General features: G+C 65.7%; 97 protein-coding genes, 3 pseudogenes and 1 other annotated feature (1 of these 101 running past the window's edge). Of the genes and pseudogenes, 34 read left to right on the top strand and 66 right to left on the bottom strand.

Annotation, left to right across the window (positions count from 1 at the left end):
* On the bottom strand, positions 1-1,103 hold the 5' portion of the coding sequence (locus JK358_RS35960; RefSeq protein WP_201957576.1) for a nucleotidyl cyclase domain-containing protein. It extends 601 nt beyond the left edge of the window; only the first 1,103 of its 1,704 coding nucleotides appear in the window; the start codon lies at positions 1,101-1,103; the stop codon falls past the left edge of the window.
* 522 nt (positions 1,104-1,625) lie between these two features.
* Between JK358_RS35960 and JK358_RS35955 the strand changes: the two genes are divergently transcribed.
* Positions 1,626-1,961 (top strand): DUF1330 domain-containing protein, encoded by a 336-nt coding sequence (locus tag JK358_RS35955; RefSeq protein ID WP_201957573.1) that lies wholly within the window; start codon positions 1,626-1,628, stop codon positions 1,959-1,961.
* Between the two features lie 583 nt (positions 1,962-2,544).
* Here the strand turns inward: JK358_RS35955 and JK358_RS35950 are convergent.
* Together JK358_RS35950 and JK358_RS35945 are read right to left on the bottom strand one after the other, a co-directional pair.
* A complete protein-coding gene (locus tag JK358_RS35950; RefSeq protein ID WP_201957570.1) occupies positions 2,545-2,871 on the bottom strand; it encodes a hypothetical protein in 327 nt (108 codons plus the stop codon).
* Between the two features lie 367 nt (positions 2,872-3,238).
* Complete coding sequence (locus JK358_RS35945; protein WP_201957566.1) at positions 3,239-3,838, bottom strand: TY-Chap domain-containing protein; 600 nt, start codon at positions 3,836-3,838, stop codon at positions 3,239-3,241.
* A 168-nt stretch (positions 3,839-4,006) separates the two neighbouring features.
* Between JK358_RS35945 and JK358_RS35940 the strand changes: the two genes are divergently transcribed.
* On the top strand, positions 4,007-4,354 hold the full coding sequence (locus tag JK358_RS35940; RefSeq protein WP_201957563.1) for a hypothetical protein: 348 nt from the start codon (positions 4,007-4,009) through the stop codon (positions 4,352-4,354).
* 978 nt (positions 4,355-5,332) lie between these two features.
* A complete protein-coding gene (locus JK358_RS35935; protein WP_201957552.1) occupies positions 5,333-6,361 on the top strand; it encodes a replication protein RepA in 1,029 nt (342 codons plus the stop codon).
* 18 nt (positions 6,362-6,379) lie between these two features.
* Here JK358_RS35935 and JK358_RS35930 read toward each other — a convergent pair whose 3' ends face one another.
* A complete protein-coding gene (locus tag JK358_RS35930) occupies positions 6,380-6,889 on the bottom strand; it encodes a hypothetical protein (protein ID WP_201957550.1) in 510 nt (169 codons plus the stop codon).
* A gap of 175 nt (positions 6,890-7,064) precedes the next feature.
* Between JK358_RS35930 and JK358_RS35925 the strand changes: the two genes are divergently transcribed.
* The 6 genes from JK358_RS35925 (at position 7,065) to JK358_RS35900 (ending at position 13,771) form a co-directional block, all read left to right on the top strand.
* Positions 7,065-9,551 (top strand): ATP-binding protein, encoded by a 2,487-nt coding sequence (locus JK358_RS35925; protein WP_201957548.1) that lies wholly within the window; start codon positions 7,065-7,067, stop codon positions 9,549-9,551.
* A gap of 105 nt (positions 9,552-9,656) precedes the next feature.
* A complete protein-coding gene (locus tag JK358_RS35920; protein WP_201957544.1) occupies positions 9,657-10,121 on the top strand; it encodes a nuclear transport factor 2 family protein in 465 nt (154 codons plus the stop codon).
* Positions 10,122-10,208: 87 nt separating this feature from the next.
* A complete protein-coding gene (locus JK358_RS35915; RefSeq protein WP_201957541.1) occupies positions 10,209-11,453 on the top strand; it encodes a M20 family metallopeptidase in 1,245 nt (414 codons plus the stop codon).
* 14 nt (positions 11,454-11,467) lie between these two features.
* Positions 11,468-12,793 carry an amidase family protein gene (locus JK358_RS35910; RefSeq protein WP_201957538.1) on the top strand — a complete coding sequence of 442 codons (1,326 nt, stop codon included), beginning with the start codon at positions 11,468-11,470 and terminating at the stop codon, positions 12,791-12,793.
* Between the two features lie 97 nt (positions 12,794-12,890).
* Positions 12,891-13,208, top strand: coding sequence for a hypothetical protein (locus JK358_RS35905; RefSeq protein WP_201957535.1), 318 nt, complete (start codon positions 12,891-12,893; stop codon positions 13,206-13,208).
* Positions 13,208-13,771, top strand: a complete 564-nt coding sequence (locus JK358_RS35900; RefSeq protein ID WP_201957532.1) for a hypothetical protein — start codon at positions 13,208-13,210, stop codon at positions 13,769-13,771. The genes JK358_RS35905 and JK358_RS35900 overlap by 1 nt, the downstream gene beginning before the upstream one ends.
* Before the next feature lie 365 nt (positions 13,772-14,136).
* On the opposite strand, the gene JK358_RS35895 is transcribed toward JK358_RS35900, so the two are convergent.
* The 9 genes from JK358_RS35895 to JK358_RS35855 form a co-directional block, all read right to left on the bottom strand.
* Positions 14,137-19,416 (bottom strand): putative T7SS-secreted protein, encoded by a 5,280-nt coding sequence (locus tag JK358_RS35895; protein ID WP_201957530.1) that lies wholly within the window; start codon positions 19,414-19,416, stop codon positions 14,137-14,139.
* Entirely contained in the window at positions 19,416-20,033 is a 618-nt protein-coding gene (locus tag JK358_RS35890) for a type VII secretion target (RefSeq protein WP_201957527.1), read from the bottom strand. Before JK358_RS35890 ends, JK358_RS35895 begins: the two co-directional genes overlap by 1 nt.
* Positions 20,026-20,433, bottom strand: coding sequence for a hypothetical protein (locus JK358_RS35885; RefSeq protein WP_201957524.1), 408 nt, complete (start codon positions 20,431-20,433; stop codon positions 20,026-20,028). The genes JK358_RS35890 and JK358_RS35885 overlap by 8 nt, the downstream gene beginning before the upstream one ends.
* A 1,070-nt stretch (positions 20,434-21,503) precedes the next feature.
* Positions 21,504-21,899 (bottom strand): hypothetical protein, encoded by a 396-nt coding sequence (locus JK358_RS35880; protein ID WP_201957521.1) that lies wholly within the window; start codon positions 21,897-21,899, stop codon positions 21,504-21,506.
* Positions 21,896-22,192, bottom strand: coding sequence for a hypothetical protein (locus tag JK358_RS35875; RefSeq protein WP_201957517.1), 297 nt, complete (start codon positions 22,190-22,192; stop codon positions 21,896-21,898). The genes JK358_RS35880 and JK358_RS35875 overlap by 4 nt, the downstream gene beginning before the upstream one ends.
* A 292-nt stretch (positions 22,193-22,484) precedes the next feature.
* A complete protein-coding gene (locus tag JK358_RS35870) occupies positions 22,485-22,697 on the bottom strand; it encodes a hypothetical protein (RefSeq protein WP_201957514.1) in 213 nt (70 codons plus the stop codon).
* A gap of 360 nt (positions 22,698-23,057) precedes the next feature.
* On the bottom strand, positions 23,058-23,999 hold the full coding sequence (locus JK358_RS35865) for a replication protein RepA (RefSeq protein WP_201957511.1): 942 nt from the start codon (positions 23,997-23,999) through the stop codon (positions 23,058-23,060).
* Between the two features lie 2,235 nt (positions 24,000-26,234).
* The gene (locus tag JK358_RS35860) at positions 26,235-26,804 is read right to left on the bottom strand and encodes a dihydrofolate reductase family protein (protein WP_232852481.1); all 570 of its coding nucleotides are present in this window, start codon (positions 26,802-26,804) and stop codon (positions 26,235-26,237) included.
* A 272-nt stretch (positions 26,805-27,076) separates the two neighbouring features.
* Entirely contained in the window at positions 27,077-27,808 is a 732-nt protein-coding gene (locus tag JK358_RS35855) for a MerR family transcriptional regulator (protein ID WP_201957508.1), read from the bottom strand.
* 172 nt (positions 27,809-27,980) lie between these two features.
* On the opposite strand from JK358_RS35855, the gene JK358_RS35850 reads away from it, so the two are divergent.
* Positions 27,981-28,325 (top strand): DUF1707 SHOCT-like domain-containing protein, encoded by a 345-nt coding sequence (locus JK358_RS35850; protein WP_201957504.1) that lies wholly within the window; start codon positions 27,981-27,983, stop codon positions 28,323-28,325.
* Between the two features lie 6 nt (positions 28,326-28,331).
* On the opposite strand, the gene JK358_RS35845 is transcribed toward JK358_RS35850, so the two are convergent.
* Positions 28,332-30,611 carry a serine/threonine-protein kinase gene (locus JK358_RS35845; protein ID WP_232852480.1) on the bottom strand — a complete coding sequence of 760 codons (2,280 nt, stop codon included), beginning with the start codon at positions 30,609-30,611 and terminating at the stop codon, positions 28,332-28,334.
* A 126-nt stretch (positions 30,612-30,737) separates the two neighbouring features.
* On the bottom strand, positions 30,738-32,273 hold the full coding sequence (locus tag JK358_RS35840; RefSeq protein WP_307817899.1) for an amino acid permease: 1,536 nt from the start codon (positions 32,271-32,273) through the stop codon (positions 30,738-30,740).
* A 191-nt stretch (positions 32,274-32,464) separates the two neighbouring features.
* Here JK358_RS35840 and JK358_RS35835 point away from each other — a divergent pair, with 191 nt between their 5' ends.
* Positions 32,465-33,526 (top strand): SPFH domain-containing protein, encoded by a 1,062-nt coding sequence (locus tag JK358_RS35835; protein ID WP_201957444.1) that lies wholly within the window; start codon positions 32,465-32,467, stop codon positions 33,524-33,526.
* Here the strand turns inward: JK358_RS35835 and JK358_RS35830 are convergent.
* From JK358_RS35830 to eccA, 16 genes are all read right to left on the bottom strand, one after another.
* Positions 33,516-38,198, bottom strand: a complete 4,683-nt coding sequence (locus tag JK358_RS35830; protein ID WP_307817898.1) for an NAD-glutamate dehydrogenase — start codon at positions 38,196-38,198, stop codon at positions 33,516-33,518. The genes JK358_RS35835 and JK358_RS35830 overlap by 11 nt on opposite strands.
* Positions 38,199-38,337: 139 nt before the next feature.
* Positions 38,338-38,997 (bottom strand): hypothetical protein, encoded by a 660-nt coding sequence (locus JK358_RS35825; protein WP_201957438.1) that lies wholly within the window; start codon positions 38,995-38,997, stop codon positions 38,338-38,340.
* A gap of 9 nt (positions 38,998-39,006) precedes the next feature.
* Entirely contained in the window at positions 39,007-40,041 is a 1,035-nt protein-coding gene (locus tag JK358_RS35820) for a discoidin domain-containing protein (RefSeq protein WP_201957436.1), read from the bottom strand.
* Positions 40,042-40,119: 78 nt separating this feature from the next.
* Positions 40,120-40,470, bottom strand: coding sequence for a helix-turn-helix domain-containing protein (locus tag JK358_RS35815; protein ID WP_201957433.1), 351 nt, complete (start codon positions 40,468-40,470; stop codon positions 40,120-40,122).
* On the bottom strand, positions 40,470-42,200 hold the full coding sequence (eccE, locus tag JK358_RS35810) for a type VII secretion protein EccE (RefSeq protein ID WP_201957430.1): 1,731 nt from the start codon (positions 42,198-42,200) through the stop codon (positions 40,470-40,472). The genes JK358_RS35815 and eccE overlap by 1 nt, the downstream gene beginning before the upstream one ends.
* Positions 42,197-43,546 (bottom strand): type VII secretion-associated serine protease mycosin, encoded by a 1,350-nt coding sequence (mycP, locus tag JK358_RS35805; RefSeq protein WP_201957417.1) that lies wholly within the window; start codon positions 43,544-43,546, stop codon positions 42,197-42,199. Before mycP ends, eccE begins: the two co-directional genes overlap by 4 nt.
* Positions 43,546-45,078: a type VII secretion integral membrane protein EccD gene (eccD, locus tag JK358_RS35800; RefSeq protein ID WP_201957405.1), complete on the bottom strand. Its 1,533-nt coding sequence runs from the start codon at positions 45,076-45,078 to the stop codon at positions 43,546-43,548. Before eccD ends, mycP begins: the two co-directional genes overlap by 1 nt.
* Positions 45,075-46,307: a MinD/ParA family ATP-binding protein gene (locus JK358_RS40550; protein WP_232852479.1), complete on the bottom strand. Its 1,233-nt coding sequence runs from the start codon at positions 46,305-46,307 to the stop codon at positions 45,075-45,077. The genes eccD and JK358_RS40550 overlap by 4 nt, the downstream gene beginning before the upstream one ends.
* Positions 46,308-46,336: 29 nt before the next feature.
* A complete protein-coding gene (locus tag JK358_RS35790; protein WP_201957393.1) occupies positions 46,337-47,230 on the bottom strand; it encodes an ESX secretion-associated protein EspG in 894 nt (297 codons plus the stop codon).
* A gap of 9 nt (positions 47,231-47,239) precedes the next feature.
* Complete coding sequence (locus JK358_RS35785; protein WP_201957392.1) at positions 47,240-47,545, bottom strand: WXG100 family type VII secretion target; 306 nt, start codon at positions 47,543-47,545, stop codon at positions 47,240-47,242.
* A gap of 38 nt (positions 47,546-47,583) precedes the next feature.
* Entirely contained in the window at positions 47,584-47,931 is a 348-nt protein-coding gene (locus JK358_RS35780; RefSeq protein WP_201957389.1) for a hypothetical protein, read from the bottom strand.
* Between the two features lie 81 nt (positions 47,932-48,012).
* Entirely contained in the window at positions 48,013-49,218 is a 1,206-nt protein-coding gene (locus JK358_RS35775) for a PPE family protein (protein ID WP_307817897.1), read from the bottom strand.
* A 13-nt stretch (positions 49,219-49,231) separates the two neighbouring features.
* A complete protein-coding gene (locus tag JK358_RS35770) occupies positions 49,232-49,546 on the bottom strand; it encodes a PE domain-containing protein (protein ID WP_201957386.1) in 315 nt (104 codons plus the stop codon).
* A 92-nt stretch (positions 49,547-49,638) separates the two neighbouring features.
* Complete coding sequence (gene eccCa, locus JK358_RS35765; RefSeq protein WP_201957377.1) at positions 49,639-53,634, bottom strand: type VII secretion protein EccCa; 3,996 nt, start codon at positions 53,632-53,634, stop codon at positions 49,639-49,641.
* Positions 53,631-55,181, bottom strand: a complete 1,551-nt coding sequence (gene eccB, locus JK358_RS35760) for a type VII secretion protein EccB (RefSeq protein ID WP_201957362.1) — start codon at positions 55,179-55,181, stop codon at positions 53,631-53,633. Before eccB ends, eccCa begins: the two co-directional genes overlap by 4 nt.
* Before the next feature lie 12 nt (positions 55,182-55,193).
* Entirely contained in the window at positions 55,194-56,948 is a 1,755-nt protein-coding gene (gene eccA, locus JK358_RS35755; protein WP_201957346.1) for a type VII secretion AAA-ATPase EccA, read from the bottom strand.
* Positions 56,949-57,324: 376 nt separating this feature from the next.
* On the opposite strand from eccA, the gene JK358_RS35750 reads away from it, so the two are divergent.
* Complete coding sequence (locus tag JK358_RS35750; RefSeq protein WP_201957330.1) at positions 57,325-57,552, top strand: hypothetical protein; 228 nt, start codon at positions 57,325-57,327, stop codon at positions 57,550-57,552.
* 313 nt (positions 57,553-57,865) lie between these two features.
* On the opposite strand, the gene JK358_RS35745 is transcribed toward JK358_RS35750, so the two are convergent.
* Positions 57,866-58,948: a hypothetical protein gene (locus JK358_RS35745; protein WP_201957327.1), complete on the bottom strand. Its 1,083-nt coding sequence runs from the start codon at positions 58,946-58,948 to the stop codon at positions 57,866-57,868.
* Positions 58,949-59,137: 189 nt separating this feature from the next.
* On the opposite strand from JK358_RS35745, the gene JK358_RS35740 reads away from it, so the two are divergent.
* Positions 59,138-60,082, top strand: coding sequence for a C40 family peptidase (locus JK358_RS35740; protein WP_201957325.1), 945 nt, complete (start codon positions 59,138-59,140; stop codon positions 60,080-60,082).
* Here JK358_RS35740 and JK358_RS35735 read toward each other — a convergent pair whose 3' ends face one another.
* From JK358_RS35735 to JK358_RS35720, 4 genes are read right to left on the bottom strand one after another with little or no spacing between them, the layout of a single operon-like run.
* Complete coding sequence (locus tag JK358_RS35735; protein ID WP_201957322.1) at positions 60,083-61,561, bottom strand: hypothetical protein; 1,479 nt, start codon at positions 61,559-61,561, stop codon at positions 60,083-60,085.
* A gap of 3 nt (positions 61,562-61,564) precedes the next feature.
* Positions 61,565-62,983, bottom strand: a complete 1,419-nt coding sequence (locus tag JK358_RS35730; RefSeq protein WP_201957319.1) for a C40 family peptidase — start codon at positions 62,981-62,983, stop codon at positions 61,565-61,567.
* A 37-nt stretch (positions 62,984-63,020) separates the two neighbouring features.
* On the bottom strand, positions 63,021-64,754 hold the full coding sequence (locus tag JK358_RS35725; protein WP_201957316.1) for a type VII secretion target: 1,734 nt from the start codon (positions 64,752-64,754) through the stop codon (positions 63,021-63,023).
* Positions 64,755-64,779: 25 nt separating this feature from the next.
* Positions 64,780-65,142: a hypothetical protein gene (locus tag JK358_RS35720; RefSeq protein WP_201957313.1), complete on the bottom strand. Its 363-nt coding sequence runs from the start codon at positions 65,140-65,142 to the stop codon at positions 64,780-64,782.
* A 113-nt stretch (positions 65,143-65,255) separates the two neighbouring features.
* Between JK358_RS35720 and JK358_RS35715 the strand changes: the two genes are divergently transcribed.
* Entirely contained in the window at positions 65,256-65,513 is a 258-nt protein-coding gene (locus tag JK358_RS35715) for a hypothetical protein (protein ID WP_201957310.1), read from the top strand.
* Here JK358_RS35715 and JK358_RS35710 read toward each other — a convergent pair.
* The 20 genes from JK358_RS35710 to JK358_RS35615 all read right to left on the bottom strand — a co-directional run bounded on the left by JK358_RS35710 (position 65,510) and on the right by JK358_RS35615 (position 88,716).
* On the bottom strand, positions 65,510-66,493 hold the full coding sequence (locus JK358_RS35710) for a hypothetical protein (RefSeq protein WP_201957308.1): 984 nt from the start codon (positions 66,491-66,493) through the stop codon (positions 65,510-65,512). The genes JK358_RS35715 and JK358_RS35710 overlap by 4 nt on opposite strands.
* Positions 66,494-66,579: 86 nt before the next feature.
* Positions 66,580-69,105 carry an ATP-binding protein gene (locus tag JK358_RS35705; protein ID WP_201957305.1) on the bottom strand — a complete coding sequence of 842 codons (2,526 nt, stop codon included), beginning with the start codon at positions 69,103-69,105 and terminating at the stop codon, positions 66,580-66,582.
* Between the two features lie 149 nt (positions 69,106-69,254).
* Positions 69,255-71,396: a hypothetical protein gene (locus JK358_RS35700; protein WP_201957302.1), complete on the bottom strand. Its 2,142-nt coding sequence runs from the start codon at positions 71,394-71,396 to the stop codon at positions 69,255-69,257.
* A 4-nt stretch (positions 71,397-71,400) separates the two neighbouring features.
* Positions 71,401-71,706 (bottom strand): hypothetical protein, encoded by a 306-nt coding sequence (locus JK358_RS35695; RefSeq protein WP_201957299.1) that lies wholly within the window; start codon positions 71,704-71,706, stop codon positions 71,401-71,403.
* Between the two features lie 23 nt (positions 71,707-71,729).
* The gene (locus JK358_RS35690; protein ID WP_201957296.1) at positions 71,730-72,074 is read right to left on the bottom strand and encodes a hypothetical protein; all 345 of its coding nucleotides are present in this window, start codon (positions 72,072-72,074) and stop codon (positions 71,730-71,732) included.
* 26 nt (positions 72,075-72,100) lie between these two features.
* A complete protein-coding gene (locus tag JK358_RS35685) occupies positions 72,101-72,787 on the bottom strand; it encodes a hypothetical protein (protein WP_201957294.1) in 687 nt (228 codons plus the stop codon).
* A complete protein-coding gene (locus tag JK358_RS35680; protein ID WP_201957292.1) occupies positions 72,784-73,119 on the bottom strand; it encodes a YbaB/EbfC family nucleoid-associated protein in 336 nt (111 codons plus the stop codon). The genes JK358_RS35685 and JK358_RS35680 overlap by 4 nt, the downstream gene beginning before the upstream one ends.
* Positions 73,116-74,582 (bottom strand): type VII secretion target, encoded by a 1,467-nt coding sequence (locus JK358_RS35675; RefSeq protein WP_201957289.1) that lies wholly within the window; start codon positions 74,580-74,582, stop codon positions 73,116-73,118. Before JK358_RS35675 ends, JK358_RS35680 begins: the two co-directional genes overlap by 4 nt.
* A 29-nt stretch (positions 74,583-74,611) precedes the next feature.
* Positions 74,612-76,225 carry a hypothetical protein gene (locus JK358_RS35670; protein ID WP_201957288.1) on the bottom strand — a complete coding sequence of 538 codons (1,614 nt, stop codon included), beginning with the start codon at positions 76,223-76,225 and terminating at the stop codon, positions 74,612-74,614.
* A gap of 629 nt (positions 76,226-76,854) precedes the next feature.
* Positions 76,855-77,424 carry a hypothetical protein gene (locus JK358_RS35665; RefSeq protein WP_201957276.1) on the bottom strand — a complete coding sequence of 190 codons (570 nt, stop codon included), beginning with the start codon at positions 77,422-77,424 and terminating at the stop codon, positions 76,855-76,857.
* 116 nt (positions 77,425-77,540) lie between these two features.
* A complete protein-coding gene (locus tag JK358_RS40545) occupies positions 77,541-78,578 on the bottom strand; it encodes a transglycosylase SLT domain-containing protein (RefSeq protein WP_232852477.1) in 1,038 nt (345 codons plus the stop codon).
* Positions 78,579-78,666: 88 nt separating this feature from the next.
* Positions 78,667-79,491 (bottom strand): hypothetical protein, encoded by an 825-nt coding sequence (locus tag JK358_RS35655; RefSeq protein ID WP_201957274.1) that lies wholly within the window; start codon positions 79,489-79,491, stop codon positions 78,667-78,669.
* 6 nt (positions 79,492-79,497) lie between these two features.
* Positions 79,498-81,894 (bottom strand): hypothetical protein, encoded by a 2,397-nt coding sequence (locus JK358_RS35650; RefSeq protein ID WP_201957269.1) that lies wholly within the window; start codon positions 81,892-81,894, stop codon positions 79,498-79,500.
* A complete protein-coding gene (locus JK358_RS35645) occupies positions 81,891-84,404 on the bottom strand; it encodes an ATP-binding protein (protein WP_307817896.1) in 2,514 nt (837 codons plus the stop codon). Before JK358_RS35645 ends, JK358_RS35650 begins: the two co-directional genes overlap by 4 nt.
* Before the next feature lie 2 nt (positions 84,405-84,406).
* Positions 84,407-84,916 carry a hypothetical protein gene (locus JK358_RS35640; protein WP_201957266.1) on the bottom strand — a complete coding sequence of 170 codons (510 nt, stop codon included), beginning with the start codon at positions 84,914-84,916 and terminating at the stop codon, positions 84,407-84,409.
* Positions 84,916-85,182 (bottom strand): hypothetical protein, encoded by a 267-nt coding sequence (locus JK358_RS35635; RefSeq protein ID WP_201957264.1) that lies wholly within the window; start codon positions 85,180-85,182, stop codon positions 84,916-84,918. Before JK358_RS35635 ends, JK358_RS35640 begins: the two co-directional genes overlap by 1 nt.
* Before the next feature lie 16 nt (positions 85,183-85,198).
* Positions 85,199-86,197 (bottom strand): conjugal transfer protein, encoded by a 999-nt coding sequence (locus JK358_RS35630; RefSeq protein ID WP_201957261.1) that lies wholly within the window; start codon positions 86,195-86,197, stop codon positions 85,199-85,201.
* Between the two features lie 66 nt (positions 86,198-86,263).
* Complete coding sequence (locus JK358_RS35625; RefSeq protein ID WP_201957258.1) at positions 86,264-87,394, bottom strand: GAF domain-containing protein; 1,131 nt, start codon at positions 87,392-87,394, stop codon at positions 86,264-86,266.
* 107 nt (positions 87,395-87,501) lie between these two features.
* A complete protein-coding gene (locus tag JK358_RS35620; RefSeq protein WP_201957256.1) occupies positions 87,502-88,410 on the bottom strand; it encodes an ROK family protein in 909 nt (302 codons plus the stop codon).
* Between the two features lie 39 nt (positions 88,411-88,449).
* The gene (locus tag JK358_RS35615) at positions 88,450-88,716 is read right to left on the bottom strand and encodes a hypothetical protein (protein ID WP_201957255.1); all 267 of its coding nucleotides are present in this window, start codon (positions 88,714-88,716) and stop codon (positions 88,450-88,452) included.
* Positions 88,717-89,111: 395 nt separating this feature from the next.
* Between JK358_RS35615 and JK358_RS35610 the strand changes: the two genes are divergently transcribed.
* The 4 genes from JK358_RS35610 to JK358_RS35595 all read left to right on the top strand — a co-directional run bounded on the left by JK358_RS35610 (position 89,112) and on the right by JK358_RS35595 (position 92,625).
* Positions 89,112-89,843, top strand: a complete 732-nt coding sequence (locus JK358_RS35610) for a MerR family transcriptional regulator (RefSeq protein ID WP_201957253.1) — start codon at positions 89,112-89,114, stop codon at positions 89,841-89,843.
* 62 nt (positions 89,844-89,905) lie between these two features.
* Positions 89,906-91,099: an aminotransferase class I/II-fold pyridoxal phosphate-dependent enzyme gene (locus JK358_RS35605; RefSeq protein WP_201957251.1), complete on the top strand. Its 1,194-nt coding sequence runs from the start codon at positions 89,906-89,908 to the stop codon at positions 91,097-91,099.
* A gap of 357 nt (positions 91,100-91,456) precedes the next feature.
* Positions 91,457-92,011 (top strand): hypothetical protein, encoded by a 555-nt coding sequence (locus tag JK358_RS35600; RefSeq protein WP_201957242.1) that lies wholly within the window; start codon positions 91,457-91,459, stop codon positions 92,009-92,011.
* 38 nt (positions 92,012-92,049) lie between these two features.
* Positions 92,050-92,625 carry a hypothetical protein gene (locus tag JK358_RS35595; RefSeq protein ID WP_201957240.1) on the top strand — a complete coding sequence of 192 codons (576 nt, stop codon included), beginning with the start codon at positions 92,050-92,052 and terminating at the stop codon, positions 92,623-92,625.
* Between the two features lie 387 nt (positions 92,626-93,012).
* Here JK358_RS35595 and JK358_RS35585 read toward each other — a convergent pair whose 3' ends face one another.
* Entirely contained in the window at positions 93,013-93,693 is a 681-nt protein-coding gene (locus JK358_RS35585; RefSeq protein ID WP_201957235.1) for a hypothetical protein, read from the bottom strand.
* Positions 93,694-94,617, bottom strand: coding sequence for a ParA family protein (locus JK358_RS35580; protein ID WP_307817895.1), 924 nt, complete (start codon positions 94,615-94,617; stop codon positions 93,694-93,696).
* 3,623 nt (positions 94,618-98,240) lie between these two features.
* Between JK358_RS35580 and JK358_RS35575 the strand changes: the two genes are divergently transcribed.
* From JK358_RS35575 to JK358_RS35545, 7 genes are read left to right on the top strand one after another with little or no spacing between them, the layout of a single operon-like run.
* Positions 98,241-98,378 carry a hypothetical protein gene (locus JK358_RS35575; protein ID WP_201957229.1) on the top strand — a complete coding sequence of 46 codons (138 nt, stop codon included), beginning with the start codon at positions 98,241-98,243 and terminating at the stop codon, positions 98,376-98,378.
* The gene (locus tag JK358_RS35570) at positions 98,375-98,689 is read left to right on the top strand and encodes a hypothetical protein (protein WP_201957227.1); all 315 of its coding nucleotides are present in this window, start codon (positions 98,375-98,377) and stop codon (positions 98,687-98,689) included. The genes JK358_RS35575 and JK358_RS35570 overlap by 4 nt, the downstream gene beginning before the upstream one ends.
* Positions 98,679-99,104: a hypothetical protein gene (locus tag JK358_RS35565; RefSeq protein ID WP_201957224.1), complete on the top strand. Its 426-nt coding sequence runs from the start codon at positions 98,679-98,681 to the stop codon at positions 99,102-99,104. Before JK358_RS35570 ends, JK358_RS35565 begins: the two co-directional genes overlap by 11 nt.
* Positions 99,105-99,142: 38 nt before the next feature.
* Complete coding sequence (locus JK358_RS35560) at positions 99,143-99,433, top strand: hypothetical protein (protein ID WP_201957221.1); 291 nt, start codon at positions 99,143-99,145, stop codon at positions 99,431-99,433.
* On the top strand, positions 99,430-100,635 hold the full coding sequence (locus JK358_RS35555) for a tyrosine-type recombinase/integrase (protein WP_201957218.1): 1,206 nt from the start codon (positions 99,430-99,432) through the stop codon (positions 100,633-100,635). The genes JK358_RS35560 and JK358_RS35555 overlap by 4 nt, the downstream gene beginning before the upstream one ends.
* On the top strand, positions 100,635-101,582 hold the full coding sequence (locus JK358_RS35550) for a site-specific integrase (protein WP_201957202.1): 948 nt from the start codon (positions 100,635-100,637) through the stop codon (positions 101,580-101,582). The genes JK358_RS35555 and JK358_RS35550 overlap by 1 nt, the downstream gene beginning before the upstream one ends.
* Before the next feature lie 5 nt (positions 101,583-101,587).
* Entirely contained in the window at positions 101,588-102,892 is a 1,305-nt protein-coding gene (locus JK358_RS35545) for a hypothetical protein (RefSeq protein WP_201957199.1), read from the top strand.
* Between the two features lie 59 nt (positions 102,893-102,951).
* Here the strand turns inward: JK358_RS35545 and JK358_RS35540 are convergent, their stop codons facing one another.
* Positions 102,952-103,302: a hypothetical protein gene (locus tag JK358_RS35540; RefSeq protein WP_201957184.1), complete on the bottom strand. Its 351-nt coding sequence runs from the start codon at positions 103,300-103,302 to the stop codon at positions 102,952-102,954.
* Positions 103,303-103,792: 490 nt separating this feature from the next.
* On the opposite strand from JK358_RS35540, the gene JK358_RS35535 reads away from it, so the two are divergent.
* The 3 genes from JK358_RS35535 to JK358_RS35525 are packed head-to-tail and all read left to right on the top strand — an operon-like array spanning position 103,793 to position 105,086.
* Entirely contained in the window at positions 103,793-104,050 is a 258-nt protein-coding gene (locus tag JK358_RS35535; RefSeq protein ID WP_201957181.1) for a hypothetical protein, read from the top strand.
* A 41-nt stretch (positions 104,051-104,091) separates the two neighbouring features.
* Positions 104,092-104,658 carry a hypothetical protein gene (locus tag JK358_RS39695; RefSeq protein ID WP_232852476.1) on the top strand — a complete coding sequence of 189 codons (567 nt, stop codon included), beginning with the start codon at positions 104,092-104,094 and terminating at the stop codon, positions 104,656-104,658.
* A gap of 26 nt (positions 104,659-104,684) precedes the next feature.
* Positions 104,685-105,086 (top strand): hypothetical protein, encoded by a 402-nt coding sequence (locus JK358_RS35525; RefSeq protein ID WP_232852475.1) that lies wholly within the window; start codon positions 104,685-104,687, stop codon positions 105,084-105,086.
* Positions 105,087-105,426: 340 nt separating this feature from the next.
* On the opposite strand, the pseudogene JK358_RS40725 reads toward JK358_RS35525, so the two are convergent.
* Positions 105,427-106,050, bottom strand: a pseudogene (locus JK358_RS40725) (UbiA family prenyltransferase); the annotation flags it as partial.
* Positions 106,051-106,358: 308 nt separating this feature from the next.
* Positions 106,359-106,547: a hypothetical protein gene (locus JK358_RS35515; protein ID WP_201957174.1), complete on the bottom strand. Its 189-nt coding sequence runs from the start codon at positions 106,545-106,547 to the stop codon at positions 106,359-106,361.
* Positions 106,548-106,877: 330 nt separating this feature from the next.
* On the opposite strand from JK358_RS35515, the gene JK358_RS35510 reads away from it, so the two are divergent.
* Entirely contained in the window at positions 106,878-107,186 is a 309-nt protein-coding gene (locus JK358_RS35510) for a MarR family winged helix-turn-helix transcriptional regulator (RefSeq protein ID WP_269811974.1), read from the top strand.
* 148 nt (positions 107,187-107,334) lie between these two features.
* Here the strand turns inward: JK358_RS35510 and JK358_RS35505 are convergent.
* Positions 107,335-108,495, bottom strand: a pseudogene (locus tag JK358_RS35505) (IS3 family transposase).
* Positions 108,496-108,687: 192 nt separating this feature from the next.
* On the opposite strand from JK358_RS35505, the gene JK358_RS35500 reads away from it, so the two are divergent.
* The 5 genes from JK358_RS35500 to JK358_RS35480 all read left to right on the top strand — a co-directional run bounded on the left by JK358_RS35500 (position 108,688) and on the right by JK358_RS35480 (position 111,940).
* Positions 108,688-109,002: a DUF4158 domain-containing protein gene (locus JK358_RS35500; RefSeq protein ID WP_504739729.1), complete on the top strand. Its 315-nt coding sequence runs from the start codon at positions 108,688-108,690 to the stop codon at positions 109,000-109,002.
* A 236-nt stretch (positions 109,003-109,238) separates the two neighbouring features.
* A complete protein-coding gene (locus JK358_RS35495) occupies positions 109,239-109,565 on the top strand; it encodes a transposase (protein ID WP_201957165.1) in 327 nt (108 codons plus the stop codon).
* Positions 109,526-109,654 (top strand) — a sequence feature (AL1L pseudoknot). (Overlaps the previous gene by 40 nt.)
* A complete protein-coding gene (locus JK358_RS35490; protein ID WP_201957150.1) occupies positions 109,562-110,197 on the top strand; it encodes an IS3 family transposase in 636 nt (211 codons plus the stop codon). Its footprint overlaps the feature before it by 93 nt. The genes JK358_RS35495 and JK358_RS35490 overlap by 4 nt, the downstream gene beginning before the upstream one ends.
* 32 nt (positions 110,198-110,229) lie before the next feature.
* Complete coding sequence (locus tag JK358_RS35485; protein WP_201957148.1) at positions 110,230-111,630, top strand: IS30 family transposase; 1,401 nt, start codon at positions 110,230-110,232, stop codon at positions 111,628-111,630.
* A 19-nt stretch (positions 111,631-111,649) separates the two neighbouring features.
* On the top strand, positions 111,650-111,940 hold the full coding sequence (locus tag JK358_RS35480) for an integrase core domain-containing protein (RefSeq protein WP_201957145.1): 291 nt from the start codon (positions 111,650-111,652) through the stop codon (positions 111,938-111,940).
* 115 nt (positions 111,941-112,055) lie between these two features.
* Here JK358_RS35480 and JK358_RS35475 read toward each other — a convergent pair whose 3' ends face one another.
* The 4 genes and pseudogenes from JK358_RS35475 to JK358_RS35460 all read right to left on the bottom strand — a co-directional run bounded on the left by JK358_RS35475 (position 112,056) and on the right by JK358_RS35460 (position 115,306).
* Entirely contained in the window at positions 112,056-112,304 is a 249-nt protein-coding gene (locus tag JK358_RS35475; protein WP_201957142.1) for a hypothetical protein, read from the bottom strand.
* 1,012 nt (positions 112,305-113,316) lie between these two features.
* On the bottom strand, positions 113,317-114,255 hold the full coding sequence (locus JK358_RS35470; RefSeq protein ID WP_201957139.1) for a 2OG-Fe(II) oxygenase family protein: 939 nt from the start codon (positions 114,253-114,255) through the stop codon (positions 113,317-113,319).
* Entirely contained in the window at positions 114,240-114,803 is a 564-nt protein-coding gene (locus tag JK358_RS35465) for a nitroreductase family protein (protein ID WP_201957137.1), read from the bottom strand. The genes JK358_RS35470 and JK358_RS35465 overlap by 16 nt, the downstream gene beginning before the upstream one ends.
* Positions 114,804-114,809: 6 nt before the next feature.
* Positions 114,810-115,306: pseudogene (locus JK358_RS35460) on the bottom strand (UbiX family flavin prenyltransferase).
* Positions 115,307-115,343 lie beyond the last annotated feature (37 nt).

Below are 115,343 nucleotides of genomic sequence, written 5' to 3'. Positions count from 1 at the left end.
CGGGCTTCGTCTGGCGAGGGATAGCGTGTGGCGCCGGAATCACTCAGGCCGAGCGGCTGGGAGATGGGTCGGTGGTCAGGTCTGGCTGATGGCGGGCGAGATTCTTGCGACCTCGTTCCCACTTGCGTGCATACTCGGTTCGGAGCAGCTCGATACGCTGCCGACGTTGCGGGGGTGTCAGTCCCGTCAGTCCGAGCCGTGTGTCCCTGTCCGCTTGCGACATAACGACCTTCGTCCTCGGCGGGGTTGACTGCCGCATCGATGATACGTCGCGCGTCGGCGTCGGTGGCGATCTCGAGACAGCGGAGATCGAGCCGCACCCCTCGGTGCTGGGGGTCGCCGGGGTGGTCGGGGTGGTCGAGCAGCGCCAAGGGCGCTCCACCTAGGTTGGTCGTGGCGGTGTAGGTCCTGGTGGCCGCATCGATGATGGTGACGGCGCGGTGGACGCCAGTGGTATCGAGTCCGACGACGAGGGCGGCGACCGTGGTGGCGGTCAGTCGAATGGGGACGAGGTCGGCTCCCGCGTCGATCAGAGTGCGACAGACGATGGCCACGAGGTCTCGGTAGTGCCGGTTGGCGACTTCGACCCGGTTGTGTGCAGCGTGGTTGATCCCGCTCAGGTTGACCAGCGTGGCCACCACCAGGGCAGCGGGTTGGCCGGTTCGAGTGACGTGCTGTTGAGCGCGATGGATTTCCTCGACGGTGAAGTCGCCGATCCGTCCGTCGTAGCAACCGGTGGCCGAGTCCTTGAAGTGCGGTTCGTAGATCGCCTCGACCACCCGGTCGAGGCATGACCGGTCGGTTCCGGCGATCCTCGATCGCAGGTGGGTTAGGCGCATGGCGTCGGGAGTGGGAAACTGTCGTTCGGGCCAGTACCCCGCCGCGGTAAGGCCGTGATGGGTGGCCAGGTGAGAGTCTGCGCCGGTCGTGCCGTCGTCCCACGCGCAGAGCCCGATCGCGGCAAGGAAGAGGTCCTCGAAGCCGTCGGCGTGCATGCCCATCAGCACCAGGATCGTCAACGACAGTGCCAGGCGGGTCAGCGAACGCGCCGTGCGAGGCGGCCACCTGGTGGCGCTGTCGAGATTCTGCTGATGGAGTTCCATGATTGCTCCGGCATGGGTGCGTTCACGCGAGGATTCGTGGCAGAGGACACGCTCGGCCGGATCGACTGATCGGGATTCGATCGCAGGTCGTCGAGGTATTAGGTGGTGCCACGACGGATGGTTTGCGCTCGGCCGCTCACACGAAGGTCGTCGCCTGCGGACCGATCCCGCGGGTGCGCAGGGAATGGGAATCCGATTCTGACGGGTTCGGTTGAGCGCCAGGGGAAGTGGCCGCGATGGCGGGCCGGGGAGAACGTCGCCATCGTGGCCGGGGGCGGCGGCTCAGTGGCCTTGTCGCCCAATCGATTGATATGAACGATCGGGGGCGTGTGGGGGAGAATTCATGGTCGTGCGCTCCTGTGCTGTTCACATCGGAGGGTGGATCGACGGCTTCAACGATAGGAGCGCGACGCCCCTCACACCTCCCATAGCTGGGAAGTCGAGTACCCGTCGGATACACAGGAATTCGATGATGGATGGTATGGAATCAACACCAGGATTGGCCTTTTGGGGGCCTGTGTCATGACGGCATATGCCATCGCTCATCTGCACAGTATCGATTTCGGTCCGGAATTGGCCGAGTATCTGCGACGGGTCGACGCGACACTCGAAATGTACGGCGGTCGATTTCTGGTTCACGGAGGCCGGCAGGCCGTGCGGGAGGGCCCGCACGACGGGCTCGTGGTTGTGGTGGAATTCCCGGATCTGACCGCGGCGCGACAGTGGTACGACTCGCCGGAATATCAGGCGATAGTGGGGCTTCGGACCTCTCGTGCGCGCTGCACGATGATTCTGGCCGAGAAGTGTTCGCCGGGACACCGGGCCATCGAACTGCTCGGTGGCAGCGACGCCGGCTGACCGCCTCGTTCAGGACACCACATGCCCGACTGAATGCGGCAGCGATGTGCCGAAACACGTTCCCACACACGGGAATTGGCTGTGGAAGCGATGATCGTGTTGTGACTACAGTGCGTGTCACTGCCAGAACGCCAGATGGCGACTGCAGTATGTCACGGCAGCAAGCAGCCCAGCGGTGACAGCATCGTCCGCGTTCCTTTCATGGTGAGCGGCGGTGTTGTCACCGACACCGCGCAGACAGGTGGATGCGGGCGGCTTGCAACCGCGTGCCGTGGCTGTTCGTCCCGGGGCTTCCAACGGAGACCGGGCAGGCACAGAAGCCTCGGGGCGAACTCTTCTTGTTTCGATCGGCGAGCGCGGCATCCGAGACGCGAGTGGGCTCGGTGCGAAGTGGTCGATGTTGGGTAATGTCGGAGGGGTCAAACAGCGGGACCCGTTTGGCGATTACCCACAAAGGTGCCCCAGGCTCGTCGCACGCGCGTCTGGGGGTCACCGCCCCTGGCCTGCGAGGATGCCGGTTCTCCGGTCTGCCGCAATGTTGTTGTCGACCGGGGGGAAGGTGTTCGCTGTGTGGCGGGGTGGGTCAGCAGGAGCCGAAGGACCCCGTGCAGCGTGGCGGCGCCGGCCGCCAGCCGTGCCAGTAATCGGGCGGGCACGGCATCAGCCAGAACGATGGCGGGCTCAGGTAGTCCATCGGCGGCTCGGGAGGCAGTCGATGGTCGGGACGTCGCGGACCGTCCGGGCGCGAGCCCGGTACGCCGCGGGGCCCGTCGATTTGGTCGTGGGAGACCTCGATATCGGGGGTGGCGGTCGCGGGAATGGCGAGCGGAGCCAGCGGGGTCACCGCCAGCGCCGCGATGGTGACAATGCGTACGGCGATTCTCGTGGACCACGAATGTCGGGTGCTCACAGGTCTTTTCCTTCCTCGGCAATCGCAGTGCGACAAACTGCGAATTGTCGGGCGATTGTAGGCACCGCGCCGACCGCCGATGCGGGTCTCGTCTTACCAGGGCTGGTAAGTCGATAGCCCTTCCCGCGCATGGGAATTGGTCGTTGTGTGACCGTTCTGGACGTGCTTATCCTGGCCATGACAGTTCTGTCGGGAACCTCAGGCCACGCCCCCGGGGGAGGTGTCACGGCACAGCGTCCAGGTGAGCACTGACCGGCCCGCTGCTGTGCTGTCGCGGCCGCTTCCGAATTCCTTTCCCCTCAAGTTCGGAAGCGGTTTCGCGCATGTCGGGGAGCAGACCATCCTGGGATCCCGGAACGGAATCCGATCATCGGATCGGCAGGGGAGTGTTCGGCGCGTGTAGGCCCAATTCTGTGGTGATGTAACCGGTTTCGACGCCGTTGTTGCTGCGTGTACGACAGCTCAACTGGCTCGGCTGGGCGGTGTGGAAGATCTCGCGCAGGGTCGTTGCCGCGCGCACCGCGCAGTGGTGAGGCAGGTTGGGCTGCTCGCAGTGCCCGGCATCGGTCCAGGTCTGCGCGGTGTTGCTCAAGATCAGGTCCGGTGCGTGATGCCAGCCCAGATCGGCCATGCGGTCGTGATGATCGGTGGTGTCGCCGTGTCGACGCTGCAGGACCGCGAGCCCGCGAAGGGTTCGTTCGTGTTTGAACTGGATGAGGTGGGGGGTTCCTGTGTCCGAGGGTGATTCGAGTATCAGTACGGCGCCGACGGGCAGGGTGGTCAGCGTCCATTCGAGCCGGTGAGTGAAGTCGTCCCAGTCCTGGCATCGAGAGTCCGCGTCACGGGCGGTGGGCCGGTCGGATTCGGTGAGACTGAACAATCCCCAGGAGGGTTGCAGGCGTGGACCGGTGCGAGTCCAGATACTCGAACGCAGGTTTGCGGGGTTCATGCTGAGACCCTCACGCATGACGACGACTATCGAATCGCACAGTGCGGCATGGTGATCCGGTGAGTCGGATGAATGCCATGTCGAGGTCGCGATCCGCTCCGAGGGTGGTTCACGCAAGGCGGTCGTATCCGATCCCGTGCGCGGGCACGGCGGCGCGGCGGGGGCGGGATGGGTCAGGGATGTGGTGTGCCAGAGGCCGGCTGGTTGATGGTCCAGAACCGAGATCAGCTGGCGAGCATCGGCAGTGGCGTGAGGGATGTCGACGGTGACGGCCAGATGTCCGTGGCCGAGGACGAATTCGATGCGGTGTCGCGTGCGGTGGTCGCGAAGTTGGATGTGTACGCCACCGGCGGGTGGGCAGCCGTGGCGTTCGTAGTGATAGAAGAACCAGGGCATCACTTGCCGAATGGTGTTCCACGTGTCGTCGGACAACTGGGCTTTCCCTCGCTGAAATCGCCTGGCGGACGGAGCTGTTCTGTGGTGCGGGCTGTGTGGGCTCGAGGTGTCTGGTTCGACAATCTTGACGACACCTGACAATTCGCGGCCAGGACGCTTACCAAGCGTGGGAACAGTGGCAGCCGGCGTCATCGACTCGACGCGGTGGCGGGCATGCTGCGTCAGGGAAGGTCGCGGGCCTGCGCGGGACGGAGAGCACACGAGGCGGGCATCCAGGCCGGGTGTGGCGCGCATTCGCTGGTGGCCCGAGCCGCTTCGATTCGCGACATGGCCTAGAGGTTCGGAGTTATCGGATTCACTCGGGTGCGACCGGTGATTTCGGCAACGGTGGGAGTGAAGGCCTGGGTGCTCGGCACCGCCGGATGAGATTCCGGCCACTGGGTGGTGGCGGTGCCGGTTTCTCTTGTGCACAGCCGTTGCGAGCCTACTACAGGATTTCTTTATAGGAAAAGAACTACATGGGGAGCAGATTTTTGCCGTTTCACCTGCGGTTTCGATCGTTTCCCGTCCGCGAGATATGCGCGGGGCGTCCGCAATCTATGCGCGGTGTCCTGGGGAAACGGGTCCATGGCCGTCCGCGAGATATGCGGGGACAACCTCGGCCAGGAAGCTTTTTGTGGTCATCGTTGTGGACAACGTCCGCGAGGTATGCGGGGACAGAACGGGTTAATCCACCGTCCGCAGCCTATGCGCGGGTCCTTGGACTTCGCTGTGGCCGATCGTTGCATTGGCGCCCCAGCACGTGCGGCATACTGGCGATTTCCGAGTTCGGCCCGCTGCGGGCACCCCGCCGGCACGCATAGTTTGCGGACGCTGTCTGTCCACAGTCCGCGAGATATGCGTGCGGCAGCCGCGCTGTCCGCAAGATATGCGGACCCACTCGGCGTATCGGGAGCGCGATGATCCCAGGTGTCCGCGAGGTATGCGTGTTCTGGGGCGCGGATCAACTCGACAGCCGTGCGGGGTGCTGGGAGTTGTGAGTCTGCTGACGAGGCGACCGGAGGGATCGAGAGAGGTGCCGTGGTTCGCTGCTTGTAGCCCGCAGGATCGGTGCAGGTGAGCGGTGGTGTCCGCAAGATATGCGTGGCCGTGGCTGGTCGGGGGCCGGGGGAGGTCGGATTTCGGGAGCGGCTGGCGTTTGTCGATGGACGTGCGATGCTATGCGCCATGTCACGACCCAAGCGAACACCGTTGGACATCGTGCGCGCTGCTGCCGAGGTGTGGGATGGGGAGCAGGAGGTCGGGTATCTGGCTCGTGTGTTCACCCAGACTTCCCTGCCGTATCGCGATCCTGGGGATGTCCCGGCCTGGGGCCGGCGCAATGGGGATCTGTCGTTGACCGTGCAGCCGGGGATGACGACCGACGAGGGCAACCGGACACGGTCGATCGGCTACCCGTACGGGACGATGCCGCGCCTGATCCTGACGTTCCTGTCGACCGAGGCGGTGCGGACCGGGTCGCCGGAGATCGTGCTCGGGGAGAGTCTCACCGATTTCATGAGCTCGATGGGGTTGACGGCGACCGGCGGCAAGAACGGGTCGTTGACGCGGATGCGTACACAGTCGCATCGCTTGTTCAATGCGACGCTGACCATCGAGTACAAGGGGGACGCGAATCGGCGGATCGGCGCGAAGCTGTATGTGGCCAGCGCCTACAACATTTGGTGCGGAAGCGATTTCGAGGACGGGCAGCCCTCGTTGTTCACCTCGACCGTGCGTTTGAGTGACGAGTTCTATCGCGAGGTGACCGCCCATCCGGTGCCGCTGGACATGAACGCGGTCAAGGCGTTGGGTGGATCGGCGCTGCGGCTCGACATCTACGCGTGGCTGACCTATCGCATGTTCTCGGTGAAGCGCGAGACCACCGTGCCGTGGCAGTCGTTGATGGTGCAGTTCGGGTCGGCGGCCAACACCTCCGACCGGCGGCGACGTCATCAATTCCGGCGTGATTTCACCGCGGCACTCAAGCAGGTCCTGGTCGTCTATCCCCAGGCCAATGTCGATACCACCGATGCCGGGGTGGTGTTGCGGCCGGGGCTCCCCCATATTCCGATGTCGCCGGGATTTCGGTCGTTGGCCCGCTAGAGCGCTGGGCGTATGCGGTTATCGGGGTTCGAGTTCGTCGGCGCGAAACGAGAGGCTGGATTCGAGGTTCGTCGACCAGTCAGGTTGGATTAGATAGGCCCAGTAGGCCTCGGGATCGTCGGGATCGGGGCAGGCGATGCCGACGACGGTGCCCGGTTGGAATGGGGGGTAGAGGACCTGGTCGCCGAGGTCGAAGGCAGGAAGTGTGATCGCTTCTTCGTAGTCGATGCTCGCCCACTGCAGACGCTCGTGCAGCAGGCGGGCGTCGGGATCGCGGCGGCGGTCGAAGATCGCGAAGTTCTTGCCGGGCGGCGCCACCCACGCGCGGCCCGCGCCGGCGGCCCACGCCGCCAGACAGTCACGGGTGGATCGGTGTGGGGTCACTGTCGCGTTGAATTCGATCCAGCCCTCGACTTTGTAGTATTCGCCGTCCTCGGTCAGAGATCGGACGGTTCCGTGTGCTTGCAATGCCGTGCGCAATGCGGTGGCAATTCGGTGCCCGTGTTGCGGTGACGTGTCGACGAACATGCGCAGGGTCAGGCGCCGATAGGGGCGGAGTGCCGATATCGCCATTCCCTCAGAATGTCATCGCCGCCGTCCGTGTCTTCCTACTGCCGAGAACGTTGTTGCGGGGATGACGAGGGGATTGCCGCGAGGTGCGGAAGTGCCGCGGATCGTCGCGAAAGCGAGTACGTTGCTGGCTATGTCCGCGGTTTCCCTGCGCGGCGACGAAGTGCCTGCCTCAACCAGTCAATTCTTTGGTCGCGAAGCTGAATCGGAGACGCTCGAGTATCTGCTGACCAGCGTCTTCCGTTTGATTACCCTGGTCGGTCCCGGGGGGATCGGAAAGACCAGGCTTGCGGCGGAGACATTGCGCGGAATCGATCGGGCCGGTAGCCGTCACGTGCACTGGGTGCGGCTGGCGCGGTTGCCTCGTGACAGCGCGTCGGTAGTCGAGGAGGTCGCGCATTCGGTGGTGCGCTCGGATGTTGTCGGCCAGTCGGCATGGGATGCGCTACTGGGCGCGTTGCGTTTCGAGGCTTCCGACGGCCTCGCGCCGCTTCTGGTGCTCGACAACTGTGAGCACGTGAATTCGGCTGCGCGACAGTTGATTACCGATTTGCTGTCCGCGGTGCCGGAGTTGACGATTCTGGCGACCTCACGCGAACCGGTGGGCTGGGCCGAGGAATATGTGTTCGCTGTCCCGCCATTGTCGCCGCGGCAATCGCTCGAGCTGCTACGAGTGCGGGCAGCGATCGTCGGCCGGCCGGTCCCCGAGGACCCGGAGCAGATCACCCTGGCGCGCACGATATGTCGTCGCGTCGATCACAATCCACTGTTCATCCGGCTCGCGTCCGCGCGGTTGCGACATCGGCCGCTGGCGGGTCTGCTCGACGAACTCACCGGCGACACCAGCGACAGACGGTTGGCGTGGCGACAGGGTGTGCGCATGGAATCAGAAGGGCGCCACAGTGGAATCGGCAGCGTGGTCGAGTGGTCCTTCGATCTGTGCCGCGCCGAAGAGAGGCTTCTACTCGAGCGCCTGGCGGTGTTCGCCGCGGGTTTCGAAGAGACCGACAATGCGGCGCCGGCGCGCAACGGTGTCGAACTCGACGCGATCGTCGCGGTGTGCGCCAACGATGCTCTGCCGGCGGCGGCCATAGCGCCGATTCTGGACGGGTTGGTGGAGAAGTCGCTCGTCTCGACGCATGCCAGGGCCGGGATGGTGCGCTACTACCTGCTAGAAAGTGTGCGGCTGTTCGCCTATCAGGAGTTGTTCGACCGCGAAGCGGAACGGGTCCGGTTGCAGCAGCGCCATCGACGCTACTATCGCCGCGGCATCGGCAGTATTCGTGATATCTGGTGCGGTCCGGAGCAGCAAGCCTGGGTGGAATGGGTTCGTGACGCGTGGGACAACATCCTGATCGCGATCGAGAGCAGTTTCACCGATCCCGCCGAAGCGCTGATCGGGCTCGAGATTTCGACGGTGCTGATCTCGCGGTGGATTCCACGCGGCCGCGCCGGTGCGGTTCTTCGTCTGACCGAGTTGGCACTGGACGCGACGCAAGAGTCCGGGCCCGCGGCCGAGGCGCTTCGTGTGCGCGCGATGGCGTTGATCGGTCGGCTCGCGTTGTGGCAGGGCGAATGCGAGACCGCGGCGGCATTACTCGATCGCTGTGCGGCGGTGTGCGCGCCGACGGTAGGGGATTGGCGTGCGAGCGCGACGGTCGACATCGGGCTTCCGCCCGCGGTCGAATGGACGTGGGGCTCGGAACTGATGATGGTCGCGATGGACCAGCGCGCGGTGATCGTGCTCGATCGGGCCCGTGGGAAGTTCCATGACGCCGGCGACACCCTCGGGGAGGAGGCGTGCCTGCAGTTCCTGGCGTTCGCGTCCGCGTTCGTCGGTGACCGGGCGCAAGCGCTCGAGCGGACTCGGCACTATCTCGACCTAGCGGCGGGTGCGGGTGCCACCCGGACGATGGCCTTCGCCGAGATCGCTCATTCCATCGCTCTGGCACGGTGCGGTCATACACGCGAGGCGTTGGCGCTGACCGATGCGCTGCTGTCGGCACCGTTGGTCCCCGATGACATGTGGACGGTGAGCTGGGCATTGGCGGGACGGTTCATCACCTTGACCGAGATCCTGGCCGACACGACCTCTCCCGGCGCGGTCGATCGGGACCGGATCGCGCGCGAGCTCGCGCGCCTGGTCGGTGCTTTCGCCGCACACCATCGATCGACCGGGGTGGCGATCCATCGGATCCCGTTGCTGGCCACGCACCTGGATCGGGCCGCGCAGTTGGCCGGCCGCGCGCTGGGTGAGGAGGACTACGCCGACGCGCAGGACCAGGGCAAGGCCCTGCTGCGCACCTTTGTCGACAGCGGAGACATCGGTCGGGGGGCGTTCGCCGCGGCGGCGACTGCCGGTCCCGGCGCGGGGGCACCGGGTGTGTTGTGGGCTTCGCTCACCCGCGCGGAGCGCCATATCGCCACCTATGCCGCGGCGGGGTGGACCAACACGGCCATTGCCGCGCACCGGCGGTGCTCGGTCCGCACGGTGGATGCCCAGCTCGCGTCGGTGCGCAGGAAACTGATGATCACCTCGCGCAACGACATCCTCCGTCACATTCCTGCCGAAATCTCCAAAGCGGTCGCCGATGCCACTCAGAATCGGCCGGCTCGCTGACGGCTCTGTATCTGCGGGCTATCCGCGGATTCCGATTGTCTCCACCGTGGGCCCGTGTCCTGCCACTGCGACGTCTGGCTTCCCAATGATGGGAAGTTTCTGGTAGTGGGCGGTGCCCTGCTGCGCGATTATGACCTTTCGATTGTCGAAAGGTTAGGAGCGTGCACAGTGGCCACACAGAATGGTGAGGTTCATGATGTGATGCCCGCGTTCACCGTCGAGCACTGGGCCGCGTTCTGGGCCAGTCCCGATCCCGAGCGCGCGGTTCTCATCACCGACGATGTCATCGGTGACTGGCCCGGCGACGACGAGCCCGTGCGCGGCGCGGCCGCCTATCGGGCGCGGATCAAGCAGGCGATGGACGAGATCCCGGGCCTGTGGCTGGAAGTCCTCGAGCACGCGACCAACGGCGAGTTCATTTTCATTCGCTGGCGCGCGCACGGCACCGGAGTCGCCGGCCCGCTCGAGATCGACGGGTTCGACCGCTTCCTGATCGAGGACGGGCGGGTGAAAGAAAACATCATCCGCTACGACACCAAGAAATACGATCACCTCGTATTCGGCCGGTGACCTGCCCCGCGCGATGAAAGCAGCGCCGCAATACGTTGGCGCGCAATGTCATCCAACCGTCGGTGAGTTCATTCTTCCTGTCCGGGAATGGGTGTCGACGAGAGCAGTGGAGTTCGAAGGAGAGCCATCATGGATTCGGTGTCAACGCAGCTCGACGAGCTCAAGCAGGTCGTTACCTCGCGTATCGACGCCATCGCGGACACGTTGTGCGATGTGAGCCGGCGAATCCATGCCAATCCCGAGACAGCGTTCGGCGAGCACGCGGCGGCCGAGGTGTTGACCGGCTCAGCGACCGCGTTGGGGTTGTCGACAGTCGTCGGCGCCTACGGTCTCGATACCGCCTTCGCGGTCGAGTTCGGCGCCGGGCCCACCACGGTGGCGCTCATGTCCGAATACGACGCGTTGCCGGAACTCGGTCACGCCTGCGGGCACAACGTCATCGCGGCGATCGGGTTGGGAGCCGCACTGGGGTTGAGCATGGTGGGGGACAGGCTTCCCGGGGTGGTGCGGTATCTGGGCACACCCGCGGAAGAGGCAGGGTGCGGCAAGGAATTGTTGGCGCGCGCCGGAGCATTCGACGGGGTCGATGCCGCCATGATGGTTCACGCCGCCTCGTGGGATCTCAAAGCGGTGCACAGCATCTGCCTCTCGCAGTTGGATGTGACCTTCCACGGGGTCGCCAGCCACTCCGGGCTGACGCCAGAGCACGGCCGCAACGCACTCGATGCAGCGGTCTTGGCGCATCAAGCGGTCGGGATGCTGTCCAAGCATCTGGCGCGCGGGGAGCGGGTCAACGGTGTGATCACCCAGGGCGGGGAGACGCCGTCGGTCATTCCCGCCAAAGCGTCGGCCCGTTACTTTCTGCGCGCCGAGACCGCGGCCGCGCTCGAGGCGTTGAAGACCCGAGTGCAGGGGTGTGTCGTCGGCGGCGCGGTTGCCGCAGGGTGTACCGCCGATGTCGAGTGGTCACAGGCGGACTATCTGAACATGCGCATCAACACACCGCTGGCTGACGCATACGAGTCCAACGCGGTCACACTGGGGCGGTCCTTCACTCCGTACGAAGCGTTCCCGCCGGCGGTGACCGATGCCGGCAACGTGAGTCACCGTGTGCCGGTTCTGCATTCGACGATCGCGTGCGCGCCGGGCACGGTCATGATCCATGAACCGGACTTCGTGTTCTGGGCCCTCTCACCGGAGGCGGATCGCGCAGTGACAGATGGAGCCAAGGCGTTGGCGATGACAGCGCTGGACTTCCTGTGTGATAGCGACTTACGAGCTCGCACCAAGCGGGCTTTCACATTGTCGGCGCTGGCGATCGCCGACCATTGAGCAGGAGAGAAGTCGTGGTCGCTCACGAGGACACGCGCACGCCGCTGGAGCAGGCCCGGCTCGCGCTCATCCGCGCAGAACAACACAGTCACCTCAACGCCTTCATCACCGTGGCGACCGAGGACGAACTGACTCGGAGGCCCCCCATAACCGACGGGCCGTTGTCCGGTGTCCCGGTCGCGGTGAAGGACAACATCGATGTCGTCGGCTTCCCGTGCACAGCGGGGACACCGCGACTGCGCGAGTGGCGTCCAGCGAGCAACGCGGTCGTGATCGACCGGATGCAAGCGGCGGGGGCCGTAGTGGTGGGCAAGACCAACATGCACGAGCTCGCGGCGGGGGTGACCTCGAACAATCACGCCTTCGGGCCGGTGCGCAACCCGCATCACCCGGATCTAATCGCCGGCGGCAGCAGCGGAGGCAGTGCCGCGGCCGTCGCGGCAGGTGTGGTGGACCTGGCGCTGGGCACCGACACGGCCGGATCCTGCCGGATCCCGGCCGCCCTGAGCGGATGCGTCGGATTCCGCCCCACCATCGGACGCTATCCGCTCGGTGGCGTCCTTCCCTTGTCCTCGACACGCGACACTGTCGGAGTCCTGGCTCGCTCGGTGGCGCAAGTGAGCGCGATCGATCCGGTGATCGCATCGATTCCTGCTGCCACCAAGGGCTTTCGTGATCATGTGCGGTTGGGCGTGCCCCGCCTGTATTTCTACGAGCAGCTCGAAGGCGAGCTGGCCGCGGTCGTGGATCGGGCGCTGGACGCCCTGGCCGGGGCGGGAGTCGTGCTGGTCGAGACCGAGGTCTTCGGCGTCGGGGAGGTCATGGCCGCGGCGTCGCTACCGAGCATTCTCTACGACGCGGTGCGAGACATGGCGACCTATCTCAGTCGCCATCGCGCCGATATCCACGTGTGGGAGGTGGTCGAGCAGATGGCGGGCCCGGAACGGTTCCTGCTGGAGAACGAACTGTGGGGATCGCCGGTACCGGACGAGACGCACCGGTTGATCCTCGCCGAGCATCGGCGGCGGTTGATCGGCGCGTACCGGGAGTGTTTGGAGCGTGACGATCTCGATGCCCTGGTCGTGCCGACGACCCCGGTGACCGCGCGTCCGATCGGATGCGACGAGACGATTGTCGTCGACGGTGTGGAGCAGCCCACGCTGTCGACCTACCTGCGCAACACCGATCCCACCGCGCTGGCCGGTCTGCCGAGTGTTTCGGTGCCGGCAGGCACGACCGAGTCGGGCCGGCCGGTGGGGATCAGTTTCGATGCGCTGGCAGGCGCGGATGCGCTGGTGCTGGGGATCGCTCAGCGGTTCGAGCACATCCTCGGCCGATGATCATCCGGACCGATACCACCACAGCCCAGCGCGACGGGGTTGTCGGAATATTCCGATTACATCGGATGCGGTTGTTGAACAAGCAAGGAGAAGCACCGTGAGAATCGACCTTGACCAATCACATTCGCTGGCCAACGCTCTCCGTGGGCAGGGAGCTGAGTTGTCCAATGTGTCACCAGCAGGCAACAAGGATGAGCACTACGCGGCCATGGCGGGCTCTCGGATCATGGCCGCCTTGATCGGGTACTCCGAGGCCGACGGCCATGCGAACGTACTGGGAAGTATCAGCAGCACAAAGGATTTGATCGCGGACACACTGATCTGGATCGGAAACGACATCGACGCAGCTATCAGTAAATTCGCTCATGTGGACCGCGAAGATGCTCGTCACATCGGAAGAAGCGCGGCGCTCTGATGACCCTGACTGTACCGGTTGTCGCCGCATGGGACGTCGATGTTGCCCGTCGTATCGTTGACGATATGCAGTCTGCGGCAACTGAATTCGAGCACACGATCGTTGATGTGTCCCGGTTGTCGTCCGGCTTGGGGGAGTACTTCGATACCGAGTCCGGCAAAGAGTCCGAGGTGATCCTGGGAAGACGACAAGACCAACTGCGGACGTTGGCGAACTGCATCCGATCACTCGTCCCGATCTTGGTGGAGAGATTCAACGAGATCCACGTCAGGGTCGTATATATCCGCGCGTACCTCGACGTGGCGCGCGAACTACGGCTTCGTGTGGCCGAAAACGGTCGAGTGGAGCATATGGAAGGGTTCGAGAAGTACACCGTACTTCGTTTCGGACCAGAGGGCGGGGAGTTTCGAAGCAAGCTTGTGTCAGAAATAGATGAGTTTCGCTCACGTGCCACGGTTGCAATTCAGGACCTGCTGAGTCAGGTGGAACAACTCGACAACACAACGGCTGATTCGGTCGTCGATGAATGGTTCAAGGTAGTGGTAGCCGCATCTAGATTCTGAAGATGCCCTCGCCCTGCTGACGATCTCGGTGACCACAAGAGGGCTCGGTAAGCGCGTTACAGAAAGAACTCATCCTGAACCTCAAGGCGATTACCGTTTCCATGGTAGACCGGCCCAACCCGCGAGCTCCAGATCCGCTGCCGATGCGGATCTGACTCCCCCCTGCAGGGTATCTCCACATGCGCTCCAGTCCGGCGGTTGCGGAAGATATTGTTCTTTCGATTGGTCCTCCGAAATATCTTCCGGACGACACCACACTGTGCCACACGAATCGCACATGAGGACAACGCGTCCGCTCTGCATCACGACAGGGACCACCAGTCCTTGGTCCAGGTAGGGACACTCTTCGAGCCAGATCATGGCTTTCATCCTAGCAATCCGCTCGGAATACCTGCGGTTGGGAAAGCTGTAATTACCCTGTTCCCCAGGAGCACAAGTTGTAGATAGTTCAGCATCGGATTTCCCGCAAGATTCCCGATCTGGCCGCCAGCTAAACCGATAGCCCTTTCCATGTTGATGTAGTAGACCATTTTTGGTCCCTGATGAAAAGCTACGGCCTGACCATTCATCGCCCTCAAATAGCCCTCGTCCACGAGTTCGAATATCTCGTCCGGAGATGAGCTTGTGAATACCCCGTGATGTCCTGGCCTGCTAGGGATGTCATTCGCATGATTATGGACATGGTCGGCTCGGTCGACAAAATTCGGCCCAGGATCCGGGCCGTACTCGAGACCGGCTGGCGATTGATAGGTATCCGCACCCGTTCGCATAAGAACGCTACAGCCCGAAGGTATCAACCCGAGAGGATCGGACCAGACCAGCGGATTGCGAGGATAGATATTGGGGTTCGGCGCAGGCTGCAGTCCGAGCGGGTCCGACGTCAAGAAACGTCCGCGATCCGGGTCATAGAACCGGAAGAAGTTGTAGTGGAGTCCAGTCTCAGGATCGTACAGCTGACCAGGGAACCGGATCAGCGTCTCCGCCGTGCCGTGCCATGTCGTGTTACCCCACAAATCTGTAACCGCGGTGGCTACCGAGACGCCGCTATCAGGGTCAAGCAGTTCTGTCGGTGTTCCTACCAGATCGGAGACGATGGCATGGAACTCGCGGTCGACCATTTCCTGGTCTGTCGTCTGCGTGATCGGAATGTGCGTACCCGGTCGGTACTGCCAGCGAATGGACATTTCACCCGCCGCCTGCTCGATGAGAGTTGCGCCATCCCACACATAGTCCACCCGTTCGCTCACCGCACCGTCCTTAGTGAGACGCTGCTTCGACACCCGGCGGCCGAGAGCATCGTATGTGTAGCGCCAGTGCTGGCCATCGGGAGTGATGACTGAGATCAGTTGGTCGAAGCCGTCGTACTCGTAGTGCCAGACGCTGGGTTTTCGGGACAGGCGGGTGGTCGTCTTGCGGGAAAGCCGACCGGACTTGTCGTAGGAGTAGCAAGTGCGGCCGTTCCGGATCAGCTGGTTGTTTCGATACTCCCCGCGGGTGTCGCTCCGAGAAGCTGAGCTCCCCGATGTGCGCGCGGTGACCATGTTGCCGAGTGCGTCGTAGGTGTAGGACTCGGTGTCGACTCCACTTCTGGAGATGCCGGTCACTCTGCCCGCAGCATCGAGGCTGTAGTGACGGGACGTGTGGGTGCCGTTGAAGTCCACGTGGGTGTGCGCCTCGACGTACCCATCGGGGCGATAGTGGTAAGTGTCTCGGCGCATGGGCCGCGAACCGGGACGAGTCGGGTTGAGCGCGAGAGGTGAACCAGAGAAGGCGGTGACCTCCTGGGCTTCGACGTGTCCAACATCGGAAAGTGTTCGCGTGATGGCGACTTCACCGATTCGCCAGCCGATCGGCCGACTGATTTCGTCGTAGTCGAAAGTGACTTTGCGGTCGTCTGCGTGCAGTGATCGGAGGCGGTCGTTCTGATCCCAACACCAGCCGGTCGCCGTACCACTCGGGGCAGTACGAAGTACCCTGCGCCCGCTCCGATCATGGTCGAAGGTCATGGCCGGCTGATTGTCGAATCGTTGCGAAGCGAGCAGGCCGGTTCGCGTGTACTCGAACTCGAGTCTGTGACTGGTGGCGCATCCATACCCGGTGGTTGCCTCGCGAACCCGCCCTGCCGAGTCATAAGTGAAGCGTCGCCAGTCGCCAGTCGCAGCGGTTACCTCCACGAGCCGACCGAGGATGTCGTAATCGTGGTGGCGGACGACACCGGTGGCGGGCGCAATCGTGTGGACTCGCCCCGCGCGATCGTATGTGTAGCGAGTTGTCGCGCCCGCATAGTCGGTTTCGGCCGTCAACCGGCCGGATCCGTCGTACTCGTAAACCCAGGTCTGGCCAATCGGATTGGCGACTCCGACCAGTCGGCGCTCGGTATCCCAGCTGTAATGCGTGACCGAACCCTCAGGATCAGTTCTGGATGCGAGCAGATCGAAGACACCGTAGGTGAACTGGGTCAGGCCGCCCGCACGGTCGACGTGGGCGAGGAGATTTCCTTCACCGTCCCAGGCCCAGGATTCTGAGTAGCCGTCGGGGTCGATCCGTCGCGAGAGTTGACCCTCAAGCGACCATTCATACACGGTCGAGGCGCCGAGTGGGTCGGTTATTCGCACCGGCCGGCCGAAACAGTCACGGATGATCCGTGTTTCAGTACCGTCCGCACCAGTAATCGACACCGCTAGGCCAGCGGGATTCACCCCCGATGCGGTACGAGCACCCGTCGGCGCGAGCACTTCGGCGAGAGCACCGTTCGGGTGGTAGTGGTGCTCTTTACGCACTCCGTCGGCATCGATGACAGCTGTCAGGTTACCGTTGCCATCCCACTCCTGTTGGCGCACAATGCCGTCGGCGTCAGCAATCCCTGAGGGGCGGTTGCGCCAGACGTAATCGATGTTGATCGAGGCGCCATCCGGTCGGGTGATTCGGGTGACGTCGCCGTCGCCGGTGTAGCCGAAGTGAGTTGTCGCGCCGTCCGGGGCAACGACTTTGAGAAGCTTGCGGTCGGCGTTGTAGTCGTAGTGGGTACGGGCGCCGGAGGGCTCGACCAGGTCTCGGAGGCGGAGGTCGTGGTCGAAGCCGTGGGTAGTGACTGCGCCCAGGGAGTCGGTGACGGTGGTCAAGGTGCCACTGCCGTCAGGGAAGTCGAGGTAGTCGAACGCGGAGTTGAGGATCCCGCCAGTGCCCTGCTGGATGATCACGCGGCCCGACTCGTCATAGGTGTTGTGCATGGACGTGTCGTTGGAATCGGTCCAGGAAAGCATGCGGGCGTGCTCGTCGTAGGTGTAGCTGACGGTCGCCGCTACCGCGTTGGTGACCGCGATAAGGTTGCCGGATTCGTAGGCGAAGGTTCGGACGCGCGTGCGATTTTCCATGCCTGCTTGGTCTGAACCCATGACGGTGAGGGTGGTTATCCTGCTGTCGGAGGTACCGATTTCGACGCGGTAGCCACCCGAATGGGTGATCGCGACCGGAGCGCCGTTGGCGGCGTAGTGGAAGCGAATGCGGTTTCGGTGGCGATCGGTGATGGCGCTGATCGCGAAACTTCCGAGCTGGGCGTCCATTCCGCCGAGCGCTGGCTCCGGCGCGAAGTGCCAGATCAATTCGCGTTCAGGGTCTCGGACTCGGTATCCACCCGACCCGGTGCGGGTCAGAGTCCAGTCCTGGCCGCCGGTAGTGGGCAGGACCGCGATGTCGACCTCAGCATGCGGGTAGGCGAGCATCATGCCGGCCTCGCCGAGAAAAGTGACGCCCTCCTGCTCAACGACGATGCGCATATCGATGGTGGCCGACCAACTCGGGCCGAACCAGCGTCCGAAGCGATAGTTCGAGCGATGGCGGCGGGTCAGCCGCAGCGGGAGGACACCGGGGAGGACGAGATCGATTTCGGGGAGCAGGAATTCGCCGGTGGCGATGTCGACGGGGTCGCGACCTGTCTCACATTGGTCCGGAACCCGGTTGGTCTCCGCGCCTCCGTTCTCGGCGGCATGGTGTACGCCGATGTCAGCTCCCGCGCGTGCGCCCGGGTCCGAATTAGGTTGCGGCTGTGGACCTTCCACGGAATTTGTGGCAGCGCCACCATCGCTGCCATTGGTGTGCGTGTCGCGCGGGCCGATGCCCGCTCCGCCGTCCCGGATATCGTGTGGCGGATTCGTGCCGTTCGCCTCGGAATCAGGATGCGGGCCTGGACCGATGTCTCCGAGATCGTGTTTGTTTTCCGGCGAGTAGCTGAGTGCTCCGCCGTCCCCGCGGGCATCTGTGTCTCCCGGATTAGACTGATCCGCACGGTAGGTGAGGGAATCCGTTGTGGCGCCGGAGTTACCGGCTGGCTGTCCGGAGTCCGGGAGTTGGGCAGCCGGGTTATCAGCTCTGTTGAGCTCGGTGGAGACGGCGTGTGTCGGGGGTGCTTCGCCGTAGCCGCCTGAACTCTCGGCGACGTTGTCAGGCGTCGCTGCGGTTGTTGTCCAAGGGCTGTCGCCGCGACGAAACACCGAGTCGGTTGGGGTGGTGGGCCACTTGTGGATGAGGTCGGGGGTTCGGCGGGTGATCGAGATCGCGTCGTCGACTCTCTTGAGAGTGGTGACGGCAACCTTGGCTGTGCCGCCTGTGCCGCCGGTGGCCGCCATCAAGAGGGCATCACCGGTGAGGGCGCCGGCGAACTCGAAGGGGTTCCGGCGAACGTCGGACAGGAAGGCGGATGTGACCGCGCCGGGATCGGCGGCCGCGACGACCAGCCCTGTGCCCAATCCGCTGAGGTTGGTGAGGTATTCGCCGGGGTGGGCCAGATTGTAAGTGTCGGTGGGATTCACCGCGCGGACGAATTGGACTATGCCGGTGAGGCTGGTGAGCAGGCCGGAGACGGCGCTGAAGTCGGCATGCTCGGCGATGGCGTCGAGGTCCGAGAGGTTGCGGTCCCAGCGGTCGGTGAAAGGTGGTTCGGCGGGGGCCGCGTCGGTGTAGCCCGCGATCGCGGCTACCACGCCTGCGGCGGCTGAGTCTCGTTGGTCACGAGCCTCGCTGAGGATGGTTCGGGCCTCGTCACGGAGGGTGTCGTCGGCGCGGGTGAGTTTCCTCTTGAACTCGTCCGGTAGCGCGTTGAAGGCCTGCTCGGCGCGGTCGGCCTCGTCCCACTTGTCGATGGCGTTCTGGGCTTTGGCCTGGGCGGCGACGACAGCCCAGTACCACCAGTCGTCGAGGGTGGCGGCGCAGTTGGTCATCGCGTCGGCGGCTGTGAACCACAACTGTGGTTGCTTCTCGAATTCGCTGTGGAAGGCGGTGGCGGCCTCGCCGGTCCAGTCGGCGACATTGATGGTGCGCAATGCGGAACCGGTGGATTCGATCGAGGTGGCCAGGTTGCGGAGTTTGCCGGCGACGTCGCGGATAGCCGAGGGCTCGCCGCGGATGAGTTCTGTGGGATCCCTGCTTTCGCCGAGTTCGCGTTCCCTGACTTCGCCGCCGGTGATCGAGGCGATCTCATCGCCGAAGTCGTCGAGGGCCTGGGCTACATCGTCGGCGCCGATACGGCGCGCCAAGCCGGACAGACCGTCCAGGCCGGAACCTGCGATCTCGCCTGCGGTGGCGGTCGCGGATTCGGCGGCATCCTCGAACCAGTCGCCGGCACTGTTGACCCAGTCTCTGGTGCCCACTACCCGGCTCCCTTGCCTGCCTCGTCGCCCATGATCTCGGCGGCCTGTTGCGCAGCGCCGGTGTTCCAGCCGGCGTCCGTGTCGAACGGGCCGCCGACGGCGTTGGCCAGCGCCTGACCGCCTACCGCGTCGATCACCTGCATGTTGGTCTGCAGCGCGGCGACCATGGCATCGAAGGACCCGGCGGAGTAATCCGCGTTGCCCAGGTGATTGAAGGTGTTGTCGGAGAGGGTGTCTTCCCATGTGCGGGCGTTGATCTGTGCGGTGGAGAGGTGTGGGTTACCGGCCAGGTGGGTGTACATCTGCTTGAACATGCCGGAGAGCTGATCGTCCATCAGCTGGTAGCGGCCTGCGGACAGGCCCAGGAGTCGGGCCAGCTCGTTTGCGGCCTGCACCACGGCGCGAACGCCCCAGGACCAGCGCTCACAGAAGGTTTCGAAACTTGCCTGCACCGAAGCCTTACCAGCTTCCAGAGGCGACAACGTCAGCATGGCGAAGCCGCGACCCATCGCGCCGGTCTCCTTGACGCCGAGTTCGGAGAGCTGATCGATAATCGAGGTGATGCCCTGGGCGGCCTGATTCAGCACCGCCGGTTCGACATCCAGTTGGTCAGCCACGCGCGACCTCTCCGACCGGCTTGCGAAGTTCGGGCGGAAACGCCATCGGCGCGGCACCCACACAGTCGACAGACACGCCGGTCGGTTTCAGCTGCGTCCGCGCCCACTCGGACAATCGTGACCCCAGCAGGATGTGATATCGATACGTCTCCGCTGCGGACACTCCGCGCGCCACCATGTACCGCGCGAACTCCTGCGCACTCGTGAACGCGCAGAGCCAGTCGACTCCCCCGGCACGGGACATGCATACCCGGTCATCGGCGGTCACCGGCACATACAGCGAAGCCTCGTCGAATGCCGCCCGCAGGAGGTGCGGTTGCCCGAATCCGGCGTAGAACGCTGCGACCTCGGACCGAAATTCGGCCGATCTGTCCCCATGCACCGGGCCCCAGTTCCTCATCGGAGAACCTTCCGCTACCAAATGATTCGCGCGCTGCCAACCGCGAATAGAATCGGTATCGACGCCGATCGAAACTTCGGCAGACTCTAACGGCAGCCGTCCGGGACAGGACAGGTGGCGTTACCAGCAGTGGGAAGGGCTGGTGCAATGCGTTCGGAGCCGCTCAGAGCACGCGAGTACAGGGCCGTCACAGCCAGTGATCGGGACACGCGTGGTACGGCGAATCGGCAAGTGACCGTGCGCATAATGTCGTGTGCGTCGCGCGTAACCGCGACGACGTGTGACCCTCGAACAGGTCGCCGCTGTTTCGGGGTCCAATCCGACGACGCTGTCGAAATGGGATGCGCCAGGCCGATGTCGACGAGGGAACCAAACCGGGCAAGACCTCGAGCGAGTCTGCCGAGTTGCGGGCGGCGCAGCGCCGAATTCGGTTGCTGGAGCAGGAAAACGAAGTGCTCAAACGTGCGGCAGTGTAAGGCGATGACCGACGCCGATAACATACCTTATGTAAGGTTAAAGCCTGCATATTGCATCAGATGAATCCGCAACCCGCTCCTCGTCGGTGCGCGCCGCCAGGTCGGAGCGGAGTCGGAAAACCCTCATCTACCAGTCGCTTTGTCGTCCGTTTCGGTGAGAGATCTGCACGGCGGACCTCCGGCCACACTTGAGCCGTCGACTACGGCATCCTGAACCGGCTCCTCTACCGGCGATGATTCATCCAGAATGACGAAGCGCGGTGCGTCTACCTGGTTCGAAGGCTCTGCTACCAGCGCATTCATAGAATGCTGTGTCAGTCGGCGGTATTGCCTTGGCTGTGCTGGATGTCGGCTCTGACGGGCGATCTGTTGTGCGCGGGCGGGTATTACGCCTTTGCGGCTGCTGGTGCGAGCCTTGACGAACTCGCACGCCAGCTCGGCGAGATTGTGTGTGGGGGGCCAGGTTTGGCCGCCGGCGCGGAGCAGCCACCGCTGGGCACCTACTCTGTAGGTGGTGCCCTCGGGGATGGTCGCTCGTGATCGCCTGATACAGCAGTCCGGCCGCGGTGTGCTGTGCCGGACCATGCCAGCGGATCAGGGACGCATGTCGACGACGTCCACGAGCCAGCCCTTGTACCGGTCGGGTTCGAAGGTGAAGATCGTGGCGCCGGTGGCTCGCGCTTCGGCAGCCACCACCGCGGTTTCGACGGCCTCGAGACTTGGTTCGCGGGCGGACGATCCGTTCTCGAAACCACTCAATCCGAGCTCGAGCACTCTGACCACGGCTTCAGGATCGTGCAGCAGGAACGACAGCTCACGGACCTGGTGGCCCAGTTGCGCTGCGGCGGTCGTCGCGGACAACGCGGAGGTCAGCAGGACGCGTTCGTCCAGGAACGCGTTCACCACGAAAGTCTGTGTCCGCCTGGTCAGATCACGTTCGTAGGCAACCAGGACCGTGCTGTCGAGAAGGGTGACATCCGCATGGCTCACGCGGTCTTGTCCTGGCGCAGCTGGTCGGCGCGAGCCAACAGCGCACGTGCCTCGGTTTGATTGCGAGCGAACTCGGGCGATTCAGGATCGATACCGAGGCGGTGCATGAGTTTCTCGGCGAGTTCGTCACGACGTTCGTAGGCGTCTCGCGCGCCGGGAAGTGCAGCGTCGAGCGCGGCCCGGAGCGCGGTCAGCGCCCACTGATTCTGCGAGGTGCGGCCTTGAGCCGCCGCTTGAGCGAGCAGGTACTTGTCGGCCTCGGTGAGGCCTCGTATAGGAAAGTTCGACGGCATGACGTCATGCTACCCCTGGACGATTCGCTGCGCTGTGACATTCCAGTCCGACCGGGACGACTGCGAGCTGCTTTGTGGCCTCAATGACGACGGTGACAAGGTCGCGGTGTACTGCGATCTCCGCTACCGGAGCACGAGTGCTCCGCTCGCCATGAGCGTCTATGCCGAGTCGCCTAGCGTCCGACCCGAAAGCCCGACTGCTCAATCTCGTCGAAAAGGGCATATGCCACCACGAATTGGCCGCGTGGATCGGCACGATCGAGTCACGGTCGCTGGGTCGAATCTCGGTGCGCTACCCCACGAAACTACTGGTGCCCGCGGACGAACTCAGTATGCACAGCAGCGATGCCGGCCACTGCTGAATGCATACGTCGCCGATCGGCTCGTTGCTATCGATCGACGTCTGCTGGTCGAGCGGTACGGCGGCCGCGGTGGCCGTCGCGATCAGCGGTGCCGCCAGCAGGACGGCGACAATGCCGAAGTTTCGAACGTGTCGTGACGTCATGAATGGTCTCACTGCCTCGGGGTCCGCTGGGCGGGGTCGCTGGCTGCGATCGGCAGCCTGGTGGTCGATTGTGCACAAGTCACCGACCGGACGACGCTGGAGTGTCTCCACTGTCGAGAAGCCAGGGGTTCGATTGTTCGGAGAAGTGCCCGTCACACCAGCACGGCTCCGAGAGTCGGACGACGAGACTCTCGGTCCATTGCAGGCTCGTTAGTTGCCCTTACCGACTGCCAGGATGCCTTCGTGAACCTCGACGCTGTCCGTGCGGCGAATCCTCAAGGAAGCCATCCGGTTTGGATTTCTCCGTCGGCGGTGGTCGTCCGGGATATGGAGCCCGTCCGCCGATGGGTCGGGCGGCCTTCAGTCGATTGCGCGAAGGCGTCGTGAGAGCTTCTTGGTGACATGGGTGGGGCTGGGGTAGAGCGTTAGTCCGGCTTTGTCATCGACGACAACTCGTAGGTCGGGGTAGAAGGCGCGGACGGATTCGAGGTGTTTGGAGAAGTCTCGGCGGAACTGGAATCGGCCTTGCTTGGTGTCGGCCAGGTTGGATCCGAACTGCAGCATGAGCAGTTGCCAGGACAGTTGGATGGGGTCTTCGAGCTTGAACATGCGGTAGGTCAGCCAGATGTAGATGTCCATGGCCATGGGGGCGGACTGCAGCAGATTGAGCACGTTCATGTCGACCGGGACCGGGTGGTCGATGACCTCTTTGAAAAACTCCGGTGAGAGCGTGATGGAGCTGGGCATCAGGTAGGGCTGGGACTCACGTCGTTCACCGGTCCACCACAGGTCCCAGTTGCTGGCGACGCTGAGTTTGATGGCGCGGGAGCGTTGGTGGGCGTAGCTGTCTTTGAAGTCGATCGTGATGGTTGCGCGCAGCAGCCGTTCTGTTTGGTTCTGGAAGCGGCCGATCGTGCCTGTTTTGCCGCCTGTCGCGCGGCCGAGTCCGACTTTGCGCATGTACTCCGATTGGGAGTTGCCGAGCTCGATCATCGGCTCACCGGTGAGGACAGCTTCGGTGGAGATATGGGCGAGGATTAGGCGGGGAACGCCGCCGAAGGGGAAGCCGTAGGAGCGGGTGACGCCGTTCTCCACACGAAGTCCGGGCTGGACCGTGATGCGTACCGGTCCGCTCTCGCGGCCCCAGGCGGTGCGGTCGGTGCCGGGGTCCTTGTAGGGCAGGCTGAACTGGGTAAACAATCGCCCCAGGTAGCCAACTTCCTGGAGCTCTCGTTCACGCTGCGCCTGAAGCTCGGCAGCGATGGCGGCGAGCTCCGCGTCATCTCGTTTGGGCCGAGCCATGGGCGCTAGCATTCCATGTTTCCTTCCAAACTCGCATTCGGCGTGTCGGCGTGTCGGCGTGGGTGCGCAGAAGCCGACGTGCAGGCTTCTGAAGTCGGATTTCAGATTAGGCGGCGACGGCCGGATTCTCATAATGGCCACGGTCGGCAAGTTATGCGTATTCACTCGGCCGATGCGGCTCGGTGTGAGATTGAGCACGGGAGACGGTGGAATTGCACGCATTAGAAGCCGACCCGATCGCGTCGGCGCGGCGCGATCGCCGTCGCAGATGCGCCAGGACCGCGACCAGGGACAGGCCGTGACTGGTGCTGGTGTCTGCGTGGGTAGAGCGTGGATGTCGGCCGAGGGGCGAGCAAGGACACCGCCGGCGGCTGCGGTTCGTCCACAGGCGGCTGCGGCCTATTACTACTAGTTATCTTTCTCTACAAGAAGAATAACTACTTGTAGGGGCAAATTTATGCCGTTTGACCTGCGATAATTCGATGGCCCGGTCGGCAGTTAATGCGCAGATGGTCGGCAGGAAATGTGTGGAAAAACCGAAAACCCCAGGAAACTAGGTCGGCAACAAATGTGTGGGGCAAATAGGCCATACACAGGGTTGTGCACAGATTGATCCACAGAGTCGGCGAGAAATGCGCGCGCCCCTGTTTATGCAGGGTAGTCCGCCTGAATGTGGTCGGCAAGGAATGCGCAGGGCACGCGTGTCGTCGACCGATCTGCCGATGTCGGTTTCTGCCTCTGAACTGCTGATTTACTCCGGATGGCTGACTGTCGGTGGGGTGTCCAGTGGCCGGTCGGCAAGATATGCGCACCGACGGCTCGGTTCAGTTTGCGTGTGCCCTCGCCGTCGGTTGCGGCCACAACGCGTCGACCTGCGGCGGCGGCTTGATATGTGTAGTGCCGGGCAACGGGTGTGCGGGGCGTCCGGGGGCGACTGACCACGCATACGAAGCCGACCGGTACCTCTTGTCGGCCATGGTCGTCGCTGGTCGCGAGGGGTTCGGTCGGCTTCGTATGCGCAGCCGGTGCCTGTCGGACAGGCCGCGCTTCCCTCTCGGCGCGCCCACACATACGAAGCCGACCGGCGACCTGCGACCGGGCGCTCGCACTCGGCGTGGCTGCGGCGTGGCACGCATAACTGGCGGACCGAGTTCACGCATTTCTTGCCGACCGGGTGCGTTCGGCCCGCTGCGCACCCGCGTCGGGCAGCCTGTGGCGAGGTTCTGGTCGGTGAGAAATGCGTGCGTCGACGCGAGGTCACCTGTCGAGGTCGGCGACGGATCGGGCAGGGCGGAGGAGAGTCGGCGGGTCGGCAAGATATGCGCGGATACTCGGACGCTCGCGGGATGGAAGTGAACAGGTGTGCTCTCGAGCGGCTGCCTCGGGGCCGTCGATCAGGCCCGTGACGTGCACAGTCGGCTTGTTATGCGTGCGCCGAGGGTTCGGTACTTGCGCGCATTTCTCGCCGACCCTGACCGTATCCAGGGCCGGTTGCCTTGATGAAAGGTCTGATCAGCTGGGGCGCGATGGGTGTGTACGCGGCGGTGGGGTCGGCGAGAAATGCGCGAGCGTGCGTCCAACCCGGGCGCGGGGGTCGGCTGGTAATGCGTGGTACGTCGTGCGCATACGAAGCCGACCATATGGGACGTGGACCGGCCGGCAGCGCCGCGGTATGACGGCATGACCAGGTCCCGACGCCACCCCTCCGGTGGGGGGTCGGCTTGTTATGCGTGCCGGGGCCGACGATGAAGGCACCCGAGGCGGTACAGGCTGCGCGCATACGAAGCCGACTCGACCGGGCGCGGTCTGGACGACCCGGGTGGTGGGGCGGTCGTTTCGCCGAGGTCGGCCTCTCCCCCTGCCTCGGCCGGTCGGCGCGGCTGCTTTGCGGGTCCGCAGGTCGCTGAGAAATGCGTGCCGACAGGTGGGGTGCCGGTTGCCGGGAGTGGGGGTGTCGTCAGCCGAGGAAGCCCAGAACGGAGCTGCCCAGGGACAGGGCTATGCCCAGCAAGGACATCAGGGTGCTGAGCCCGGGGTCGAGGAGCCGGAGGGGAGCATCGAGGTGGTGCCTTTCGGGTGGAGAACACTCAGGGGGCTCAGACGGGTCGGTTACGGGGCACCGACCCGCCTGAACCCCCTTCAGAGGTGACCCGTGGTTGCTGATGAGGCGCCGAGTCGGTATCAGTGTGCGATATTCCCGCTGCTGGGAGGCGGGCCGTGATCGCGGTCGTGCGGTCAGTGGGGTGCCGGGTGGCGGTAGTGGACGCGGACGACTCCGCTGTCGTAGGTGGAGGTGTCGACCAGTTCCAGGTCGTGGTGTCGTTGCGAGGGGGCCAGTAGCGGTTCGCCGTCGCCGAGGATCACGGGGTGGATGAACAGTTGGTAGTCGTCGACGAGTCCGTGTCGCATGAGGGTTGCCGCGGTGCGGAGTCCTCCGAAAACCACTGCGGTGCAGTCGGGTTGGGTGCGCAGGGCGGCGATCTCGGCGACTGGGTCACCGCGCACGACTCGGGTGTTCCAGTCGACGACGTCGAGGGTGCGGGACACGACGAGTTTGGCGGTCTTCTTCCAGCATCGCGCGAAGTCGATGTAGAACTCCGAGATGGCGGGTTCGGTATCTGCTGTGGGCCAGAAGGAGGCCATCAGCTCGTAGGTTCTGCGCCCGTGGATGAAGACGTCCGCGTCGCAGAGTTCCTCGAGGAACGGCGCGTGGAGTTCCTCGTCGATGATCGGCCAGGGCGTGGCGTCCTGGGTGTCCGCGATACCGTCCAGCGATATCTGCATCCACAGCGAAATTCTCCCCATCGCGGTGTCAACCTCCTGCACTCGTCTGATCTGCATTGTCGATCAGCCGAGGGTCCGCGCACATCAGCAGTGCCCGAGGGGTCTTCGTAGGTAGGTAGTACCTATGTGGACCCCGCGGGCACTGCTGATGAGTTCGACGTCGTCGTCGGAACGGGTGTGTGACGAGGTGGGCCGGGCCGGAGGTCCCGAACCACAATCGGACACTTAAACAATGTACCGTTACTTGGCGGTTGATGGTGGGGGCCGTCCCACCGGTGGGAGCGGTCGGGTGGTTAGCTGTCGGAGACGGCTTCGGCCAGTTCGGTGTCGAGGTCGAAGGATCGGGTGACCAGGCGGGTCGTGATGTCCGCGGCGAGCTGGCCGGGGATGGTGCGGGCCCGGTCGAGTTGGTCGATCAGAGCGGCGCGGTCGGCGGGGGTGTGGTCGGAGGCGCGGTAGGTTTCCCAGACGGTGCGTCGTAACAGGTCGAAGAAGCGGTGTGCGACGCGGTCGCAGTCGGCGCTGAGGCGTTCGATCTCGGTGATGGCCTCGGTGGCCGAGACGCCGATCGCGATCAGTTGGTCCAGCGAGCGCACCAGTTGCCAGTCGGCCAGGCGGTACGTCGTGGCATCGAGGGGCTCGTACAGTCCGAGGGCGACGACGCGGGCCAGCGCGTTGGGGACGTCGTCGAATCGTTCCTGCAGGTCGACCGCGGAGATTGTGCCGTCGGCCGTCGGCGCTTGGGTTGGTGTGCCCTCGCTGTCGGAGACGCCGAGCACGTCGCCGAGGTCGTCGCCGCGGTCCCAAGCTTCGAGAAGCTCACGGATTCCGTTGAGTTTGATACCGCGTTCGAGAAGTCTGCCGATGGTGCGGACCCGTGCGAGATGGTCGTGGCCGTAGTAGCCGGTTCGGCCTTTGACCTGGGGAGGAGGCAGGACTCCTCGTTCGTGGTACACCCGCAGACTGCGCACGGTGGTACCTGCTTCGCGCGCCAGTTCATCGATGGTGTACTCCGCTGTGGCCATAACATCAAGCAAACCATATCCACGGGCAAACGACGATTGTCGTCTGTGACGATGGCACGTATGCGCACTTGAATGGCGATCCATTGACTATGGGGCCGGTCGTGGGTTCCGCTCGTAATAGGCCTCCCGCCAGTGGGAATCGGTCGTAAGTGAGCGTCCTTAATCTTGGGTGATGGTTTCGCCGTTCGAATCGCGGCTCAGCGCGATGGAGCGTGAGCGCGCGCTGCAGGAGTTGTCGGCGCATCTGGTCGAGGGCCGTTTGGACGCCGGTGAGTTCGACGAGCGGTGCATGCGGGTCGGCGCGGCGCGCACTCGCGGCCAACTCGCCGACATCTTCCTGGATCTGCCCGGCTACGGTGGCGACGTGCCGAATCTGACCCGTTCCTCGGCGCAACTGGTGGTGGCGGCGGGGATGGCCGTCGTGGCGCTCGGGTTGCTGCTGTTGACCGGCAGTTGGTGGTGGTTGTCGATCCCGTTGTGTGCGTTCGTGGTGCTGGCGGTGCGCCGCCGCGGGTGAGGGGGTTCACCACCAGGTGCGGGGGCGCACGAGGTTGGCGAGGTCGACGAGGTTGTAGCGGTGCCATCGGTTCGGGGCGGTCGCGGCCAGGGCACGTAACCCGTTTTCGAGTTCACGGCGCAGTCCGGTGTCGGTCATGGGTGAGCCGAACAGTGTGCTCGCCGGTGTGTGCTCGCCGGTGCTGTGCAGCCAGGCCAGTGCCGCGGCGGTGATCAGGACGCGACTGGGCAGTGCGCGCGGATCGTCGGAATGAGCGCGGGCCCGTTCGGCTGCTTCATGCAGGTCGGCCGCGGTCAGGTGTGCGGGCGCGCGCATCACGAGGAGCATCGCGGCGCTGAGCCGGGCCAGGCTGTACCAGCGCGAGTTCTCGGGCACCTCGTCGAGGACGGCCACGGCGGCCAGGGGCTGTGTGGCGGTGTCGAAGTGGCGTGCGAGGCCGAACGCGGCGCTGACCATGGCGTGATTGGTGCGCCATGCCGTGCGATAGTGCCGGCGGGCAAGGCTCGCCCACTCGGTGTCGTTCGAACCTTGGGCGTGGAGTTCGGCCGTGACCGCGAGAGCCAGGGCGGCGGTGATCTCGCCCGGCAGGATGTCGTGAACGGTGTCGAAGTATCGGTGTGCGTGCTGATAGTCGTGACAGAGCAGCGCCAGGACACCGTCGAACCAGTCGGTTCGCCAGTCCGGGGGTGCGGTCCGCAGCACGGCGAGCAGGTCCCGGGCGGTGTCGGTGTCACCGCGGTCGAGGTGGGCGCGCACGGCGATCAGGGTGGCTTCATGGGCGTAGGAAGGCGGTGCGCAGATCGATCCGGTGCCGATGTGGTCCTGGTGGTGGCGCAGGGTGTCGAGGACGTGGGCGGGTGAGGCGTGCAGCAGGGGGGAGAGCAGATCGGCGCAGGGGTCTTCGATGTCGAGCAGTGGAACCGGGAGCGCGGTGACGATGTCACGCGGATCGAGCACAGTCGGACGCGGGGTGCCGTCGGTCATGGTGTCCAGGGGCGCGACGAGGCTGTGCATGCCGAAATCGCCGCGTGGGGCGCTGAACTCGCTCGAGATCTGGGGATGTTGCTGGTGGGTGTCGTGGGCCAGGACGGTGCGCAAGACGCCGGCCATTTGGGTGTACATGGCCTGGGCGGAGGGGAAGCGGCGGGCGGGGTCGGGGTGCAGGGCCCGGCGCAGCAACCGGTGCAGGGACGGGAAGCGTTGTAGCAGCGGTGCGTCCAGTGGGTCGGGGAGTTCGTCGGTGCGCGCGGCGATGGGCAGGATCAGCACCGCGAGGGTGCGTCCGACGGTGTAGATGTCGCTGGCGACGGTGGGGCCGGTGTCGGTGATCTCGGGTGCCATGAATCCGGGGGTGCCGTAGATGGCGCCATAGGAGTCCATCGCGGCGACCGCGCCGAGGTCGATGAGTTTGACCTCGTCTTCGCTGACCATGATGTTGTCGGGTTTGAGGTCGTTGTAGGCCAGCCCGAACGAGTGTAGGTAGTCCAGGGCGGGCAGCACTTCCATCAGGTAGGCCAATGCTTCGGCGACCGGGAGGCGCTCGGGTGTGCGCTGGTCGAGTAAGTGTTTGAGCGAGAGCCCGCCGACGAACTCCATGATGATGTAGCCGTCGGGTGTTTCGCGGGTCGTGCGGTGCTTGACGAAGTTGAAGATCTTGACGATGCCGGGGAAGTTCATCTCGGACAGGAACTGTCGTTCGGCCAGGGCGACCACGTGCGCTTCGAAATCCTGGGGGTTCTGCAGGCCTTTGAGCACGACCCAGCGGTCGCTGACATTGTGGTCGATGGCGAGGTAGATCCAGCCCAGGCCGCCGTGGGCGATACACCCGCGGATCTCGTACTGGTCGGCGATCAGGTCACCGGGTTCGAGAGTGGGCCGGAAGTTGAAGGCCGAGCCGCAGGTGGCGCAGCTGCCGGTGGTGGCGGCGGGGGTGTCGTCGCTGGCGCGGCCGACAGGGTGCTGGCATTGCCAGCACAGCCGTTTGTGTTCGGGCACGTCCGGGTCGGTAAGGATGGCGGCTTGCGGGTCGCGGGTGGCGACCTTGGGCATCGGCAGCAGACCTTGGCCGAGGCGGCGCACACTCGGGCGTGAGCGTCCACTGGTGGGTTCGTCGTCAGGGAACATGTCGGAGCCCGGCATCGAGGTTGCCTTGTGGGGTTCGGGGTGGGGGACGTGAGCCTCACGGCGCGCGGTAGCCCACGGCTGCGCCCCGCGCTGTAACCGCCGGGAGGCCTCGCCCCAGCGGTTGGACCAGGGGTGCGGATTCGCACGCGGTCGTTCGGTCATCCGAGCCTTCCGAATCCCTGGGAACGAAAGGCTCATTGTGGCGCGGACCCCCGGTTACGACGACCGACCCGGACTCCCCATCGCTGGGAAGCCGGGTCGGACCGGTCCTCCGGGGTCCGCGCTGGATCAGGGCGTGGGGTCGGTGGGGGCGTCGGTGTCGCTGGATTTGGCGTTGTCGACGGCCGGGCGTTGGACGAGTACGGGGAACTGGCCGGTGTGACCCTCACGTTGGGCGGCGACGGTCAGCACGTGTTTGCGGGCCAGGAACCAGCCGCCGATCATGGCGGGCACGATGATGACGGCCGCGGCCAGGACCGCGCCGCGTTGGACGGGGTCGCTGCTGGTGGCCATCAGGACGACGACGGCGACCAGGAACAGCAGTGCCGCGATGGTGGTGTAGGGGGTGCCGACGAGCCGGAAGGTCGGGCGGTCCATGCGCCCGGCCTTCCACCACTGCCACAGCCGCAGTTGGCAGAGCAGAATCGCGCCCCAGGAGGTGACGGTGCCCAGCGCCGACATGTTCAGCACGATCTCGAAGGCCTGCTCGGGGACCAGCGCGTTGAGTCCGACGCCGAGCAGCGCGACGGCGCCGGTGGCCAGGATGCCGACGTAGGGGACGCCCGAGGACGACATGCGGCGTGCCACTGCGGGAGCGCTGCCGTTCATGGCCATCGAGCGCAGGATCCGGCCGGTGGAGTAGAGGCCGGCGTTGAGGCTCGAGAAGGCCGCGGTCAGCACGACCAGGTTCATGACTGATCCCGCGCCGTTGATGCCGAGTTTGGCGAAGAAGGTGACGAAGGGGCTCTCCCCGGCGCGGAAGGCGGTGTAGGGCAGCAGCAGTGCGAGCAGGACGAGCGATCCGACGTAGAACAGCGCGATGCGGGCGATGACGGAGTTGATGGCGCGCGGCATGATCTTCTCGACGTTCTCGGCTTCGCCGGCGGCGATGCCGACCATCTCGACGGCCGCGTAGGCGAACACGACGCCGGTGGTGACCAGGACCAGAGGCAGGACTCCCGAAGGGAACAGACCGCCGTGGTCGGTGATGATCCCCACCCCGGTATCGCGGCCGTCGACGGGGAATCGTCCGGTGAGGATGACGCTGCCGACGACGAGGAATCCGACCAGTGCCACGACCTTGATCAGCGCCGCCCAGAACTCGAGTTCGCCGAACCATCGGACCGAGATCATATTGATGGCCAGCACGACGAACAGCGCGAACAGGGCGATCGTCCACTGCGGAACGGCGTGTGTGTTGGGCCAGTAGTGCACGTAGGTGGCGATGGCGGTGATGTCGACGATGCCGGTCATGCACCAGTGGAAGAAGTACATCCAGCCCACGACGAACGCCAGTTTCTCGCCGTAGAACTCACGGGCATAGGAGACGAACGAACCCGAGGACGGGCGATGCAGGACCAACTCCCCCAGTGCTCGCAGGATGAAGAACACGAAGATCCCGCAGATGGCGTAGACCAGGAACAAGCCGGGCCCGGCGCTGGCCAGGCGGCCGCCGGCACCGAGGAACAAGCCGGTGCCGATGGCACCGCCGATTGCGATCATCTGCAGCTGTCGAGGGCGCAACGCCTTGTGATAGCCGGCGTCTTCGGCCTGGAACCCGGCGTCGGTGCCGGTTCCGTCGGCTGGGGGGCGAACTGTTGTCACGGTGTGGAACCTTCCCGTCACCACCAATGAATCGCCCATCAATGTACCGTTGAATGACGTCACGTTCAATGGGTGTCAGATTATTGCCGTCGAGCCGAGTTCGACGTGCTTCGATCGGGATGGGCGCGCTCGGCGCGTTGAGCGTGTCGTCAGATAGCGATACGCTGCTCATGTCAGTTTGAGGAGGCTTCATGGCCTGGTTCGCGCGGGAGTTCATCTCGGTCCCCGACGACCGCAAGGATCAGGTCGTGTTCAAATGGCCCGATCGCGCGATCCGGCATCTGAGCCGGGTCGTGGTCGACGCCGACGAGACGGCGCTGTTTGTTCGCTCGGGCGCGGTGATCGCCACGCTGGGACCCGGTCGCCATCGCATCGACGCCGAGGCACTGCCGGGCCTGGGCGCGGTGGTCGACACGCTGACCGGTGGAAACTACTACCGGGCCGAGCTGTATTTCGTCGCGTCGCGCGAGTTCACCGGGATCCCGTTCGGCGGCCGGCTGACCGACATCACCGACCCGGTCAGTCATCAGGTGGTGAGCCTGCGCGCCTACGGTGAGTTCGCGCTGACCGTGCGCGACGCGGCACGATTGATCGTCTCGCTGGTGGGGACCGCCGATCTGGCCGACGCCCGCCGGATCCGCGAGTGGAGTGCGGCGCTGCTGCTGAAATCGCTCAAGGTCGCCGTGGCACGCGGTATCGCTGGCGGCGAGTGGTCGGTGCTGGGAGTCTCGGCCCAGCTGCCCGTCATCGAGACCGCGGTGGTCGCCGACGCGAACCGGATGCTCTTCGACTACGGCCTGCGGATCGCGCGCTTGGGCGATCTGGACATCACGCTGGTGCCAGAGGACTCGCACCGGCTCAAACAATTGGCCAAGGACCGCACCTACATCGATCTGGTCGGCGACTTCCAGCGCTACGCGGCAGGCGAGCTGGCGCTCGGGGCGGGCGCGGGCATGGCTGCGGGCTCCCCCGGTGCCGACGCACGATTGGCGACCGGGCTGGGTTTCGCGGCCCTGCAACAGTTCTCCCCCGCCCCGCCACCGTGGCACGAGACCACCCCGGTGCCCGTGCAGCACGACCAGGTGTGTGGCGCGTGCGGGGCGCACGCCGCCCCGCACGCGCGATTCTGTGCGGAATGCGGGGCAGGCCTGGGAGCTCGGGTGTGTGCGCAGTGCGGTGCGGGCGTGGCCGCGCGGGCGCGGTTCTGCGCGGCTTGCGGCCACCCCACGAACGAGGACGCCCCTACAGGGTAGAGGCCGCGTGGTCGTGCGCACCGGCGACGGCCAGCACACGCCGTGCGGCCACCGCCAACGCGGTGACGTCGACAGTCGTGTCGGCCAACAGGTCGTCGACCATACGACGTGCACGGGTAACCGCATGCGTGTTCGTGCTGTGCCAGTGCTGGACCCGGGTCTGGGCGTCGAGACCGGCGTCGGTGACCCGCGCTACGTCCAGGGCGAGCGCGCGCAGTGCCGAGTGGAGATCGTCGTGGACATCGCGGCGCGCCAGCCGCTGCCACCGGTCCTCGCCCTGTGCTGTGCGGACCGCGGTGAGTAGATCGTCGATGCCGAGATGGTGGTCGAGTGCGAAGTACAGCTGCGCGACCTCGGTCGGCGGCCGACCGACCGTGTCGGCGGCGTCGACGATATCGAGCAGCGGGAACAGGTGGATCAGCCGATACACACGTTCGGCCAGCTCTGCGGGCACGCCATGTCCGGCCGCGGTGATGATCGCACGTTGGATGCGCTCGCTCGCCCTCTCTGGCAGCCACAGCTCCGATTGGCGGATCAGGAGTTGGATCGGTGCGTGGTAGCCGTTGGCGATCAGCACTCGGTGGCGGTCGGCGAGCATCCATCGCGCGGCACGTTCGAGCAGGCGAAGGGTTTCGAGTTCGAGCATATCGGCGGCATGGACCGACAGGTCGGCTGCGCGGATATCCTGCCACAGCGGGCGCAGTTCGAAGATCGCGGCGACCGCGTGGAAGACCTGGACCGCGGCCTCGGTCGACGCGTCGGTGTCGGTGAGCAGTTCGTAGACGAACTCCGGTCCGGTGGTGTCGACGAGGTCGTTCACCACGACGGTGGTGGTGATCTCACGCCGCAGCGGATGGCGGGCGATCAACGCGGCGAACCGGTCGGCGATCTCGCGTGGGAAGTAGCCCAGCAGCGCTGGTTCGAAGGCGGGGTCGTCGGGCAGGGAGCCCGCCAGCAACTCGTTCTTCAGCGCGAGCTTCGTGTGGGCGGTCAGCGTGGCCAGCTCCGGGGAGGTCAGCCCGCGCGCACCCGCGAGTCGACGGGAGATCTCGGCCGGGGTCGGCAGGGCCTCGAGGTCTCGGTCGAGGCCGTGGCAGGATTCGAGGTGGTCGAGGAGCCGGGCATGGGCGGGCAGGATGCTCGCGCCCGCGCGCCGGCTTCGTCCCAGCTGGTTGTTGCCGGCCACGGTGTTGTCGACGACCGCGGTCGCGACCTCATCGGCCAGCGCGGCGAGCAGCGGATTGCGGTCGGGTGCGGGCAGTTGTGCCGCCGAGACCGCCGCATCGAGAACGATCTTGATGTTGACTTCGTGGTCGGAGCAGTTCACCCCCGCGGCGTTGTCGACGGCGTCGGTGTTGCATCGCCCGCCCTGCTGGCAGTACTCGATGCGGGCGCGTGCGGTGAGACCGAGATTGCCGCCTTCGCCGATGACCTTCGCGCGGACCTGGTCGGCATCGACCCGCAGCGCGTCGTTGGATTTGTCGGCGACCTCGGCGTCGGATTCGGTGGAGGCCTTGATGTAGGTGCCGATTCCGCCGTTGAACAGCAGATCCACCGGTGCGGTGAGGATCGCGCGGATCAACTCCGCGGGAGTCATCGACGGTATGTGGTCGGGTATGTCGAGGGCGCGCCGCATTCGCGCGGTGAGCGGGATCTGTTTGGCGGTGCGGTCGAACACTCCCCCACCCGCGCTCACCGCACTGATGTCGTAGTCGGCCCAGCTCGAGCGGCTCTGACCGAACAGGCGGGTGCGTTCGAGGAAGGAGCGTTCCGGATCGGGGTCGGGGTCGATGAAAATGTGGCGGTGGTCGAAGGCGGCGACCAGCCGGATGGCCGAGGATCGCAGCATGCCGTTGCCGAACACGTCACCGCTCATGTCGCCGATGCCGACGACGGTGAACGGCTGATGGTCGACGTCGAGGTCGAGTTCGGCGAAATGGCGGCGCACGCTCTCCCAGGCGCCGCGCGCGGTGATGCCGATCTGTTTGTGGTCGTAGCCGGCCGATCCGCCGGAGGCGAAGGCGTCGCCGAGCCAGAACCCGTAATCGGCAGCCAGCTCGTTGGCCAGATCGGAGAAGGTCGCGGTGCCCTTGTCCGCGGCGACGACCAGGTAGGGGTCGTCGCTGTCGCGGCGTCGCACGCGGGTGGGCGCGGTGACCGCGCCGGTGGCCTGGTCGATGGAGTCCGTCAGGTCGAGCAGGGCAGCGATGAATCGGCGGTAGCATTCGCGGCCCTCGGCGAGAACAGCGGCGCGGTCGGTGCCCGCAGGCGGGTGTTTGACCACGAATCCGCCCTTGGCGCCGACCGGGACGATGACGGCGTTCTTGACCTCCTGGGCCTTGACCAGCCCCAGGATCTCGGTGCGGTAGTCGGTGAGCCGATCCGACCAGCGGATCCCGCCGCGCGCGACAGCACCGACTCGCAGGTGGACGCCTTCCACCCGCGGGGAGTAGACGAAGATCTCGAATTGCGGTCGTGGGCGGGGCAGTTCGTCGATGCGCTGCGCGTCGAGTTTGAGCGCCAACTGTTCCGCGCGGGGATCGGTGTGGTCGTAGCGGAAATGGTTGGTGCGCAAGGTCGCGCTGATGGTGGCGAGCAGTGCGCGCAGCACGCGGTCGGCGTCGAGTTCGGCGACGCTGTCGATCTCGGCGCGGACCGTGGTAGCGAGGGTCTCGACCTGATCGTGGGAGTCGGCGTCGGGGTCGAAGGCGGCGTGGAACAGATCGGTCAGTCCCCGCGCGATGGCCGGGTGGGCCGCCAGGACGCGGGTGATGGCGGCGAAGCTGTAGGGGAATCCGGTCTGGCGCAGGTACTTGGCGTAGGCACGCAGGACAAGGATTCGCGGCCAGTCCAGGCCGGCCCGCAAGACCAGGGCGTTGAGTCCGTCCACGTCGGTGCGCCCGGTCCAGGCGGTAGTGAACGCGGCGGTGAACCGGTCGCAGAGCTCCTCGCGGGAAGTCGTGTCGAGACTTTCGAGCGGTCGCGGGATCGCGAGGTCGCCGGTGAGGTCGGAGCGCACGCTGAAGTCGTAGATCCACGCATCGCGATCGGGGCCGAGCGTGATGCGGTAGGGGCGTTCGTCGAGCACCTCGACGCCCAGGCTCTGCAGGACCGGCAGAACGCGACTGAGCGAAACTGCCTCGCCGACCACATAGAGGGTGAACCGCCACAGGCCCGCGCCGGTATCGACGCGAGGCCGCAGGTCGGTCGTGATCTGCCCTGGACGCAGAGCCGTCAGGCGACGCAGGTCGTCGAGCGCGCGCTGGGGTGGATGTTCCTGCTGATAGGTGAGCGGAAACCGCACCGGCGCGGTCCCCTCGGGTGTGACGAAGGTGGGGTCCGCGGCGGCGAGCGCGCCGAATTGGTCGCTCCACGTGCGTGTGGCGGCGAAGAGGGCTTGCTCGAGGCGTTGCTGAGCGGGCACCGACAGGTCCGCGGGTGGACTGCCCGGGATGCGATGCACGGTGAAATGCACGACGGCCAGGTCGAACTCGGTGACACGGGCCGAGTAACTGATGTGCTCGCCGCCGAACTCCAGATACAGGATCTGCTCCATGCGTTCGCGGACCGCGCTGGTGTAGCGGTCGCGCGGCAGATACAGCAGGCAGGAGACCGTGTCGGAGTGCTCGCGCACGAAGGTCCGCACGCGCGTACGCAGGTCGGTGTTCATGACGGCGGTGACGATGTCGAACAGCTGCGTGGTGTCGGTGCGCAGCAGTTCGGCGCGCGGGTAGGACTGCATCACCTCGAGCATCGCCTTGCCGGAGAACGAGTTGGGTTCGAATCCCGACCGGGCGATCACCTCGCGGGCACGACGCGAGACCAGCGGGATGTCGAGGATGTTCTCGTGCACGGCCGCACCGGTGAAAGTACCCAGGAATACCCAGTCACCCGTGGTGGTGGCCACGGAGAGCACGTAGAGGCCGGGCGCGCCGGGCAGCAGGGTGTTCACCGATCCCGCTGACAGATGCAGGGCCGGACGGCTGGTGTCGTGGGCGGGAAGTTCGACCCTCGCGCTGGCGTGCGGGCCGAGCATGCCCAGTCCGGTGGAGTGGGTGGCGTCCGGTTCGTCCGGGTGGGTGGCCCCGAGCAGGGTGAATCGTGAGTCGGCGAGCCATCGCAGCAGTTCGGCCTGCTCGCTGGACTCGGGATCGTCGGACGCAGTCGCGTCGAGGGCGTCGGCGGCCGCGCGCAGGGCCGCGATCATGGCCGGGGTGTCGGTGGCCACGGTCCGCAGATCGCGAAGCAGTGCCGGCAGGGCGGTTTCGATGGTGTCGAGGGTGGTGTCGGTGGTGGTGGGGCCGAGTTGGATGTGGATCCAGGACTCGGCTGCGGTCGAGCTGTCGCCGAGGGCGTGCTCGAGGGTGATGGCCTGCAGTGTGCCGTCTTCGGCGCGGGAGACGTCGAAGACGGGGTGAACGATGTCGGTGATCTCCGCGTCGAGTCGCCGCAGGGCCGAGGTGATCGCGTCGACGAGCAGGGGCATGTCGTCGTTGACGATCTGTACGGCGGGGCCGAGTGCGGTGTCGTGCCCGCCACGGTGAACGCGCAGCGCGGCGTGGCCAGGGATGCGGTGGGTTCCGAGGTCGAGGTGGTTGCGCAGGATGGCGTCTGTGCGCTGGTCGGTGGCGGCGGTGGCGGGGTGTAGCCAGCGGAAGTAGGCCGCTTCCACGGAGGGGAGATTGTCCAGGAAAGACTCTCTGTTCCTGTGGTCGTGGCTTGTTGCCATGATGTGTCGCACCTTCCAACGCCCGCGCGTTACTCGAATAATGTGCCGTTAAATAACGGTACACCATTCGTGTAGATGGTGGTCAGGGGAGCAGGCCGGCGCGACCGAGGAACGTCCAGCCCGCGTCGGCGCTGACGAAGGGACTGGTGTCGATCCGCAGCCCGCTCCGCGATTGCGCATACCACACGCTGGTGGTCGGTCCCGTCGCGACGAATGTCCCTTCACCGTCGAGCCTCACCGCGCCGTTGACGCGCCACCGCGCCAGCGTGTCGGCCAGCGGGGCGGGCGCGACGAGCCGGGCATCGAAGGTGAGCGGTTTACCGCCGGTCAGGTCGCCTTCCAGCAGCGCATCCTCAGGGGTGAGGACACACCGTTGGACCCCGGCGTCGACGGGCGTGCACGTGGCGGCGCTGCGCAGTTGCTTGGGCAGCGCCGCCACGATCGGGGACACGCCGGGCGTGGTGAACATCAGCTCGCAGCCCGCCAGCGACCGCAGCGCCACCCAGCCCAACGCCGCGGCGGTGAGGATGGTCACGACCACCGCGCGCCAGCGCGGTCGCGCACGCGCGGTCAGCAGTGCGAGCAGTCCACTGCCGACCGTCGTCGCTGTTGAGGGCGTCGGCGCCGTGGGCGGGTCGGGCTCGTGGGAGGTGGTGTGCTGGGTCAGCGGCGCCCCGCAGTGCTCACAGGCCGTGGCCGCGTGCCCGATGACGTGACGGCAGAACCGGCAGATCGATTCCATGGCGGTCTCTCAGGTTCCGGTTATGACGATCGAGGAGATCGCGGTGGTGTTGATCGAGGGTTCGCCGCTGGATTTAAGAATGGTCAGGAAGATCCGTGAGGCACGCACGGGCGGGTCGAACATGGTCACTACTTGTGTGCGCTGGTCGAGGGTTTCCTGGGTGTAGGTCGTGGCCGCAGGGTCGTTGAAGCGGTAGGACACTCGACTGGCGGTGCGGTAGCGGGTCCACTGGTCGGTTCCGTCGGCGGCGATGTGGTCCCAGCCCGGCACGATCGCGATGCTGGCGACGTCGTAGGTGCCGCCGAGGTCGATCCGAAGGACTTGTCCGTCGAGGCGGAACGCCCGCTGGCACGACCAGGCTTTGCCGGGTGTGCCTTCGAAGGCGTCGATGCCGGGGGTGCTGCCGGGCGGGCATTTCGACTCGGCGGCACGGATATGGATCTGGGAGCCCTGTGCGGGTGGTGCGGTCGTGGGCGGCGACGTGGTGGGCATCGGTGCCGCGGTGGCCGATTTGGTGGCCAGCGGGTCCGAGCGTGGTTGCGGGTCGGGACCGGCGATCCAGGCGATCAGTATGGCGAGGGTGATCGCGGCGGCGATCAGCAGCAGCGGGCGGGCGCGCCGACTGGTGAGCAGGGTGCGCGTACGCGCGCGGGCGGCGTCCAGGCGTGAGTTGTGCTCACCGCGTCGGGGCGGGGCCGGTTCACCGGTCTCGGATTCTTGCTCGGATTCTCGGGCGGAATTGCTCGCTGCACGCGGCAGCGCGGCGGGGGTGAACGCCGGGGCGGGAGTCTGTTCGGTGCGCCCGGCCAACAGCGCGCTGATCAATTCCCCGGCGTGGTTGCGCTCGGCGGGATCCTTCGATGGTTGCCGGGGGGTCGCTGCGTGTGGATCCGGTCCAGCGGATGGGCCGTCGAGGTCTGGCGCGGGCAGGGCGGCGGGGTCGGGCGCCGGTGGTGTGGGAGCGTCCAATGTGGTGTCGGACAACAATGCCTCGAGCACCGCGCCGCGGTGGCGGAGGAAGACGTCATCGGGCTCGGCGGCCATGGCCCGGATCGTATCCACGGTGTATCCGGGTGCGACGTGGCCGTTGTTCCCCGTGGTGGGAGGCGTGTCTGGTGAGGCTCAGCTGCGCTGGTTGGAGGTGACGAAGTACTCGGGGGGTACATCGAAGACCCGCGCGAGGGCGATGATGAGGTCGAGGCGAGGGATCGCGTCGCCGTGGATGAGTCGGTAGAGGCCCGATTGTGAGACCGGGACGTCGGGGTAGGCGAGTTCGAGGTGCTGGGCGAGCGCGTAGAGAGTCAGCGAACGGGTGGAGCCGTCCTCGGTGGAGACGACCGACTCGGCGATGAGTTCGGCCAGGCGGGTGGAGAAGATCGTCGCGGCGATCTGACGCGGCGTCGGCGCGTCCTGGACCGCCGGGCTCGTCTCGTTGTTGTCTGGTTGGGACTGCGGTACCACAGTGACGGACATTACCGTGAGTCTCCGCTGTTCACCGCCGGATCAGGCGTCTGGTATGGGATTGCTGCAGCATCGCTGGAAGTCGCGGGTTCGGTGCTGTCGGGCTGAGACGGGTGCAGTGATTGGACGTAGCGGGTTTCGCCGCGAGGCTCGATCAGGTCCACGCGCACCGTCCGCATCGGAATGCTGACCTCGACGGTGCTGTCGCCGATCTGCTCGATCGCCAAGTCCACGTCCCGGGGGCTGGGCTGGTCGGGGGCGGTGATGGTCAGGGTGGTCGGTGCCGGGGAGGCTTGCGGTGACACCTGGTCGAAGACCGCGATCGTCGCCGGCGTCGTGGGCGTTGTGGCGTGGTCGGGGTCGCCGGACGTGGCCAGTCGCAGCGATCGGTGATCTCCCAGAGCCTTGACCAGGCGTTCCCAGCTCGCGGGTCGGTCGGTGTGGATTTCGACGTCGGCGCCGACGACGGCGGCGCGCAGCACGATCTGCTGAGCGATGGGCAGCTCGGCGTGTACGTCCACGGTCCGTCGCCGGGGGTGGTAGTGCACGGGGTCGAACAGCGGCAGCGCCAGGGTGTGGTTGCGGTGTCCGGTGATTGCGCCGAGGACTTGTCCGTTGGGGCCGATGGTGACCTGCAGGGGCGGTTCGGTCGGGTCGTGGTCGTGATCGAGGGTGCGGGTGGGTAGCGCGTGCACGACGGTGGGGGTCGGGAGCGTGGCCAGCAGGGCGGTCGACTGGTGGCCGGTGAGCAACCGCAGCGCCGACTCGGCCGGTAGGTCGGTGTCGGTGGGGGCGATGTAGCGGACCAGCACTCGCGGGGCAAGCCGCTTTCGCAGGCTGACCACGACGGTGGTGGAGCCGGTTTCGTGGGTCCAGTAGTGGTCGAGGTCGGTGGGAGCGGCGGTGGTGGAGTCGAGTTCGTAGACGGTGACTGCGCGGCCGGTGGCGCGGCAGTCCAGCCGTCCCCAGCGTTCCTTGAGGCTGTCGAGCACGATGCCTTCGTGCAGTAGCTGGGTGGCTTCGACGACGGCGTCGGTGGGCAGAGGGTGTGCGGCGATACCGGCTTCGCGCAGGCGCGCGGCGATGCGCTGGGCGGCCGTGGCCAAAGCGGTGGGCGCAGTGCGCGCGGTGGGGCCTCGGCGTTGGAGTTGGCGCAGGTTGGTGTGCAGATCCAGGCGCAGCACCAGCCAGGTCAGGCGCTGTCCTACGACGGGGCGCGGGCCGATGAGCTGGCCGTAGAGGTCGCCGTAGCTGCCGATCTGGCGCACGCGTCGGCCGGTGGTGACGATGTCGATGTCGATGCTCAACCCGTACTGCTCGCACAGGCGCGCGAGCAGGTCGGTGTCGAGGGTGTCTTCGGTGTAGATCGAGTCCTCGCCGATGACGGTCGGCAGGTCGAGATTGGGGGCGACCTGGATCATGGCCAGTAGCGCCGAGTCGGTGACGCCGATGGCGCACGATCCGGCCGGCACGGTCACATCCGTCCAGCGTGGTGCCTGCAGTCGTTGTCGTGCGCGAGCGGTGCGTCCGGCGTGGAAGCGCGCCGCGTCGAGCGTCCACCGGACCGGGGTCCGGCCACGGATCTGCCATCCGAGGCACAGCAGCACGACACCGATCACCAGGGCGGTGCCCCACCAGGGGATTCGGCCCACTATGACGGTGAGGACCGGGCTGCCCACCAGGATCGCTGCCGCGACAGGGCCGCCTTCGGGTCCGGCCATGACCGTGATCGGCGGGTTCATCGTCGTCTCCGCAGCGACCCCGCGGTCGCGGTGCAGACCGCGGCCAGCAGTGACAGCCCGACGACCAGGGCCGTGGCGGTGACCGGTCGGGTGTCGCGGGCCCGCGCCGGTGCCGGCAGCGCGAACTGTGCGGGTTGCAGCGCCGAGCCCGCGTCTGCGGGTGGGGTGCGGGCGCTGAGCGCGGCGAGGGGGTCGATGACACCGGCGCCCACGGTGTTGTCGGTCCCGGGTGCCGGCGCGTGGGCGGTGGCGATCAGTCGCTGGGTGATCTGGGCGGGCGACTCGGCCGGGTAGCGTGAGCGCAGCAGTGCCGCGACACCGGCGACATAGGCTGCGGCGAACGACGGGCCCCCCACCGCGCCCAGACTGCCGGGGGCGCCGACTCCGTTGATGAGCCCACCGCCACCGGGTCCCAGCGATTCGATGCCGGCGCCGGGCGCGGCGAGCGAGATCCACGGTCCGGTCAAGGTGTCCGACAAGGGGGTTCCGGCCGCGGTGGTAGCGGCGACGGTCAGCACCGCGGACGTGAACCATCCCGGCGCGGAGATCGTGGCGACGTCGCGCCAGTTGCGGGGATCGGTGGTGGAGACGGGATCGGGCGCGGGGTTCTGCGCGCATTCGCCCTCGGCTGTTCCGGCACCGGCGATGATCAGCGCTCCCCGTTCGAAGGTGGCGTACCCGATCGCCGCGGACAGCATCGCCTGGTCCACGCCCAGTTGGGCGGGCACGCAGACCGGCAGTGGGACGAGGATGACGTGCGCGCCGGAGTTGGCGGCACGCGTGATCGCGCGGGCGAGGGTGCGCAGGTCGAGTGCGATCTGCTCGGCGCGGTCGGTGGATCCGGGTCGCTCGACGGTGAACGCACCCGACCGCAGGCGTATCGACAGCAGTTGCGCATCGGGAGCGACGCCGAGGAAGGGGTCCCCGGGGTCGGCGGCGGCGGCGATGATCCCGGCGATCAGTGTGCCGTGCGCATCGCAGTCGAACAGACCGTCCCCGTCGGGGAGCACGAAGTCGCCACCTGCGCTGAGTGTGGGAAGGCGCGGTTGCGCGCTGATACCGGTGTCGAGGACCGCCACGGTCACCCCGGCACCGCGGGTCAGCGCGCGGGCCGCAGGCAGGTCCAGGGTGAGTTCCGGTGGCGGAACCCGGCTCAGGTCGCTGTCGGGCAGGACACCGGTGGCCAGACATCCCTTGTCTTGACGCATGGGGAACTCCGGCCCGGTCGCGTCGGTCGGGGCCGGGCCGGTGAGAACCTCGGGGGGCGCGATCGCGGTGGCGGGCGCGATGGTGAGCCCGAACAACAACGCGCAGACCAGGACCGAGGCGGCGGTGGCGGAGCCCATCAGATCCTCCGCATCGCGGTGTAGAGACCCATGATCCAGAACGCGAGGACCGGGACGGCGACGATGAGCGCGTACTCGATCAGGTCGATGACCCGGCGCGTCACCGGGGAGAGTCGCCGGCCCGGCAGCGACGCGGCCGCGAACGCGGCCACCGCGGCGGCGATGGCGAGGCACCCGAGGACCAGGATCCGCCCCTGTGCTGTCGTGTATGCGCACACGAGCACCGCCGACAACCCCAGCACGGTACTGGTCGCGGCGGTGAGCAGCGCGATGGCTTGCACCCGGTCGGGATACCAGCGAGCACGCATGGCCAGGATTCCCGCGATCGCGAGTGTCACGAGGATCTCCCGGATCCCGCCGGGGCTGGCGGCGGCGCAGACGATCGCGGACCCGGTCAGCAGGACCGCCACGGCGACGATCAGCCCGCGCAGGTGCAGCACGGCCAGGCGCGCACGGGTCTCGAAGTCCACGGCGGCACGATCGGGATCGTGATCATCGTCGGGGTCGGCGGTGCCGCGCGCGGTCTCGGTCTCGAACAGATCGTTGAGGGTGGCCGGGGAGACCGCGTTGCCGGGGTCGGGAAGATCCGGTGGCCGGATGCGCGCCAACGCCATGGCGAGCCGGGGTGCGAGGGTCAGCAGGATCAACCCGGCGACCATCGTCCCAGCGAACACTTGGCGGGGTGCGATCGTGGTCAGCGCCAGCACCATCGACACCGTTGACAGGACCAATCCCAGGACGGTGAGTGCGGTGAGTGCGGCCGTCGCGGTCCCGGTGAGCCGGTTGGCCCCGATGGCGGCGAGGACGACGATCACCGATCCCGTGGTCAGGTTGGCGGGCCCGAACGGCCCGGGATGGCCGTACGCGGTGGGTACGAGCATGGCCGTGCCGCTGAACAGCAGCGGCAGCGCGGTGAGCGTCAACGCGAGCGCCACGCGCGGTGACCGGAATCGGCGTCGTGCGGCGACGGCCGCGCCCCAGGCAAGTGCGCCGAGCAGCAATGCAGGTAGGGCGCCGGTGAGGATCGACCCGGAGCGGGTCCAGTCCCAGGTGAGCAACGCGGTGATGGCGAATGCGGTGGTGGCGAGGATGTAGGAGCCGACGATGGTCGCTGTGGGCGGGTCGAACTCGGCGAACTCGCGGTCGTTGATGACGGCCAACGCGTCGGTGATGTCTTCGACGACGGGGGTGAAGACCTCGGGTGAGTCGACCGTGGTCAACGCGAGTACCGCGCCGTCGGCGATATCGTGATCGGCCAGGCACCGCCAGCGAGGCATCGGGTGGTCGCCGGGACGCGCCAGACTCCATTGACCGTGCTCAGGGGTGAAGTCGACGGTGTCGTCGTCGATGGCTTCGGTGAGCACCGTGACCAGGTCATCGATGAAGGTCTCGATCGTGAACGTGGTGGGCAGCACGACATCAACCTGGTAGGAGGCGGCCAGGACCGCGACCCGCGCGGTGTCGACCTCGGCGCTGCGGGCGGGGTCGGCTGTGGGGTCGGTGTCGGTGCGGGTGGCGGTCGAGGCGGTCACGAGCGGCCCCGATCGGTGTCGGCACTGTCGTGGTGGACGACGGTGAACCCGGGGAACTCGTCGGCCAACCCGGCGGCGAGCTCTTCGAGTGCCACGCGGGTGGGTTCGCGGAGTCGACGCAGGTCGATCTCGCCTCCTTCGGCCAGATGCGGGTCGTAGGGCAGGATCAGACTGGGTCGTCCCACCGCCGTGAACAGATCGGTCACCGTGTCGGAGGAGACCGCGGGCTTGCCGGGATGCTGGTGGACAACCGCGATCAACGAGTGCCGGACCAGCCGTTGGTAGCCGTGCGCGCCGAGCCAGTTGAGGGTCGCCGCCGCGCCGGTGAGCCCGCTGACCGTGGCCGGGGTGGTGATCACTGCGGCGTCACAATGCTGCAGGACGGTGCCGGTCGTGGAATCGAGAACATCGGTGTGGCAGTCGATCAGCAGCAGACTGAAATGACGGCACAGGATGTCGGCGGCGGCGAGATACTCCTGCCCAGTCAGGGCCTGGCTGTTCTCGGTGCTCCACGGCGCGGCGATGGTGGCCAGGTCGGCGGAGTTGATCGACAAGTAGGCCTGTACGGCGGCGAAACTGGCGTGGCGGTCGGCGCGTGCGAGGTCGCGCAGTGTCAACCCGTACGGGTGGCGGCGGGTGCGGGTGGCGAGGTCACCGAAATGTGGGCTCGCGTCGACCGCGCCGACCCGGTCGGGACGCAGGTGGGCGAAGGTCGATCCCAGCGCGGCGGTGGTGGTGGTGCGCCCCACTCCCCCTTTGACGCTGATCACCGCGACGCGATAGGTCTCGACCAGCCGCCGGCGGATTCGTTCGCGGCGGTCGTCGACTGCTTGCTCGGCTGCGGAGAGCGCGAATCGGAATCCGACCTTGTTAAGTGCACCGCGAACACCACGTTGTGATTGCAGGGCAACAGGTTTCGCCGCACCGACACCCGACAGCAGCTCAGCGGTGACGATTGTTGCCGGAAGCGGAGGCTCGACGATCGCGGGAGTGCGTCGCGTGGAAGCGGCGAGTTCGGCACTGTGTCGTGTCGACGGGAGACCAGTGAAGTCGGTGTGAGCGTCCGCGGGGACGACGACGGGAGCGGGAGGGCCGACGGTCGGTGCACTAGTGGCGTGGCCTGTGTCGGGTGCGGTGTTCGCGTGCTGCTCGGCGTCGAAGAACGCGTCGTAGCCACCGCGGGATCCGTGGTTCGCGGCTCGGTTGTGTGGTGTGGCTGCGTGGCTCACTGGGTGTCGCCCCTCTCACGACGGTGTGCTCAGTCGCTGCGTGTGGTGTCGAACCAGCTGCGCCTGGGCAGCAGTTCGATGAGCGCGGCGATTCCGGTGGCGACGGCGGCGTCATCGCCCCGGGTGTAGGTGGACCATCGGCCTCCGTCCATGGCGAGACTCGGGGTGACCACGATCCGTCCGAGCGGGGTGTCGAGCACCGCCAGGCTGAATTCGGGACGTGCTGTTTCGCCGTCGTGGTGTTCGATCACGACGATCTCGCCGCGTCGACGGATAGCGTCCATCGCTTTGGTGAGAACCGCAGCGGTGTGTGCGGTCGCGCCGAGCCCCAGCAGTGCCCGGCGTCGTTGTTCGGGTTCGCCGGGTACTGCGGCGAATTGTTCAAAGGTCGCCGACATGGTCTCGAATCCCAGTGGCGGGCACGGTCCGAGCGCGGCCAGGACCGCCGCAGTGATAGTGGCGAGGTGTCGACCGGTGTGGAAGATCGGTTGAATCACCACACGGTCGTCACAGCGGACCGCGAGCACATGGTCGTTGCCAGCACGAACGAGTGACAGTCGGAGCATTGCCGTCAGCTCTGCATTGTCGTTCAGGTCGGCGATGTGGGCGATGAGCTCGATATCGGGCCGATGCAATTTGCGCAGCCACTTCTCGACCTCGGGGTGGACACCGTCGGTGCCGACAACACCGGCTTGTGTCAGCTCGTGGACAACGACTTCGTGTACCCGTCGCTGGTCGTCGGGGTGGGCGATGTTCGGCACTAGCGCCAGCACGGCTGGGTAGTGGTCGATTCCCGTCAACGACTGCAACGCGAGGGCTGCGTCGACGCCGATGTCGATGACAACGGGCTCGTCGGGGTGTGCTGGTGTGAGGTTCGCGTCCACCAGTCGCCGGCCTGCAGAGCCCGTGTCCTTCGAGTTCATCGCTCGCATCTAGCTGAAGCTGTCGCCCAGCCGGTTGTCGAGGGTCTGCATGTTGCCGTGGCTTGCCAGTTCCCTTCGGATCACATTCTCAAGGTTGTCCAGGCCCGCTGTGAACTGCTCGAACGCGGTGTTGTGTCCATCCATGCGCTGGTTCCAGCCGGTGGCGGTCGCGCCGAAGAAGCTCTGGTTCAGCTGGCTACGCAACTGACGGAGGTCCTCGGAGTTGCTGCTCTTGATACTGGCGTTGTATCCCTGCAACTCGTCCAACAGTTGGCTGATTCGCGCGAAGTCGAACAGCAGGTGGTCGTGAGACATCGGTGTACTCCTATCTGGTGGCGGTGTCGTCAATGCCGCTAGCGGGCAGTGATCTGGCTGGTGTCGATCGTTGCCGATACCGGTGCAGGTGCGTCCGGTACGACCGGGATGCTCGCGCCGCTCTCCTGATCGCGGCCCTCGAGCTCATCCTTGGCCTTGTTCAATTCGACGCCGGTGTTCTCGAGCCGTTGAGTGAGGTTTCTTCCCTTCTCCAACGCCTCGTCGAGCGCGCGCTGGATCGCGGTGCCGGAGGCGCCTTTGGCCGCAGCGTCGAATTGAGGCTTCAATCCCTGTACTTTAGTCAGGTCGGATCGGTGGTTATCGACTACGCTCTGTGCCTTGGTAATGGACGATTTGACTTCGGAGAGAATTGCTTCGGTTGCCATCTCTCATTCCTCTCATTCAGGGGATCGACTGCGGCACTGCTGCCGCGACGAATAGTGGGAACTGGACTTTAGATATCTGGACTAGTGGTTGGTGTCGTCGTACTCGATCACCCCCACTGCGGAGACGGGTACCAGTTCCGGGACGTCGTACTCGTCTCGGGGAGTGAAGACTCTGGCGTTCTCGTCGTCTCGATCGTGTGCACGCCGCGTCTGAGCCGCTGGGGCGGAGACGCCCCGGGGGGCTGTCGCCGGCACGAACTGGGCGGGCAGTGAGGTGGGGGCGATGCCGAACGCGGTCGCCGTTCTCGCTGCCCAGTTCGCTGGCATGCGGAACCCGGTCGAGGTCCCCGACATCGAGCTGAGCCCGCCGGTCGTCATAGCGGCCAAACCCACACCGGTCATGCTGCCGCTGTGGAGTGCGGCGAGGGTAGGTGAGTACGGCGAGGTACCGAGAAATCCGTGCTCGCTGGGGATTTCGCTGGTTTCGGTGCCCGGGTAGCCGCCGTATTCGGGTGCATGACCGTCGACCGGATTCAGTGTTCCCGGTGTGGAGGTGTCCGGTGTGGTGGGAGTTGTTGGGTTGCCGGGTGAGGTGGGTGTCGAGGGCGCAACCGGCGGGTTGGCGGGTGGGTTGGGGCCAGCACCGGGGTTCGGTGCAGGGGCGGTGGATGGGGCGGGACCGCCGCCGACAGGACCGGTGGGCATGGACATGAGGGCCTCGGGAAGCATCGAGACCCCGCCGCCGACCGCTGCTACGGGTGACACGATGTCGGGAGCGATGGTCGGTGTCGGCAGGACGACGTTGGGCACCGTGGCGCTCGCGTAGCTGTTCATCACCGCTGCGGCTTGCATCCACATGGTGAAGTAGATGCCGGTATTGATGGCGATGAATGCGTTGTTGGTTTGCATGACGTTGGTGGCGATCAGCTTGGCGGTGGCCGACTGGAGGGCCAGGATCGCCGGTAGGGGCGGCATGGCGGCGACCGCGGTGGTGTGGGCCGTCGCTTGGGTGCCCGCGCGAGTGGCTGCGAAGTCGAGTATCGCGGCCAGTTCGTGCATCCACGCGAGGTTCTTGAGGAACGCTGTCTGAGCCCGGGTGGCTGCCGGTCCGCGCCAGGTGTGCATCAGGGAGAGGACCTGGTGCTGGAGATTGGTTGCCGCGGTACGGATTTCGGTTGCCAGGACCGTGTAGCCGCCGGCGGCGTTCAGCATCGGTACGGCGCCAGGTCCCGCAGTCAATTTGAACGAGTTCACTTCGGGTGGCAGTGCCGCCCAGATCGGGAACACCGGGGTTGTCCGTTCAGAGGATGGCGGTGCCGGCGATGGCGACGTTCGCCCCGCTGGTGGCGTCGCCGAGCTGGTAGGTCGCACCGACCACCGGCAGGGTGGCGTTGGCGAGTTCCTGCTTGGTGTACCAGTCGAGTACCGCGCCGACGAGTTTGACCGTGGCCGAGGAGAACTGGGCTGCGGCGAATGCGCTCACCTCGTCGATCGCGGCGGGTACCGGTGTCATGAGGCTGGCAGCGATTGTGGTGGTGGACAGCACTGTCGCGTGATCGGCACTCATGGTGGCGCTGGTTTTGGGGAATTCTCGAGGGTCGGCTTCCACGAACATCACAATGCTCCTGTCGGACTGCGGATCTCGGATCTATCCGCGCATTCATGACGTTATTTCATTCCCACAGGTGGGACGTGTGGCCATATCGCCTAGTCAGGGGGCGCTACCCAGGCGATCTGCACCAGGTCTTTACGGCCGTGGAGTGGTTCGACGAATATTCCTCGGCCGGTGGGTTGTTCGGTGGCTTTGACGTCGCCGATGAGCACTCCGTCGAATCGTGATCCGTCCAGGATCACGCCGGAGGAGTTTATGTTCTTCATTTGTCCCAGGACACTGTCGTACATCGCCGAATCGGCTTGTGCGATATTGCGGGCGGCGAGGACGTGCAGGCCGGTGTCGCGTGCGTCGACGATGATTTCCTTCATGGCATCGAGCGGATTGAGCGATCCGCGTTGGGCCACCATGTGGTAGTCGTCGATAACGACGAAGACTTCGGGTCCGTTCCACCAGGATCGTTGGCGTAGTTGTTGGGGTGTGACGGCGTCGGGTGGTCGTCGCGTGCGCATCGATTCGACGAATGACGGCAGCGCGTCGAGGACGTCGCGTTCGCTGGTGAGATATCCGATCAAATAATCCTCGTGCACCGCACCGATGTGTCGGCGTCGGTAGTCGACCAGGACGATCTTGGCTTGGTCAGGGGTGAACTGCCGGCATATCGATGCCATGAGTGCGGACAGGACCGTCGATTTCCCTGAGCCCGAGGATCCGAGGACGATCATGTGCGCGGAGGTTCCGAAGTCGATCGAGGCCGGTAGGAGGTTCGATTCCCGTACCCCGAAAAGGATTTCGAGGCGGGCCGCCAGATTCTCGGGCGCGGGCCGGTCAGCATAGATCTCGGTGAGGTCGATGTGGTCGGGTAGCAGTTGCACTTCGGGTGCACGCCGGTCGCGATAGCGTTCAGCCAGCTCGGCAACGGCGTGGGTGAGCCCGTCGGCGGCGGAGTCCGCGTCGCGGACACTGTCGATGCGTGGCAGGGCCGTGAGCATGTGGAGCAAGTCGGCGGCGATACATCGTCCGGGCCGGTTGGTCGGAACGGAATTGACGAGGGCGCGGTTGCCGAGGAAAGCGGTGTCGCTGGTATCGCCGAGCCGCATTTCCAGGCGGGTCTGGATCATGTCCTTGATGGCCGGCTTGATCGCGATCCACCGGGAACTCGACACGATCAGGTGGATTCCGTAGTTGAGTCCCTGGGCGGCAATGGTTTCCAACGGGCGCGTGTAGTCGTCGTAGTACGGCCCCGATGTGCTGAACCCGAGATCCCATCCATCGATCACGAGGAACACATCACCGTGGGCGTCCCGCCCTCGAATCCGCGGATCATTGTCGGCGCGCAACGCACGGAACCGGCGCATGCTGTCGATGCCGAGCTCGGTGAACAATGCTTGGCGTCGGTCGATGAGTGCGGTGATCAAAGCGAAGGTACGTCGGATGCGGTCGACTTCGCGAGCGGTGGCGACCGAGCCGACATGAGGCAGCCCACGGACCGCGGCGAGCGCGCCACCGGAGAAGTCGACGCAGTAGAACTGGACTTGTTCTGGCGTATGGGTCAATGCGGCGGACAGGATCAGTGTCTGGAGCGCGGTCGACTTGCCGGATTGGGGTCCGCCCACCACGGCGAGGTGTCCCCCGGCTCCGGAGAGATCGACCGACCAGACCTCCTGCTGCTGCTGACGTGGTTTGTCGATGAGCGCCAAGGGGATTCGCAGTGTGGACGGTGTGACGGCGGTGATGAGGGCATCGAGGGTGGGTGGCTGGTTCAACGGTGGAAGCCACATGCGGTGCGCGGGTTTTCCGTGGCCGCCGAATCGTTGGATGACTGTTTCCATCACGGTTTCGGTGTCGGCGGGATCGAGGTCGGGTTGTGCGGGTTCGGCAGGCGGTGTGGGAGGGCGGGTCTCGGCGATGGCGGCCGCGGTGAATCGGCGTGGGGGTCGGTAGCCGCTGCTGGGTTGGCGTGTGCGCCCGCCGCGGTTGGGTCCGTGCGTGGTGATCGGCCGATACGGTTCGCCGACGTAGGCGGTCTGGAATCGTTGCAGGTCACCGGATCCCACGCGCAGGTATCCGGCTCCGGGCTTCTTGGGCAGGTGGTAGGCGTCGGCGGTGCCGATGGCGTCGCGGGAGTCGCTGGTTTGGTTGGTGCGCAACGCGATTCGGTAGGACAGGTGGGCTTCGAGTTCGCCCATGCGGTGGGCGGGCACTTTCTGGGAGGCCAGCAGCAGGTGGATGCGAAGTGATCGTCCCAGCCGGCCGATGGCGACGAACAGTTTGGCGAAGTCGGGGTGCTGTTCGAGCAGTTCGGCGAACTCGTCGAGAATGATGAGCAGGGTCGGCATCGGATCCAGGCGGGCGCCTTGTTCGCGGGCTCGTTCGTAGTCGGCGACGCTGGCGAAGTTGCCGGCGTCGCGCAGGATGCGTTGGCGCCGTGTCATTTCGCCGTTGATGACGTCTTCCATGCGGGTGACGAGGTCGGCTTCTTCTTCCATGTTGGTGACGACCGCGGTGACGTGGGAGAGGCGGTCGAAGCCGAGGAAGGTGGCGCCGCCTTTGAAGTCGACGAGCAGCAGGTTGAGGGTGTCGGGTGAGTGGGTGGCGATGGCGGACAGGACCAGGGTGCGCAGGAACTCGGATTTGCCGGATCCGGTGGCGCCGATGCACATGCCGTGCGGGCCCATACCCTCTTCGGCGGATTCCTTGATGTCGAGGTGCACGATGGTGCCGGTCGGGTCGTGTCCGACCGGGATGTTGAGGCGGGCGCGGTCGACGTCGCGGCGGGGGCGCCATTGCTGGTCGATGCGGATCGCGCCAGGGTCGGGTAGACCGAGCATTTCCGGCCATGTCGTGCCGGTGCTGGCGCGGTCGGCGGTGACCGCTTCGACGACGGTCGACAGGCGGTGGGGTGCGAGGTGGCGTGCCAGGGCGGTGAGTGCGGCGGCGGAGAGTGTGTCGGCGGTGCCGATGCGCCGGGTGGCGCGGTTGGTGATCTCCTGCAGGGTGCGTTCGGCGTCGACGGTGAGTTTGAGGGTGCGTGGGAGGTGTGTGTCGGCGCGGCCGAGTCGTAGCCAGGTGCATCCGTCGATGCCGGAGATGTCGCGGTCGGTGTTCGCGCCGCCGACATCGACGATCAGCAGATAGTGTTTGCGGTCTTGGGCGGGTTCGGAATTGGCGGAGAAGGGTCCGCGGTTGAGTCCGGCGAGCAGCGCGGTGCGCAGTTCGGCGACGCTGCGGTAGATCATGCGGGCGCTGCCGATCGCGTCGGTGGTGCTGTGGTGCTGGGTGTGAGGTAGCCATTTGAGCCAGGACCATTCGGCGGCGTCGGGGTCGGTGAGTACGGCGGCGACGGCGAGTTGGTCGGGTCCGTGCAGGACGGTGGCTTCGGCGATCATTGCGCGTAACAGACCGGTGACGGTGGCGGGGTCGCCGTCGAGGCTGACCTGTGGTGTCGAGAGCAGGTTGATGGCCACGGGCATGCCGCCGACGGTGGAGTAGGCCTTGGCGAATCGGGTGACTTCGATGACGCCGACCGGGTCGAGGTCGGCGGTCGGGGCGGCTTCGGGGACGATCACGCGTACCTGGTTGGTGATGCGTCCACGACCGACGCGTACGCGCAGGAACTGGGGGCTGGCGGCTTGGACTTCCCACATTCTCTTGCCGGCGACGAGCCGGCTCAGGCCGGTGGGTCCGGGGTGGATGTAGGTGAGGTAGGTGTGGAGTTCGGTTTCGGATTCGTGGATGGTTTTGCGGTTGTCGGCGACGCTGCGCAGGTAGTCCTTGCGTTCCTCGTTGAGGCTCGCGGCGGTGCCGGTGTTGTTGCCGGTGAGGCCGCCGCCCATCATTCCGAGCATCGACACGAGCATCATCAGCGGGAACAGCATGGTCATCGGGTTGGCGCCCATGCCACCGCGGAAGATCATCACCATCATTCCGGCCATGGCCGCGATCATGATGACTGGCAACACCATTCGGAGTTTGGACATCGGTACCGGGCGGGGTAGCTCGGTGGGCGGTTGCAGGCGCAGTTCGGTGACGGCGGGTGCTTTGGGTCCGGCGACCTGCCGGGGCGGGCGCACGAAACGGCGAGTGCTCATCGGCCACCTCCGAGTCCGGCCGCGCCGGGGTTGGCGGGGATGCCGTCGTGCTGGAGCAGCGCGTGTTGTTGGGACAGGGTCGGTCCGACCGCGAACAGGGACACGATGCTCCACGGAGCCAGGACTGGTTGACGAAGCGCGAGCGCGCGCAGGGTGGTGTCGCTGTTGCTGTCGGTGGCGATGCCGTAGCGCACGCCGCTGTCGGAGATCCAGAACAGCGATTCGCGGCGTGGGGAGTCGGGTTCGGTGCCGGTGACCTGGATGAATTGTCCTGTGGTGCGGGGCAGGTAGGCGGCGTCGGCGGTGCGCCCGTGTGAGCCCGGCGCGGTGACCAGCGAGACGGTGCGGGCGCGTTCGGTGTCGGAGAGCGGGAGTCGGGTGCCGACGAGCATGCCGGTGGTGGCGGTGTTCTCGCCGGGTTTGCGGGTCCAGTGGTAGCAGGTGACCGGGTTGGTGGTCTCGTCGATCAGTTCGGCGGGGCGGGTGGGGAACTTGGCGGTGCCGGGCCATCCGCCGGGGCGCAGTGCGGCGGCGATGATGGACGGCGCGACGGTGCGGGTGGTGGCACCGGCACCGGTGTCGGTGTTGCGGATCATGGCTGCCAGCACCGAACTCACTTTCACCACACCGGAATTGGAGACGAGGTAGAAGGTGGGGTCGCCGTGGGTGGCGGGCACGGTCAGCACCGAGCCGACGGTGACGGCGTAGCCGCCGCCGAGGGTGACACTCTGCCCGAGGTCGGGGATCTCGGGCACGCGCAGCGCCGGCACTTCGGGGATGGCGCGTAGCAGGCCCGCGGAGATGGGCAGTACCGGTGCGGTGGAATCGAGGCCGAGCGCGAGCATGACCGCGGTGTCGGCGAGTGTGAGCGCGGCGCGCACGACGCCGCTGCCGGTCTCGGGGTCGGGGTAGAGCAGCCACACGGTGTCGTCGCCGCGCACGAGTCGCGCGTGCGCGCCGGTGAGGGGGCGCGTGGTGGCGGAGTCGGCGACCAGCGGGGCGCCGATGACGGTGGTGCGCAGGGTGGATCGAGCCAGGGTGGGCAGTCCGGTGCGCGGGTCCAGGGGTGCGGTTGCCCCGATCTGCGCGGAATCGCATACCGCCCAGGAGGAGTTGCGGTCGGGGTCGTCGACGAGATTGCCTGGGGCGCCGGGGATTCCGACCCAGGGGCCGCGGGGGTACTTCGCGAGTTCCTCGCGTGAGACCTGGACCGGTTTGTCGGGTGAGCCGGCGATGAGGCGCGCGGAGGTGAGATTGAGGGCAGGATGGAGGCGGTCGTCGATGCGGACGTAGACCGCGCCGCTGTCCTTGTCGGCGACGATGCGTGCGGAGCCGACGACTTTGGCCGGTTTGAAGAAGGCCAGCACGGCCGCCCCAGCCAGCACGACACACGCGAGGGCGAAGCCGATGGTCAGGGCGGTGGAGCGGCCGCGGCCGGGGTCGTCGAGCATGGAGGCGTCGCGGCGCACCAGGGCGTGTTCGAGGCGGCGGAGCAGAAATCGCCATCCCGAGATCTGGTGGCGGGTGACTACGCGGAAGCGCGCCAACGGAATTCCCTCCTAGGAGGCGGAGATCAGCGAGTTCAGCGCTGTGGTGATGTCGAAGGCGTCGATCGTCATCAGCTCGCTGTCGGACAGATCGGCCATGTCGGGGTGATCGCGGGCGACGCGGTAGTCGCGTTCGGATTCGGCGACTTCAACGACGTTGCGGACGAATCGTCCGTTGCCGACCAGATCGATGAGTCTGCGGCCGTCGCGGGTGCGTTGGGCGAGGTCTTCGCAGTAGTCGCGCAGGACCTCACCGGCTTGGTCGGACAGGATCGAGTCCTTGCTGCGGGCGATGTGTTCGGCGATCTGCACGAGCTCGGCGGGGTTGTAGCTGGGGAACCGCAGATGTTTGGTGAATCGTGAGGACAGCCCGTCGTTGGAGGCGAGCAGTCGCTGGATCTGGTCCTCGTATCCGGCGATGATGACGACGAGTTTGTCGCGGTCGTTCTCCATGCGCGCCAGCAGTGTGTCGAGGGCTTCGCGGCCGAAGGCGTCGCCACCGGAGAGCCCTTCCTGGATGAGGGTGTAGGCCTCGTCGATGAACAGCACACCGCCGAGGGCGGAGTCGATGAGCGCGTTGGTCTTGGGTGCGGTGTGGCCCAGATGGGTGCCGACCATGTCCTGCCGGGAGGCCTCGATCACCTCGCCGTTGTCGATCACACCGAGACCGGCCAGGATCTTCGCGATGACGCGGGCGATGGTGGTTTTGCCGGTGCCGGGCGGTCCGGAGAAGATGAGGTGGTTGGAGCGGGCATCGACGGCCAGCCCGCGCGTGACCCGGACCCGGTCGAGTTGAATGCTGGCGCGCAGCCGCTGCACCTGATCCTTGACCGAGGTCATGCCGATCTGGGACTCGAGGATGTCGGAGGCTTCACGCAGCAGTTCGTCGCGCTGCCGACGTGCGGCCGAGGCCATGACCTCGGTGGGGTCGGCGCCGGAACGGGGGTCCCAGCGGTCGGTGCGGGAGGCGATGACCTCGGGGGTGGTGATCTCGAGCCGGACGGTCTTGTCGCGGACGGCTTTCTGCCAGTCGGGGTGTTCGGCCCACAGCCCGGATCCGGGCAGGCCCGACAGGATGCGGTCGGCGGCGTCGGTGTCGCCGGTGTGGCGCAGCACCATGGCGAGCAGGTAGTGGGCGTCGGCCCACAGGTAGGACAGGCTGCCCGAGGCGCTGTCTTCGACGATTCGTTTGGCGCGTGGGAGTGCTTCGTCGAATCGACCCAGATGGGCGAGCGCTTGGGCGGACATCAGCTCCGCGGCGATGTCGAGCAGGCGATCGTCGAGGACGGGGTGGCGGGTGCGGCCGGTGAGGACGTCGGGCCAGCGTCCGGTGCGGAAGTCCAAGGTCATGCGGACGAAACCGGCGATCTCGTTGTCGCGGTGGTCGTCGAGGATGTCGGCTGCTTCTTGCCATTCGCCGGCGCGGGCGTATTCGCAGGCCTGGGCGATGGCGATCTGGACGCGGTCTGCCAGGGGCATGCGCAGTCCGTAGATGCCGATGTCGGTCTGACACCACAGGCTTCCTTCGACCAGCCCGGCCTTCTGTTGGTCGCGGTAGAGGTTGTGGACCGACCGGAAGGCTCCGTAGATCACTTCGGCGGTGATGTCGCCGGCCATCGCGCGCCCGAGCCAGGCGTCGCACATGTCGGGGTCCAGCTCGGTGGCTGCGCGAAACGCCGCGGTGGCGTTGGTTTCGTTGAGCACTCCCCCGGCGATCAACCCGAGGCACTGTACGCCGGTGTAGAACGCGTCTTCGGCCGCTGACACTCGGGTTCCCTTCCGCTGATCTGGCTTGGCCGAACGATATCGGCGCGGTGCGCGCGCCTGCGGACGAAGACTTCCCAGCGATGGGAAGCAAGTGGTGGTTCGAGGACGATCATTCCCACAGCCGGTAAACGTATCACTATTTAATGTGCCGCTATTGAACGTATCGTAATTTGCATCCTATTCAATGATCCTCGGAGTCGCCGAACGCTTCCGCGCTGCTCCCCGACCCCCGATCACCGTCGCCGAAGGCGGTCGTTCCATGTTCGATTGGCATTGGTTCGCAATCGCGGCCACTATTGCGTTCTGTCTCACCATCACAGCTGTATGCCTGCGCCCATATCCGCATCGACCGCGTCACGGATCCCACAGTGGCGCAATGATTGTCGGAGTTCATCGGGATGTGGTCTCGTGGGCTGCCGAATGCAGGTCTCCCCAGCCTGCGGCCACGAACCTCTCCCGCGACGCGGTGGTGCGCGCCCATCAGGTGATGCAGCGCCACCGTGCGTGTCGGGTCGGTTCCTGCCGGGAGAAGTCCGCGGCGTTCGACCTGCTGGTGTCTCTGGGGCGGATCGTGCCCGACTCGCACCGCACATTCCAGGGCTGATCTATAGGCACGCTATTGATCGTGCCGTCAAACACCGTTAAGATATGCGTGGATCGTCGGCCGACGGGCGGATCCTCTCATTCCTGCGGTGTGCGCTGTCTCGCATCACCGCAGAATTCGGACGTACCGCCTTTCCCTCCATTCCCCGCGGTACGTCCGAATGAGCGGCGGCCGTGAATGCCCCCCAGCACTCGTTGCGGCCGCCGCTCCTCCTCCACTCACGGTGCCCCGCCCTTGTCGTTCTCCCTCCCCCGACTTTCCCGACAGGTGCGCGCGCTCGAACACCCTCCGACCGCGACGCCACCAACTCGGGTTAAGTGGGGCTTTCGGCAGGGTCTTCGGGGTCGGTCTTCGGTGCGGGTTCGGGCGATTGCGCATTCCGGCGATCGCGGGATCCCTGAGTGCCCGGTCCGAACGTGACCGCGGGCAGAGTCGTAGCGGCTTGGGCGTTGGCATCCACCGGAGTGACCGGGGGCGGGTTCGGGATAGGTGCCGCGGCGTCGGCGGCGGGCGAAGTCGCAGGCACCGGCGCTGGAGCAGGAGCAGGCGCCGCTGACTCGGGTTGTGGCTGGCCTGCCGCGGCGTCGGGCTGCTTGCCTTTGTCCTCGTCCTTGTCGTCTTTGGCGTCGTCCTGAGCCTCGCTGAGCTTCTCGATGACGTCGGGTATTGCTTGCGCTGCCAGCATCAACGGCATCGCAAGGGAACCCATCAGTGAACTGATCATGTCCATGATTCCGCCACTGCCGGACCCCGTGCCGGCGCCATCCCGGCTCTGGCGGCCCGTCCCCCCGCCGCCACCGTCGGCGACATCGAGGTTGGCCTTGAGGGCATCCCACATCAGCTGGTAGGTGGTGTCGATGTCGTCCATGATGCGGGTCATGAGCGAGTACTTCTCGCTGGTGGTCAGAGGTTTGGTGCGAGGTACGAGCGTGGCGATGTGGGCCTTGAGGGCGTCGACGATCTTGATTATCGCGTCACGGGTTCTGTGACCGTTCGAACACACCAGCACCGAGGAGTTCGCGACGCTGGTGTCGAGGCTGCGCATCGTGACGATTCGATTATCGAGGAAGGTTTCTGCCTTGGTGTAGTCCTCGACAGCCTGACTGATGACCGTGGTGCGGGCCTGTTTGTTGTCGACGCGGACCGGGTTCGTCTTCGGTGGCGGTGGGGGTGATGCGCCTCCTCTCCCGAGCGTGTCGAGTGAGCATCGGAAGACGCTCTCGGCTTTGTCGATGATCTTGATTATCGCTGGCCCGACAACGGTCGTCAGACGACTACGGTCCTCGGGGGTTTCGATCAGTTGCACCCGATAGCGCGCCACCATCGGAATGATGGACTTGCCCGCCGAATCGAGGAGATTCGTCGTGGCGTCGCTGTCGGTCACACTGGTTGTCATTCCCCGCTCCTCGCGCGTATTCGAATTCGCTTCAGTCTTATCGCTTCTCGGCGTTGGGAACACGAATCGTCGCGTGTCGCAGGCTTCCCCAGGGTGGGAAGCAAGCTGATATTGGGGTGGGTAGACGCGAGTGACAATATCGGCAAGATCGCGATGGTGATCGATCGTGAATGAAAGTGGTTCGGTCACATGACGGATTTCGAAACCGACACCGAGAAATCGTTGCGTGCCCTATTGGGCCTGTACGGTGCGAGTGGACCGTCGGAAGCCGGCTCGCCGCTGGTGATGCCAGTGATGCCGGGCCTGTCGGGTGCCGCGGAGCTGTTCGCGTCGCGCGCCTACGCCGAGGTGGTGTCGGAGCAGGGTGCGGAGATCGCGTCTCTGTCGTCGCATGATGGGTTCGTTCATTCGGTGGTGACCAATGCCGCGGCGGGGACGGCGTTGGGGCGCAAGGTTGTCGACGATCATCTGGCGGAGTTCCGGTCCCGGTTGCAGGCCATTGCTGCCATCGCTCATCCGGCCATCCGCTCGGTGGCTCTGATGGACTCGGCGCAAACCCTGCTGCAGGGCGCGTCTCAGCAGGTCAACAGAGATGCCGCAGCTGCTCAGCAACAGGCATCACGGATCACCGCCCCGGTCGCCCCGGCGCGTCGCACGAGGTCGAGACGGCCGGTCCGTCGGCGCGGCTCGAGATCTCGCGGTGTGCGCGTCAATGCGAACACGACCTCGCGCCGCGCTGTCACCGGCGATCGGACAGCGGGTTCGGCGGCAGTCCGGGCGGCGGACCATTTCGTGGGGCTGCCGTATGTGTGGGGCGGCGGGGGGGCGAACGGACCCAGTGGCGGGGGGTTCGATTGTTCGGGGCTGACACAGTACGCGATTGCGCGCGCCAGCAACGGCGAGGTGATCTTGCCGCGTACCACCTATGACCAGATCAACACCGGTGTGGCGGTGCATCCTCGGGACGTGCGACCGGGTGATCTGGTGTTCCCGGGCTCGTCGTTCAGCGGGCGGGGGCCCGAGCATGTGCAGCTGGCTGCGGGCGGTGGCTGGGTCATCGAGGCGCCCTACACCGGCTCGACCGTGAAGTGGACGCCGATGTCACCGGACGCGGTAGTCCGGCGAGTGCTGTGATCACACTTGCACCGGCGCGGCATTGCCGCCGGTAGCGGCGGGCTGAGTGGCTTCGGCGCCGCTGGGGCGCAGGTAACGCTGGTAGTTGCCGTAGGCGCCGTGGCCGTCGTCGTAGGGGGCGGCCAGGTTGATGGGCACGATGTTTTGACCGGACATCATGTGCGCCACACCGTCTTTCATGATCACCAGGTTGGTGCGATGCTCCCACTCGACGACGTCGCCGGTTCGAAGTTCGGCTTCTCCGATTTGGGTCCAGTTTTCGGTGTTGCCCCATGCGGTGCCGCGGTAGGCGTTCACGGCATCGCTACCGCCGTGATTGTTCCATTCTCGTTGTGCCGCTTGGGCAACGGTCGGGGGGACATCCTGTTCGAAGCCGGGAATCAGCAGCGGAGTGGTCGTGGGTGCGTCGGGTTCGGGACCGGTCGCGGGTGGGGTGTCGCCGGTCGCGGTGACCTGTGCCGGAGCAGGTTGTTCGGTGGTCGTTTGCGCGGTGGCCGGCGCGGACGGCTCGTCGGATCCGATCTCCTCGGTGTCGCGGTCGCGTCGGGTCGAGCGAGGGGTGTCGCGGTCGGCGGTGGTTCCCATGGCATTGGCGAGCATCTGGTAGGTCATCATGTCCTGCATGTTCATCCCCGAGCCGGTGCTCGTCGCGGGCGTGGACAGCGCGGCCAGGTCGGTGCGGAGCTGCGCGAACAGTGCGCTCAGGCGTGGATCGGTCGAGGTCTGTGCCGACAGCCCAGTGGTCTGGCCACCGTCGTCGAGCAGCGTGCCCTGCAGATCGGGGTAGTCGTCCAGCACATACGGCTCGGGTCCTGGGCTCTGAGTTGGCGGCGGAGTGTAGGTGGGATGGTCTCCGGGTTCGCGGGAGTTCGCGGGCTGTCGCGGAGTCGAATCCCGGCGGTTCTTGCTGCCGGAGTCGGCGGAGGACCGGGGGTCGGGGTCGGAGAGGTCTGCCGCGAGGTCGGTGATGGCTTTGGTCGCGGCGCGGACGGTGTTCTCGACCGTGGCCACGGTGTCGTTCAACAGCTTCTGGACGGCGCGTTCGGAGTCGGGGGCGAGCTCGCGATGTTTCTCGCCGATGGCGTCGTCGGTTCTGTAGGTGGCTCTGGTGGCGAAGTCACGCAGAGAGGCGCGCATGTCCGCGGTGGTGGTCTCGACGGATTCGAGGGTGGTCGTCTGGATGCGCTGGGCCTGGGTGATGGCCCACTGCAATTCGCCCTTGTGCGCGACGAACCGATCAGATTGTCGTTGTACCTGATCGACCGCGAGCGTGTAGGCGTCGATGAGTGCGCCATTCATGGTCGAGGTGTCGGCGACATGTCGAGGCAGTCGGCGGGGAGCGTCGATGGGCGTTGGGGGCCGGGTGTAGCGGCAGAGGTCGATGAGCTGCCGGCACACCTGCTCGGCGTCGGCGATCATACGAACCGTCGCGGGCTGGAACACGCTGTTCTGATCGTTGCGGGCTGTGGTTGAGGTCATCGATCAGGTCCAACGTGTGGCTTTGTAGCTTTTGGGCAGGTCCTTTACCTCGATTTTGGAGTTGGGGTGGGGTCCGCCTTCCCGGGGACCGCTGGAATGCACGACCTTCCCGTTGCCGATATACATCATGACGTGACCTTGCTGGCCGTTCCTTTTGATCGCGCTGGTGGGAAATATGAGGTCACCGGGGCGGAGATCCTTCGGATTGATGCGGCGGCGGCGGGTCATTTGGTACTGGGCTTCCGCGTTGTGAGGAAGGTTCTTACCGGCCTTGCGGGCCGCGTATTTCGTCAGACCAGAGCAGTCGAAGTAGTCTGGTCCCGAATGTGCGAACCAGTAGCCCTTTCCGACCTGCTTCAGGGCTGCATCGACGGCGGTCTGCCCGCGCGTTGACGTGGCTTCGGCGGGGCGGGGTCCCTGCATCATCGTGTTGAGGTACCGGTCGGCGAGTTTGGTGACTTCGCGAGCGATTTCGCGTGCTGTGGTTTGACTGTCGCCGACTACCGCGTGAGCGTTTCGAAGTGCGCGCACGAGCACGAGGTCGAGCTGGCGACGACCTTCCTTTGTGAGCCCGTTCTGACGCAGCGCCTTGACCTGGCGCATGGTGTCGGCGTTGATTTGTTCGAGCGTGGCGGCGGCGGCGCTGTTCTTCCTACCGAGCTCGGTCAGGTAGTTGCTCAGTTGCGTGTCGAGCCCGGAGAAGGCGGTCGCGGCATTGCGTTGATAGAACGCGTTGCGGGTGGCGGCGTCGAGAACCTTCGAGGACCCTGTGCCGGCGGTGGTGTGTGACGGTGTGGATGTGAGGGCGGCCGGTGCGTTGGTGGTGCCGTAGAGGGACTCGATCGCGGCGAGTGTCTGCAGGGCGCGCGCGGCTTGGGGTGATATGCCGCTGGCGTCGGCGGAGTTCTGGCCGCCGGCCAACCCGGCCAGTGCCTGGCTGATCATTGGTAATGCCATCGCGGCCGCGCTGGCGAGCGGGGCCACGATATCGGCTACCCGGGCGAGGTCGACTTGTGAGAGGTCGGGCATCGGCGAAGGTGCCGGTGCAGGAGCCGCGGTGGTGGATGGCGGTGGCGCGGGCTCGGCGTGGGGTACAACCTGTCCGGCCGAGGACGGGACGGCCGCCGGCGGTGGGTCGGCGGTGCCGGAGGGCCCGAACGTGGTGGTCAGCAGCGGTGCGGGCGGTATCGGTGGTGCGGCGGGTGGTGCGGCCGGCGGGATGGTCGCGGCGGCGGGTGTGATCGCCGGGGCCGGTGAGGTGGCCGGATTGTCGGCGGGCAGCGGCCGGAGGGCTTGCCACGGCGTGGGTGCGGGCCGGTTGCTCTGGGGCGATGCCGGGGCGTCCGGGCTCGGGTGTTCCGGCGTGTCCGGGTCGCCGTTGTGGAGATCGGTTGTCTCGGAGAGTATTTCGAATGTGGTCATGCGACACCCTCCTCAGCTGTGATGTCCGCGTAGGTGGTCAGGTATGCGCGTTGGGTTTGGCCGGGGTGTCGGTGCGCGCGGTGATCGTTCTGCCGTCGTTGCCGGAAACGGGGGTGACTGGCGCGGTCGGTGTGGTGGCGACAGCGGCGGCCAGGGCGGTGAACCGTGGATGGCCGAGCACTTGGTCGTGGGCGTAGACGATGTCGCGCAGGGTCTGTCGCGTGGTGTCGTCGGCGAGCATCAGCACGGCCTCGTTGCAGCGGCGTTCGAAACCGAGGCTGAGCAGGATCGTGTCGCTGTGCGGGCGTAGTTCCCCGACCGGAATGCCGTTCACGTCGGCACGTCGGGCCATGATCTCGGTCGCGAGCAGGGTGTCGAGTTCGCGCAGTTCGTCCCATTGCTGTTGCGGGACGGGTTCGTTGTTCTCGAGTGCGCGCAGGATGCGTTCGCGCGCCCGCCATGCGCGCGTGGCGTGGTCGGCGGCGGTGCGGGCGTGACCCCACTGGGTGTGGGCGTCGGTGGCCAGGTGCAGGCATTCGTGGCGCAGATGCGCGTCGGGTACGGCGGCGACCTGAGCGAGTAGTTCGTCGGAGCCGGTCAGGCTCAATCGGTCGAGGGTGCCGGCGGTCGCGGCACGTAGATCGAGTCCTTCGTCCGCGGTGACCCGCTCTGCCATGGCGACGTCGGGATGAGTGGCGCGCAGCATCGGGGTAATCGTCGTGGAGGAGGCCAGCGCGCTGAGCTGTGCCCCGGTTCTGTCACCCCACCCGCGCGCGAATTCGGTGAGGATCCGGGCGGGATCGGCGATGCCCTCCCACGATGTCGCCGCGGGGCCGCCGTCGGAGTGCAGCAGTTCGGTCCAGTTCCACGGTGTGGAGGTGGTGTCGGGCAGATGGATCTCGGGTGGCAGCCAGCCGCGACCCTCGTTGGAGGTGACGAACATGGCGATCCCGCCCGGACCGCGCATCACCGACACCGCCCAGCTCACACCGATCGCGGTCGAGCCGACCGCCGACAACAGTGCACTGAGCAGTGTGCGCGCGAGCAGCAGGTCCTCGTTGACGGTGTCGCCCACGACATGGGCGGGTTCGGCGGCGCGTTCGCGTGCCGCGCCGACTGCGGCGAGGAACGGGGTCAGCGCAGGTGCCGCGCCGGGCGTGTTGCTGCTGACTCCCGTCGGCGGTTGGGAGTGCGACGGTGCTCGCTCGTCGTCGCGGAACGCGGCGGGTGTGAGCGGGGTCGCGGGTACACCCGGCAGCGTGGCCGGTGTGCCTGCCGGCAGGTTGTTCGGTGAAATCGGGGTGGCGCCGGGTGCCACAGGCTGCTGTGGGGTGTCGGGTCGCCGATCTTCCGGACCGGAACCCGGTCCGGGGCCGGGCCCTGGCCCGCCCGGTCCTGCCCATCCGGGTCCTCCCCCGCCGGGTATGCCCAGCCCGGACGTGCTGACGGGGGTGGTCGGATCGGCGCCGCCGTTGAGGATGGCGCGGGCCCCGTCCTCGTCGGCGCGTTCGAAGGCGTCCGCGGCGTGGTGCAGTCGGTCGGCGGTGCGTTCGTGTTCGTCGGCCAGTCGGTTGCCCATGAGTTCTCGGACTCCGAAGTACTCGCCCAGCCGCTTGTGCACGGGGTCGGCGATGGTCCCGTAACTGTCGGGGAAGCTGTTGAGCCAGTCGGTCGGAGGTTTGGCCCATTGGCGAATCTGCTCGGAGACGTCGCGGTGCTGTTTCTCCCACTGCCGCAGCATCTCCGGGGTCAGGTCGATGAAGTCGTTCATACCGCGGTGGCCTCCATCGCCGGTCTCACATCCGGCTCGACGGCGGGTCGGTGTGCACGGGGTGTGCCGGTGTCAGCGCGTCGCCGGCGTCACGGATGTCGTGGGCGGCATGCTCCACGATTGCCGCGACCGCGTCGTATGCGGCGCGGCAGTGCTGGGCCAATCGCAGGTGCGTGTTCACGATGGTGTCGGCGTCGTGTTGCAGGCGAAGGATCCGGGTGTCCACAGCGGGATGCAGGGGCGCTCCGAACGGTCCTGACCAGGTCCTGTACTCCAGGACGTCGTCGGGCAGTTCCGCGCACACACGGGTGTCGTGTGCTTGGGCCTGATGGGACGCGTCGAGTCTGGTCAGCTCCTCGAGGTTGATTTCGAAGCGGTCGCCAGACATCTCGGATCCTTCCTGCGGGTGAATAACCACAGTGTGTCGGCTTCCCATGTTCGGGAAGCGGCGACGATAGGGCTCGATTGGCGTGGGGGTGTGATCGATGCGGAGGATTCGACATGTCGTGGCCGTTCGAGGATCCGATCGCTGTCGGCGAGGATGTCGAGGTCGTGCGCTGGCGCAGTCGCGCGGCGGCCGAGCATCTGTGGAACTTCGCGGTCGGTCGCGGGTTGGGGTTCGATCTGAGCTGCTGGTCGGAGTCGGATCTGCGTGACTTCGAGGTGGTCACCGAGGCGTTGTCGGCGTACTGGCACAGCGAGGTCGATCGATTGCTGCAGCGTGTGCGGGACAGGACCGATGAAGCGGTCGCGCGCTAATCGATGCTGAGGGTGTGGCGGGTTGCGCCGCCCAGCCATCGCAGGGCGTCGGCCAGTCCGCGGTCGTGGCGGGTGCCGAGCACGATCGCGTAGAACCTCGCGACGACTTCGGGGCGTTCGAATAGCAGCGTGAGCTCGTTGCGGGGATCTGTCCTGGTCATCGCCAGGGCCAGTCCCGCCCAGGTCGAGGGATCGGTGGGCGCCTCGGTCAGTGATCGGCGGTAGCGGTGGGCGGCGATGTCGTATCGGCCCATGGTGTAGGCGCGGTCGGCGCGTGTCACGTCGCCGATGCGGGGCAGGCGGGTCAGCGCGCGGGCGAGACCGCAGCCTCGGCGTGACTGCTCGGGGCTGGGGTGGGTGAGCTGGGCGGTGGGCAATTCCGTCGGAGGTTGTGCGCCCCGGGTGTAGCGGTGCGCGAGTGATTCGATGGTCTCGGGGGCGGGGCGAAGGTTGCGGATCCGCCAGTAGATCTCGTGGGCGGAGGTGGCCTCGATGGCGAGGTGCTCGACGAAGTTTGGAACGTATTCATCGTGCCACTCTATGATGGTCCGCTCGATCTGTTGCAGGTGGTGTCGCCCGCGGCCGGTGAGTTGACCGGAGGCGAGCGCTGCCGCGATGGCGTGCTCGAGTTGGATACGGGTGCACGCGAATTCGAGGTGTGCGGTGATCTCGCATGGGCAGCCGCGGAATCGATGGGCGCAGGCGAACTTCGCCCGGTCGCGGTAGTCGGCGATATCGGTGACGAGGTCGGCGATTGAACAGGCGTCGTCGCGCCACGGCGAACGGTGCCGAGGCGATATGTCGAGGTCGTGCAGGACACGGATCGTGTGACTTCGGCGTCGGTGGGTGGCGGCGAAGTCGAGGCGGCGCAGGTGTTCCACGGCCGCGGAGCAGCCGTGGTAGACGGTGGGGGTGGCGGCGTCTCCGCGAAAGTGCAGGCCCGGCGCGATGGGGACGGTGCGGTCGAGATCGGTGGCCATGGCACTCTCCTCGCCGGGCTTGCCTCCGCACTATCATACACTTAATTGACGGTACGTTATATGAAGGACCGTGGTTGGTGTGCGTTCTAAACGGTGCGTTTGGCTGCGGCGGTGTTGGGGCGTTGGGCGATGGCGGTGCGGATGTGGTCCTCGAGGTTTTCGGGGACGTGCCAGATGATGTCGGAGCGGGTGGTGATCATGAGCTTCTGTCGGATCGCGGCGAGTTGGGCTTCGACGGTGCGGATCGAGGTTCCGCGGCGTTGTGCGATGGCGCTGTTGGACCATCCGGCCGCGGCCAGCAGCGCGCAGTCCGATTCCGCGCGTGAGAGGTCCTGCCAGCGGGTGGGAACCTGCTGGGCGGGGGTCGGCGCGACGGCGATGTCGTCGAGAGACAGCGTGCCCACGACGAAGCGTTGTAGTTCGTCGTGGTCGGGGCGCATGCGGGCGCCGCGCCGCGCCGCCTCGGAGTAGATGGCCGGGCCGAGCACGGCGGTGGCCGTGGTGATGGCGTGCTCGGTTTCGCGGGCGATCAACGGTGTGCGGCGCACCGCGAATCCGAGCGCGTGATGCAGGGTGGTGAGTCCTCCCTGCAGGGTCGCGATCTCGAGCGCGCGAGTGGTGAGAGTGTTGCGGTCGGGTGTGAGGGTGGTGAGGTCCTCGGCGAGCACGCGGGCGGCGGCGGCCATGACGTAGTGCACGAGCATGCCGGCGGTCCATCGATCGCCGGCGGCGAGGCGGTCGGCGATGAGCGCGCGGCCGACGCGTTCGGCTTCGCGGGGGTCCCCGTGGGTGGTGAGTGCGATCAGCCAGGTCAGTTCGGCCCAGGCGATTTCCTCGTTCGTGCCGGTTGCGCGGGCCTGTTCGAGGTAGCGGCGGGCGGTGTCGAGCGCGTGGCGTGGCGGCCGGAACAGGGCACCGGCCAGTGCTTCGTAGAGCTCGCTGCGCTTGGCTCCGGCCTCGTCGCCTTCGCGCTGGAATTTGGTGTGTGCGCGCGCGAGGACGTCGACGGCGTTCGGGTCGAGTTCGACGAGGATGAGTTCGATCCCCCAGGTGAATTCGACAGCGGGTGGCAGGCCGATGTCGATGCGCGCGGTGGATCGCCAGTCGCAGGTGTGTGCTGTCTGCGGCAGGCAGGCGGAGACGCATTCGTCGAGCAGGACGTTGGTGTAGTCCTGGCGTCCCTGCCACAGGGCGGTCCAGCCGACCATCGCGGTGGCGGCGACGCGCAGGGCGGTGGGTGTGGTGTCGGCGTCGCGGGTGATGTCGAGGGCTTGTTCGGTCAGTCGGGTGACGATGCGGTTGGCGCCGTGCACGAACGGAGCGCGGGTCGCCATGAGCGCGATCGCGATCTCGAGCCCGACCGTGGCCTCTCCGGGGTCGGTGAGGCTGGCCTCGATGGCCTGCAGGATGTTGTCCCAGGCGTCGCGGGTCCACTCCAGCCAGCGGTCCTCCCCCAGCCCGTACCAGCCGACCTGGTTGGCCAGGACCTGCTCGCGGTAATGGCGGCGGTGGCGGGTGGCGAGCGCGGATCGGTTCGAGGGGCCCTGGCGTAGTGCCAGGCGCCGGTCGGCGAAGACGCGCACGCTGTGCAGCAGGTAGTAGCGGACGGTGGTGGTGGTGAACTGCACCGACACCAGGGAGCGCTCGACGAGTCGTTCGAGCTGGTCGGCGATGAGTGGTTCGGGGAGGGTGGGGTCGGCGCAGACGGCGAGGATGTCGTCGAGTTCGGCGCCGCAGCGTGCCTGGTCGTCGCTGGATTCGAAGCCCGCGGCGAATACCGACAGGCGTTCTAGCAGGATCTGCTCGGGTGGGGTGCAGATGTCGTAGGACCAGGCGATGGCGTTGCGGACGCCGCGGTGGCGGTCGTCGACGGGATGGTCGGAGTCGTCGGACCATGTAAGTCGCTGGTCGTGGGCGTCTCCGGAGAGTTCGCGCAGGACAGCGTCGAGGCTCTGACTGGTGAGCCGGGCCGCGGCGAGGGTGATGAACAGCGGGTTGTGGTCGACCATCGCGCAGATCTGCTCGGCGATCGCGAGGGCGCGGGGGTCTTCGCCGATGGGTTTGCCGATGGCGCGGGCACGGCGTTTGAACAGGCCGATCGCTTGTTCGGGTGGCAGTGGGGGGACGGTGAGGATGTATTCGTCGGCCCAGCCGACGGGTTCGCGGCTGGTGGCGATGATGGTCAGGTTCGGCAGTGCCTCGAGCAGGGTGACGATCAGCGGCGCGGTGCCGGTGAGGACGTGTTCACAGTTGTCGAGGATGAGCACGCACGGTTCGACGGTGCCCAGGGTGTCGATCAGCACGTCCCAGGCCGAGCGCCCGGCGATGTCGGTTCTGGCGATCGATCGCACGACTTCCTCGGCGATGGTTCCGGTGTCGGCGTTGGGGAAGAGTCTGCCGAGTCGCGCTTGGTGCACGGTGCGTCCGGTGGCGGGCAGCACGCGGTGCGCGGCTTCGGTGACGAGTCGTGTCTTGCCGATGCCGCCGGGCCCGACCAGGGTGATCAAGCGGGCTGGTCCGGTGTCGAGGACCGCGGCGAGGGCTAGGAGTTCGCTGTGGCGGCCGATGAGTTCTGTGGTGGGTGGATCGTCGTCACGCCGCGTGCCGTGCATGTGTCAGGACCCTATCGCCGGTTGCCTGTTCGGGTGGGCGGAAGACGATCACGACAGATAACCAACCGCTTGCCCTTGTTTGAATAGCACGGAGTGATCGATTGTGTTGTCGCAAAGCCGAAACTAACGGGCGCCGTGGTGCATAACGGTCAGTTGTGGGTGGAGATGACCGCGGGCCGACTGCCGTCGTGGTGGGTGAGATGGTGGCGGGCGTAGCGCATCTCGCGCAGCAGTTGGCGATCATGTTCGCCGTCGAGGAGAAGGACCAGTTCCGTGCGGCGGCGCTCGTCGAGCAGCTGCCACACCACCGCGCAGTCGATGTCGTGCTCCGGTAACGATTCGCTCAGGCGGGTGCGGGCGAGCACGGACCGGCGGCGGGCGAGCTCGGCGGCCAGTGCGTCGTAGTGCTCGCGCAGATGCTCCCATCGTGCGGGTGGGACCGCTTCGGTGCGGCGCAGCGCGGTCAGAATCGTCTTGCGCAGCACTGTCAGTGGCGTGGAGTAGGGGTTGGTGGCAATGTTCGCCTTCCACGCCACAGCGATCGCTCGCGCACGCAGCCGGTGCTCGGGTATCGCGCCGAAAGGGTCGGTCGATCCGGCGTCGATGCTCGCCAGCCGGTCGTGCAGTCCCGGTCGGGGCCGGGTCAGATCGAGCACCGATTCGGCGGCGACGGATTCGCTGAGCGATACCCGCGGTCCGAGCTGTCGGCGTAGTTCGGCAGGAACGGGATGTGAGCTGGCCAGCGCGGACAGGGTCGCCGCGTTGCGGGTACCCCAGCGGGTGGCGAACTCGGCGAGCGTGACCGCCGGATCGGCCAGCGCCCAGCCGGTTTGAGCGTCCGGCCATGCCCACGGTGTGGACACTTCGCTGGGCAGGAACACCCCGGCCGGTATCCATCCGCAGCCTTCGCTGGTGGTGAGGAACGCACTCACCGCGGTGGGGTGGCGCATGATCGAGACCGCCCAGCCGAGGCCGGGTGTCGGTGGGGCGGCCGCGCGGGCGCTGGCGAGGATCGTCCGCGCCAGCACCAGATCGCCGTCCAACCGGTCACCGGCGATATGGGAGGGTGCGGTGGCCGCGACCATGGCCGCGGCGAGCGTGTCCCGCATCGATTCGGGTGCGCGCTCCTCGGAGTCCCGAGCTGTCGTGGTCCGGATGGGAAGGCGCCCGGACACCGCGGCTGCGGTGGCGGGCGATGGGGCGGCGGTCGTTGTCGGGGATGAGGCTGGTGGGCGGGTGTGTGCGGTCGACGTGAGCCCGGCCGCGGGGGGTGTGGGTGATCCGGAAGCGGCGGTTCCAGTGGCCGATGCTGCCGCTGCCGCGGTGAGTAGTCCGAATGTCCCGAAGATCGCGGCCATCGACGGAAGAACCTGCGCCGCAACAGTTTCGGATCCGGTATGGGTGGTGCCCGATTCGGGTGCGCTCGACCGTTCGGTGCCTCCAGGGTTGGGCGAGGACGTCGGTGGTTCGGTGAGCGGGGCTGCCTCGGGGTTCTCGGATGCCGCAGCGACTGCCGGTGTGGTGGGCTCCGGATCGAATTCATCGGTGTCAGTGTGCGGCGTACGGTGCGGTCCGGCAGAAGCGGTGGGCCCGAGCGCTGCGCCGGAACCGGCGGCGCCCGCCGGCGGTGGAGGCTCGGCCTGGGGATCATGTGAGTTCGACCCGACAGTGTGTGGTTGCATCGGCCCGGGGTCGGGTGCGGGCCGGTGTGGCGGGGCGGCGCTGGTGCCGTGCCGTGGTGGATCGGGGTCGACTGTGTCGCCGCGCGGACTCAGGTCGGCCGGGTGTGACCTGGGGGGATCGAGCGCGGGGAGATCGAAGAGCCCAGCGGGTCCGAATGCGGTCAGCGCGTCGTCGACGACCTCTTCGACTTCGGTGCGTGCGCGAGCGAGAAGCGTTGTGGTGCGGTCGGATTCGGTGTCGTCCGCGTCGTCGTTCTGCTGGTTGATGGTATGGGTGGTGCGGTCGACGATGTCGAGGATGCGGTGCCGGGTTCGTGCGACGACTTCGCCGACATGGTCGAGGGTCTCGGCTGCGGAGCGCAGTGTGTCGGCCCATGTCCGGGGGGTTGTGGAGAGTTTGGCGATCCGGTGGATCAGCGGTGCCAGCGCGGCGCTGTCGCGCACCGCGTTGTCGAGCAGATGGCTTGTCCGGGTGAGGTTTTCGGTGTCGAGAGCGTGGGCGCCGTGGCGTGCGGCCGCCGCGAGTGAGTGCCAGTGCGAGGGTGGGATCTCCGGCCAGTTCCGGCCGACGATGGCGTCCCAGTGGGGATTGGACTGATCGGGGTCCATGCCGTCAGGGGGTCGCGTGGCGTATCGCGGCGCCGGAGCGGGCGTCGGAATTGCCGAGCTCGCCCGCGATCTCGGTCAAGCTGTCGCCGACACTGCGTGCCCGGCGAGCGGTGTACTCGGTCGCGTCGTCGAGTGCGGTGCGCAGGGTGGTCAGCTCGTCGGCTAGTCGGCGGTCGATCGGGCTCGGCGAAGGCTCGGGGGTCCGCAGTCTGCTGGTCGTGGCCAGCACCGACTGCCTCACGGATTCGACGGCGTCGACGAATTGTCGTGCGGTGCTGCGGATGTCGTCGGGTGAGTCGATATCGAGCATGCGGTGGTTTCCTCGGTGTGAGGTCAGCGCGGGGTGGTGAACGCGGCGTGTTCGGCGGCTCGGTAGGTGGCTTCGGTGGGCAGGTCGAAGGCGTCGACGGTGTGTGGCAGCACGCCGTTGCTCTCCATTTCGCGGCGCAGGCCCAGGCGCGATTTGAGGTGGGTCAGCTGGGCCACGCGCAGGATCTCCTCGGCCAGCCAGCTGTCGCCGTTGTCGCGGGCGTCGTCGTTGAGGTGCAGGCCGATCACCTCGCCTTCCCGGTTGCAGCCGACGCCGACCGAGCTGTCGGGGTTGAACACCTCGAACACCACGGTGTCGCGGTCACCGGTGTCGCTGGGTGGGGTGCTGGTTTCGGAGGGCTCGGTCATTGTCGTTGTCCAATTCTGTTGAGTGCCTAGGTGTTCGGCGCGTCCACGACTGGTGTGGTGTCTTCGGGTGGGTGGTTCAGTTGGTTGTTGATCGCGGTCCAGGCGGTGTCGCGCAGGTGATGGACCACGCGGAGCGGCCAGTACCGGGCGCCCAGGTAGAGTGCGCCGCTGCCGTCACTGGCGGTTTCCAGGCGGTCGGGCAGGTCGTCGTCGCCCCCGAGAGTCAGCGAGGTGGTGGGGGCTCGGTGATCGTCGACGGTGAGGGTGGTGGAGGGTGCGCCGGGGATGAAGGCGATCCGGCAGCGGGACTCGGTGTCGATGGCCAGATCCGGGCTGTTGGTGGTGAGGGTGACCTCGCTGTTGAGCAGCAGTTGCAGAACCCAGGAGCGGGCGACGGCTTGGGCGTGATCGCCGGTGAGCAGCATTCTGTGGGTGGCGGCCAGGTTCACCACCAGCATCGCTTCGGAGGCGGTGACCCCGGCGATGACCAGCCGTTGCCGGGTGCCGATCGGGAAGGGCAGGTCGTCGGCGGGCATGGTCAGGACTTCGGATTCGGGTCCGGCGCCGGTGGTGGGATGGACGGTGACCGTGCCGTCGGTGATATCGACGGTGTAGGCGGCGATCGGGAGGGTGCGGCGCGATGCGACGCCGGCCAGGCGCACCAGGCCCTCGTCGTGCAGCCAGCGCATGGTGTCGGTGATGGTGACGCTCATGCGCGGGTCTCGCTGGGCGTGGTGGCGGGTTCGGAGGTGGTGAATTCGTGCATCAGCGCCTGATGTTGGCGTGCGGCGTCGGCGCTGCTGTCGCGGATGGCGGCCATGATCTCGTCGACCAGTGCGTCGCTGGTGAAGCGGTCGACGGTGCCCGGTGCGATGTAGAGGGCGGTGAGCCGGCCCAGCGCGTCGACCTCGGGGATCACCGCGCCGCTGGGTGAAGGGCGGCGAGCGCGGATGGCGTCGATGCGTTCTCGCAGGTCGGCGATGCGGTGGCGGAGGTCGCGGGCCATGTCGAGTGCGGCTTGTACGTCGGGATGGATGTCGCTCATGGCGTGGCTCCGGTCGGACTTGTCGCGGGTGTGGGCGGGGTGACGGTGGGTCTGATGGTGGGCTTGTCGCCGATGACCTGCTCGACACTCTGCGTCTTGTCCTCGTACATGAGCCGGTCGGGATGCCATTCTTTGACGCGGGGGCGGTCGTTGCCGTTGCCGTTTGCTCCGGCACCGGCCATACCGGGCGGGAAGTAGCCGGGCATGTAGCCCGATCCTGCGCGGGTGGGGTTGGTGCTGGTCGCGGCATTCGGGTTGTAGGCATCGAGGACCGGTGCTCGAGGTCCGGACGTGGCAGCTACGGCCGCAGTATTGGCTGTCACCGGCAGCGTGCCGAAAGGAACGCTCGACCCTGTCGCGGCGCCGGAGACCGTGGTGCCCGGGGATCCGTAGTAGCCGCCCCCACCGCCGGCGTATCCGCTGGTGTCGTAGGCCGGCAGATAGTCATCGAGTAGTTCGTCGTCGTAGTAGGCGTCGTCGAGGGCGGATTCGCTGTCGGAGGAAAGCGCGTTGGAGGCAAGACTGTTGAGCAGCAGCGGGAGCATCGAAGTCATGCTGTCGCTGCCGGTGGATCCGGTGTTGGCGGGAGGTTTCTCGTCCTCGGGCTGATCGCCGGGCTTGTTCGTGGCTGTGGTGCTGTCGCCGACTTCGGAAAAGTAGTTGTCGGCGGTACGAAGCGAGCGCTCGCGCAACTCGTTGTATCTGTCCAATGCTTGCTGGACGGCGAGGTCGTCCTTGCCGCGCAGCGCTGCTTGCAGCTCCTCCCATGCTTGCTGGATCTCTCCGGGCTTGGGATGGGTGTTCTGTGCGGTCAGAAATGCCTGACGGTACCGGTCGAGCGCGGTCGCGAGTGCGTCGAGTCGTGTCCCGACGCGGTCGAGGCTGTCTCGGTGCCGGGAGACTTCGGCGGCCGCCCCGGCACCGTTGGGCCGCCAGGCATCAGGGAGGCGCTGTTGCAGTCCGCGCAACCCATTATCGGCGTCCTGCTGGGGTCCCGAGCGGAAAGCCCGTAGGTCCGCGGCGAGCTGGCGGGCGTGTTCGGGGCCGGGACCGTTGTTGAGCTGGCGTGCCAAGGCTTCGGACGTCAGATTGGCTTGTTGGCTGGCCTGCCGCGGTGGGGGGGTCGTCGGCACGGAGAGGGGAGGCAGTGCGACCGGCCGCGCGGATGTGTCCCCGCCCGGTGCGCCGAGCGCCGCGGCACCCTGGGCGTCGGCGCGCCGGTATTCCGCCGCGGCGATTCTGAGCTTGTCGTGGGTGTCTTGGATTGCGTTGCAGCAGTTTTCGATGGTCTGCTTGATGGCTGCGAGATGGTGGTTGGTCCACTCCCCCATCGCCCGGGATCCATCGTCGGTGCCTGCACCTCGGAACCACTGGCGCGGTGTGGTGCGGGCGAGTTCGCGAGCGGTGGCGGCCATGGAGGTGGCGATCCCGTCGAGGTCGTCGGGACTCACGTGGAGGTTCATGGCTTCACCTTCATTACGGGAGGGGCGGACTAGGCGGGCAACGCGTCGGCGGGAAGGACCGGTGACTGCTCGCCGGCGCCGGGCGTAGGAGCGGTGTCGGCGGCGGCCGAAGCATTGGACATCTCGATGCCCGGGGGGTGACAGAATCCGGCGAACATGCCGAAGTCGCCGTCCTTGCCCGACATCTGGAGCTCACCGGTGGCGTCGTGCACCTCGAGGATCTGAAACTGTCCGTCGATGATGGCTTCGATGGTGCCGGTGCCGTCGGATCCGAAGGAGACCACCATCGCTGACCGTTTGGTCCAGGTCGCGACGTCGCCGGTCATCACTTCGAAGGGCCCGACCGGGCTACCGGCGCGTTCGGGCGTGCCTTCTTCGGCTTCTGCCCAGCGGGCGGTGGTCCCGGCGTAGGCGATCTGGGCGCTGGTGCTGTCCGTGCTGGCGAACGCGACGTCCAGAGCCTGGGCGACGATCGCCGAAACCCGTTGCGAGCGGTTGTCGTAGAAGGGGTAGTCCACATTGCCGTCGGCGTCGGGGACGCGTGTGCCGGTCTGAGAACCCGACCCCTCGCCGGGGACTGTGCCGGCGGGAGCCACCTCGGCGGCGGCCGCGGGTTGAACGGTGACCGGGGGCGGGTTCGAGGTCGTCCACGGGGTGGCCGCGGCGGGTGCCGTGGTCTGGACCGGCGGCAAGGCGGTGAGCTCGGAGTCGCGTTCGAAGTCGCGGCGCCCCCGCTCCAGTTCGTCGCGATCGTCGAACGATGATCCGCGGTCGAAGAGGTTCCGCATGGCCATCTGAGTCATGAGCTGGCTCATCAGATCGTTGCCCATGCCCAGCATGCCCGTCGATCCACCGCCGTTTCCTTGCCCGCCCGACCCGAGGCCGGGCAGGTCGGGGACCGGTGTCGGCGTAGGAACCGGTGTCGGTTCGGGTAGCGGTGTGGGATCAGGTAGCGGTGGGGGGTCCGGTATCGGAGGCAGTTCTGGAATGTCGTCTGGGTCGGGCATTCCGCCGTTCTGCCCGTCTCCGTTGTTTCTGGTTCCCTTCAGATCATCTTCCATCAGTTTCTTCTCGGCGAGCCACCACATCTCTTCGTCGACTCGATCGAAGACCCCCTGGACTTCACCGAAACCGCGGGTTATGGCTTCGATGTATTCCGGTTCGCTCTGGGCCTGAAGTGCCCAGCGGTTGATTGCCTCGATCAGCGCCTTGATGCTGGCTCTGGCTGCCTGGTTGATCTCGGGAATGCGGACATTGACAAGATCTCTGACCTTGTCGTCGATAGTGTTGAAGCCCGCTGCATAGGTATTCATGGCTTCGACAGCCGAGGTCCATCGGAAGCCGGTATCGCCCTGAGGGAGGTTACCACCGAGGGTGAGAGTTGGAGCGGAAAGGAGTTCGAGCGGCTCCGGATCCTTCTTCCCGAACTTGTCCCAGGTGTCCAGAACCCACTCGGTGAACGATTGTTCGTCGCTCACTTCTATCGGTCTCCTCCCTGGATTCCCGCACTGGGTCTTCCCTGCAGAGCGAGTTTGTCGACGAACAGCGCCGTACCCTCGGATACGAAACGGGGAAGGAAGAGCCAACCTTCGTCTTTCTTCCTCGGCAGGAAAGGAGCCTCTTTCCGTGGTTCTCCCACCCATGTTCCACCCGCACCCGCACCCGCATCGGTGCTTGCTGTGGTTTCGCGGGTACCGACTACTCGCGTCTCTTTCTTAGAAGCGGCAGCGTTGTATGCATCGCGTTGCGCCTGATATGAAGCTGCAGCGATAAATCCTGCTGGGCCGAAGTATGCGCCCCATAGAATAATTTCAGCCGGAGTGAGGTTCCCGCTGTCTTGGCTGTTCTCTGCGTTGGCTTCTATTCGTGGAGCGATCGTACGTGCGACTGTCCCCAATATCGGCAGGGGAGAGTAAGCGGCCCGAGCTATTTCAAGTGCCAGCGACCTGTTAGCCGCTCGGAACGCATCGTGCCAGGTGATCGCCATGCTCCTCAGCTCCCAAAGTCTCTTCCCCGCTTCGCCAATTGTGATTGTCGTCGATTCCCGCTGATGGGAAGCAGGGCAACGGAGCTTCCCGCGAAGCGCAGCCGACTGTCAGCTTTGGCCACGGCTGGTAACCAACACGGCGATCGCCCGCGCCGAGCGCTTGGATCCCCAGCACGTTCTCGAGCGACGGTCAGGCTCGGTGCTGTAGCGAGTACGCGTTCGTTCGGAACGTCTTTCCCGAATTTGTCCCGGTATCGAAGACCCGGGCGGTGAACGACATGTCGGTCACGATGACTCGCCCCTGCCTCGTCCGCCAGCACCGACTCCATCGCTCCTATCTATGAAATTCGCCGTAGAGTCGGATACGACGTCCGGCAGGAATAGCCAACCAGAGCCATTTATCGGCCGAAAAGGTGCCTCTTCTCGTGGTGTTCCCACCCATTTTCCGCGAGCGTGCACGGCTCCGATCATATGGCTTCCTCCTCCGTGTCCCTCGTCAATTCCTTCCACCCACACGCCTTCTTTTTCTGCACCGATCAGCCGTTTGACTTTCTCGGTGACAAAGTTCGAGACCAGAATCGGACCGGCTCCGAAAACTGGAGCGCCGATCAGCGGAATAAAAGCCTTTCCCAAAGGGCCTACCAGGCCGGCGTATGCGATCTCCGCTATTGCGAGGGCTGTGCCTCCGGTAGTCGAGCCATCGTCTGATCCAGCCCGCAGGCTGGTATCTGTCGGGTCGAGCTTCCGCAATACAGCACCACCCGCAACGGGAAGGAAGGCCGTTGTCGCGGCGGAGAATTCGGGTATCGACAATCCCGGGATTCGTTGCCACACGTCGTTCCACGTGATCGCCATGCGCCGAGGCTCCCCAGGTTCGATTGCCAGTATCGGACAATGCGATTGTCTTCGATTCCCGTGGGTGGGAAGTGCGATCAACGATCAACTGCGGTGGGAGGGTCAAGGATCTGGTGTCAGTAGCCTATGTAGCCGCCGCCACTGTTCATGGCCCGTATTCCTGGAACGTTCTCGAGCGAGCCGTAGCGATCGATCGAGTAGCGCACGCCGGCGATGATGTTGTCGACCGGATTCCAGATATCACGGTGGCCGGGGAGGGAGTGCACGGCAAAGGTTGAGTCGATGGTCTGCATCAACCCTTTGGAGGGGGTGCCGGCGGCGGCGTTGCTGTCCCACAAATTGATCGCGTGCGGGTTGCCGCTGGATTCATGTTCGATGATTGTGGCGATAGCTGTGGGGTCGATGCGGCGCGTGTCGTATCCATGTTGTGCGAGTACACGCAGTGCTTCGTCGATCCACTGGCGTTGAGTACCTGTGGGTTGGTTCAGTGGGGCCTTTTGTCCGCTGTATGTTGCTGCGGGCGAGGAACTTCGGCGCTCGAAGTACTGTTGGGTGAGCCGGGCTACTTGGTCGGCGTTGGTTGAGGATTGAGAACGTCCTCGGTCAAGGACGTTGTCTGCGCGAGCAAGCGCGGCGTTGACGATGGTGGCGAGCATCGCGCGCACCGCGGGTGTGTCGGTCTGTGCTCCGAGTGCGGTGATCGCGGTGTTGACCTCGGCGAGAATCGACTGGACTGCGGCGCGCCCGCCGAGAGTGTCGGTCGCGGTCCGGCCGAGTATCCGCGCCAGCTCCGAATCGAAGGTTGCGAGTGCGCGCGTATCGGCGGAGAGGGCGGTTGCCCGATCCGCATAGGCAGCGACAACCGCCGATCCGGCGAATTCACGAGGTGCCCGTGTTTCGGGCACGTGCGAGGATGAATCGACCGGGGCCGGGATGTGGGTGCCGAATCGCTGCGCCAGAGTGGCGAGGGTATAGAGCGCGGGCATGCCGAGCGCCAGCACGGTTGTGTCGCCCGCATGGGTGGCGGCGGCTTGGCCGTGACGTGAGGATGGCGGGCTCGGGGCACGCAGCTCCTGTCCGGGCACTGGAATCCCGTTGGCTGGTCCTCGTGCCGAGCGTACGTTTGCCACGGGGCTGATGGCGGTTGTGGCCATGCCGGGAGGTTTTCTGGCGGGCTGGCTGGTTGCCGCCGCGGTTGTGCCGGGTGTCGCTGAGGGGCCGGTGTTCATGTGTCGATCCCGGTTATCCGGTGGGCAGTACGCGCTTGATCATCAGATCGTCGGCGTCCGGAATCGGCTGGATACTGAATCGTCCATGCTGATCGAGTGTCAGGAGGCTGCTGGGCCCGGCCGCGATTCCCGTTCGTGTGGCCCCGTGGTTGACATAGCGCCAGTACACGAGATCTCCTGCGGATATCGCGGAGCGGTCGACTCGTTGTCCGCAGCGTGCTTGGCGGTCGAGGGTCGCGGGAAGTACCAGCTTTCCCCGGACCGGGAGCGGGTCGGTCACCGACGATCCTTTGCAGGTACCGGTGCCGTGGATCACGGACGTCGGCTCGAGGGTACATACTCCGGTGGTGAGTCGCTCCGCGGCGCGAAAGACGAGCTCGCGGTTGAGATTTGCGAGGGCGTTCCATTGAGGAGCAGGTCGGGGTGACGGCTCGCGGATCCGGTGGATGAGTTCCCCGACGCAGGAGATGGCGGGTCCGGTGGCGACGGTCTGTAGCGGCGGCAGTTGCGGAGGTGCCTCTTGGAGGGCGTTCAGACATGCGTGAAGCCGTGGCGAGACGTGCCGATCGGGGGGGTCCACTTCCAGGTCTGTCCAGACGATTCTTGCGGGCGCCGACGTGTGGGATTGCGGGGTGGCCGTTGTTTGCGGGGCACACGAGCCAGGCGTTGCCGGGATGGATCGATCCGGTCCGATAGCGGCATCGCATTGGCACTGGAGTTGTTGTGCACTCGACGTGGTAATCGACGCGACCATGGCGAGGATGACAACCAAGGTGCCGACGACGAGCAGTATGAGAACGATCGCGACATACAACAACGCTTTCAACTCGCGCTTCACGGTGCCTCACCATGCTGGTGTTGAGGTGGAGGGAGCAGTGCCGGCAGCCCACATTTCGGACCTCATGGCTTTGGCCACATGTCTTCTGACCTCGTCCAATCGTTGATCGACGACCGGAGAATAGAAGCCCACCGGGCCAGCGTTGAGTAGCTCGTTGTAAGCTTTGAGCGCATCGTCGGCATGACGGACGCCGATGGCGGCGACGACATTGTTGGCATCAGTGGGATTTATATGATACAGCGTGTTTCCTGATCTCGGAACTATCGCAGTTCCCGGCCGATTGTGGTGCTTCGGCATCTTGGTTGAGTCGATGAGGCTCGCCATATTCTCCGCCAAGGGATTCTTCATGTAGTCATTGAACACGATTTCTTGGGCGGGCGTGAGTATAGGTGCTTCGGATAGCGAATCTCGATAGTCCTTCAGGCTGAAACCCATTTCGAGGAGCGTCGCATCATTTCGATGAAGTTCGAAACCCCGTGTGCCGTTTACTGCGAATCTCAAGCGTTCCGGGAGCCGCTGGTCCCCGGTAGACTCGACAAATATTCGTGCTTCATGTCCTGCGCGATTGAGCGCTTCGTTGTCGAATCCTGCAGCAGTCAGGTAGCTCAATGCTTTCGTAGAATCGGCGCCTGCGAGTGTGTAGGCACTGTGGATCGCTGCGGTTACGCCGGCTGGCGTGTTGATCCCACCGGGGCCGCCCAGGGTGTGAGGACTCAGCGCCCCACCCACGCGTGCGACAGGGTTGGCGAGATCGGGTTGATGGAGTGACCGTGCTGCTGCGTTGTTGGTTTGTGCGCGATCGCCCGCGAAACCGAGATTGGCTTCGATCAGATTCCGTTCGCCCTGCATCGCTTGCTGTGTCCAGCTCGCTTCACTCGCGGCGTTCTCGAGGTGAGAGAGTCGATTCAGGGCATTTCGTCTTCTGAAGAATTGCTGGCCGACTGGTGAATGGGCGAGAAGGACGGCGCCCTGCGCGAGGTTCATCGCTGCCGTGAGCCATGCAAGGTGATGTCCGGCGTTGCCTGCGGCACGGGCATCGGCCATACCTAGTTGTGGCGTTCCGCCCACGGCTGGGCTGCCCTGCATTGTCGTGGCCAATCGGTCGGCCACCCAGTGGTCGGTTCTGTCGAGGCTTTGGTTGAGTCGACGTAGCAGGACGAACGCGATGATGTGGACGATTCCGGCGAGTGCGATATTGGTTACCACGTTGGTGACCCCGCTGCCACGCGCCTGGCTCATGAAGTCCCCGTACAGGGCCGCGTAGCCCCCGAGGAAAATGATGTTGCACGCAATCCGCACAGGGTCCAGGGCGGCCGCGCTGCCGTATCGGATGATCATGTTCTCGTTCACCAGTCCGCCGCCGGCCAAACCGATGGCAAGCATGATGCCGTGGTATGCGCCTGCTGCGACGGTATAGACAAATCTGTATCCCAGATAGCACATCATCACGCCCGGAATAGGCGCGAATATCAGGAAGATCAGTCCGGCGACGAGTTGGTCGAGGTCCGGGCCGCGGTCGATGATCGCGTAGGCTTTGGGATCGCAGTGTCGCAGTGCATTTCGGAACGTATCTGGGTTGTTATTTCGCATGGAGCGGTCCCAGTCATCCTGGCAGGCTTCGTTGGGTACCTTCAGCGTATCCAGGTATTGCGTGGGGTCCCGTAGCGTCGAATCGACCAAACGTTGGCCTACTCTGCGATACAGTGTCCTAGGGTCGGTGTTCTCCTCGCCGGCGAGGCCCGCTGCCGCCACCATGCCGACATCGCGCCCTTGCGCGAACAATCCGTCGGGGGCGAAGGTCTTGGCTAGAGGATTGGCCAGAAAGAATGGTCCCACAATCGCGATGAAGATCATGATGAGGATTTTCAACGCGGCTTTGGACCATTTTCCTCGGACGAGATAATATGCGACGATGACCGATCCTCCGGTTGCGGTGAACATCAATACTTCGACATTGTCGAACCGGTCGGAGAACTGCTGTCCGACGGCAATCATGGCGTCGCTGAACGGGCGCAGCCATACGAGGCTGATAATGATCACCATGATCCAGATCGGGATACTTCCTATTACCATCAGTCCTGCCCATTCGAGACTGATGTATGACGCGATAATGGTGCTACGGGGATGGAGTAAGCCGCCGTCCTTGAGCGTCAGCGCGTATTCACTGACTCTGATACCGCGCGAGTCGGTGAGGTCCCCCAACCCCAGCAGTGTGATGGGAGGATTCGAATGCAGGACCTCGTCGGTGGGCTGAGCACGGGCGGTCGCGACGGATCCGACGAGGGCAGGCAGCACGAAGATGGCGAACGCCCAGGTCAGGGCGCGCCGGATGAGTCGGCGCCTTGATGTGTACCGGTCGGCGGGGTTTCGTGGTCGATGACGGACGCGCACTCGACCGGTCATGGGAATGCTCCACTGCTCGAGCGTCCGGCAAGGTTTGTTGTGGGTGTGCTGCTGATGGCACGGGCACGGTCGATGCGAGCGGGACCGAGGACCTTGCCTCGTCCGATTCGGTTGAGTGCGTCCCGCATGAACATCTCACCGCGGCGTGCTTCGAGTACTTGCCTGCCGGTGCCGGTGGGTGGCGAGGTCTCTTCGCGCAGGATCTGCAGCAGGTACGGAGTGGAATTGAGATCCACGCCGAGCCATTCGAGACTATTTCGGGCCAGAACCTCATCCCGTTGGCGGAAGACGAACCGAGTGGGTATCAGATTGTGGGCAGCGCCTTGGAAGTCGGAGGCGGGATCGTGCGATGCCAGCGCGATGGCAGCGAGGTGCTTGCGACCGTCGCGGCTGAAGTCTGAAGTGACGGCAGCACCGACGTGGGTCTGGGTGAAGTGATGGGCTTCGTCGCCGACGAGCAGCCCGAAGCGGCCGTTGTCGGAAAGAAACGCGGTTCGTGCGGCGACACCGACGAGTTCGTAGAGGGCGGTACCCAGTCTCTTGGTCAGGGGAAGTCGTTGATATAGGTGGGGTGTTGTGAGCTCTTCGGCGGTGGGTAGCGCGAGGCGATGGGTGCGCACGACGGTGGCGGCAGCGTCCAAGCGCAACGGCGGGAGCGTCCGGTCGAACAGCACAGGAACTCGGTCGATCAGAGAGCTCAGACGCTGTGCGAGCTCACGGTAGTCATCGGCGGTATCGGAGTCGGTCGCGAGTGTGCGAGCCACGAGGACGAGATCGAGCAGACATTTGATGTGGTGTTCGTTCAGTCCGCGGGGGGTCAGAAGCGTTGAAGCGGCGGTTCCGATTCCGGAGGTAGCGGAGACGTCGAGCAGGGGCAGTAGGGAGTCCATGGTGTGTTCTCCGGCGACAGCGCTGTCGAACATACGCAGGGGATCGAGGGAGATGGTGGGTTCGGTGAGGTCGATGACGATGGCATCGTCGATTGCGGTGGCGAAGTGGGCCCACTCCCCTACGTGGCTGCGGTCGATAGCGAGAAACTGCCCACCCATGTCGTGGACCAGTGCCGCGATGAGTTTGAGGAAGAAGGACTTGCCCGAGCCGAGTTCACCTGTGACGGCGAACGACGCCGAGAGGTCGTGCAGGGCCGCTTCCATGATGCCGAAATGGATGGGTTCGAAGTGCCCTGACATGAGGTTCACGCCGATGACCGGTCCGCTGTCGTCACCGATCTGATGGGTGGTGAAGGGGACGAATCCCGCCCACATATCGGAGGGGATGATGTGGGCGAAGTCGTCGTATGCCCGTCGGTGAGTGCTGCCGGGAATCAGTAGGGACCACAGGTCGGTTTGAGCACCGACGGGGGCGGTCATTTCGATCTGGTAGCGCTTGTAGCGGCGTTTGAGTGTGTTGACGGCATCGAGCGTGATGTCGCGGGTGGGGCTTCCGATGGCGAGCACGGTGGTGAACGAGACCTCGGACTCGCCGGGGTGGACTTCGAAGTGCTGGTTGTACTCGCCGAGCATGTGTGCCTTGGACATGAGGGAGCTCTGAGCGAAGGAGATTTCCTGGTCACGCTGATCCATTTGCTCGCCGAGTCGGCGCAGGCTCAGTTCGTTGTTCTTGAGGACCGTGTCGGCGGGAGTGGTGGTGATCCGGATGGCCCAGTCCACGGTGACGTCCTCGAGGCCTTCGAGAACGCTGAGGAACTCGCTTCCGCCGGGAAAATGCATGCCCGCGTAGGGAAAAGAGCGAGGAGTGAGCAAGGTTTGGTAGGAGGGCGGGGCCTCGGGATCTTCTTGAACGACTTTCAGGACAGGTGCGAAGGAAGGCCGCAGGCGTCGGGTGCTGTCGGTGCGGGCGCCTTCGTCGAGGACTGCGGATCTGAAGACGGCGGCGGTCGCGTCGTCGAGTGCGCCGGGACGAGTCGGCGCGCTCGGGTCGTTGCCGGCACCGCGAGAGAGGTAGTGCTCCCACAGCCATTGAAAGAATGCCGCAGGGACCGGGACCGGATCGAACTCGCCGCCGATACGCGAGAGCACTTCGGAGGCGGTGTTGTCGTACTTGTCGAGATCGGCTCGGGTGAGCGTGGTCGCGTCGAACGTGGTGGATCCACGAAGAGTGCGAGTCATCGTGTTCAGTCCGGTGTTCGTGGAGCCGACCGGGATTGTGAGCAGGAACAGCCTGGTGCGGGACTCGATAGCGCGAATGCGACCGTAGGCGGCGACCACTTCGTCGGCGTAGTCGGCACACGTGCTGAGGTCGATACCTTCTACCATCTTGCCGAGGGTGTCGAGGGTGTCGAGTCTGGACTGGATTCCGAGAAGTAGCGAACCGACCGGAAGGTTGTTGACCAGTGCGTGGTGGGCCGACTTCACCTCGAACTTGTCGGAGGCGGATCGGAATCCATAGCTCAGGGGTTGCATGAAGTAGGTGGCGGTGACCAGTCCCGAACGAGTGAACTGGAGGTTGCCGCGGATAGCGGTGGTGGGTTGCAGATCGGTGCCGAACACGATCAACTGCCTTCCGCGCGGAGATGATCGGCCGGTGGGATGGCTCGGAATGTCAGCCTGTCGTTCGGAGCGGCCGTCGCGGGCAGGGGTGATGCCGTCAGTGTCTTCGCGGGGGTGGGCGCGGGCAGCACCAGAACGACCGATTCCTCGATAATTACGGTGGTGCGTGCGGATTCCGCAGTGACCGGGATCCCTGAGGCTGCTACTGGTTTGTGGTTGATCAGCAGTCGCGCAAGCCACAAGATGCGGGAGGTGAGACGGACTCCAGTGTAGGGGATCAGCCCCAACCCGAGCACGGTGGTTACAGTGATCGCCAGACCGCCCAGGAAGGTGACCGCTGGATTGGCCGGGAGGTTCAGCGCTCCCAGGCACGACAGCAGCAGCAGGACCGTGCCGGCGCCGATCTGAGGTAGCGTGTACGGCCCGAAGGGCAGCTTCTGGCCGTTCTGGGCTTTGCCGACCATCACGGGTACTCGTTTGATCGGCGTGAATACTTTGATGACCTCGGCCATCAGCGGTTGTATCCGCCGACGGGATGGGCGGGGACAATCCGCTCGGAGTCGACGCGGGCGTAGTTGATCAGAGTGGGAAGAGTCCAGATCAGGATGGCTGCCAGGACCGCTGATGCAGCGATTCCCAGAACTTTTCCTGGTGAGAGCTTGTCCTTGGCGCCGTCGGCGATGATGAGCCACGTCGCGACCGCACCTAGGCAGATCAGAGCTGCCACACGGGTCATCGACGTAGCGCGGTAGAGGATATCGGTCAGGCTGGAACTCATGGTCTTCTCCGATCACTCAGTTCTGGGTGGCGGGCGGTATGGGCGCCGTGCTCGAGGTCGTGGTGCTGGGGCTGGCGGCTTGTGTGCCGAGGCCGGGTCCGGCGAGCACGGTCAGCGGGTTGGCCAGTGCCGGGGTGGGGTCGATCGAGACGACCTGCCATTGCCCACCGTTTCGGTGCACCGTCAAGGGAAAGGCCAGCGACGCTGCGGTGTCGGTGCCGGAGGACTTGGGTGTGACGGTGGCCAGGACCTGCGCGGATGCCGAGTCGTTCCCACAGGAGGAGTCGGTGCTGCGCAGACGGGCGAGTTCGGCGCTGTGGAACGGCGGTGCGGTGAGCACGTTGATGCTGGCATCGATGCTGATGTAGCGGGCGATATCACCCGAGCCGGTGAGGAATGCGGTGAGAAACCCTGAAACAACCTGGGCGAGTGGGGTTTCACCGGTGCACTCGGTGGTGTAGGCGAACTCGAGGTCTCGGCCCACACCGGGTGGGTTGACGACAGCGGGCAGGGCCAACGCGCGCAGCCGCCCGCGTGCCGCGGCGACGCCCACTCGGTAGTAGACGCGGGAATCGTTGGCGGTGGTTGTCCGGTTGGTGCGGACCGAGACGGTGACCGCCCAGATGTCGAGTTCGGCGGTGGTGATGGTGCGGGCGGAGTACATGACCAGCGGATCGCTGACCTGCAACCCGGCCGCTGGCAATTGCAGCTGCTGGTCCTGCGGCAGAAAGTCGTTGAGCTTGTCTCGTTGGCTGGCAGGTGTGCTGAGGTAGGTGAGCACGAATTGCTGGGCGAAGGCGCCGACGAGTTGGGCTTGGCCGGTGGTGATGTCGGGCGGTTCGTAGATGACCGGTTCCGGCTCGGTGTCGAAGACTTCGAGGATGGCGTGGCCTCCGCCCAGGGTGGCCAGGACCGCGAGTGTGATCATGAGCAGGGTGTCGCGTCGGCGGCGCACCTTCATCCGGCGCAGTAGTTCGCTGCCGGTTTCGTGAATCTGGTGATTCGCTGTGCGCATTCTCGAAATGCTAGGGAGCGACCGATCAGGCGGGGTTGGCAACTATTCCCACCGGTGGGAGAGTCGTCAGCTCGCGCAGTCGCGGGCCAGGATCTCTCGGAGTTGGGCTTCGTATCCGACCTGCTGTCGTTCGGCGAACGCGTCGAGGCCGGGCGGTAGCACAGTGGTGGCCGTCCTGGATTCGCTTGGTGCGCAGGCTAGTTGAGCCAGGGCCAGGTGATGGTGCGGGAAGCCCGGGTGGGGGTAGAGAACCATCTGTGTCGGTGTGTAGTCGCCGCGGTAGGTGAGAGTGCGGATCGACAGGCTCGCGCTGTCGGTGAGGCGCAGTTGGTGGCAGACCGCGCTCAGCTGGGCGCGGTCGTGAGGGTGGAAGACGTCGACGGGATGGTAGAGGCAGTCCCAGCGCATCCACGGTGCGGGGTCGGTGAGCCAGTGGGCGATGCTGGTGCGTTCGAGCTGGATCAAGGCCAGATGGGTGCCAGCGCGACGGTGAGCTTCACGAAGCCCCACGCTGTCGACCGGTGTGCGGGCGGCGGGAGTGCTGGTGGAGGTGGTGACGTCTTCGATCAACCACCACGCGCCGCGGCCTTTGTCGTCGACCCGGGTGCGCACGGAGATACGCCACCGGCCTGTGCGGCCGCGTCGGTCGAGTGTGCCGGCCTCGAACTGCAGTTTGCCGCCGTTGTCGGGGTCGTAGAGCAGGTCCAGCAGCTCGGCGTGCTGGTCGAACACCGAGATTCGTTGGAACAGTTCGGCGATGGACACGGTGGGCAGGTAGGTTTCGGCGCCCGCGCCGCACAGCTGCGTGATGGTATCGGGTTGCAGGACGGTCTGGGTGTCGAGGTTCCAGATGACCCCGACCGCGGGTCGCGGTGTGGGGACCGAGATGTTGGCGGGTCCGAGCCAGAGGCGGACGGCGTGCACATCGCCGCGGGGCCCGAACACAGGCCGGGTGAGCAGGCGGTAGCGTCCGGAGTTGGTGGGCACCGTCAGGTCGGTGCCGGCGCCGCGTTGTCTGGCTGTGCGGACGGTGTCCGCCAGGTCGCGGGTGGTGAGACTGTCGTAGCACGCGGGTGATTTCGACAGCAACCGTTGCAGGACACGTTGCCAGCTGGCGAAGTTGCGGGGGGTGTCGCCCACCGACGCCACCGAGACAATGTCGGGGGCCAGTGTCTCCAGAGTCAGCCATGGGATCACTAGGGTGCTTCTCTCGTCGCCTGAAGCCTGGACGGCTCTCCTCGACTACCGAAAGAAGCGAGCCTTTTGTTAATGTACCGTTGCATAACGGTTCATTCAAGGTGATCTCAGAAGTTGGGGCGGGCTCGTTGCTGGGTGGCCAGGGCCAGCAGGCCCGCGCCGATGAGAATCGCGTTGTCGCCCAGATCCGAACCGACGACGCGCAGGCCGGGCAGATAGCCCAGGCGTGCGTGGTCGGAGACCGCCCGGCGCATGGGAATCCACAGAGCTGGGCCCGCGCCGGCCATATTTCCGCCGACGATGACCAGGTCGACGTCGAGCAGCGCGGCGACCGAGGCGATCGCCCGCCCGAGCGCGGTGCCCGCGCGTTCGAGGGTGCTGACGGCGGTTTCCTCCCCGATGTAGCCGGAGGTGATGAGTGCCTTCCCGTCGTTTCCCGACCATCCGCGTGCGCGTGCCCAGCGCAGCATGGCGGTGCCGCCCGCGACGGCTTCGAGGCATCCGTGTCCGCCGCATTCGCAGACATCGTCGAACCCGGGCACGAGGACGTGGCCGATGTTGCCGGCGTTGCCGGTCCGTCCGACCAGGGCCAGCCCGCCGATGGTGATGCCACCGGTGATCCGTGACGTGACATTGATCGTCACCGAGTCGGGCACGTCGCGGGCGGCGCCGAATTGGCGTTCGGCCATGGCCAGGCAGACACCGTCGAGGGTGAGCAGCACGACCGCGTGGGGGAACAGTTCCTTGACCGCCTTCTCGATGGCGAACCCGGCGCGCCATTCGGGGATGGCGTTCGAGGCGATCACGCCGGCGGTCATGTCGATCGGTCCGGAGGCGGCGATGCCGACTGCCAGCACTCGGTCGGTGCCGGCTACCTCGAGTAGCAGGTCGCGGCAGTGGTCCCAGGCGGAGTGCGCGGGTGTGGGTATCTCGCGGGTGTCCTGTGCGCCTGCGGTTTCACTGATACGGCCGGCGGCGAATCGGGTGGGACCGATTTCGAGTGCCAGGATCGTCATCAATCCTCATTCGTCGCGGATGTGGTGGGTTTCGTGTGTTCAGCAGGCCTCGATGCCGGGGATCTGTCGTCCGAGGATGATGCGGCGAGCGGGCGCGCGCAGCGCGCTCTCGGCGTGGACGGGGTCGCCCCCGGTGCGGATGATGCGCAACGGGCGGCGCGTTTCGCTGGGTGCGCCTCGGTAGCGATCAAGATTGTCGATTGCCTTGCCGGAGTTGTCGTAGCCGACCCCGGCCCAGATCATGGCCCGCGGGCCGTCGCCGCGGGCGGCGAGTGTTTCGACGAGATCCTGGCAGCCCTGCAGCAACGGGCATTCCAGGCATATTCGGACTGCCAGGCGCCAGACGTCGGGCGATCCGGTATCCAGATCCCAGGTATCGGGTTGATCAGCGCAGGGTGGGCGCCGTACTTCGCGGCGGGGCGTGGACGGAACCTCTACCGTCTCTGGTGCGCCCGCATCCAACCACCGACTCCGTGTGTTCATTGCCATCTCCGGGGTACCTGGGCGCGCACCGCGATGGCGCGCCCATGTTTGAGCCTTCGTCAGGGCTGCTCAACAGTCCCCGGAAACCCCAGCCGACTAGCTGGTACTCGGACGGTATCCCATCGCCGAACGTACTTCAATACTTTGTGCCGTTATTCAACGGGTCATTGCATCATGAACCGCTGGACGTGGGTTCAAATCGGGTTACTGTAGGAGGTATGGCGGGAGAGTCGGAGTACACCATCGACGATCTGGCCCGTGCCGCGGAGACCACAGTACGCAGCATCCGCGTCTACCACGAGCGAGGACTGCTGCCATCGCCCGAGGTCCGGGGCCGGATCGGCTACTACAACCCCAATCATCTGGATCGATTGCAGACCATCGGGCGGCTGCTCGGACGAGGCATGCGGCTCAACGGAATTCGTGAACTGCTCGACGCCTGGGATCGCGGGGATGGCCTGGGTGAGGTCCTGGGAGTCAATGGCGCTGAACAAGTACCGCCCGTTCCAGCCCTAACCATCGAGGTCCCACCAGTGATGACCGACCGAGCCGCACCACCGGTGCCATCGGCGTGGACGCTCGCACCGTGGTGCGTGGAACTGTCGGGGCGGCTGACCGCGGCCGGGGTCGACCCCGCCGACGCGCAGCGCCTGCTCCAGCAACTGGCAGCCGACTGCGCCCGACTGACCGAACAACACGCGAACACGCTGTTGCGAGGGCTGATCGGACTCGATTTAGGGCGGCCACCGCGCTCGGCCTCCGAGCACGTGCGTCTTGAGACCGACTTGGCCACCGCCCGGCTCGTGGTGGCGCGAGCGGCATCGGAGCTGATCGAGCGGGCGATCGAGCGCTACTGCGAGGCACTGTCGTCCGAATCGGGGGTCGTGAGGCCTCCTGACCTCCCACTGCCGGTAAGTCCTCGCCGACGGGATGAGCCGAGAAGTTGCTAGTGTCACCGCCTCGTTGAGGGTTCGTTCATCGCGAGCCGAGTCAGCATTTTCAGGCGGTGCGCATGTATAGGTCGATTCCCCACGATCCCTGGCTTCGGATCGACAGGTTTCCCGCACCAGAAGAAGACTTGCTGGCACACGTCGACGCCTTCGTGGCAGGGATGCGCGCCGAAGCTCCCGTGGTGCTGGGGTTTCCCGCGAACCTGAACTTCAGCTACAGCCACGTCGCCGGACTACTCGACATCCTCGTGAACAACGTGGGCGATCCGACCAGCAACGACAAGTCGGCCGTCGGCGCCAAACACATGGAACTCGCGGTGGTGGAGTACATGGCCGAGCTCGCCAATGCCGACCCGGTTCAAACCTACGGCTATCTCGCCGGCGGCGGCAGCGAAGCCAACCAGTTCGGGCTCGATCGGGGATGCACCATGCTGCCGGAGGCGGCGATCTACTGCAGTCGGGCGGCGCACTACTCGATCCGCAAGAGCGCCCGTCTGATGCGGCGAGAGCTGGTTGTACTCGACGCCGACGAGTACGGCCGTATGGACATCGAGCAGCTCCATCGGGTGTGCCGACGTGATCACGGACGCGGCGCGGTGGTCCTCGCAACGGTCGGCACTACGATGACGGGCGCGACCGACGACGTGGACGCGATCGCCGAAGCCGCGGCCCCGGCGGGCGAGGTGTACGTGCACCTCGACGCCGCACTGGGCGGTCTGATCGCTCCGTTCACTCAGGAACGTGACCGATGGGGTTTCGCGAATCCCGCGGTGGGCAGTGTGGCCGTGAGCATGCACAAGGCGCTGGGAATGCCTGTTCCATGCGCAGTGGCGTTGTGCCGATGGGACCTGGCACAGGCCCAGATCCAAGGGGAGTACGTCAACGCCACCGACGCGACCCTGAGCTGCTCACGTAACGGACTGGCAAGCGTGCTGGTGTGGTACGCGTTGGCACGCAAGGGAACCGCAGGTCTGGCCCGCAACGCCTGGCGTGCTCTCGATCTGGCGCAGTATGCTGCGGACCGATTCCACGAGATCGGGATGAACCCACTGCTGAACCCGTTGTCGGTCGTGGTCGTGTTCGACCGTCCCTCCGAATGGGTGTGTCGCCGTTTCCATTTGGCGACCGAAGGCGCACGGGCCCACATCGTCACCGTAGGCCATGTGACGACCGCGATGATCGATGAGCTGTGCGAAGTCTTGGCCGCCGACGCCGAGGCGCGCCGGTTCGAGGTTCCAGGCCATCACCTGGTGTGACCGGCATCCGCCGGTTAGGGTGCTGCGGAGTGGGGCGCTCACCACCCGTTTCGCCCCATGTCGCTTGCCGTCCGCGGTCAGCGCGACCCCAGATCAATGATCGTGGTCTCGAGGGTGCGATGCCCGGGATTCCTCCCCGTGCACGACCCGTCGCGCCGGATACGACCAGTAAGACAATGCATTCTTCCGGGATGGGAGTTCTGGTCGCTTTTGCTGTTGTGCGGTGCCAAAGTCGCTGTGCGCCCCATCTCTTTCGCACCCTCCCTTCTCGCACGTGGGAACAATACGCCGCTGTTCAACGGTACGTTGATCGGGTACTGCCCTTCGCCCCGCTCGGGCCCACCGATGGAGTTCTCGATGTTCGCTCTCACGCATCGAATCCCTGACCTCAGCTCCTCGCGCCGTCCGCGCCGCGGTCGAAAACGGGCGGTGCTCCTGGGGATGATGCTGTTGTCCTTCGCATCGGGAGCGATTCAGCTCGACGCCGCCCCCGCGCGGGCACAGTCCCTGAGTGCCTGTCTGTGGGCGGGAGTATCGCACGACGAAGACAGAACGGTTCATGCTGGCGGATGGACCTTCCGATGCACGACGGATCATCGCGGGCGCGGTGAATGGTCGAACGAGGGCCGGACTGGACAGGCGAGCACCGTACCGAACCCGGGCGCGACCGGTAGTCCCTTGGGGCGCTTCAGCCGGGGCGCGCAACAGCCAGGAACCTCCTATCACGACTATTGCGTCGGTAGCCAGCTCATCGAAGGCACCGATCATGTCTACGAAGTCGTCACCGATAGCGCGGGTTCGGCAATGTGGAAGTACTCGAAGTCGATCAAACATTGGGATTTCGGGCTCGATCCGATTCCGTCGGCCACGTGGCGTTCTTCGGCCAACTGCTACGACGGAGTGCTCGGCTGAGCACTGCGCACGTCACCGAGTGGGGCAGATCCCGGTCGGTGGTCGAGAAGCATATGCGCACAAGGGATCTGAGCGGGGGTGAGGTGCGCTCCTACTCGTTCTCGTCGCTGGTTGCCGTTTCCGGCAGCGAGGTCGAACTCGCCGCCGCGACCGAACACGGCCAATCACTGTGCTACAGGTTCGGTCTTGACCGACGTGCGCGTGTGCCGGCACTTCTCTACCCCGAAAGTTATCTTGATGACCACGTACGAAATATCCATCGGCATGAGCCGGACTGGCTGGTCGACATCGCCTGGGCGGCTCTGACTTCGTGTCGGCGCGAGCAGTGCGCCACAACTGCCTATGCGTTACGGGCGGCGTATCGGCCCACCATCGACTCCGTGGCAGTCGTGGCCGACGATTCCCGGGGAGACCGTGTCGAATGGACCTTCAGGCGTGCTCCACAGAACCTGCGTGCCTGCTGGACGAATAACGCTGGGCACGAGACGGATTCGGCACTCCCCTATTGGTCGATCGACCTCGCCGAGCTGATCTTCGAATCAGATTGCATTCCGTTGCTGATGCCGCATCGACTGTGGCAGCAGCGACATCGAAGCTGTCGCCCCCGACGTTGAGTGGTGCCTGTTGGGGATGTTTCTGCCGTCTGACAGTGATGCGACACTCCGGTGCTCCCAACGGGGCACCGTTGGTCTTCACCACTTCGGAGTGGTCCGTATTTATCGAGCGCGTACGGAAGCGGCGAGTTCACCCGAGCCTGCCTGAGGGAGTCGAGCAGCGAGGGTGGTGCGCCCCTGCCGGAGAGCATGATGGACAGGTCATTGCGGTGACCGACCCTCTGAACGGCGACCCTATCCCTCTGCGCTTCGTTCCGTCACAGTGACGGACCTGTGGGTTGGAGCTTGTCCGGCAGTTTCGAGGCGTTCGGTGATTGACTGGCCTGCCCTCCCCCGGCTGATGGCTTTCACGAAGAGGAGGGCAAGGCGGTCAACCTCTGCCATCGATCAGTCGGCGCTTTCCTCACCGTCGTCGATGCGGTCGGCATCGTTACTGAGGCTTGCGATTTCGTCGGCGAGGTAGAACTTGAGCGCTTGGTCCACCAACGCACTGCGGCTACCGGTGTGCCATTCTTCGGCGAGCAGGTCCAGGGACTCGATGTCGGTTGCGATAATGCCGGCAAGGGGGATCTTGACCGGCGGCTCGGTGTGGCGACGGCGGCGCGGGCGCGTGTGGTCGACGCGTTGGAACAATCGCCCCTTGGGCTTCGCGGTGGCCTCGCGCGAGAAATGTTCTCGCAGTTCGGTTTCGAACTCCTCGATCGCATCGAGAACAACCTCACCGTAGCTGCGTCCACGCCCACGATGCGACTTCTCGCTGTGGGTCAGTTGCCGAAGTGCTTCGGCGACGACAGCGGCGACGTGGGCCTCGTGGATCGGATTGGCGCGCTGCGAACGTGCAGGTTGGCGAGATCGCTTGGGTGCCTCCGTGTTCGGCGCCGCTGCTTTGGCGGCCGCCCTACGGGCGGGCTTGGGCGCGGGTGCAACAGGTGCCTGTGCGTCGGTGACTGCCGCAGTGGGCGGGACCGCCTGGATCGGCGGGGTGGTCGTGACCGGCGGCGGCGAAGGGGGCAACAGATCGTCGATGTCCCCGAGGTCGTCGTCCTTGAAGGCGCCTCGCCTGCTCATTTACACCGCCTCCTTCGCGCGTTCGCCCGCAGCCAGGCGAACCAGTACCTCTTTGGTCAGTTTCGAGTAGTCGGTGGCCAGCGGCTCTGGATCTCGTGACCACTTCTTTGCCGGTGTCTCGTCGGATTCGCCGCCTTCTCCAGGGCGTGGCGGGGTGTAGGCGATCAACTCCTCCGGGGTGAGGTGGAAGGCTCGCGCGTCGAGCGCAGTGGCCTTGTCCTGCCGGATGAAGTTCTTGAACGGCTCGATCCCGGTGCCCTCCAGCAGATCCATGATCTTGCCGAGAGTGTCCTCGTTACGGCGGATCGCACGCGGATTGCAGTCGAACAGGATCATGCCCATGAGCTCGACCAGTGCGCCATTCTTGCGGGCCCACAGATAGCGACGTGCCAGCAGTTCGGCACCGTCTATGCTGCCGTCGTCTTCCTTTGTCGGAACGATCAGCCAACTGACTACTTGCAAAAGCAGATCCAGAACGCCGCGGTCGCCCGGGCCCGAGTCGATCAGCACCAGGTCGTAGCTTCCGCTGTCTATGAGCGCTTCGAGTGCATTGAGCAGATTCTGGCGAGGGTCGATGCCGTGCTGCTCGGCATTGGCCACGACAGTGCCGGCCATCGCGAGAAGCTTTCCGCCGCAGACGACGTCGAGCCCCTCCCGGACGTCGTAAACAGGCTCGAGCGCTGACCCGTACTGCAGAGTCATGGCCAGGGACCGGCCTTCGTCGGAATTCTTGACCCCCAGGTCTCGGATGGTGCAGTTGCCCTGCTGATCCGCGTCGACCACAAGCACTCGCTTGCCGCGTCGCGCGACCGCCACAGCGATCGCCGCGACGATCGACGACTTGCCCACTCCCCCTTTCTGGTTGGCAACCAGAATGGTTCGTCTCACGGCTCGGAGACCGGGCAGCAAACGCGTACTTGTCACGCCGGGGACAGTACCCGAGCCATCACCGTCGCAACAACCACCAACGAGGGGTGTGTCGCGCCACGAATGCCTCCCTCCCGACATGCCCGGAGGAGATCCAATCACACGATGCCGCAACAGTTCCTCGGACGGCTCATTGGAGTGGTGCTTGGTGCGGCGTGCCCTGCGTGGAGATGACTCGCAGTGAAAGCGGAGGTACCAAAGCACGTTGGCAGTGTCGGTTGCTACAGCGTACCGAGTAGCTGAGATTGAACAGGTGCACGTCTCGTGTCTATGACTTTCGAAACGCCGTGTCGGACAGTCCTCTCCACGATCTCGTCGGTGATAGACGAAAAGCCGCTGCAGCGGTGCTGATGCCTGATCTCGTGGTCGGTTACTCGAAGGACATTTTGCAGCAGCCGTGATGCGCTCCTACGGAGCGACCTCGTCGCTGTCGTCAAAGTGTCCGGTTGGTAGGTCTCGCGGCCGAGCGCAAAACTGTGCATGCGGGATGGCGTTGAAACTGTATGCGAGCGTTTCGTGCGTACTAGCGGATGCACAGTCGTGCTTCGGCTAGCAATCGAGTACGTGAGGACGGTCATCGGAGGCGTACCACCCACGATGTGGCGCTGGGGGGGAATGATGACGGTAAGTGCGGTCCACGCCGCGGACATGTAGTCGGCCAGGGAAGGCGTGTGTCTGTCGACATGAGAAGCGGTGATGTGACCGACTGTGTTTCGGGGAAACTGCACTGCGATTTGGATTGGATTGGCTGGTGTCGAAGAAGTTGCAGCCGTTAGTGCGTAGCGTTTGGGCGGTCCGTAGATGGGTGACGATGTCTCGCCAGAGGGTTCGTGTGACCCCCTGTGTTCGATTCGAAGGTGGAGCATCGCAGGTGTCGAGCAAGAGCGGCTCTGTGCTGCAAGCCTAACGACCAAAAGTAGAGTCGTCCCACACTTCCGAACGCAAGCATTGAACATTGCAGCATTCATTGCAGTTGATTGCACTTGTCGGAAGGTTGCGTAATGGGGCTGATGCGCAGTCGTTCTTGTAGACATGGGAGGTGGTTTGAAATCGGTCGCAGGAACGCTCAAGTGAGGGCTACTGTGACGCACAACATGCCGGTTCCTGCCCGGTGTCATTTGCACAGGCGTCCCACGCCTCACCTCCCAGGGCGTCCATCTTGCTGCTTGTAGTGTCGTGCGTAACGTCGTACACTTTGTCGCATCATCAGTCCCATACGTTGTCGTGCGTAAGACGTTATCTGTGGAGTATCGCACGGCTCGACTAATGGCGAGACTTGCTTCAAAGCAGTATCGTCCCAGTTCAAACGCGGTTTCTGGTCCGTTCATTGGGTGAAGCGGAGCAGGCTTGCGGAGTGAGCGAGAAGCTGCCAAGAGGGCGATTTGAGCGCCTCGACCAGGTGATCTAGGTTCCACAACCCTCCTTGGGAATCGATGCTTTGGTAGAGATTGAGCGGTGTTCGCAGGGCTGATTCTAACGGTCCCGTAGTGAGGTAGGCGACAAGACTCTGCTGGGTATTGAGCGTGCCCCGGCCATCGTCGGCCGATGCTCAGTACCACTCCCGCGTGGGGTCGTCCAGCCCGTGAATATGGATTCAGATTGTGGTTCCGGTCGGTTACGAAACCATTCGGGTCCGGGCCCTGATCCTCCTCGGAAGGAATGGTCTTGCCGGCGCAGCTGGGTGGCGGTTATCGACTCAAGGTGTTGCGGGCGCGCCAGATCTGCACGCGCGCATCGGATGTCGTCATTGACTAGACGAGACATCACATGCGATCCGCCGAGGCAGTGCAAATCGTGGTGTAGGGGAGGTCGCCGATGGGTTGTGGAGACGCCACGCTCCGTGGCTGCCATCAGAGTTCGGATGGGCGCAGATGGTGGATGTGCGGTCTGGAAGAGGGCACGTGGATTCGGTAGTCGACGGCTGGTTCCTAGCTGCGGTTCTTTCGCACTCCCGTAGGGCGATTGCCTTGATCGTCCGAGTCTTGAGGTGTCGGTGGGGTGTGCGAATCACGGATAGCCGAATGCGCTGCGAGAAGTAGTTGTCCGGCCACGAGACTCTCGGCCTGCCGTGGGCCGCGCTGGTAAAGAACGGGCCCGCGAGTGTCGCGTGCCACTCGATAGAGCTCTGTCAGTGCCGCCCGTTGCCCGGCGGGATCGATCGCACGGCCGCTGCCGGTCGGGACCTGTCGTTGTGTGATGCCCCAGTGCCAGTCGTGTGCTGTTTCAGGGCTTGTCATCTTTGCCGGCGCTGAGTTTCGAACACACCGACTGCGGAGGTCTGGCTTCGTAATCGCTCCTGCTGACCAAGTGGCAGGGACTGTCGTGGACTGTGCGGGCTAGCGGCGAGATGTGAGAGCGGCGACCTCGGGGGCATGGTGAGCCAGGGGAACCACGGCCGGGGTCCCGAATGAGGTTGCTCTTGTTCTCGCTCACTTGATTGATCGCGTCGCGTTTGGTGCCCCGTGTGTCCGGACGACTGCGGCGCAGTTCTGCGGTGCGTGTGGTCGAGAGTGGGTGCGACAGGTTTGGGAATGTCGGTTCGTCGAGGGGCAAGAACTCGGCCCTGAGGAGGATTCTGTCGGACGCCGACGATCGCGATCCGCCGCAACCAATCGGATTCGCTATCCGATTGCTGAAATGAGCTGCGATCGGACCGAACCCGGCCCGAAATGACTGAATTGCACCAGCGAAAGAGGTGGGAAACGCCAGAATGGGCCCCATTTCGCCTCCTGGCCCACGATCGCCCAATCCCTAGCCCCGGGTTCGATTTCGCCGCAAAATCCCGTCTGCGTGGCAATGGACTGGGTCATACGCTTTGACCAGTGCGAATGCAGTCGACCTGCCGGGTCGGGGTTCGGGATCGGAGTTCTGAGCCCGAACCTGGCGACGGGGGAGGGGATCCAGGACCGAAATGATGCCCAACCCGACGAAGCTGAGCCAGCGATCTCGGTCGGCGTCCTGTGGAAGCCCCGTCCATGCGCGCGCCCGTGCCCTCTCGCCACGACCCGCAGCTGCGGGATCGTCGAAGGCCTGCTCCAGTTCTTCGGGTGTCACTCCGGTGAAGTCGATAACGATGCCCATGAGTCTCTTGCTGGTCGATCGTCGCGACTGCCCGCCGACGGGGAGCTGTTGCCGACGGTGACGGGAGGTTCGGGATTGCGGTGATCGACCTCCTTCCCTGCGCTGGGGAACCCGGGTGCAGGATCGCTTTCTCCCGTGTCGGTCAGTGCGCCGCAGGCTGGCACCAACCACCGCAACCTGAAGCTTCCTGCACGCTGGATCCGGATAAAGATGCAGGTCAAGCCTTATTATTGCCCAAAGGTCGCGGTTGCAAGTGTGTGAGCCGTGGCGGACGAGAAGCCCGTAGTCGGACCCGCTGAGGTCAACTCAGATTGACGCAACCCAGTTCCTCAACTTCCTTCAGGTTGCCTTCCGCTAAGGCGTATTAACGGAAGGCAATTGCCTCGAATCCCACGTGGGAACCGCTTTTCGGGATAGGATTCCGCTGGTGACCGCGACCGGATGTCGGCGGCCGCCGCTACGCTGCACCACATCAGCACGCCGTCCGGGCGAGAACCGTCACTGTGACAGCCGGGTCCGGGGAATCAGGGGAGAACACCGTGGCCGACCCGACCCACCGCGACCCGACCGCCCGGGGGATCGATCCCGACAGGCGGCCCACCGGGGTGCTCGCGCCGCCCGATCCCGGGGCGGCCGTCCGCGCGCTGCGCGCCACCACGGCGGGGGAGTCCGCATGACCGGCACCGGCGCCACGCCCCGCCGCCTCGACGGGCCCGACATGGGTGTCCTCAATATCACCTGGAGCCCCGGCACGGTGCACCTGCGCCTGGACCGTGAACAGGTGCTGGATTTGTCGCTGGAGGCCGCGGCCTGGCTCGCGGTCCAGGACCGGGTGTGCCTGCACGCCGCCCTCGAGCGGGATCCGACGGCCGCCAATGGGGGATTCGTGCGGGAACTGCTGACCGGTACCCCCCGCCCGCTCACCGACGCCGAATTCCAGGCGCTGACCGGCCCCGACGGGGCGGAGGACACCCGCGATGGCCGATGAACCACCACCGCATCCGCTGAGCGCCGCCACCGACGCCGCGCGGGCCGCCTACTGGCGACTCGAGGCGATCAACGAGGCCGAGAACGTGGTGGCCGACGCCCACGAAGCCGACCTGCTCGCCCGCACCGCGGCCGTGCGCGCCGAACTCGACGCCGCCCGGGCACGGCTCGCCGCGGCCGAGCGCGGCACCGACCCCGCCGAGCTCGCGGCCGCCCAGTACGCCGAGGACGCCGCCCTCACCACCTACCTGCGGGTGCTCGACGGCGCGATCAGCGAGCATCTGGCCCTGTTCACCGCCCACAGCCAGCGCCTGGACGAGCTGCTCGACGCGGACGAGCAGGCCACCACGGCCCGGCGGGCCGAACTCGACACCCTCACCGGCCGGGACCCCGACGACGAGGACCACGACCGGTGAGCCCGGAGCCAACGCAACCCATGCGGAAAGGCAGGTCGATGCCGCACGACAAGCCCACACACCCGGGTGACTGGTACTGCGACGGCTACGGAGCACCTCCGGCCGTCGCGGGAGCCTGGTGCTTCGTCGCCGAGCTCTACACCCGCACCTGTGCCGACCCGGCCGAATGCCACCGTCAGATGACCGCGGCCCGGCAGCGGGCCTACCGGATGACCAGCGAACGGGCCGCCGCCGGCGATCCGGTCGCCGTCGAGATGGCGAAGGACCTCGCCCGTCCCGAGCAGTTCCACGGCGGCGACGATCCCCTCGACCCGGAGACGGGCCGATGAGCCACCCGGCGCGGGCGGGGCGCAAGCGCACCCATTGGCCGGCCGCCCTGCGGGTGGTGCAGGAGGTAGTCGAACCCGACGACGACGAGCTCGACGCTCGAGTGGCCGCCTACGCCGAAGCGGCCGACGCCGACAATACGGTACGCACCTACCTGTGGGCATGGAATCGCTTCACCGACTGGTGCCAAACCCACGGCGCCACAGCGCTTCCCGCGAGCAGCAAGGTGGTCGACCGGTTCCTGGTCACCGCCGTCGAGGACCCTGTCTCGCCCGCAGGAAAGTCGTCCCTGGAGGTGTTACGCGCGGCGATCGCGTGGCAGCACGACATGGCCGGTCTGCCCGACCCCACCGACAACGCGAAGTCCAGGAAGGTCCGCGAGGGCCTGCGCAAGGCGATCGTCAAGAAAGGGGAGACCCTCACCCAGGCACCCGCCGCGACGCTCGACCACATCGAGGCCATGGTCGAAACCGCCCGCGCCGACGCACACACACTGCGTCAGCAGGTCTCGGCCCGCCGCGATATCGCGCTGATCCTGCTCGGCTACGACTTCGGACGCCGCGGCGACGAACTCGTCCGCCTCCAAATCGGCGACCTCACTGTGGTTCAGGACAACCCCGAGGGAAAACCGTTGCTGCGCATGCGGTTACGCGGGGGAAAGACCCACCAGACCGACACCGTCTACATGCACCGCCCCCGGGGCTCCCGCGACGGCCGCACCTGTACGTGGTGCGCGCTGGCGCGCTGGATCGCGGTGCTCGCGGTCGCCGACGACGCGGCCGCCGGAGCTCGTGGCCACGACGCCGAGGCCGTCACCGCCGCGGTCTCGATCGCGGTGCAGCGGCTGATACTCACCGACACCCGGGACGTCCGCGAACACTGCTGCCAGGGCGATTGGCTCGCACGGGCCCGATCGCGCGCGAGCCTGTTCCGCCCGCTGTCCAACGGCGGCTTCCCGCATGCCCCCGACCGGCCGCTGTCGGTACGCTCGTTCCGCTCGATCATCACCTCCCGCGGCAGGGCCGCGGACCGCGACGGCCTCAAAGGGCACTCGCTACGCGCCGGCGTCGCCACCGAACTGTTCGACCGGGGTGCCACCGTCGAGCAGGTCATGGCGATCACCGGGCACCGCAACCCCGCCTCCGCCCTGCGCTACGACCGCCGCCGCAACCAGCGCAGTGCCGAACTTGAGACTGGTCTCTAGTGGAATCTGTTGTGGTGTACCGGATTCCGGGCCTCGTGGGCGAGCATGGTCGCGAATGGCGGCATTTCGTGTGCTGGGCGGCGGCCGCCGAGCGGCCGTATCTGCCCGCCTCGGACGAGACCGTGCTCGCCTACTTGCGTGAACACCCTGGCACCGAGAAGACGCAGCGCGGGCGTGTCACCGCGCTGAACGCCGCGCACCGGCGTAAGAAGCTGCCGCTGCCGGGCGAGGCCGAAGCGGTGCGGCGGGCACTCAATCCCGCCCGCGCGCAACGACTTCAGCACCAGCGGGGGAGGGCCGACGCGATCATCGCCCGTCTGCCGGTAACCGGCTGGCCGGACGCGCTGACCGGCAGACGCGACGCGGTCATCCTGCTGCTGGCCACCAGCGGGCTGTCCTATCCCCAGATCGCGGGCCTGCGCCAGGCCGATGTCACCCTCACCGCCGACGCGGTCACCATCGGTGCGCAGCCGCTGCTGAAGTTGGACGCGACCGGCACTGCGGGCTGTCCTGTGCGCGTGTTCGCGCGTTGGGCAGCCGTGCTCACCCACGCTCCGGCCGCGACCGGACATATCCACCTCGAACGCCTGCTCACCGCGGCCGCAGACTTCGCCGTCGACGAGCCGCAGCCGGAATCTTCTGTGCCGCGCCCGTTTCCCGCCGCCTACGCACGCCAGCCGCTGCTGTGCGATTTCGACGGGCGCGGCATGGCGTACGGGTACGTCGACGAGCTCGACCCGCTGTCGGCGGAGACCGTCGCCGACATCGCGCTCACGCACCTGCTCGCGCCACCACCTCCTGGCGAAGAGGACGACCTCGACACCGGCTGGCACGAACGCGGAATCGCGGCGCGGCGGCGGATGAAGGATGTCGGCGACGAACTCGACGTCCTGCTCGCCCGCATGGAGGCCATCGCCGACAGCGTCAGCTTTCCCCAGGACTGGTAACCACCATGGCCGCACGCACGCCCAAGGCCCTCGCTGCCTGGAAGGCTCTCAACGACCGCCAGCAGGGGACGCTCGCTGCGGTCTACAGTATCGAAGCCGAAAGAGAGGCCAGCCGGAAACGCCAGGCGGCGCAAGGCGACTGGGACGCCACCCCTGCCGCGATCTGGCGGCGCATCGACTTCGCTCACGATCCTTCCGACCGAAAGCTGTTCGGCTGGACGGAATTACAGATGCGGTTGTCCTTCCATGGATGGGACAACCAAGGGAACGGTGCGACCATGGCGGCCCTGGCTGACCGGGGACTGATCACCCGAGACCAGCGCGCCACCACCTTCGGGCGGATGCACACCGTCGCCCTCACGCGCGAGGGCCGCGCCGCCGCCCGCGCCGGCACCACCCTGCGCGCGGTTCCCGCGCCCAAAGCCGTGCTCAGTGCTCGCTCCTGGGAAGTGCTGGCCCAGTTGTGGGCCGCTGACCAGCGCGGCGAAGCCCTGCGATGGGGATACTCCAAGACGATCGAATTCGTACTGATCGACAAGCATGTGCCGCCGCTGGCCGCCCACGCCGGAGCGGACTATGTGATCACCGACCGCGGCCGTGACTTCTACCGCGAGCATTACGCCGCGCACGTCACCGCTCACCCCGATATCCGCGCCCCGCATCCCGACGGCGCGGCCGCCGACCCTTGGCCGGCGCGCGCGGACGACATCCTCACCCAGCACCGGCGGTACTACCAGGCGTTGTGCGAAGCCTGGAAACAAGCCGACACCGACCGCCGGACCGCGCAGGAGGAAGCCGAAACCGCCCCAGGCGATCCGGATCCGCTGCTGCCGGCGGACGTGGCCGCACAAGCCGCCGCCCGTCACCAGCTGTGGCGCGACACCGCCCGGCAACGCGCCGAAATCGCCGACGCCCATGCCCGACACCTGAGCACCCGTGCGGAGAGGGTCGCCCGCGCCTACGCGGTCGCCGCCTTGGCCGCTCACCGTGCGGCCGTCACCCGCGCGAACCCACTCGATCAGCTCACCGAGCCGGAACACACCGACGAATGGGACGAGCAGCGGCTCACGCCGCCACTCGAGACCGGCATCCATGCCATCGACTCCGAAGCCGACAAGCTGTTCGCCGCCGCGATCGGCAGACCCCGCCGCCGACGCGGACCCGCGCCCACACCCCGCCGACCACGGCTGATCACGGCCACCAGCACACCGACACCACCACCCGGCAGCGAACTCGCCGCGCTGGCACGGTTCCTGCACGAGCACACACGCGACGGCGTCCTGCTACGGCGTCTGCACCCCGGCTCCTGAGTGGGCGTCTCGGTTCCCGTGCCGTCGATACCGTCTCGGCGGCACGGGGGTGGCCGGCGTCAGGCCGGAACGCAATCGACCACGATCCGGGTCAGGAGAAGTTCCTCGTCGGGTGTTAGCGGCGCGCCGAACGACATCTCTACCATCGCCCGGCCGACGCGGATGAACACGAGATCGGTCGTGGTCGTGACCGGACGCCGCGCCGTGCCGTCGTCGGCGTCGATGTGGGAAGTCAGACGGAACGCCACGCTGTCGTCGCCGAGGCGCTGCCCCAGCGGCATCGGTTCGAGAGAATCGAAGGTGATCACAGCGCTGCGCATGGACCCCAGCGCGCAGTCGGCGTGTCGGCTGTCGCGCAGACGCGCTATGTAGAACTCAGCGTCCGCGCTGGTGTGGGCGAACGACACCATCGACGCGACAGGCGCGCCGCTCGCGGTCGTGAACGTGGACTTGGCCCAGGATCCGAACCGGCAGGGCGCAACCGTAGGACGTCCCAGCCGAGGCAGCGGAGTTCCGCTAATCCAGACCAGCGGATTATCTGGTTCCGGCTGGAGCCTGTTGATGGCAACCGGCTTCGAACTCCTCGGGTGAGGTCCTCCAGATGCTCTCGACGAACTGTGGCGGCACTGGGCCTCACGGGCCGGTTCTCGTGGGGTTCGGGTCTTGATTCTTCTCACGCCGTTCGCGAGGGCGTAACGAAATTGGTTGTGCTCGAAGACCTGCGCCAACCAGTGTGTTCCCCGCTCGCGGGCATGATATGGTCGCTGTTACGGGTATTTGTCGTGCCCGTGGAGCTCCAGCGATCACGCTGGGGCTCTTGCTGTTTCAGCACTCATAGCTTGGTCTTCAAGCCCTCGGCGCACCCCGCGCCGGGGGCTTTTTCGTGTTCGGAGGATGCCGATGCCCACCGTTGTTTCCGCACTGCAGTCACTCGCCGCCGCGAGTGTCTGGCCGTTGCTCATCTTTGTCTGCGCCTTCACGTTGGTGTCGATCATCGCGGTGTGCCGTGCCGAGAAGGCTGACGTGCCACAGGTTTTCGCGTCCTTCGCCCACGCATTCGGATTCCATTCGGCCAGCGGCACGGTAACCGATACTGAAGACACACCGTCAGACTCCGACACTGCAGAGATCGACCGAACCGCGGAGGGGCAGCCATGACATTCGACCGATCCCAGAACTTGGCGGCCAGCCACGCCACCATGGTGGGCAACGTCGCGGACTTCAGCGGAATCATGTTCCGGGCTGTCGAAACATTCGACTCCGAGCGCGACATCGACAATCGGATGCTACTGAGCTGTGTGATCGAGGAGCTGCGCCACCCCGACATCACTCTCGACGAGGCCCTGGAGCGTGCGTGCTACCGGTACGCCCGAACTGCCCGATGCCAGCGCGATGAGGATCACGATCGTGATGCGGTCGTCGAGCACTTCCAGGCCCTGCTTGCCGCGCTACGCGCCCCGACCGGTGCGCATTCACTACACGCGCACCGGAACTGGGCCCACGATCACGAGTTCCTCGAACTGGCCGGCCAGGCACTGAAACCCTTCCTCGGCATCAACGAGCGACCACTCATCCAGTGCCCGCACCATGGCTACACCGAACCCCTGGGCCAGCCGCTGTGCCAGGCATGTCCGTGCGAACTGCCGCTGCACCGGGGCCCAGGCCGGCCTGCACGATATTGCAGTCCGGCGTGCCGACAGCGCGCTGCCCGTCGTCGCGCAGCCCATACTGCATCCGCCGTGGGTGCGGTCGAACACGACTCCTGAACTACGTCCGCGCATCCGGTGTGACCGTGCACGAGCCCGATCGGGCCACGCCTACCCTGAAACGACATGACCCACGCAGAACGGTTCTCAGCGAAATGGCAAGTCTCGCAGACAGATACAGAAACAACATCGAACGCTCGAAGCGGATCGACCGCAGCACTCCCGAATCCGAGATCACCGACATCGGCAAGGAGATCGAGCTGTTGGACTACGAACTGCGCCACACCAGTCTGGAGCCGAGCGCACGCCGCGAACTGATCGAACTGAGCGGGGTGGCCACCGCCACGCTCGCACGCCAGGTGCACGCCGCGCGCAGCCCCCTCGTCATCGATCCCGCCCCCCAGCCGACACACCCCACACCACGCCCGCGAGGGAATGCGATCACCGAGGCCGCACACCGAAACAGAGATCGAGGCAGAGAACGGTAAACAGAACTTCGGTCGAGGAATCGGCCGCCTCGAACCACGCCGAGGATGCCGGTTCCGGTTTCCGAGAGCCCGCCGCCCAGTCCGATCCGGCCGCCGGGCAGCGACCAACTCGACCACGACGACGCGCGTGCGGTTTTGGATCTCGCTCGCGCCGACGGCGTTCCGCCGATGCCTCGACTCTGCCGCCGAGCCCGGTTGTCGTCAGTGTGACGAATCGCCTGCAGGGGAGAAGGTCCGGGTTCGCGGTGAGTTGCGGGGTTGTCGTGGCTACTGTGACGGGCAGACCAGTCGGTCAGGAGGTGGGGAGGTCGTCGAGCCGGACGTGCTGGCCGGGCCCGGTCTACCGACGTCGGCGGGACGAACTCTTGGGGCCAGGACAGTGCGCGGACACCGAGGCCGCCACCGGCATCCCTGACGCCGGTGGCACGGAATCACCTCTATGGATTGGCGTGCGCGGGAAGCACTCCGGCGAAGTGGGCTCGATCCGGATGATCTGCGCGAGCAGCTGCGAGTCACCTATGTGCGATATCTGATGTGGCGCAACGGATTCCTGCTTCCCGTTAGGTCGGGACCGCCCGGTACACACACGCCGCCGTAGCGGGCGCGCGGGCGTCATCTCGCCTGCAGGACAGCACGATCCGGCATCCGGAGTCTGACACAGGGCCGGGGGACCGGCCTTCGCACCGAGTAGGGGTCCGGTAGCAAGCATCAGGATCGAGACGCCCAGCAGTACCACCGACAGCGCGTACGCCAGATTCACCGGCACGACACCGGCAGCGATCGGCCGGAAGCGTTTGGTCGGATGCGCTCGGTCGGCCTCCACGTCGAGCGAGTCGTTCACCAGATAGATGCCCGAGGCCGCCAAACAGAACGCCACGAAAGCTATACCGATATACAGATCGCGGGTGAGGTCGGACAGAACGAAGGTGTCGGTACCCGGAATTGTGCCTGCGGCCAGGCGCGCGACTGTGCCGCCTAGGTGTGCCGGTCTAGACCATTCAGATCTGGGGTCTCGCCGGGCAGGCTTCCCAGCATTGACCGTTATGGGATAACTGCGATGGCTCATTATGTGGTGTGCCGCTGTACAGCGGCGTAGTTGACGTTGGTTGCGGGCGGCGTCGGATTCGACGACCGCCCGAGCCATCACCCAGCCGAGCGGAGCTGCATATGTCCATCAATTCGGTCCTCACATCGGTCCGACGCGTCCTCACATTCTCAGCTGGCGTTGCGATCGTGTCGGTGGGCGTCCTTTCGGCCTCGCCCTCTGTGGCTTTAGCCGACATAGGTGACGCCGATACGCATGGTGGGCATGGCGTCTCCCACGACCACGACCACGGCGATGGCTATCCCGGTCAACATGGACAGCGAGGTGGTGTCCCTCACGAGGGTGACGACCCTATCGAGGTAGCAGAGCATCGCCAGCAGCAGCGTGAGTACTTCGACCGCAATAGCCCGTCGCAACAGTCGGGCCCTGAAGGCGGTGCAGGGGGTCACAAGAGTTGGCGTGCTGTTCCGGGTACAGATGGAGGCAACTGGGTTGTCTGTCGACCGCAGGCGCTGTATTGCCGCTGAGGGGCGCCATTCGCAGAGGTAGGAGGGGCGCTGGTGGCCGCGGCTCGACGTGTTCGAAAACCGCGTTGGCCAGCGCCGACGGTCCGGGGACTGGACTGCACTGCGGACAGGAAGACTCCATGGTCGCGTTGTTCTTGACGTCGCTGCGAACGGGGCTGTTGCAGGGGCAGGTCACGCTGTCACCGATCCTGCAGCAGTCCCCGGTATCGGGCCGCCGACCTGGGTTGTGAGCCCCCGACCGTCACACTCATGGCACGCAAGCTCGAGGCATCTGGACACATCCGTCGTACGCCGGCAGCCTCCGACAAACGCGCCAGTGTCGTGGAACTCACCGAGAGCGGCCGAATTCTTACTGATCGAGTCAAAGAGATGTGGTGCGCGCTCGCCGAGGAAACCGTCACGGCCCTGCGGGAGGACAACATCGCGGACCTTCCTCACCTGCTCCACATCTTGACGGAGAATGTCGACCGCAGGCGGGCGCGCCGCTTGGAGCAAGGGGGGCAGATGGTTCGCGTTCGAACGGCGTGAGGACGTGATGCGGCCACGTTAGATTATAATATCACACTATGCGAATTTGCTTATGTATCAAGCAGCGCTTTCGACCACTCGATTGGGACTGCTGCATGGATAGGTGACAACTTGACCTGCCCCATCGTTTGGGTTCCAGTCGCAGTGGCTAACTGACAGCGTGGATGGTGTCGTTCTCGTAGCGTAGTTCGAACTCGATCGGGGTGCGGTAGCCGAGCGCGGAGTGGCGGCGCTGGCGGTTGTGGAAGATCTCGATGTAGTCGAAGATCGCGTTCGCCAGCTCGACTCGGGTCTTCCATTTCCGGCGGTTGAGCAGCTCGATCTGCATCGAGGACCAGAAGCTCTCCATCATCGCGTTGTCCAGCCCGTCACCGACGGACCCGAACGACGGCAGCAGACCTGCGGAGCGGACCTTGTCGCCGAAAACCCAAGAGGTGAACTGAGTTCCGTGGTCGGCATGCACGATCACGCCGGGTTCGGGGCGCCGGTTGCGGATCGCCATGTCCAGGGCGTTGACGACCAGGGTCGAGTCCTGTTTCGAATCGATCGACCAGCCCACGATCCGACGGCTGAACGCGTCGAGCACGGCGGCGCAGAACACCCACCCTTCCCGCGTCCGATGTTGCGTTATATCGGTGACCCACAACTCATTTGGGCGCAAGCGGTGGAATTTGCGGTTGACCAGATCGTCGGCAGTCGCGACACCGTGCAGGCGTTTGACCCGCACTGGGCCCGGCAGTCCGTCGATGCCGGCCTGGGTCATCAGGACCGACACCGTCCCGGGAGCAGACCCGCACCCGCATCGCGAGGGTGAGTTCGGCGTGGATCCGCCGATAGCCGTAGGTGCCGCGGGAGGCGACGTGGACCTCGCGGATCAGCCCGGTCAGCCACTGACGGCGCAACTGCGTGGGCGTGGCAGGGGTGCGTTTGTGCTTGTAGTAGTTCTGCCGGGCAACTCCGAGGATCCGGCAACACCTGTCCACCGGTGCCCCGGCGTCGACGAGACGGTCGATCACCGGGTAGAGCCTTTTGGGCGGGGCTTGTCCTCACCGAGGAACTTCGCGGCCTGCCGCACGATCGCCAGCTCACCCTCCAGCTCCCGAATCCGCCGCCGCGCAGCACGGAGTTCGGCCGACTCGGTCGAGGACTTGCCCGGTCGTAGACCGTGATCAATGTCGTCCTGGCGCAACCACTTCGACAGTGTCACCGGATGGATTCCCAGTTCGACGGCCGTCTGTTTCGCGGGTTTGCCCGCGCGCACCAGCGCGACCGCTCGCGCCCGGAACTCGGCAGGATAGGGACGTGGCATGGCGATCAGCCTCTCGTGAAGGCTGCCGGTTAGCCACCGAAACTGGAACCCGAGAGGTAGGGCAGGTCACACTGTCACCTGATCCTGCAGCAGTCCCTGGTGATAGTGCGGTACCTGGGGCATGTTCCTGCCGGACCCTGTAGTGATCGAGTTTCTGGCCGAGCAGCTCGAGATCGCGCGGATGCGTCGTGTGTGAAGTCCTACCTCGATCGCAAGCCCACGCGGTACGAGCACCAGGTCGAGATCATCCGCGCCTACGATCTGACGCCCTTCGCCGAGGTGGCGGCTTGGATCGCCGATCAGGCGTGGACGACCGGTGACGGCCCGAAAGCGCTCCTGCCGGGCATCGCCACCCTGGAACGCCTTGTCGTCGAAGGCAAGCAGGCCGCGGATCAGCGGGCTGTGGACCCACCTTGGCTGGACAGCTCACCGGCAAGGCAGCGGGAACCAACCATCGGGGGGTGGACCCGGGGCCTACCAGCATTGCCTGCTCCGCACCCGACCTAAAGAGGCACGGCTCAGCCCACATGATCAAGGGTCTCGCATCTTCGTCTTGGACTCCGGCGGCGGACTCAAGTACGCGCCGCAGGAGCAATCCGGGTGGCACGAAGACTACGCATCCTCATCACACACAGCCGCACATGAAACCCAGCGCCGCAACGCCGCCCACGATTCGCCAAACAGGGGTCATGAACCGTCACGGGTTTGGGGCCGCTTCTTCCTAGTGGAAGATGGTTCCCATCATGACGAAGCGTTACCCGCCCGAGGTTCGCGAGAAGGCCGTCCGTCTGGTCCTCGAGCGCCTCGATGAGTTCGAGTCCCCGTATGCCGCCGCCAAGGCGATCGGCCCGCTGGTCGACGTGCATTACGAGATGCTGCGGGTGTGGGTGAAAAAGGCGCTCACTCACGGCTCCCAGCCCAGCGCGAAGGGTTCGGTGGACCTGTCGGCGGCGGAGCGCGAGGAACTGGCGCGCTTGCGGAAAGAAAACCGAGATCTGAAGCAGGCCAACGAGATTCTGAAGTTGGCGTCGGCTTTTTTCGCGCGGGAACTCGACCCGCGACAGCGTTGATCGTCGGGTTCATCGACGAATACCGCAAGGTCTATGGCGTCGAGTCGGTCTGTCGTGCGCTCTCGGCGCACGGAATCCAGATCGCGCCGCGGACCTATCGCAAGGCCCGCCGCCGGCCACCCTCGGCCCGCGACATCGCGGATGCGCACGTGGAGAACGCATTACGTGATCTGCTGGGCCAGCCCGAGGAAATGTACGGGCGTCGGAAAATGACGCGCTATCTGCGCCGGAAAGGCCACCGGGTGGCCTTCTGCACCGTGGATCGGATCATGCGCGACCTCGGCATGAACGGGATCGTGCGTGGCCGCAAGCTGCGCACCACGATCGCAGCCAAGGACGGGATCCGCGCTGGCGACAAGCTCAACCGGGACTTCACCGCCCTCGCGCCGAACCGCGTGTGGGTCGCCGATTTCACCTATGTCTCGACCTGGACCGGGTGGGCGTATGTGGCGTTCGTGTTCGACGCCTACTCCCGCGCCATCGTTGGCTGGACCACCGCCGCCACGAAAACCACCGCGTTGGTGTCCAAGGCACTCAATATGGCCGTGTGGCGGCGTGATCATTACGGGCATCCGATCGAGCCCGGACTGATCCACCACAGCGACGCCGGGTCCCAAGCCGTATTCAACTGATCGTCGCAACACCTCGATCTTGGAGGTGTTGCATGGGAGCGGTTCGACGGTGGAAGGACGTTCGCGAGTATCGGGGCCAGATGCCCTCGCCTGGGCGACCGACGGTGGCCTGGCGTGAGGATCGAGTGAGTTTCTGGGCGGCGGTCGCGCGCGGGGCGATGACCGAGGATGCCGCTGCGGAAGCGGGGGTATCCTCACCGGTCGGGTTCCGGTGGTTCCGGCATGCTGGCGGCGTGAATCCTGCTCTGGCCCCGACGGTTTCGGGTCGGGATCTGTCCTCGGCCGAGCGTGAGGACATCGCGCTGTGGCGTGCGCAGGACGCGGGCGTGCGCGAGATCGCGCGGCGGCTCGGGCGGTCACCGTCGACGATCTCGCGGGAATTGCGCCGCAACGCCTCCACCCGCACCTACCGGCTGGAATACAAGGCGTCGACCGCGCAGTGGCATGCCGAACGCCGCGCCAGACGCCCCAAGACCGCGAAACTGGTCGTCAACGATCGGCTGCGCGAATACGTGCAGGACCGGCTCTCCGGGGTCGTCCGCGACGCCGACGGCCGCGTCGCAGCAGGACCGGCGGGACCGGAATGGAAGGGCCGCAACAAGCCGCATCGCGGCGATCGGGCGTGGGTGAGCGCATGGAGTCCCGAGCAGATCGCCAACCGGCTGAAACACGAATTCCCCGACGATGAATCGATGCGGCTGAGCCACGAGGCGATCTACCAGGCTCTCTATGTCGAATCCCGTGGCGGACTAGAACGTTCGCTCGTCGGATGTCTGCGCCGTGGCCGGGCGCTGCGAGTCCCGCGCGCCCGTGCCCGGCAGAAGGCGTGGGCGCATGTCACCACCGAAACATTGATCGCCAACCGGCCCAACGAGGTCGATGAGCGGGCGGTGGCTGGGCATTGGGAAGGCGATCTGGTGATCGGGCTACAGCGTTCGGCGATCGCAACCCTGGTCGAGCGGACCACCCGGTTCACGATGCTGATCCACCTGCCCCGCGAGGCCGGATACGGCACCATCGCACGCACCAAGAACGGGCCCGCCCTGGCCGGCTATGGCGCCGTCACCATGACCGATGCCCTCACCCGGACACTCAACCCGCTGCCACCGCAGTTGCGCCGGTCGCTGACCTGGGATCGGGGCAAGGAATTGTCCGACCATGCCCGGTTCACCGCCTGCACGGGCGTGAAGGTCTACTTCGCCGACCCGAAAAGTCCTTGGCAGCGCGGCACCAACGAGAACACGAATGGTCTTCTGCGGCAATACTTCCCGAAGGGATCCGATCTGTCTCGCTGGTCGGCGCGTGACATCGCAGCCGTCGCCCACACACTCAACAGCCGACCCCGCAAGATACTCGGCTGGAGGACCCCGGCCGAAGCCTTCACCGAACAGCTACGATCGCTCCAACCATCCGGTGTTGCGACGACCGATTGAATACGGCCAATACACCTCGGTGAAGTTCACTGAATCCCTTGCTCTGCAAGGACTCTCGGCGTCCATAGGTTCGGTCGGGGATGCCTATGACAACGCTCTGGCCGAGTCGATCATCGGGTTGTTCAAGACCGAGGTCGTCAACCGGCACGGCCCGTTCAAGACCCTCACCGAGGTCGAATTCGCGCTCATGGAATGGGCCGACTGGTACAACAACGCCCGCCTACACTCCCGGCTGGACTACCTGACCCCGGCCGAATACGAAGCCGCGTACTACTCTCAACAATCGCCACGCCGACCGGCGCTGGTCTGAAACAGAAGCCGGTCCCTTACCCGTGACGGTTCATCAGGTGGTCTCAGCCCCCTGGCGGGCTTAGCGCCGGATTCCGGACGGATGCGCCACTACCCCCGTATCGGTCTCGGGGGAGTCAGGACGTGAACGGCATCGCGATGACCGCCTCACATTCGAGACCATCGAGGCTTTCAGTCGCTGTTGACGCATTCCAGATCCCCCGTCCCCACAGCAGGCCGTGACCGGTGACGGGGGTGACGGGGACTACGGAGAAGTCCAGCCCGAGACTTGCAGGTGGAGAACGTGTCGTCGACGTGGCGCATGACTGCTGCCAGGCCCCGGTGAACTGCGGATGGCCGGGATGGCTCTCGATGACGGCCTGCACGAGCGGATGGTCTTCGGCGGCACGCAATGCCGGGACGAACCCAATGAGGAATCGTTTGGTTGGTTACGTTGCAAAGTGACGTAACCAACCAAACGAAAATAACCGAAAGATTGGTGGAGCTGCCAATCCTGACCTCCGATAAGTGAATGTTATCGGCGGCCAGAACCGGTTGGCCGGGAAAGAGCGCGCACGTGGTGCACGGAATCCCGGGCCGGTCCCGTATTTCGGTGGTGTGTGTGGGCGGGCCGATGGCGGGCAGTTCGGTCCGGGGGTGGCTTAATATCCTTTGGGGCAGTTTCGTCACGTGTCGTGGCCGGGCGCGTCTTCGGATCCGAGGCGAACCAGTCGTCGCTTTGATCAGCCAGCGCCGCAACAGGTGCAACCCGACCTCGGGTGTACAGCTCCGCTTGATCGACCAGCAGATGGAATCTGCTGGTCTGATCTCACCATCTCGCCATACCTGCGCCCCGGCCATGTTGTACCGAACCGTGACTTGCGTCGATTGCTTGAGCATCTCCAACACTGTCCACGTTCGCGACCCAGCGAACGAACGACACTCACGAATCCAGGCGCGACGCCCTCGACTGTCCCAGAGCAGGCAAAACCACCCATCGCAACTCAGCGTGGGCAGCCGCAAGTAGTCCTGCCGCGACCAGCGCCGCCCGCGCAGCCTGATGTCCCGCAAGCACGTACGCGCTTTCTCGGGCATCGACGATATGAAACCGCCCGTCTACGACATCTACCGCGGCCGCTACGCCGTTCAGCCCTTCAATCACCCCGCGAGTCAAGGCCTCGCCATAGCACTTCGGTACGCGAGATTCCGGTGCCGAGCACACCACGCTGACCGATCCCGGCGAGATGGGAGGTTCGAAGTCGAGTACGACATTCGCGTAGGGGCCACAGGCGTGTGCACCGGGTGCCACCACAACGTGAACACCCGCGACCGAAACGGGTAGGTCAACCATTGCCCGCACCCGACCGAATGGACTCCCCGCCGGCGGCCACCAGTCGCTCAGCTCGTGTGCAGCGCGAACATCGACGCAAGGTACTCGCTGACCGTCTGCCCCCGATGCGCAGGGCGATCACCTGACCGGATGGGATCGAGCACGATCTCCGACCGTGGGTTTGCGAAGTACGCCAGAGTCTGACGGGTTCGGTTGTCCGCCCCATTCCCTGTCGGATTACGAACCCTGTGCAGCGGGGCAGAGAGCCGCCCAGCTGTCCAGTCCTCCAGCATGCTTCCGATATTCACCAGCAATGCCCCTGCGGGAACCACCATCTCGGTCCATCTGCGGTCGGTGTGGAACTGCAGCCCCGTAGTGGGCTGGTCGGGATGGCCGGTGAGAATCGTCAGGCAGGAGCGATCTCGGTGCGGCCCGGCACGCAGCTGGTCGGTGACCGGTGTGAGGCCACCGGACTGCCTCGGATAGTTCAGCGCGACCACAAAAGCCAGACCACCAGCCATCGGGGCATCGAAGAAGTCCGCAGGTATCTCCAAGGCAGGGCACAAGATTCGCAGAATCGACGCCGTAAGCCCGTCCATCGTCGCCGCGTATTCAGCCAGGACCTCATCCATCCGCCGCACCAGATCATCGGCGTTGTCCGCCGTGTCGTTGCGGGGATGCTCCGCTGGCGCTCGCCCGAGTGCGTACCGCTCTTTGAGGTCTGCGGGCCGATGCGGCTCGTCGGTTGAACCACGTTCGGTCGCGATGCCTCGATACCCGAGGAAATGCCCCGGCGGCGGAACGAATCGTTCCTTGTCCTCTGCCGCGAGACCGAAGAACTCCGCTGTTGCGGCGTGCGCGCGAGCGACGACACTCAGCGGCGAAATCGGTTGAATAAGTACATAACCGGTCCTGCAAAGCAGATTCCGGATCTGTTGCGCTGCACCGTCGTCGACGCTCGAGGGCAAGTCGGCGACGACGGTGCGTGAGTTCAGAACCCGAGCCATTGGACCCGTCCTTCGGCTCGTGGACGGGGCGTCGGAGTGCTCAGTGGGTACCCGATCGGGATGATCCCGATCAACGGTCTGCCGGCCATACCGACGATCGTCGCGATCTCGGTGTTGAATGTGGCAAAACCGGTCCACGCGGTACCCAACCCCGCTTGGTGCGCGGCGAGCAGCAGATTCTGGATCGCGGCGCTGACTGACAGGACTTCAGGGCCGCCCTCGGCGTCGTGGCCCGCGAAAGCCAGCACGAGAACCGGTGCACCACCGAAAGCCTCGTGAAAGGTCACCACCTCCTCGGCGAGTGCCGGGTCATGCGCGAACTCGGCCTCGACCAGATGGCGGATCTGCGGCAGTGATGCAGCGACACGCGCCTGGATCTCGTTGCGGGCACTGCCCGCGGCGACAACGAACCGATATCCCTGCTGTCCACCCGCAGACGGTGCCCAGCACGCCAGATCGACCACCTCGACCAGGAGCGCCTTAGGTATCGGGGTCGACGCGAACTGCCGAACGGTGCGCCGTTCGCGAATAGCCTGTGTCAGTTCCACTGTCGCTCACCCCGCACCGTTCGCGATCGCTTCCCTGCCGGCGTGCGATCTGACTCCCCACCGGATGGTCAGATCGTTGTCGATACCGAACTGATCGAGTACTCGAGCGACGATGCGATCGACCACGTCGTCCAGACCGCGGGGGTGGTTGTAGAACGCGGGCATCGGCGGCACGATCGACACGCCGATATCGCTGAGTGTCAGCATGTTTCGCAGATGAATCGAGCTGAGGGGAGTCTCCCGAGGGACGAGGACGAGCTTGCGCTGCTCCTTCACCATCACATCGGCGGCCCGCGCGATCAGGTTGTCGGTAATCCCGTGCGCCAACGCGCAAGAGTGTTCATGCTGCACGGAATGATCACCATCCCGTCAGCAGGGAAGGAGCCCGACGAGACCGGTGCGGCCTGGTTGTTGTGCCGGTGGAAACTATCGGCGAGCTCCCGGACCTCGTCCACGGAGCACTGCGTCTCGATACGCAGCGTCCGTTCTGCCCACTGACTCATCACTAGATGCGACTCAATCCCCAAGTCCCGCAACGCT

Source organism: Nocardia acididurans, from assembly GCF_016741815.1.
Classification (GTDB): Bacteria; Actinomycetota; Actinomycetes; order Mycobacteriales; family Mycobacteriaceae; genus Nocardia; species Nocardia acididurans.
Note: the sequence above shows the minus strand (reverse complement) of the source record. Positions and strands in the feature narration are given on the sequence as shown.

Excerpts from the sequence above, each read along its gene's own strand:
- JK358_RS35825 (WP_201957438.1), bottom strand. The coding sequence starts at position 38,997 with ATGGAATCGATCTGCCGGTTCTGCCGTCACGTCATCGGGCACGCGGCC.
- JK358_RS35735 (WP_201957322.1), bottom strand. The coding sequence starts at position 61,561 with ATGACCTCAACCACAGCCCGCAACGATCAGAACAGCGTGTTCCAGCCC.
- eccCa (WP_201957377.1), bottom strand. The coding sequence starts at position 53,634 with ATGAGCACTCGCCGTTTCGTGCGCCCGCCCCGGCAGGTCGCCGGACCC.
- JK358_RS35730 (WP_201957319.1), bottom strand. The coding sequence starts at position 62,983 with ATGACCACATTCGAAATACTCTCCGAGACAACCGATCTCCACAACGGC.
- JK358_RS35850 (WP_201957504.1), top strand. The coding sequence starts at position 27,981 with ATGGTTTCGCCGTTCGAATCGCGGCTCAGCGCGATGGAGCGTGAGCGC.
- JK358_RS35485 (WP_201957148.1), top strand. The coding sequence starts at position 110,230 with ATGGGAGCGGTTCGACGGTGGAAGGACGTTCGCGAGTATCGGGGCCAG.
- JK358_RS40545 (WP_232852477.1), bottom strand. The coding sequence starts at position 78,578 with ATGGCCACAACCGCCATCAGCCCCGTGGCAAACGTACGCTCGGCACGA.
- mycP (WP_201957417.1), bottom strand. The coding sequence starts at position 43,546 with ATGGGCTCCGCCACCGCCGCCTCGGTCCTGGTCTGCGCGTTGTTGTTC.
- JK358_RS35670 (WP_201957288.1), bottom strand. The coding sequence starts at position 76,225 with ATGGGTGGGAGAACCACGGAAAGAGGCTCCTTTCCTGCCGAGGAAGAA.
- JK358_RS35610 (WP_201957253.1), top strand. The coding sequence starts at position 89,112 with ATGGCGGGAGAGTCGGAGTACACCATCGACGATCTGGCCCGTGCCGCG.
- JK358_RS35675 (WP_201957289.1), bottom strand. The coding sequence starts at position 74,582 with ATGAACCTCCACGTGAGTCCCGACGACCTCGACGGGATCGCCACCTCC.
- JK358_RS35815 (WP_201957433.1), bottom strand. The coding sequence starts at position 40,470 with ATGTCCGTCACTGTGGTACCGCAGTCCCAACCAGACAACAACGAGACG.
- JK358_RS35690 (WP_201957296.1), bottom strand. The coding sequence starts at position 72,074 with ATGACCGAGCCCTCCGAAACCAGCACCCCACCCAGCGACACCGGTGAC.
- JK358_RS35915 (WP_201957541.1), top strand. The coding sequence starts at position 10,209 with ATGGGTGTCGACGAGAGCAGTGGAGTTCGAAGGAGAGCCATCATGGAT.
- JK358_RS35695 (WP_201957299.1), bottom strand. The coding sequence starts at position 71,706 with ATGCTCGATATCGACTCACCCGACGACATCCGCAGCACCGCACGACAA.
- JK358_RS35930 (WP_201957550.1), bottom strand. The coding sequence starts at position 6,889 with ATGTTCGTCGACACGTCACCGCAACACGGGCACCGAATTGCCACCGCA.
- JK358_RS35570 (WP_201957227.1), top strand. The coding sequence starts at position 98,375 with ATGACCGGCACCGGCGCCACGCCCCGCCGCCTCGACGGGCCCGACATG.
- JK358_RS35715 (WP_201957310.1), top strand. The coding sequence starts at position 65,256 with ATGTCGTGGCCGTTCGAGGATCCGATCGCTGTCGGCGAGGATGTCGAG.
- JK358_RS35720 (WP_201957313.1), bottom strand. The coding sequence starts at position 65,142 with ATGTCTGGCGACCGCTTCGAAATCAACCTCGAGGAGCTGACCAGACTC.
- JK358_RS35885 (WP_201957524.1), bottom strand. The coding sequence starts at position 20,433 with ATGAGGAACTGGGGCCCGGTGCATGGGGACAGATCGGCCGAATTTCGG.
- eccE (WP_201957430.1), bottom strand. The coding sequence starts at position 42,200 with ATGAACCCGCCGATCACGGTCATGGCCGGACCCGAAGGCGGCCCTGTC.
- JK358_RS35600 (WP_201957242.1), top strand. The coding sequence starts at position 91,457 with ATGTTCGCTCTCACGCATCGAATCCCTGACCTCAGCTCCTCGCGCCGT.
- JK358_RS35620 (WP_201957256.1), bottom strand. The coding sequence starts at position 88,410 with ATGACGATCCTGGCACTCGAAATCGGTCCCACCCGATTCGCCGCCGGC.
- JK358_RS35750 (WP_201957330.1), top strand. The coding sequence starts at position 57,325 with ATGATTGTCGGAGTTCATCGGGATGTGGTCTCGTGGGCTGCCGAATGC.
- JK358_RS35875 (WP_201957517.1), bottom strand. The coding sequence starts at position 22,192 with ATGCCGTCGAACTTTCCTATACGAGGCCTCACCGAGGCCGACAAGTAC.
- JK358_RS35635 (WP_201957264.1), bottom strand. The coding sequence starts at position 85,182 with ATGAGTTCCAGCCTGACCGATATCCTCTACCGCGCTACGTCGATGACC.
- JK358_RS35585 (WP_201957235.1), bottom strand. The coding sequence starts at position 93,693 with ATGAGCAGGCGAGGCGCCTTCAAGGACGACGACCTCGGGGACATCGAC.
- JK358_RS35725 (WP_201957316.1), bottom strand. The coding sequence starts at position 64,754 with ATGAACGACTTCATCGACCTGACCCCGGAGATGCTGCGGCAGTGGGAG.
- JK358_RS35925 (WP_201957548.1), top strand. The coding sequence starts at position 7,065 with ATGTCCGCGGTTTCCCTGCGCGGCGACGAAGTGCCTGCCTCAACCAGT.
- JK358_RS35945 (WP_201957566.1), bottom strand. The coding sequence starts at position 3,838 with ATGCGTGAGGGTCTCAGCATGAACCCCGCAAACCTGCGTTCGAGTATC.
- JK358_RS35650 (WP_201957269.1), bottom strand. The coding sequence starts at position 81,894 with ATGACCGGTCGAGTGCGCGTCCGTCATCGACCACGAAACCCCGCCGAC.
- JK358_RS35540 (WP_201957184.1), bottom strand. The coding sequence starts at position 103,302 with ATGGTGTCGTTCGCCCACACCAGCGCGGACGCTGAGTTCTACATAGCG.
- JK358_RS35640 (WP_201957266.1), bottom strand. The coding sequence starts at position 84,916 with ATGGCCGAGGTCATCAAAGTATTCACGCCGATCAAACGAGTACCCGTG.
- JK358_RS35685 (WP_201957294.1), bottom strand. The coding sequence starts at position 72,787 with ATGAGCGTCACCATCACCGACACCATGCGCTGGCTGCACGACGAGGGC.
- JK358_RS35680 (WP_201957292.1), bottom strand. The coding sequence starts at position 73,119 with ATGAGCGACATCCATCCCGACGTACAAGCCGCACTCGACATGGCCCGC.
- JK358_RS35770 (WP_201957386.1), bottom strand. The coding sequence starts at position 49,546 with ATGTTCGTGGAAGCCGACCCTCGAGAATTCCCCAAAACCAGCGCCACC.
- JK358_RS35700 (WP_201957302.1), bottom strand. The coding sequence starts at position 71,396 with ATGGACCCCGATCAGTCCAATCCCCACTGGGACGCCATCGTCGGCCGG.
- JK358_RS35900 (WP_201957532.1), top strand. The coding sequence starts at position 13,208 with ATGACCCTGACTGTACCGGTTGTCGCCGCATGGGACGTCGATGTTGCC.
- JK358_RS35605 (WP_201957251.1), top strand. The coding sequence starts at position 89,906 with ATGTATAGGTCGATTCCCCACGATCCCTGGCTTCGGATCGACAGGTTT.
- JK358_RS35560 (WP_201957221.1), top strand. The coding sequence starts at position 99,143 with ATGCCGCACGACAAGCCCACACACCCGGGTGACTGGTACTGCGACGGC.
- JK358_RS35555 (WP_201957218.1), top strand. The coding sequence starts at position 99,430 with ATGAGCCACCCGGCGCGGGCGGGGCGCAAGCGCACCCATTGGCCGGCC.
- JK358_RS35565 (WP_201957224.1), top strand. The coding sequence starts at position 98,679 with ATGGCCGATGAACCACCACCGCATCCGCTGAGCGCCGCCACCGACGCC.
- JK358_RS35860 (WP_232852481.1), bottom strand. The coding sequence starts at position 26,804 with ATGGGGAGAATTTCGCTGTGGATGCAGATATCGCTGGACGGTATCGCG.
- JK358_RS35665 (WP_201957276.1), bottom strand. The coding sequence starts at position 77,424 with ATGGCGATCACGTGGAACGACGTGTGGCAACGAATCCCGGGATTGTCG.
- JK358_RS35780 (WP_201957389.1), bottom strand. The coding sequence starts at position 47,931 with ATGGCAACCGAAGCAATTCTCTCCGAAGTCAAATCGTCCATTACCAAG.
- JK358_RS35865 (WP_201957511.1), bottom strand. The coding sequence starts at position 23,999 with ATGGCTCGGCCCAAACGAGATGACGCGGAGCTCGCCGCCATCGCTGCC.
- JK358_RS35495 (WP_201957165.1), top strand. The coding sequence starts at position 109,239 with ATGACGAAGCGTTACCCGCCCGAGGTTCGCGAGAAGGCCGTCCGTCTG.
- JK358_RS35630 (WP_201957261.1), bottom strand. The coding sequence starts at position 86,197 with ATGCGCACAGCGAATCACCAGATTCACGAAACCGGCAGCGAACTACTG.
- JK358_RS35955 (WP_201957573.1), top strand. The coding sequence starts at position 1,626 with ATGACGGCATATGCCATCGCTCATCTGCACAGTATCGATTTCGGTCCG.
- JK358_RS35845 (WP_232852480.1), bottom strand. The coding sequence starts at position 30,611 with ATGACCGAACGACCGCGTGCGAATCCGCACCCCTGGTCCAACCGCTGG.
- JK358_RS39695 (WP_232852476.1), top strand. The coding sequence starts at position 104,092 with ATGGTGGGCAACGTCGCGGACTTCAGCGGAATCATGTTCCGGGCTGTC.
- JK358_RS35710 (WP_201957308.1), bottom strand. The coding sequence starts at position 66,493 with ATGGCCACCGATCTCGACCGCACCGTCCCCATCGCGCCGGGCCTGCAC.
- JK358_RS35745 (WP_201957327.1), bottom strand. The coding sequence starts at position 58,948 with ATGACAACCAGTGTGACCGACAGCGACGCCACGACGAATCTCCTCGAT.
- JK358_RS35785 (WP_201957392.1), bottom strand. The coding sequence starts at position 47,545 with ATGTCTCACGACCACCTGCTGTTCGACTTCGCGCGAATCAGCCAACTG.
- JK358_RS35835 (WP_201957444.1), top strand. The coding sequence starts at position 32,465 with ATGGCCTGGTTCGCGCGGGAGTTCATCTCGGTCCCCGACGACCGCAAG.
- JK358_RS35740 (WP_201957325.1), top strand. The coding sequence starts at position 59,138 with ATGACGGATTTCGAAACCGACACCGAGAAATCGTTGCGTGCCCTATTG.
- JK358_RS35855 (WP_201957508.1), bottom strand. The coding sequence starts at position 27,808 with ATGGCCACAGCGGAGTACACCATCGATGAACTGGCGCGCGAAGCAGGT.
- JK358_RS35820 (WP_201957436.1), bottom strand. The coding sequence starts at position 40,041 with ATGGCCGCCGAGCCCGATGACGTCTTCCTCCGCCACCGCGGCGCGGTG.
- JK358_RS35535 (WP_201957181.1), top strand. The coding sequence starts at position 103,793 with ATGCCCACCGTTGTTTCCGCACTGCAGTCACTCGCCGCCGCGAGTGTC.
- JK358_RS35705 (WP_201957305.1), bottom strand. The coding sequence starts at position 69,105 with ATGCACGGCACGCGGCGTGACGACGATCCACCCACCACAGAACTCATC.
- JK358_RS35470 (WP_201957139.1), bottom strand. The coding sequence starts at position 114,255 with ATGGCTCGGGTTCTGAACTCACGCACCGTCGTCGCCGACTTGCCCTCG.
- JK358_RS35545 (WP_201957199.1), top strand. The coding sequence starts at position 101,588 with ATGGCCGCACGCACGCCCAAGGCCCTCGCTGCCTGGAAGGCTCTCAAC.
- JK358_RS35790 (WP_201957393.1), bottom strand. The coding sequence starts at position 47,230 with ATGAACTCGAAGGACACGGGCTCTGCAGGCCGGCGACTGGTGGACGCG.
- JK358_RS35870 (WP_201957514.1), bottom strand. The coding sequence starts at position 22,697 with ATGACGTCACGACACGTTCGAAACTTCGGCATTGTCGCCGTCCTGCTG.